The following is an 85,144-nucleotide window of genomic DNA, read 5'->3' as shown; positions in this document are numbered from 1 at the left end:
TCCGTCCTCGTCGTACTTCAACTTCATGCCCGTGTATGCGCCGAACAACAGCAAGACCGTCGACGCCACCCAGCTGATCAACACGACGATGAACATCCAGAACGCCAACGGCAACAACGCAGCGTTCGTCTCGGGCATCTCGTCCACGATCAACCCGCACGTGTACGCCAGCAACAACATCAACGTGCACTAAACGGCGCAGGCCGCCGCGGAGGCACGACAGCCTCCGCGGACTCTTACCGGCCGCTCCTCAAAAAGATTTCGCAGCCAATCGTTCTTTTCACGCGACCCCCCGTTTCACCGCCCGATTCCCGCGCCGATCTTCTTGCATCGCTTCGATGGTGAAGCCGCGCAGGAGATGCTTTACTTAAAGGGCGCGCTCCACTCGTGCAACGAATTGGGCGCCATCGGAGACCATCGTGTCAGCGTTGCTTTCATCAGCTCGTCAGCGCTTCTTCCGCAGGACATCTGCGCTGCGCTGCGTTTGCGCGGCGACGGTATGCGCGCTTTCGCTGTCGGCCTGTGTCGATGTCAGCATGCCCGACTACAAGCGTCCGGACACGCCCGCCAAAGCCTCGTGGTCGGATCAGAAAGGCGCGCCCGTATCGGCCGCCGCGACGATCGAACCCGACTGGTGGAAAGGCTTCCACGATCCCTATCTCGACACGCTGATCGCGAAGGCGATTGCCGGCAACTTCGATATCAAGGTACTGGCCGCGCGTATCGACGTGGCCGGCACGCAGATCGGCGAAGCCAAAGCGGGCGCCTTGCCGACCATGGATCTCGGCTTCGGCGCCGATTTCGAAAAGACCACGCACCAGACCTTCTCCAAGCAGTACAACCTCGCGACGCAGGTGAACTGGGACATTGATATCTGGGGCAAAGTCGAAAAGGGCGTGCAGGCGCAAAAGGCCGAATTCCATGCCAGCGAGGCGGACTGGCGCGCCGGCTATCTGGAACTGGTGTCGAACGTGGCCAGCACGTACTTCCAGATTCTGCAATTCGACGACCAGATCGAGCAGCAACAGAAAACGCTCGAAACAAACCGGCAGATTCTCGCGATTTACGACGGCCAGCGCCGCAACGGCCTCATACCGCAAACCCAGGTGTTGCGCCAGCAGGCGGAGATCAACCGCCTGACCAATCAACTGCTCGACCTGCGCCGTTCACGCGCGCTGGCCAATAACGCGCTTTGCACGCTGATCGGCGTGCCGGCGGGCGAGTTTCGGATGCCCAAGGGGCATTTGCAGCAGCGCGTGCAATTGCCGCCCGTGCCGGACGGTCTGCCCGCACAACTGCTGGCGCGCCGTCCCGACGTGGTGGCCGCCGAGTTCAGAGTGCTGGAAGCGTACGACCTCGTCGGGCAGGCCAAGCTCGCGCAACTGCCGACCATCAGCCTGACCGGGCACGCCGGCACCGCGAGTTTTGCGCTGACCGATCTGCTGAAATCGTTCACGTACGGCTTTATGCCCAGCATCAACATTCCGCTGCTCGATCCCGGCGTGCGGGCGCATGTGAAAGTCACGCAAGCGCAATCGACGGTGGCCGAACAGCAGTATCGCGCGGCGGTGATGACCGCGTTCGAGGAAGTGGAAAACTCGCTCGTCAATGTGAATTCGCACAAGGAACAGCGGGTGGAGTTGCAGCAGGAGGTGTCGCGGCTGCAAATCGTCGCGGACCAGATCCAGTCGCAATTGCGCCTCGGCGTGGTGTCGCAACTGGAGGTTTTCGAAACCGAACGGACCTTGCTGGAGGCGCAGCAGGAATTGCTCGCCAACCATCAACAGATTCTGTCCGACACGGTGCTGCTTTATAAAGCGCTGGGCGGCGGCTGGCCGAGCGTCGACGTGCAGGCTGAAGTAAAGGAACACTGAGCTAATCCGCAATGTGGCGCGCAGCGTGGGTATTTCGGCTGTATCTGACGCACTCGTTGCCTTCATAATTCGACGATCGGAAAATTGACACTCGCCATGTGTGACTTACAATCTTTAAGGGGCCGGTTTTTGCACGGCTCACTCGAACAATATCTTTCCGCCGTAGTCCTTCGTCCCGTTTCCGTTGCGCTCTCGCCGCAGCGGGTAAACGCTTAGTGATCCAGATAAAATGGCCGCCGGCGAAGCTCCGATTGCTGAGATGCGCGCGACAGAAGACGCCGCGTTCGACGTGGTGTTGTCGCCGGCTGCGTCCGCGCAACGTCCCGCGCTCGACGCGATCCGGATCGTCGACAACCTGTTTGCAATCGGGCGCAGCGAGGCACCTTTTACCGACTATCCCGCCGAGCGGATTGCGCGCCTGTCGCGCCGTCATGCGCGGGTTTTCACGGAACACGGCGCGGTCTACGTCGCCGACCTCGGCAGCAAGAACGGCACGACGGTGAACGGCGTGGCGGTGCGGCAAACACCGGCCCGCGTGCGCGCCGGCGACGAACTGTGCTTCGGCGGCGAGCTCTGCTACCGGGTGAGCATCGAGCCGCGCGCGCGTATCGTGGCGGCCGCGAGTTCGCCCACCGCACCGGGATTGCTGCTCGTGCCGCAGCGCGACGATCTCGGCCTGCAACCCATCGAGGTGCAGGCATTTCCGTTTCTGGTCAGCAAAGCGGACGAAGTCTTCTCGCGCTACAAGGACCGCTATCCGCATCAGGTCAATTACATCTCGCGCCGTCACGCGCATATCTTTCTGAAGGGTGGCGAGCTCTATGTCGAAGATCTCGGCAGCACCAACGGCACATTCGTCGGCGGAAAGCGGCTGGACGAGTCCGCGCTGCCACTGGTAGAGGGCGACCTCGTTGCATTTGGCGGAGACCACTTCGTCTACAGGGTGACGCTGCAGAAACCCCCTGAAGTCGAGCCCACCGTGACACAACTATTCCTCAATCCGGCCGCCGACGAAGCAGCCGATCCCGACAAGACCACCTTCGTCGGCGCCGCGCATTCATTCCTCGATATCTTTTGCGTCGACCCCGGCCTCCAACGCGAAGACGAAGTCAACGAGGCGGCACAGGCCGCGTCCGCGCATGCGAAGCGCGACGCGCCGACCGGCACGGCAAGAGGGGCGACTGGCACGAACGGAACCAACGGTGCGAATGGCGCTGCCAGCACGGCCGCCGCGAAGGGCCGGCCGCGCCGTTGGCGCTTGCTCGCGGGCGAACTCGGCAAGGCGTTTGCAATCGACGATCGCGCGAGCGTGCGGCGCATGGCGACATGGGGCGGCGTGGGCGTCGTGGTGATAGTGGCGATTGCGTCGGCGCTTTACATGCGCGGTTCGTCGGAGCGCGAGTTGAAGAACCTGCTGGCGAACGGCGATTACACGAGCGCGGTCACCGCGGCATCGGGCTATCTGGCGAACCATCCCACGGACACCAAAGTCAGCGCGCTAGCGAGCGAAGCGTTGTTGAAGGCGAAGCTCCCCAGCTGGCTGAACGCGCTGCAAAAGGCTCAGTTCGATCAAGCCGACGCGTTGCTCAAGGAGATGCGCTCGCTGAGCGCGAACAATGCGGACGCCGCGTCGCTGATCGGCGAGTTGCAATGGGTGGGCGATCTGGAGCGTTTCGTCGCGGCGCGCGGCGGCATGGACGCGCCGATTCGCATGTACGTGGATGAGGGCACGATCGACAACCTGCTGCAACGCTGGGAAGACGACGCGAAGAGCCATCAGCGCGCGCTCGACCGCATCGCTTCCTACGTGCCCGTGTTCGCCGATCCCTATGCGCAGGCGCTGAGCCATCTGCGTAAACTGGAAAGCGATGATTCGGTGTACCTCGCCGCCATCGACCGTCTGAATGGGACGATCCGCACCGAACTGGCGCGCGACAAACCCGACGCGCTGCCTCCCGTGCTCGACGATTACGCACAGCGCTATCCGCGTCTCGCCGGCATTGATCGGCTGCGTCAGGATTTGCGCCAATACACGGATTTGTTGAACGCCGCGCTGAGCCGGCAACTGGTGCCGTTGCTCGCCATGTTGAAATCGGCGCGCTTTAGCACGCCGCCTTTTCAGTCTCAATTTCAACAGCTGGCGGCCAGCCGTTTGCCTTCGTCAGACGTGATTGCGCGCCATGACGCGGTGACAGCGGCATGGCGGCGTGGCGACGCGCAACAGGCGCTGGCCGGTTTGCAGGCCATGCCCGCAGGGCCCTGGTCCGACGTGCTCGCGGCGGAACTGGCGCACAAGAAGGCACTGCTCGATCAGTACGCGCAATTGCAGAAGACGCACGGCGACAAGGATTACGACCAGCGCCTGCTGTCGTTCTACGCGAGCCTCGACCCGGCAACGGACGTGTGGTTCCTGCAGTCGATCCAGAAAGACGTCGCCGCCTTGCACGACAAAGCGCTGGCGCGTGCGCAAGACTTGCTGTTGCGCGCCCAGAGTCTGTGGAAACAGTATCGCGCGGGTGGCTCGATCGGCGGTACGCAGCGTCTCGAAGCCGGTATTTCGCCGGGATTTCGCAGCGAGGCGCGTCTGCTTTCCGACGCGCAAACGTCGGCGCAACAAGGCATGCGCATCTACACGCAATTGAAGGCCGATCATCCCGCCGACTTCGACCGGCTGCTTGCGGATATCGAGGCCGAAACCAATTTGCAGCGCCGTTCGCTGACGGAGTTGCGCATGGTGCTGGATCCGGGACTTCTGAAAGCGAAGCTGGCATTGATCGGGGGCGAGCAGAGTGAAACGCGACAATCACCCTAGGCCGTTGTCGGAGGCGCTGGAGGATCACAGCGTCGAGGGCATCGCGATTCTGATGGCGGAGCCGGTGCGGCTCGCGCGCGCGCTGATCTGGGCGATGGTCGCGCTGGTCGTGGTCGGGCTGTTGTGGTCGTTCGTGGGACGCGCGGACGTGATCGTCAGCGCGCAAGGCACTTTGTCGCCGGAATCGGAGGTGCGCCGGATCTATGCGCCGATCGACGGCGAACTCGCCGATCTGTATATCGCCGAGGGGCAACCGGTGTCGAAAGGCGACGTGCTCGCGCGCCTGAATGCGCGTGGCGCGATCGAGGCCGCCAGCAACGCGTTGCAAGCCCAACTCAAACTGGAAGACGCCGAGCGCGACTGGAAGCAATTCCCCGAGAAGAAGGCGCTGTTGGAGCGCAAAGCAGCCGCGCTCAAGACGCAGATGGAAGTGGAAGCGCGCCAGCACGAAAATCGCGTCTCCGAAGGCACCACCAAACTCGCGGAAGGGCAGAAGGCCGAACTCGACGAAGCACGCAGCATCCTCGACAATGCCCGGCGCACGCGTGAAGCGGCGCGTCAGGAACTGGACCGCTACTCGCGTCTCTTCGCGCAGCCGGGCGGCGGCGGCATTGCCGAATTGCAGGTGGAGCAGAAACGCACTGCGGCGATGGAAGCGGATAACGCGTACCGGGTCGCGCAATCGAAGCTCGCAGAGCTGGATTTCCGCTTGAGCCACGAATATACGCAGGCAAATGCGCAACTGGAAACCAGCGGCCAGCAGACCACCGACCTGCAGCTTCAATACGATTCGGCGGTGCGCGACATTACCGACGCGGAAGACAAGTTGCGCCTGCAACTGCAAAGTGCGCGGCTGGTGTCCGAAGCGGCCGCGCGGATTCGCTTCGAGAACATCGACAAAGACAATTTCCTGCTGATTCTCGCGCCGGTCTCGGGCGTCATCACCGACGTGACGTCGACGCAGCGCGGCGACAAGATTCAGGCGAACGCGCCGCTCGGCGGCATTGCGCCCAAAGACGCACGGCCTGTGCTGAAGATCGAAATTGCTGAACACGATCGCGCGTTTCTGCATGAGGGCCTGCCCGTCAAGCTCAAATTCAACGCCTTTCCGTATCAACGCTATGGGCTGATCAGCGGCACGCTGGCCTATATTTCGCCGGCCACCAAGCCGTCGGCGACGGACAAGCAGCCGGTCTACGAAGGCCGCGTCACGCTCGACAAAAATTACTACCAGATTGCCGACACGCGCTATCCGTTGCGCTACGGCATGACGGCAAGCGCTGAGATCGTGGTGCGCGAGCGGCGCCTGATCGATCTGGGTCTCGATCCGTTCAGGCAGGTTGCGGGATGACCGCGCGGATCACACGTCAATTAAAGGAGCGGAAGAAATGACCGCGATAGTGCGAATCGATGACGAAGTCGTGGACGTGGCCGAATTTATTCGTCTTCTGAAACTGACCGGCCAGTTCGAGAGCCTGATCGAGCAGATCGTGCGCGACAAGCTCACGGTTCACGCGGCGAAGAAGCAAGGCATGACTGTCACCGCCGATGAAATCCAGCAACGCGCCGATCAGTTCCGCCGCGTGCGAGGCCTGCATCGCGCGACGGATATGAATCAGTACCTCGACGCCCTCAATGTCAGCCTCGACGAATTCGAGGCCTTCATTACCGACGGCCTGTATCAGGAAAAGATGCTCGACGAGATCGGCAACGAGGTCGCGATCAAGGATTACTTCGCGCTGAATTCGCCGAAGTTCGATGCGATCGAAGTGAGCCACATCGTGCTCGACAGCGAGGGCAAGGCGAAGGAAATGATTTCGTACCTGCACGACGATCCCGACAGTTTCGCCGACATGGCGCGCGAGCATTCGATCGCGGATACGCGCGAAGCGGGCGGCGTAATCGGCAAGGTGCTGCGCGGCTCGTTGAAGCCGGAAATCGAAGCGAAGATTTTCAACGCGGCGGTGGGCGATCTGCTTGGTCCGTTTCCGTCGGCGGATCGCTCGTGCTTCGAGATTTTCGCCGTGACGGCCAAATATCCGGCGACGCTCGACGCTGACGTGGCCTCCGAAGTCCGGCGGCTGCTGCGCGAGGGCTGGCTGATTGCACGCGCTCAGGAGCACGTGATCGAAGCGCGCTAGCCCGATCGGGGCTAGCACGCCGTATTGAAACAACGCAACGACACGCCGATTCGAGGTCCGCAAGCACATGGATGCACCCCAGACCGCGCCTTCCGCAGCCGAGTTTCTCACCTCGGTGGAAATTCTCTCGCCGTTTTCGCGCGATGAGATCGAGCGTCTTGCCGAATATGCGCAAGCGCGCTTCTATTCGTTCGGCGAAACGGTTTGTTCCGCGGGCGAGACGGCTGACGGGCTGTACGTGATTCGCTCGGGTTCCGTGCGGATCTTCACGGAAGAGCATGGCAAGGAAACCAGCATGGGGGTGCGCAAGTCGGGCGAGATCTTCGCCGATATTGCGATGTTGCGTACCTATGTCCACGAAGCGTCAGTGCGGGCATCGGCGAAAACCGAATTGCTGTTCATTCCGCGTGCCGCGATCGAACCGGTCATGGCCGGCAATCAGGCTGCGTTGGCTTTCGTTGCCAGCTACGTGGCGATCAATTCGGCGGGCGGTTTCGTCGCGCAGTTATTCGATCTGCGGGGCAAGCTGAACAAGGCGGAACTCGAAGAGTATGTGCGCAGCGTCGGCGTGAAACGGGTGGCTGCGGGCAAGGAAATCCTCAAGCAGGACGGCCGCGAGGACCGGCGCCTGTACGTGGTGCGCCAAGGCGCAGTGCGTATCGTGCGGCACGAGGAGGGGCATGACTACACGCTCGCCACGCTCGGCGAAGGCGAAATATTCGGCGAGAAAGCTTGCTTGATGCGCCAGGAGCAGATGGCGTCGGTGGTCGCGACGACCGATACGCGGCTGCTGGTGATTCCGGAGCGCACGGTCCATTTCATTCTCGAACGCAATCCGAAGCTGCGCGAAGTGCTCGACGAGCGGATTCGCTACGGCGACCGCGAATTGCAGCGGCAAAAGCGGGTCGAACAGCGGCGCAAGCTGCCGCTGATGCTCGATTTGCAGAGCAAGCCCGAGTTCGGCGAGAAAGTCATCAAACGCTTCGCGCTGGTCGAACAGGCCGAAGAAATGGATTGCGGTGCAGCGTGCCTTGCGATGGTATGCCGCCACTACAGCATTCCGATGACGCTCGGCAAATTGCGCGAACTGGCCAACGTCACGACCCAGGGCGCGACGCTTGACAGTCTCGCCCGCGCCGGTGAATCGCTCGGCTTCACGGCGCGCGGCGTGCAATGTACCTTCGATTCGTTGCGCGGTTTCGATCTGCCGTTCATCGTGCACTGGGAGGGCTATCACTACGTCGTGGTGTACGGGCTCTCCAAGGATTACGTGTGGGTGGCGGACCCTGCGGTCGGATTCAAAAAAATGACCGTGGAGGATTTCGAACGCGGCTGGAGCGGCACCTGTTTGCTGTTTACAGGTGGACCGCATCTGCTGCAAATGTCCGCCGCGCGTTCGCCGTGGATACGCTTCGTCGGCTACCTCAAGCCGTACAAAAAGATTCTCGGCCACCTGTTTCTCGCCACTTTCGTGATTCAGGTATTGGGCGTGATTCCCCCGCTGATTATCCAGAACATTCTCGACGGCGTGATCGTGCATCAGAATGTCAGCCTGCTGCATCTGCTGATTGGCGGCTTGATCATCGCCAATGTCTTTTCGCAATTGATGTCGTCGATTCGCGCGTACCTCGCGAATTTCATGGTGCGCAACATGGACTTCGCGATGATGTCGCAGTTCTTCAAGCACACCATGTCGCTGCCGTTTTCGTTTTTCGCCAAGCGCAAGACCGGCGACATTTTCGCGCGCTTCCAGGAGAACCAGACGATCCGCGCGTTCCTCACCGAATCCACCGTCACCACGGCGCTGAATCTGCTGATGGTGTTCATCTACTTCACGATCATGTTCGTCTACAACGTGAAGATGACGCTGGTGCTGATCGCGTTCGTCATTCCGATCATGGCGCTGACCGCGATCGCCACGCCGAAGATCAAAGGCTATGCGCGCGAAGTGTTCACCGCGTCGACCGAATCGAAGTCATTTCTGATGGAAGCGCTCGCCGGCGTGGAGACCATCAAGGGCATGGGTATCGAACGGCCGGTGCGTCTGCGTTGGGAGAAGAAGTACGCGAAGGCACTCGAAGTGCAATATCGCGCGCACGCGTTCAACATTCTCGTGGGACTCGGCAGTCAGTTGCTGAACTCCGCGACGACGATTGCGATTCTCTGGGTCGGTGCGAATCTCGTGCTCGCGCGTGAAATGACGATTGGTCAGTTGATCGCGTTCAATGCATTCATGGGTAGCGTACTGGGGCCGCTCATGGGCCTGGTCGGCTTGTGGAGCATGTTGAACGACGCGGGTGTGGCGATGGAGCGCCTCGGCGATGTGCTCGATATCGAGCCCGAGCAGAAGCCTCAGGATTTGCCTTCACGTGTGATGCTGCCCGAACTGCAAGGCGAAATCAGCCTCAGCGGCGTCTATTTCCGTTACGGCGAAAACGACTCGGCGTACGTGCTCGAAAACATCAGCTTCGATATCAAACCCGGCGAACTGGTGGCGATTGTCGGGCGCAGCGGGTCGGGCAAGACGACGCTCGCGAAATTGCTGGTCGGCTTCTACGCGCCGACCGAAGGCAAGATGACGATCGACGGCTACGATCTCGGCGTGGTCGACAAAGCCTATTACCGTGCGCAGATCGGCTATGTGATGCAAAGTAATCTGCTGTTCTCCGGCACGATCTCGGAGAACATCGCGAGCGGCGACGACGCGCCCGACCGGCGCCGCATCGAGGAAGTCGCGAAGATGGCCGACGCGCATGGATTCATCAGCAAGATGCCGCTCGGGTATGAGCAGATTGTGGGCGAACGCGGAATTGGGTTGTCCGGCGGGCAGATCCAAAGGCTGTGCATTGCACGGGCGCTATATCACGATCCGCGTCTGCTCGTATTCGACGAAGCGACCTCGGCACTGGACTCGCAATCGGAGAGCAACATCCTCGGCAATATGCACGACATTCTGAAGGGCCGCACGGCGGTGATCATCGCGCACCGGCTCAGCACGATCATGCGTGCGGACAAGATTCTCGTGCTGTACGAAGGGGCGATTGTCGAACAGGGCCGTCACGATGAACTGATCCAGCGCGGCGGCATGTATTACCAGCTGGTCCAGAAACAGTTGAGTGCGTGATGATGAAGATACTCGACCAGGTTGAAGAGGCCAGCCCCGCGATTTCGTACGCGGGGCTGATCGAGCGGATCGAGATTTTGCGCTCGACATTGCGCTGGTCGTCACGGCTGGAGCGCGCGGACATCGACAAGCTGCTCCGGCAAGCCACCTCGTTGCGCGACGAAGTGATGCAGCTCTCGCACAAGGAGCGCTTCGTGCAAGCGGCGGTGGCCGCGGAGCCGCAGGAGCGCGGCGATCTATCGCGTGGCGCGCGCCGCAAAGCGTTGCTCGAACGCAGTTTCATTTTCGAAGGGACGTTCGGCGACAATCCACGCCTGCTCGAATCGCTCGAAATCGCCGAGAAAGCGGCGCCGACCGATTTACCCGTGTTGATCGATGGCGAAAGTGGCACGGGCAAGGAGTTGATGGCGAAAGTGATTCACGCCAACGGCTCGCGTTCCGACAAACCCTTCATTTCAGTGAACTGCGGCGCGATTCCCGACAATCTGCTGGAGTCGGAATTGTTCGGGCATCGCAAGGGCGCCTTCACGGGTGCTTCGAATGATCGCAAGGGGAAATTCGAAAGCGCGCATACAGGTACGATCTTTCTCGACGAAATCGGCGAGTTGCCGCTGGCCGGCCAGGTGAAACTGCTGCGCGTGCTGGAAGCGCATGAGATTCAGCGCGTCGGATCCGATGAAACGATTGCGGTGGATACGCGCATCGTCGCGGCGACCAATCGCAATCTGCGGCAACTCAGCGAAGAGGGCAAGTTCCGCGAGGATCTGTTCTACCGGCTCAGCGTGATTCATGTGACGTTGCCGCCGCTGCGGGAGCGTCGCGATGAAATTCCACTGCTGATCGCGTGGTTCGGCGATGAAGCCGCCGGCACGCTAAAGCGCAGGCCCGTGCGAATGACGCCGCGTCTGCGGGACTTTCTGCTGAACTATGCGTATCCGGGCAATATCCGCGAGTTGCGCAACGTGATGTATCGGGTGTCGTGTCTGGCCGGCGATATGGCCGATGTCGAACATTTGCCGGTGGACATGCGGCCGGCGGCGCCCGGCTCGGCGGTGGCAGCCAGCGCCACGACCGCAACGGGGCAGGAGCCGATCAGCGTGGCGAACCTGATGTCGCTGAGCGACGCAAAGCGTGCCGCCAGCGACGACGCCGAAAAAGCCTTTCTCGAGCGCGGCCTTCGAGAAGTGAGCGGCACGGTCGCGGAACTCGCGCGTCGTATCGACATGAACCGCTCGCATCTGCAGATGCTTCTGAAGAAACACGGCTTGCATTCGAAGGATTTCCGCAACCGCAATCAGCCGGCCGGGAACAAGAACGGTGCTGAAGACCACGACGATGAAGACAACGAGACCTGAGACCGCGGCGTCACGGCAATAGCTTCATGGCGCCGGGTTAAGCAGAGTTTTGTCTGACGCATTAGGGTCTTCGGCGCGCACGACCACGGCGGTGATGTTGTCGCGGCCGCCGCGCGCGAGCGCCAGGTCGACGAGTTCTTCAGACGCGTTCGCGCCAGCCGTTTTGCTCAGCACAGCGAGCATGTCTTCTTCGCCGACTTCGTTGCTCAGGCCGTCGCTGCAGAGAAGGAAGACGTCGCCGTCCGCGACCTCGATGGCATCGTCGTCGAGTTCGAGCACGTCGGTGGCGCCAACCGCGCGCGTGATCATGTGCTGCGCCGGATGATGGCGCGCCTCTTCTTCGGTGAGCACGCCGAGCGACTTGAGCGCTTCCACCTGACTGTGATCGCGCGTGAGTTGCCGCAGGCTGCCTTCACGCAGCAGGTACAGGCGGCTGTCGCCGGCCCAGATGTAGCCGCAGAAACGATCGCAGGCGAGCAGCACGACGACCGTACTGCCGATACGCTGCACCTGACGGCGCGCGGCTTCTTCCCGCAGTTGACGATTGGCGGTTTGCAGGCGCGCGCGCGCGTCGGCGACGAAGGACTTCATGCTGACCGGTGACGCGAGCCGGCCAAGCGCATCGATCACCAGACGGCTCGCCAGATCGCCGACCGCGTGTCCACCCATGCCGTCGGCGACGGCCCAGCGTCCGAGTGCGGACTGGTCGAGGCAGGCATCTTCGTTGATCTCGCGGACGCGCCCGGCGTCGGAGCGCGCGGACGACGTCCAGCGAAATTGGCTCGCACAGGTCACAACGCTTACACCGTATCGTTTCTGCTGCGTGCTTCGGGAGAGACACTGATGTTCGAGTTCGCGCCGGTGTTGCGTACATCGACCGACTGGAACGTGTTGATCATCTGGTTAGCATAGAAGTTGTTCGTCACATCGTACAGGTTCACGACGGGTCCAAAGCTCGGCGTATCGCGTACATAAGGCTGAATCCAGCCGTACACCCACGGGGCGCCGCCGCCGCCGCGGATCGCCGCCATCGCTTTACGATCTAGCGCGAGGTTCAGCGAGAGGTCGCTTACTGTAATAGAAGCCATGTCGTTTCTCCGGTTGGCCGCGTGTGTAACGCGCGCGGTGACGCGCGGTTAAGAAGTATCTGGCCGTTATAGTGCAAGTGTCATGCCAATTCGTGAGTGATTCAGGCGGTTTGTCGTAACGCCTTGATTGCCGGGCCATTCCGCGAGCTTGCGTATACAGGGCACCTGCGCGCATGAATTCATCGGTCGGCTGGCAGCCAACATGCCCGCACTCGAAACGGTGCGCGACCCAACACATTCCTCGTGCTCGCCGCGCCGTTTCAATCGACGCACATCCCCTTCCACCGCAGCGACAAAAGAGCGCCGCTCGCCAACACTTTGGCCAAATTTCTGTCGGCCCGCAACGTACACTCGTCGTATCCCGAACGTCTCGTTTTCCCGCGAAGCCCTTTAAATAAAGGCTTTCGCGCACATGGCCCGAATGATGCAAAAGATCTCGCAACAGTGTTGGAAATCGAAGCGAGGCCAGCCATGAACACGAACCAAACCAGCAGCGAAAACAGCGAAGACCGCTGCGACGCCGCGTCCACCATCGACCTGCCGATCGGCGCGCATCTCGTCACGCAACGCCCCGGTTACGAACACCACGGCATTTATGTGGGCAATGGCCGCGTGGTTCATTACTCAGGCTTTGCGAGTTCAGCGCATCGCGGCCCGGTTGAGGAAGTGGAACTGGAACGTTTCGCCGCCGGCCATCCGCTGACGATCCGTTCAACCCCGTCCGCCCGCTACGTCGGCGACGAAGCCGTGCGCCGCGCACGCTCCCGCCTCGGCGAAAACCATTATCGCCTGCTGACCAACAACTGCGAGCACTTCTGCGCATGGTGCCTGCTCGGCGAAAGCCGTAGCGAACAAGTGCATTGCTGCCTGCGCCATCCGCGCACCGGCATGCATGCGCTGGTGTGCCTCGTGAAGGCTTTTGTGGAAAGCACCGCGAAGGGCGTTCACGGTTCCGCGCAAATGGCCTGAACCGGCGACACCGAATCTCAGTGACTCATTTTAGTGACTCAATCATTCAAGGATTCAAGGAGAACATCATGGCCGCCGCAGAAAAGTCCTTGCATTGGGCCGTAGACAAATGGCTCGCCCCGACCCCGTCGATGCCCGCACGTGTCGTGCAGTTCTGCCACCGTGCGTCGCAACATCAGCGCTATGTGTGTGTGGAAGCCTTGCGGCCGAGCGGTCTGCTGTCGATCTTCTTTTTCCGTCATGACGACGGTTCGTGGAATGTGTTTCCGCCGCAAGCGGAGCGTCCCGCAATGAATGGCCATCGCCGCGCTTTGCTAGCTGCCTAGCTCCGCACCTGCGCAGACGCTTCCTTGATGATCCACTGATTGAACAGCAGCATCGCCGGCGTCATGGGTTTGCCCTTCAACCATGTCAGCCAATAACTGCCGGCGTGAACCTCCACTTCGAACGGGCGCACCAGCCGGCCTGTGTTGATCTCGTGATCGAACATCAGCGCGGGCGCGAGCGCGATACCCGCGCCCTGCATCGCCGCTTCCACCATCAGCCGCGACGAATCGAACACCGGCCCGCGAATTGGCCGTGGCGGAATACCGGCGGCGGTGAACCAGCTCATCCAGTCGTCGGCGCGATAGGAGCGCAGCAAGGTCTCGTCGGCGAGATCCTCCGGCTTCGACAGACGCGCCGCGATTTCCGGCGTGCAGAGCAGCGCGAGCGGCGCGTCGAGCAGGCGGGTCGCGAGCGAACCGGGCCACGTGCCGTCGCCGAAACGGATCGCGAAGTCGAGACCTTCGGTGGCGAGATCGACCAGGTTGTTGTTCGTCAGCAGCCGCAGTTCGACGAACGGATGCGCGTCGCGAAACGATTTGAGGCGAGGCATCAACCAGCCCACCGCGAAGGTGCCCACCACGCCGACCGTCAGCACCTCGTGAAAGTGGCCGCCTTCGAATTGCTTGAGCACGGCCTCAATGCGATCGAATGCGTCGGTCAGCACCGGACGCAACGCGAGGCCCTCGTCGGTCATGGCGAGGCCGCGCGGCAGACGCTTGAAGAGCGCGGTGCCCAGCCGCTCCTCCAAGGTTCTGACTTGCTGGCTGACGGCGGCCTGGGTGACGTTCAATTCGAGCGCCGCGCGCGTGAAGCTCAGGTGTCGGGCGGACGATTCGAAGGCGCGCAGCGCGTTTAACGGAAGGTACGGTCTCATGGCGAAGGCATAAGTTTTTCTTGTGAGTTGGCTAACTTATCATCGTTTGTCAGCGGCCGGCGGAAAACCGATAGTTGCGGCTTCACACAAAGGAGCGGCGATGATCACAAGACGCAAGTTCGCGGGCGCGATGCTGGGTGTTTCGATAGCTGGGGTTGCGGTTGGCAGTGCCGGCGCGTTCGGCAAGGCATCCGGCAAGGCGATGAAAACGGGCACGGCGGCGCAAGGACGCGCGCTGGCCAAGGCGGATGCGATCCGTAGACGGCTCGCTGAAATCGAAGCGGCGAGCGGCGGGCGGCTGGGTGTGTCGATCGTCGATACGATGTCCGGCTTGCACGCCGGCTTGCGGACCGACGAGCGCTTTCCGATGTGCAGCACTTTCAAGGTACTGGCGGCGGGCGCCGTACTGGCGCGCACGGATCGCGGCGAGGAAGACTTGCAGCGGCGCGTGGTGTTCTCACAAAGCGACGTGGTGTCGAACTCGCCGGCTACTAGCAAGCACACAAGCGAACTCACCGGAAACGCGGGCATGAGCATCGCCGAGCTATGCAAGGCGGCGATCACGCTCAGCGACAACACAGCGGCGAATCTGTTGCTGGCGACCTTCGGCGGGCCGGCTGGGTTGACCGCGTTCGCCCGCGGCCTCGGTGACGGCATCACGCGTCTGGACCGTAACGAGCCGACACTGAACGAGGCCATTCCCGGCGATCCGCGCGACACCACCACGCCCAACGCCATGCTTGGCGATCTGCGCGAGCTGTTGCTCGGCGAGCATCTGTCCTCGTCGTCGCGAGCGCAACTGCTGGCCTGGCTCGCGGCCAACGAGACCGGCGGCGCACGGATTCGCGCGAAGCTGCCGAAGGAGTGGGGCGTAGGCGACAAGACCGGAACGGGCGATCACGGCACCGCCAACGACGTGGCGATTCTGTGGCCGCCCGGACGCGGTCCGGTGCTGGTAACCGTGTACCTGACTGAAACGGATGGCGACGCGGCACGCAGCAACGCGGCGATCGCGAACGTGGGCGCGCTGGTGGTGACGTCTATCTGATCTCGGCGCGGACAGTGAGGCACGCAACGCGGCAAGATGCGATGGCCGATAAATCCGGCGGTCATCGCCGCCGATGCGCCGATCGAAGTATGCGACACTAGGGCCACACCGAAAGGAGGCAACTGCGAATCGGCCTCGATGGATGCGGTGAGAAGTTGACTGTCCATGGAAATGCTCGACACCTTCTGCCGACGTTCGTCCAGGTAAGCCGTCGGCTTGTTCAACCACGCATCGTTGTCCTTGATTCGGAGTCCCCCATGTCTGTCTATGTCCTGGCATTGCTGATCGGCGTCGTGGCCGGTCTTCGCGCGATGACCGCGCCCGCCGCGGTCAGTTGGGCGGCGCATCTGGGCTGGTTGCCGCTGCAAGACACCCCGTTGGCATTTCTCGGCTTCACCGCCACGCCGTATATCTTCACGGTGCTGGCCATCGTCGAACTGATCACCGATCAACTGCCGAAAACCCCTAGCCGTACCGTGCCGATGCAATTCGGCGCGCGTCTCGTGCTCGGCGGATTGAGCGGTGCGGCGATCGGTGCGGCGCATGGCGGAGTGGGGAACGGGTTGATCGCGGGATTGATTGGCGTTGTGATCGGCACCGTGGGCGGCGCGAGAGTCCGCGGCGCGATGGCGCGTGCGATCGGGCGGGACCAGCCGGCGGCGTTGATCGAAGATGCTGTGGCGATCGTCGGCGCGGCGTTGATCATGATGGCGTTGCGTTGATGCGCTTCAGCGAGACGCGGGGCGCCTCGCTGAAGCGGTTTGGGCAGTCTAGCTGGCCCGTGCGATACGTGAATCGGTGGATGTCCGCGGTGCGGGCAGGGCACCGATAGCCGCGGTGGCGGGAATCAGCTTGCCGCGCACCAGCAAGCCCAACGTCTTCACCGCCAGAATCGCGATGATCACATTCGCCGCGATGAACAGAACCGGCGCGGCCCATTCAACCGGACCCGTCGCGCCTCGTTCGACCATCCGAAGCGCCATCGTCGGCAGGGCGGCGACGCCGAAGCTGAAGGCCCAATAAGCCGGCACGAAAGCCTGTTGGCGAATCCACGGCAGCAAACGCAGGAGCAGCAGAGCCTGGTACAAGCCATAACCGAGCAGCACGAGGGCGAGCAGGTCAGGCGCGCCGCTGCTCAGGCTCAGATAGGTCACGCCACCCACCACCGGCGGCGCAAGCTGGATGCCGAGCACCGGGCGCAATGCGTCGGGCAGCGGTTCATGCACGGCGGCGCGGTGCAGGATCAGCGATTCGATCGCGAGCCACGACAGCAAACCCGCGCCGAAAAACAACGCGCCCAGCTGATGGAAACCGAAGGCGGCCGAAGCCGTGCCGGCTACGAAGCTCGGCGCCACGGTCGGCAGATAAATGGCGGGCGTCACCAGTTCAGGCTTGCGGCCGCCCTGCCAGAGCCGTCCATGCAAATACATGCCGAGCGCCAGTTGCGCGAGCACGGCCACGCCGAACAACGAAAGCGCCAACGTATGCGCGTACGGTTGCAGAAGCTGCGCGGCCAGCAGGCTGGAGACGGGGCCGAGCGCCGCAAACGACGATTGCACCGGATGCTGCATTTCCGCGCACGCTTCGGCGGCATGCGTCAGCCATTTTTGCCCGTATGCCACCAGAATCACGAGCCACACGACGAGCGCGGCCACTGTCATCAAGTCGCCTACGGCGGCGGGCAGGTGCCAGAGCTTGATTGCCACGCGCCACAGATTGGCGAACGCCAGTGCGCCCACCGCGATCCCGAAGAAGGCAACTGGAATCGTCCCACGCTTACTGTTCATCACCGATCCTCCGAAAGTTGTGTCGCGCTCCGCTGTTGCGGCTTCGCACGATCGATGACGTACTGTAAAAGCCGGCGGCCAAACGCTGAATGCTGGGCGCGCTCAACAAATCGCGCGATCGTCTCAAGATGAGACGTGCCGTATTCGGTGGGCGTTTGCGCCGTGGTTTGCGCTCATGCTCCGGATTCCGCGCGGAATCGGCGCCGAAGCGCCCGTGGCGGGTATGACAGCCCGGCGTCATGGCGTAAAATTTCCGCTTCCCTATGAAGTCATGCCACCCATGCCAACGCCTGCGGACAAATCGAACACGAAGGAAAGCGAGGGTGTTGCCGTCATCGATCGTGCTTGCGCCATTCTGTTCGCCTTCCGGCCGGACGATGACGCGCTCACGCTCGCCGAACTGGCGGCGCGCACGGGGCTTTACAAGAGCACGTTGTTGCGGCTCGCGGGCTCGCTGATCCAGCATCGCTTGCTGCTGCGTCTCGACGACGGCCGCTATCAGCTCGGTTCCGCCACTTTCATGCTGGGCGCTCTGTATCAGCGCAGCCTGAACCTCGGCGATATTCTGGTGCCGCTCATGCGCGAACTCGCCGAAATCAGCGGCGAAAGCGTGTCGTTCTATGTGCGCGACGAAGCGGTGCGGGTGTGTTTGCATCGCGTGGATTCGAAGCACGCGGTGCGCTTTCACGTGCGTGAAGGCGACGTGCTGCCGCTGGAGAGCGGCTCGGGCGGCCACGCATTGCTCGCCTTCGACGGCATGCCGGGCGCACCGTACGAAAAGATTCGCGAGGACTTCTACTGTGTGTCGATCGGCGAACGCGACCGGGAGACGGCGGGTATTTCCATGCCGGTATTCGGCGTGCGGCAGAGCCTGCGTGGCGTGGTGACGCTGGCCGGTCCGAGCTCGCGTATCGATCACGCGTTTCTCGAACGCAATCTCGGCGCGCTGTTTGATTGCGCCGCGCGCGCCACCGACGCCTTGGGCGGCGATTCGCGCGCCATGCGCAACGCGCAGCGGCGCGCGGCCGAAGTTCAGGACAAGTAGTTCAGGGCAAATGGATCAAGGCAAATGCCGCTCGGGCTTGCCCGTGTACGTGTAGGCCATCTGGCGCGGCATCGGACCTTTGTTGCGCTCTTTGCGTCCGCGCTGTTCCCATGCATGAGACAGAATGCCGACCGCGCGTGACAGGCAGAACACACCACGCGCCAACTCGGGCGCAAAGCCGAGTTCGGCGTAGATCACCGCGGTGGCGCCGTCGATATTCATCGGCACGGGCTTGCTTTTGCGGTTCATGAGCAGCGCTTCAATGCCGCGTGCGATCGCGGCATAGCGTCCGCTGATACGCTCCGCGCGGACATTCTCGTCCACCAGCGCGAGAAGCCGCGGCGCACGCGGATCGACCGGATGAAAACGATGCCCGAAACCCGGCAGATATTTGCCGTGCGCCGCGATGAAGGCATCCACACCTTGTTCGACGGCGTTTTCCAACGTGGCGCCGGCTTGCATGCGCGCATCGATCGAATCGTACAGTTCGACCGCCTGCTGACCGGCGCCGCCATGCACGTCGTCGAGCGCGTTGATCGCCGAGGCCATCGCGCCGTTCAGCGGCAAGCCGCAACTGGTCGCGATCCGCGAGATCGCAATCGATGGCGCATGCGGGCCATGATCCACCGACGACACCAGCGCCGCTTCGAACAAACGCGCTTGCGCGGCGTCGGGCAGTTCGCCGCGCAGCATCAGCCAGATCATCTGCGGAAAGCTGATATTGCCGATCAGCTCCTGAATCGGGAACCCGCGGACATTGATCGAGCCCGGATGAATGTCGATGATCGACGTGCTCCAATAATCGGCAGCAAGCTTCGCTGCGTCGAATGCTTGCGTCATGTTCAGATCACTCCTTCGGCGCGTAGTTGGTCGATGTGTGCGTCGTCGTAACCGAGCGCGGCGAGTTGTTCATGCGTGTGAGCCGAGAGAACCGGCGCGGGCGTGCTCGGCGCCGTGTCCGCGTCGTGCAGACGAAAACCCGCGCGGGTCACGCGCTGGCGGTCCGTGTTGGCGTTGGCGGCAAACTCGCGGATGAAGCCGCGCGACTCCAGATGCGGATGCGCGAGAATCTCCGGCACCGACATCACGCGGCCGGCCGGCACGCCGGCTTCGAAGAAACGCGCTTCCCAGTTCGCGGCGCTATCGTGCGCGAGTGCCGTTTCGATGTCCGCTTTCAATGCCGCGCGATTCAGCTTGCGGGCGTTGCGCTCGGAAAAACGCGGATCGTCGAGCAGATCGGCGCGGCCGATTAACTGACACAAGCTAGCGAACTGTTTGTTTTCGTTGGCGGCGATATTGAGCGGGCCGTCGCCGGTTTTGAAAGTGCCCGACGGCGCGGCGGTGAAGTTCTCGTTGCCCATTGGCGTCGGCGTGACGCCGGCGTTCAGGAAATTCGAGACGACCCAGCCCATGGTTGCGAGCGTGGCTTCGAGCATCGACACGTCGAGCATGCGGCCGTGTCCCGTGGCGCGCGCGTCGAGCAACGCGGCGCAAATGCCGAACGCCGCGGTGAGACCGCCCACTGTGTCCGACACCGGATAGCCGACGCGCAACGGTGCGCTGTCGGCATCGCCGGTCACGCTCATCACGCCGGAGATGCCCTGAATGATCTGGTCGTAAGCAGGGCGCTTTGAAAACTCGCCGTCCATGCCGAAGCCGGAGATCGCGCAATACACGAGCTTCGGATTGACCTCGCGCAGCGCATCGAAATCGAGGCCAAGACGCGTCATCACGCCGGGCCGGAAATTTTCGACCAGCACGTCCGCGGTTTCGACGAGCTCGCGCAAAATCACCTTGCCGCGCGGGTCTTTCAGATTGAGCGTAAGCGACTGCTTGCCCGCGTTCACAGCGACGAACGAGGCGCCCATGTTGCGCGCCGACGCATCCTTGTCGGCACCGAGGCGCCGCGCCAGATCGCCGCCTTCCGGGTGTTCGACCTTGATCACTTCAGCGCCGAGCAACGCGAGTTGATACGCGCAAAACGGCCCGGCCAATACATTCGATAAGTCCAGTACGCGGACTCCAGCCAACGGCAGCGTCATCTTTAAAGCCTCTTGTTCAAAATACGATGCGACGCAGTTCAATGCGAAATTTCGTCGAGATTGCGATGGTTGGTCCGCGGTCCGAAGATGCCGATCGCGCCCATCACCATCACCATCGACGCGCTGATCAGCGCGAACACACCGCTTACGCCGAAGTGACGCAGCGCGAACGCGATCATGAAGCCGGAGAACATGGCCGACAGACGCGACATCGAGTAGACGAAGCCGACGGCGCGCGCCCGCAAACGCGTCGGGAAGAGTTCGGTCTGATACGCGTGATAGCCGACCGAGAGCAGCGTGCCGCTCAGTGTGATCAGCACGCCGAGCGTCATCAGCATGGCGGGCGAGGTTTGCGTCGCGAACAGGCTGCCGAACACGGCAATGCCGAGTGCCGACAACACGATCAACGTCTTCCGTTCGATGCGGTCCGCGATCGCCATGCCGATCAGCGGCCCGAACGGATTCGAAACCGCAATCACGAACGAGTACAGCAGACTGTGCGTGATCGTCACGCCTTTGGAGACGAGCAGCGTCGGCACCCACGAGGCGAAGCCGTAGAAACCGATCGCCTGGAACAGATTAAAGACGAGCATGGTGATCGCGCGTTTGCGATACGGCGGCTGCCAGATTTCGCGGAAGGCGGCCTTGGTGGTCGCCGGTTCGACAGTCGGCACGGCGGGCGGCAGAGGTTTGCCGTATTGCGCGGCGACTTTCGCTTCCAGCGCCTGCAGCACCTGCTCGGCTTCGGCGGCGCGGCCTTGTTGCGCGAGCCAGCGCGGGCTTTCCGGCACGCGTCGGCGAATTGCCCACACCACCACCGCGCCCAACGCGCCGATGATCACGACCCAGCGCCAGCCGTCGAGTCCGAACGGCGTGAGGGGCACCAGCCACCACGCGAGAAACGCGACCGACGGCACCGCGGTGTACTGCACCAGATGAACGAACGCAAAGGCACGGCCACGCAAATGTTTCGGCACAAGTTCGCTGACGTACGTATCGATCGTCACCAGCTCGACGCCCACGCCGATGCCGGCAATCAGACGCCACAGATTGATGGCCGGCGCCGTGCTTTGCAGCGCCATGATTAGCGTCGCGGCGGAGTACCACAGCAGCGAAATAGTGAACACCGTCTTGCGGCCGTAGCGGTCGGCCATGCCCGCCAGAAAGAACGTGCCGATGAAAAGCCCGGCAAACGACGCCGCCACGAACGCGCCGAGTCCGGACACGCCGAAGAACGACGCGGTCGTTGTCGAGTAGACACCGCTTTTGACGAGGCCGGGGCCGACGTACGCGGTGAAGAACAGATCGTAGAACTCGAACCAGCCGCCGATGGACAGCAGGAAAACCAGCATCCACACGGCACGCGTCGCGGGCAGGCGGTCGATGCGCGCGTTGACGCCGGGCGTGGGCTCCGGCGCGCCGGCGCTTGAATGGGGCGACGCGCCGGGCGTGTCGATCGGCAGGCTTGCCATGAAATCCTCCTTCGGGTGTCTTTCGTCAGCGTCGTTCTGTTAGAAAGAACGACGTTCTGTTTAATGAGTGTGGCGAGATTAGTCCGTGCGGCCGACGTCAGGAATCCGGGTTTTTACCTGGAGAGAGGGGAAAGTCGCTTGCGGACGGGCGTTGGCGCAGCAAGCGCGCCCGCCCGTCCGCCGCGTGGGCGGTTCGCTGCTTTACGTGGCCATGCGTTGAAGCATGGCCAGCAGCGTGTCGAACGAAAGCGGCTTGCGCGCGTATTCGATGACGGGATTCGGTTGCACGGGGATATCGGCGGCCGCGCTGCACAGAATGATCGGAATGGCACGCAGATCAGGATCGGCGTTCAACGCCGCGCACAGTTGCAGCCCTGACATGACCGGCATCATGCAGTCCGACACGATGATGTCGGGCCGGGTCTTGCGTATCTGCTCGAGCGCGGCGGCCCCGTTCGACGCCGTCAGCACGGTGTAGCCGTGCCGCTCCAGCAACAGCCGCCAGACTGTCAGGATGTCGAACTCGTCGTCCACGACCAGAATGGTTTTCATGGGCGGCTAGGTGTTTCGTCGCGGCGGCAGCGTGGCCGTCAGGCCGGCCGCCGAATACAGGCTGGCGGGGCTCCCCGAGTTTTCGCTCACGTCGAGGCCTTGAGACGAAATCACAAGCTCGCGCAACGAAGTGTCGTGGGCGCTTTCACGCTGCTTGACCACGGAAATCATGCGCCGCAGACCCGCTTCCGTTTCGGCGTAACGCAGCAGCACGAGGTTCTCGGTCAGGGCCGAAACCCGCACGCTCTTCGCGTGGCCGGGGTCGGCGTAAAGCGGCAACTCTTCTGTAAGGAGCGTGGTGACGCAGGCCTCGCGAAGCTGGTGCAGCAGCGCATTCAGGAACAGGCCAAAGCGCTCGGTGCGCAACGCGGAATCGCGGAAACCTTCTACCCCGTCGATGACGATGCGCGACGCGCCGATCTTCTTGACCGTGGCGAGCGCGGTGGCCGCGAGTTCGTCGACGGCCAGTTCAATGGCCGGTTGCCACTGGATCACGAGCCGGCCGTCCTCGTGCGCGTCCGTCAGTCCGATCGACACGGCCTCCGCTTTGCCGATCAGCCGCTGCGGCCCTTCGTAAAAGCCAAGGTACACGCAGCGTTCGCCGCGCGCGACGCCGGCCGCGAGAAATTGCAGACAGAGCAACGTCTTGCCGACGCCCGACGGCCCGATCAGCGTGGTCGTGGAGCCTTGCGCAAAGCCGCCGCCGAGCAGGCCGTCGAGATGCGGAAGGCCGAAGCCGAGACGCGCTTTCAGATCGACCGGACCCGGCGGCAGAGCAGATTGCGCTTCCAGGCGCGGGAACATCAGGAGCCCGCTTTCGGCAATGCGGAAGAAATGCTTGCCCATCAGATGATTGCGCGCGCGCATCTTGTGGACTTCGATTTCGCGCGCGCGGCGCATGCCGTCGTTGAATCGGTTCAGCTCGATCAGGCCATCGACCAGCGTATGTTCCGGATGCGGTTCGTTGCCGGAGAGCGGGGCAAGCAGCAAGGTCGTGCAATCCATCGCCGCGACCAGCGCATTCAACTCATGGATGAACTTGGACAGCGACAGCTCGGTCTCGCTGAATTCACGCGCGCTACGAAAGCCGTCGATGATCATCAGGCTCGGGCGGTAATCGTAAATGCTCGAGGCAATCAGCTTGAGGAAGCCGTCGAGACCGTCCTGCATCAGTTCGTGATAGCCGGACACGAACAGCATCTGCTGGGCGACCGCTTTCTCGTCGAAAAAGCTCAGGCCCTTGAGATGACCCAACAGCTTGTCGTGCGATTCGGCGATCAAGGTCATGTACAGCACCTTCTCGCCCTGGCTTACACGATGAAAACCAATCTGGCTCGACAGAATCGTCTTGCCGGCGCCGGCCATGCCTTCCAGCAGGTACACGCCGCCGCGGACCAGACCTCCGCCCAGGATCTCGTCGAGACCGGGGACGCCCGTTTCCACGTTGGATCGGGAAGATGTCTGAGATTCGTGGTTAGTCATTGTCGAAGTGTCATTTCAAAGTGCGGAGAAGCGACGGCTCGTAAGGAATCGTCTATTGCTCAACTCCTCTAATTAGCAAGCCGCGTTCCCGCTCCGGGGCGGCAATGCTGCGCGTCGGCATGAGATGCAGGGGATTCTACCTGGCGGCGACGCGCTTGGCGAACGGCACGCAGGCGTGCGGTTCGCGGTCGTTCGAGGCAGTGGAGTGGCGCGTTGCCGACCGCCGGAGTGGCGGCGAACTTTTCAACGCGATGTAAGCAGAGGGAGATTCAGACAACGCCTCGCGCATGCAATTCGTGCAAAGGTGCACCGCATGCGCGAGGCGCTTACAGCGAGGCGGGCCGACGACCCGCTTTCGATTCAACTACAAACGAAACTACTCGCGGCGTTGACGTCGCCGCCCTGATAGCGCGCCACTTTCGGATACGCGCAAAGTGGCCGCGTGCGTCCCGCGCCCCAACCGGCAGTCACGTCCGTGTTCGGCACGACATTGCTCGCGTCGCGCGCGGTGGCGACCACGCTGTCCGGCGCTTTGCCCTGTTCGACCCACGCGACGAGCGGCGTGAGCATGTCGAACTGGTCGGTGCTCGGTCCACCGCTGCAGTGGTTCATGCCGGCAATGGTGTAAAGACGGGCGAAGTTAGAAGCGTCGCCGCCGTTTGCCGTCGTGAGCCGCTGATACCAGTCAGTCGTGTCGTTCGATGAAAACACCGGGTCGCTCGTGCCGTGATAAACCATCAGCTTCGCTCCGCGCTGCTTCAATGCGCTCAGGTTGGTTTCGTCGGGCGGCGTCATGAAGGACCACGCCGACTCGCTATACGTGCCGCTGGTGGCGAAGATCTTCGGCGCGTCGGTGTCCATGCTGAAGTTCAGCGCGTACGCCGACAACTGGCTCAACACGGAAGCGCTTTGCGGTGGCGTGGTGAAGGTGAAGGCGGCTGCGGCCGGATCGAGTGTGATCGAGTTGGCCTGCTTCCATGCCGACCAGCCCGGGCCGAGTCCGGCGTCGTATGGGAAGCTCGCATACAGGGCTGTGCCTGCGCTGTTGCGCGCGCCGGAGAACACATTGCCGATGGCGTCCTTTTGCGCGCCCGTCAAACACGTGCCGTCGCGCACGTTGTTCGTGCAGGTCGGGACATCGGTGGCGAGGCTGAAATTTGCCTGGCATGCCTTGATATCCTGAATGAGGCCGTCGCTGGCGCCGTCGAGCGCGTCGCACTTGGCCAGTATTTTCGACGCCACCATTTGACGTTCTGCCGCGGTAAAGCCGGTTGTGATATCGGGCAGGCCGTTCGACGTTGTCGCGGTCGCCACTTTCGCGAGCTGCTGCGCGCTCCACATTTCGCCGACGGCCGCCTTCGGCAGATGAAAGCCCGGATCGCCCGCAATGATGCCGTCATATTCCGCCGACGAGCGTGCCGCCGCGACCATTGCATGACGTCCACCGTTGGAGCAGCCGTCGAAGTAGCTGCGGTCCGGTGCCTTGCCGTAAGCGAGCTTGATGACCTGCTTGGCCATCGGCGTGAGCGTGGCGACTGCGTTGTAGCCGTAGTCGATGCGCGCTTGCGGGTCGAGACCGAACAGCGGATTTTGCGCCGAGCTGTGCCCCGCATCCGAGCTGATGACCGCGAAGCCCATATTGAGCGCGTCGCTCGTGGGACCGCCGCCGCCGATCTCGCCGGTGGCCGTGACCACGTTGCCGTCGAGGCCACCGTTGGCCTGATAGAAGAAACGCCCGTTCCATGCGATCGGCAGGCGCATTTCGAAGCCGATCGCGTAGGTCTTGCCGTCGACACTGCTGACGCGTTGATTCATGCTGCCTTGAATCAGACAGTGTTCGGCGATCGGTTTGCCGGCTACTTTCAGCGTGCCTGCCGCGATGTCCGTCACCGTGGTGAAGACCGTATTGGCGAATGTGAGCTTCGCGGCGAGCGCCGCGCAATTGCCGGCGAGCGTGCCAGGCGTGGCGGCGCTCAGTTGCGGCAACGCGGCGGTGTTGGCGCTGGTGCCCGCGCTGCTGCCGAGATCGTTGCCGCCGCACGCGGCTAGTGTGAGCGCCGCAGCCGCTGCGAGCGCGATAGAGGTGCATTTCATGCAGTGTCTCCTAGAACGAATGACGAACGCCGACCATCACGCCGGTCTGGCCGGTGCCTGCCGCGGGCGTCGTGCCGCCGCCGCCGGCGCTGACCGAGTAGCGCGCTTTCGCGCTGTTGCCGAGGTACGAACCTTGGGCGTAGACAGCGGTGCGCTTCGAAAGCAGATAGGTGGTGCGCAGGGTGCCCATCGTGGCGCGGGTGTCGTGCTCGCTATTGGTGATGTGATAGACCTCGCCGTCGACGATGAAGGCAGGCGTCACGTAGTACGACGCGGCGACGAAGAACAGATTCGAGCGCACGCTCGCAATCGTGTCCGCCGCCGGCTCGACGCGGCGGTTGAGCCATCCCACGCCGAGTTTTGCCTTGCCGAGATTCGCGTAGGCGCTAACATGCGCGCGGATGTCCTTGTCGCCGGCGCTGGTGAGCGGAGTCGGCGCGATGCCGTCGAAGAAGTTCGCCGCCGCGGTGCTGCCGCCACGCTGCTCTTCATACGACGCCGCGACGCCGAAGAGCGGCGCGTCGTACTTCAGCATCACCGACCATTCGCGGCATTGGGTTGCCTGTCCGGCGACCGAACCGGTGCACGTGCCCTGGCCCGGCGAGTTGCCGGTGCCGGCGGAATCGCGGCCGAACGAGTAATTCGCGCCGAGCGTCACGCCCGCATAGCTGCCGAGGTAGACCACCGAGTTGTCGGCGCGGGCGTTGGGCACATAGGCGTCGAGCGAGCCCAGACCATAGATGTCCGGGCCGATCAAGTCCGCGCCCATCAGCGCGAGGTACGTCATCGTGTACTGGCGGCCGAACGAGACCGTGCCGTATGGGCTCTTGATGCCGACGAATGCCTGACGGCCGAACAGCCGCCCGCCCTGGCCGAGGTCGCCGGCTCGCACATTGAAGCCGCTTTCCAGCGTGAAGACCGCGCTATAGCCGCCACCCAGGTCTTCATTGCCGCGCAGCCCCCAGCGCGAAGGCAGTTCGCCCGTGACCGACGGCATGCGGAACACGCTCTTGCCCGCGGCGTTCGCGTGCGAAACGTATTCGATGCCGGTATCGACAATGCCGTAGAGCGTCACGCTCGATTGGGCCGATGCGGCGCCGCTGAGGGTGCACAGTGCGCCGCAGAGTAAAAGACGTGCGGATGCTTGCATGAAGGGTGTCTCCGAACCGTTGAATGAATGTGTGTGTTGTTGTTGAATTTTTTGTGCGGACGGTCAGTCGTCGGCGCGCGGGCGGCGCAGCAGGAGCAGCGCGGCTGCTGCGGCGATCAGCGTGACGGGAATGCTTGCGCCGATTACGGTCGATGAACTGCGGCCCATCGCCAGCAATTGACCCGCGGCCAGCGGCCCGACCACCGAGCCGACGCGGCCCACCGCCACCGCCGCGCCGACGCCGGTGCCGCGCATGGCCGTCGGATAAAACGCCGCGGACAGCGCATACAGCACCGATTGGCCGCCGATCACGAACATCCCCGCGAAGAAGGCCGAGGCCGCCAGCGCGCCGAAGCCGGGCGCCATCGAAAGCGCTGCGAGCGACGCGATGATCCCGACATACATGCCCGCCACCACCACGCCCGAGCGCATGCGATCCATCAACATGCCAATGCACAACGCGCCGATGCCGCCGCCGATGTTGAAAAAGATCTGCACGTAGCCGACCTGCGCGCGCGTCAGACCGCTTGCGGCCATCAACGAGGGCAGCCAGTTGAGCAGGAAGTAGAGGACGATCAGCGTGCAGAAATAGCTGACCCAGATCTGCACGGTGGAGAGCCCACGCGTGCCGCCGAACAGGATTTCACCGACCGGCGCGGGTTTGGCGTGGCCATCGCGCGATGCTTGCGTGAACGCCTTCGAATCCGCGAGAAACACGAGCAGCAGTGGCACCAGCACCAGCGGTCCCGCGCCGCCGACGTAGAAGATGTGGCGCCACTCGGTGTCGCCCGCACTCAGCACGCCGATCACCGACGCGATCACACCACCGAACGGAATGCCGCAATACATCACACTCACGGCGGTGCTGCGCGAACGCGGCTCGACCGCTTCCGACGACAACGCGATCAGGTTCGGCAATGCGCCGCCGAGTCCGATACCTGTCAGCACCCGCACGATCACGAGCGTGTGAAAGTCGCTCACCAGCGCGGTCATGATCGACAGCAGGCCGAACAGGCAGGCGGAGATCACGAGCACGCGCTTGCGGCCGATGCGGTCGGCGAGCCGCCCGCCGAACATCGCGCCAGGCAGCAGGCCGAAGGTGCCGGCGCTGAACGCCAGGCCCATCTGCGCCACCGAGAGGCCGAACTCGCGCGCCATGCGCGGCGCGGCGACGCCGACCGACTGCAGGTCGAGCCCTTCGAGCAGGGCAATCGCAAAACACAATCCGAGGGTGACGAAGGCGCCTGTCCGGCTGGACGTTGCCGGTAGCGCAGTGCCTTCGGTCGAATTCAATGTTCCGGCTCTTTTCACGTTAGTGATCCTTATTAAATGGCGTGGTTTTCCGGTTTCGCTGGAAGTCAGCAGATGCCGAGTCGCCGTCTTGCATGCCAGACGGGTTTGGCAAGCGAGCGTCAGATCATCGTCGAGGCCACGATGGAATGCTCTGCAGCAGCGCAGCGATCACCGCCGCGCGCGGCGCATCGTTTCGATGGCCAGACGACGGTGTATTTGCTTCGAGGCGATGCGTCGCGTCTCCACACGCCGCATCGTGGACTGGATTTAATATCAGGTAGGCTGATAACACAAGCGCAAATTGTTCGGTGAAAACACCTAGCAATTCGGCGAGGCGGCCAGCGGATCTAGCCGCGCAGATTACGAACGAAAGTTTCGAGGTGGGTCTGCACCGCGCCGGCGGCGTCGAGTTCGATGCCTTCCATCATCTGCTTCTCGATGGCCTTGACGGCCTGCTCGCATTCGCGCAACACGGCGCGCCCTTCGTCCGTCAGTCGCAGCAGCACGATGCGGCCGTGCGTCGGGTCCGGTTCGCGGCTTACCCAGTGGCGGCTCGCCATCGCATTCATCACCTCATTGGCCGATTGTGGCGTGATGAAGGAACGCTCGGCGACCTGGGCGTTGGATGCTTGCCCTTTGGCTTCGAGCACGGAAAGCGCGGTGAATTGCGCGAGCGTCAGGCCGAGCGGCGCGAGCGCTTCGGTCATACGACGCCGCAGGATGCGGTCGAGACTGCCGATCACATAGGTCAGGCGCAGGCTGGAACGGCGAGTGCGTGTGGCGGTCGGCTCGGCAGGCGAGTTTTGATTTTTGCTCATCGTGGGCAGAAGGTTCGGTCTATCCCGCATCTTAGCGCGCCTCGACGGAAATTCCGCCGCTAGGGGTTTGCACCGAGCGGGCGATTTTCCACTTTACATATCAGGCAACCTGATATTAAATGTGTTCATCAGGCCGCGGTCGCGGCCAACGTTCACGGAGAAAGCAGATGAGTTATGAAGGCCGTTGGAAAACCGTCAAGGTCGATGTCGTGGAAGGAATCGCATGGGTCTCGTTCAATCGACCTGAGAAGCGCAACGCTATGAGCCCCACGCTGAACAAGGAAATGATCGAGGTGCTCGAAGCCGTTGAGCTGGACGCGGAAGCCCAGGTTCTGGTACTCACCGGCGAAGGCGACGCGTGGACTGCCGGCATGGACCTGAAGGAATATTTCCGCGAAGTCGACGCGGGCCCTGAAATCCTGCAGGAAAAGATTCGCCGCGACGCGTGCCGCTGGCAATGGCAACTGCTGCGCATGTACGCGAAGCCGACCATCGCGATGGTCAATGGCTGGTGCTTCGGTGGCGGATTCTCGCCGCTGGTGGCATGCGACCTTGCGATTGCCGCCGACGAAGCCGTGTTCGGCCTCTCCGAAATCAACTGGGGCATTCCGCCGGGCAACCTGGTGAGCAAAGCAATGGCCGATACCGTCGGGCATCGTCAGGCGCTGTATTACATCATGACGGGCGAGACGTTCACCGGGCAGGAAGCGGCGCAGATGGGCCTCGTCAACAAGAGCGTGCCGCGCGCCGAGCTGCGTGAAGCTACGCGTGCGCTCGCCGGCAAACTGCTCGAGAAGAATCCGGTGGTGTTGCGCGCCGCCAAGCAGGGTTTCAAGCGTTGCCGCGAACTGACGTGGGATCAGAACGAAGACTATCTGTACGCCAAGCTCGATCAGGCGCAATTGCGCGATCCCGAAGGCGGTCGCGAACAGGGCCTCAAGCAGTTCCTCGACGACAAGGCGATCAAGCCCGGTCTGCAAACGTACAAGCGCTAATCGGTCGCATCGACGTGGACTTCGGTTCACGCAGACTACGGTGAGTGATGCAGCGAGAGAGACAGCGAGGAGACGACGGACATGCATGAAGTGACTTTGTTGATCGGCGGCGAAAGCCGCGGCGCATCGGACGGCAAGACGTTCGAGCGGATCAATCCCGCGAGCGGCCAGGCTGCTTCACGTGCGGCGGCGGCCACGCTGGCCGATGCCGACGCTGCGGTTGAAGCAGCGGCGCGGGCCTTTCCGGCCTGGTCGGCGCTAGCACCGACCGAGCGTCGCAAGCGTTTGCTGGCGGCAGCGGATCTGATGGACGCCCGCACCGCGCAGTTCATCGAAACCGGCGTCGCCGAAACGGGCGCGATGCCGAACTGGTACGGCTTCAACGTCATGCTGGCCGCCAACATGCTGCGCGAAGCCGCGGCCATGACCACGCAGATCGACGGCGACGTGATTCCGTCCGATGTGCCAGGCAGTCTCGCGATGGCGGTGCGCCAGCCATGCGGCGTGGTGCTCGGCATGGCGCCGTGGAACGCGCCGGTGATTCTCGGCACGCGGGCCATTGCGATGCCGCTCGCGTGCGGCAACACGGTCGTGCTCAAGGCGTCCGAAGGTTGTCCGGGCGTGCATCGGTTGATCGGCAGCGTGCTGCAGGAAGCCGGGCTCGGCGATGGCGTCGTCAACGTGATCACACATTCCGCCGAAGACGCGCCGGCGATCGTGGAGCGGCTGATTGCGCATCCGGCGGTACGTCGGGTGAATTTCACCGGTTCGACGCGAGTGGGGCGCATCGTCGCGCAGCATGCGGCGCTGCATCTGAAGCCGGCGTTGCTCGAACTCGGCGGCAAGGCGCCGGTCGTGGTGCTCGACGATGCCGATCTGGATGCGGCCGTCGCAGGCATCGCGTTCGGCGCGTTTTTCAACCAGGGGCAGATTTGCATGTCGACGGAGCGCGTGATCGTCGACCGGAAGATTGCGGATGCGCTGGTGGAGAAACTCGCGGCGAAAGCGCGAAGCCTGAAAGCCGGCGACCCGGCCGCTGCGGATTCCGTACTCGGTGTGCTCGAAAGCGCGGCTGCCGCGCGGCGTATCAAGGCGTTGATCGAAGACGCGCATGAGAAGGGCGCGCGGTTGCCGGTCGGCTGCACGGTCGAAGGCGCTGTGATGCAACCGGTGATTGTCGACGGCATTACGCCTGCAATGAAGCTGTATGCGGAAGAATCGTTCGGGCCTGTGGTGACGGTGCAACGCGTGGACGGCGACGAAGAAGCGATTCGAATCGCCAACGACAGCGAATATGGACTCTCGGCAGCGGTATTCAGCCGCGATGTGTCGCGCGCGTTGAACGTCGCGAAGCGCATTGAATCGGGCATCTGCCATATCAACGGTCCGACCGTGCACGATGAAGCGCAGATGCCGTTCGGCGGCGTGAAGAAAAGCGGCTACGGGCGATTCGGCAGCAAGGCGTCGATTGCCGAGTTCACGGATCTGCGTTGGATCACGATTCAAACCGGACCGCGGCACTATCCGATTTGATCGTTGCGATCGCGATTTTCATTCTGATCGATAGGAGACAGGCTTTGCATTCCGAGCCGATACAACCGAATACCCCCGGTGCGCCGAAGCGCTACCGGGCGACGACGATCGGCGCTTCATCATTGCACACGCAGCGCCAGGGCGCCACGTGGTATCTGCGCGCGGCAGAACCACTCGGCGAGCATCCGCAACGTATGACGGAGCGGCTCGCAAGTGGCGCGCAAGCGCATCCTGACCGATGGCTCGCGGCACGTCGCGACAGCGACGGTCAATGGATCGGCCTGAGCTACGCAAAGGCGTTGCAAAGCGCTCGCGCAATCGGCCAGGCGCTCCTCGCGCGCGAACTTTCCGCTGAACGGCCCATCGTGATTCTGTCGGGCAACGATCTCGAACATCTGCAACTTGCGCTCGGCGCAATGTGGGCCGGCGTTCCCTATGCCGCGATTTCGCCGGCCTATGCGCTTGCTTCCGGCGACTTCGGCAAGTTGCGCCATACGATCGACCTGCTGACGCCAGGTCTCGTGTTTGCAAGCAGCTACGATACGTTCGCCAAGGCAATCGAGGCGGTCGTGCCGGCCGATGTCGAAGTACTTGCCGCCAACTTGCCACGAGAACAGCCGACGACCCGCAACGTGACTTCGTTCAGCAACCTGCTGAACACAACGCCCACTACGGTCGACTCAGTTCACGCCACGATGAGCCCCGACGTGATCGCCAAATTCCTTTTCACCTCGGGTTCGACCAAACTGCCGAAAGCGGTGCCGACCACCCACCGCATGCTATGCAGCAACCAGCAGATGCTGCTCGAAACGTTCCCCGAGTTCGCGAAGGAGCCGCCGGTGCTGGTCGACTGGCTGCCCTGGAATCACACGTTCGGCGGCAGCCATAACGTGGGCATCGCGCTCTACAACGGCGGCACGCTCTATATCGACGACGGCAAACCGGTCAACGGCAAGTTCGAGGAAACGCTGCGCAATCTGCGCGAGATCGCCCCGACTATCTACTTCAATGTGCCGAAGGGTTGGGAGGAACTGGCGATCGCGCTGGAGCGCGACGAGCAATTGCGCGAGACTTTTTTCTCGCGCGTGAAGGTGTATTTCTTCTCCGGTGCCGGCTTGTCGCAAATGGCGTGGGACAGGCTCGAACGCGTCACTGAAACGTATTGCGGCGAGCGGATACGCATCATGGCCGGACTCGGCATGACGGAGACGTCGCCGTCGTGTCTGTTCACCACGGGGCCGATCATGCGCGCGGGCTATGTGGGCCTGCCCGCGCACGGTTGCGAAGTCAAACTCGCGCCGGTCGGCGACAAGCTCGAGGCGCGTTATCGCGGGCCGCACGTCATGGCCGGGTACTGGCGCGCCGACGCGGCCGAGTTGGAGAACGTCTTCGACGAAGAAGGCTACTTCCGCAGCGGCGACGCACTGCGCTTTGTCGACATGGCGCAACCGGAACTTGGGTTGTTGTTCGATGGGCGCATTGCCGAGGACTTCAAGCTGAGTTCGGGCACTTTCGTGAGCGTCGGCCCGATGCGGGCGCGCGTGATTTCTGAAGGCGCACCGTATGTGCAGGACGTGGTGGTCGCCGGCATGAATCGCGACGATGTGGGGCTGCTGGTCTTCCCACGTCTCGACGATTGCAAGCGGCTGGCTCGTTTGCCCGTTTCGGCGAGCGCGCAAGAGGTGGTCGAAGCACCCGCCGTGCGCGCGCACTTCGCCACGCTGCTCGACGCGCTCAATCGCGGTGCCACGGGCGGCGCGACCACCATTGCGCGGCTGCGGCTCATGGACGTCGCGCCGTCGCTCGATCTCGGTGAGATCACCGACAAAGGCTCGATCAATCAACGCGCGGTGTTGACGCATCGTGCCGCGCTCGTCGAAGCGATGTATGACGCGGCACAGCGCGATCCCGCGGTGATCGTCGCGAGTGCATGCGGCGCGACGTGACGCGTGCGCCGCAGGATCAGACAGGAAAGGCTAGATGAATCTCGACCAACTCGTCGCAATCGACACTCACGTGCACGCGGAAGTTTCGTGCTGCCAGCCGCCGGATCTGTTCGGCAAGGAATTCGACGATGCCGCCGACAAGTACTTCGGCACCGTGCTGAAACTCGGCCGGCGGCCGACGATTCCCGAGACCATCGAACACTATCGCGAGCGCAAGATCGGCTTCGTGATGTTCACCGTGGACTGCGAAGCGAACCTCGGACGGCGGCGCATCCCGAACGAGGAGATCGCTGAATTCGCGCAGAAAAACCGCGACATCATGATTGCCTTCGCGAGTATCGATCCACACAAGGGCAAGATGGGAGTGCGTGAGGCGCGCAAGCTGATCGAGGAATACGGTGTGCGCGGTTTCAAGTTTCATCCCACGATGCAAGCCTTTTTCGCCAACGACCGGCTTGCTTATCCGCTCTACGAACTGATCGCCGAACACCGGCTCACGGCGGTTTTTCACAGCGGCCATTCCGGCATGGGGTCGGGCATGCGAGGCGGCGGCGGACTGCGCCTGAAATATTCGGAGCCGATTCATCTCGACGACGTCGCGGCGGATTTCCCCGATATGAACATCGTGATCGCGCATCCGTCGTGGCCGTGGCAGGAGCAGGCGTTGTCGATCGCATTGCATAAGCCAAACGTCTATATCGACCTGTCCGGCTGGTCGCCGAAGTATTTCTCGCCCGAGTTGATCCGCCACGCCAATACGGTGCTCAAGCGCAAGATGCTGTTCGGTTCGGATTTTCCGCTGATCCAGCCGGACCGCTGGCTGGAGGATTTCAGGCAGGTCGGTTTCAGGGAAGAGGTGCAGCCTTTGATTCTCAAGCAGAACGCGATCGGCCTGCTGGGGCTTCAGAACGACACCTAAAAGCGTTCGTGGGTAGCAGTGCAGGTCCGCTGCGCACGGCAGAGGCGCTTCGCCGTATACAATTCGGCAGCGCCTGATTTTTGCCTGCTTTTTTGCCCAATACCGACCTGATCTCATCCATGCCGAATCCGACCCGGGCCTTCCTTCTTGGCCCGCTCCTGAAAGGCGTTTCACGCTCCTTCTATCTCACCCTGCGCGTGCTGCCCGTCGGGATGCGCGATCCGATCGGACTCGCCTACCTGCTGGCACGCGCGGCCGATACGATTGCGGACACCTCGCTGATCTCGCCGGAACAACGCCTCGCCTTGCTGTTGTCGCTGCGTGCTCAGGTGAATGGCGCTACCGACGACGGCGCGCTGTTCCAGCGCATGGCCGCCGAAGTGGCGGGGCAGCAGATCCAGTCGGACGAGAAAGTGCTGCTCGAATCGCTCGGCCCCGCGCTCGATGTGTTGTCGCAGCTGAGCGAATCGGATCGCAAGGCCGTGCGCGAGATCGTCTCGACGCTGACCGAAGGCATGGAGTTCGATCTTCGCACCTTCCCCGACGAACGTTCCGGTCAGATCGCGTCGCTGCGCGAATACGACGAACTCGACCGCTATACGTATCTGGTGGCGGGCTGCGTCGGCGAATTCTGGACCACCATGACCTACGCGCACATGCCTGGCACGCTGAAGGAGCGGCCCGAGACGATGGCACGGCGCGGCGTGCGGTTCGGCAAGGCGCTGCAAATGACCAACGTGTTGCGCGATTGCGGCAAGGACTTGCGAATCGGCCGTTGTTATTTGCCGCAGACCCTGCTCGACGAATATGGCCTAAGCGCGCAGGATCTGCTGCTGCCGGCCAATTCGGTGCGTGCCCGGCCGCTGATGGTCGAACTTTTGCGTAAGACACTCGATCATTTCCGCGAAGCCCTCGATTACACGCTAGCGATTCCCGCGTTTTCCGTGCGTTTGCGTCTCGCATGTTTGTGGCCGATTCTGATTGGTCTCGAGACGTTGATCCTGCTCGCGGACAACAGCGCCTGGCTCGATCCGCAGAAAGTGTCCAAGGTGCGACGCAATAGGGTGTATCAGATCATCGCGTCGTCGCTGTTGCTGGTGTCTTCGAATGCGCTGGTGCGCAATGCCATCGAACAGCGAATCAGGCAGATCGAAGCCCGGCTGTGAGGGTGACGGAACACGCGGTGTGTCAGCGAAGCATTCAGGAGTTCCATTTTCTACGGGCAAGACCGGATCGAGCCACGCCGCATAACGGACTGCGTGAAAGCGTGACCTGATTTAATCTGCATCATGGAATAGCCATCGATCGGGAAACCCCTAGGACCGTGTATCCATGGTTCGCGTTAGTCTCTTCAAAAGAGGAGACGAACCATGAGACAAGCGTTCAATATTGCCGTAGTGCTGTTGCTAGGCTATCTGATGGCAGATAGGGCGCTGATGCGTGCGCAAGCGGGAGAGATGGGGACAATAACGTGTCACCAGGGGGCGGAGCTGGTCAAATCGAATGCGCTGAAAAAAGGCTTTGGAGACATCGGGGCCAGCAGCCAGGGCGAGAATTTCCTCTCGAGCTGTCTCGTCACCGGGCGCGGTCAAGTGGGCGATCTGGTCGCACGCGACTGACGCGGGTCACCGGACCCACTATCCGAAACCGGCACGTAGTCCGCCATTGCGGGCGCCGTTTCGATACTGACAAAGGCGCTGCCGAACAAGGCGCCAATAAAAAACGCCCGGACCGTGAAGGGTCCAGGCGAAGCCATCGGGAGCCCGATGACGGAGGTAACCAATACACCACTGGCCCGCGATCGGGGATACTCGGTCGCGGGCCAGTTCGTTTTGAATCATCGCGCACCGGTTACTGGTGCGCCAGGCGGTCAATCGCCGCGCAGCACTTGCCGCTAGTGCAGTTCGACTCGCCGAATGGCTGGTTACGGTCGGGTTACTGCTTGATTACCGCGCGACGCCGCTTAGTTGCCGAAGTAAATCGACTTCGGGCCGTTCGCTTGAACCGCGCTGCCCGCTTGCGAGGCGCCACTCACCACACCACCGTAACCACTTTGCGCTGCCTGTGCGGTGCCGTTCTCACGAGCGACGCGAGCTTCTGCGGCCTGGATGTCGGCGGGGTAGTACGGGTCGGCGAGGCCGGGCTGATAGCCTGCCTTTTCGAGTTGAATCAGTTCGGCACGCACTTGAGCGCGGGTCACCGGCTGGTTGGACTGCGCAAACGAAGCAACAGGAGCGGCGAGTACAGCGGCAATAACGACAGCTTGAATGAGCGATTTCATGATGAACTACCTCCAATTCGGTTTTATCTTGCTACGAACGTTCTTGTTCGTATTCAGTGATTGGATTGTAGTTTTGCGACCTGGATAGAGTAATCCCCGTTTGAGGTAATGTTTGTTGCTAAATTTGAGACAACCAGCCGGAATTCCGCGGGCGAGAAACGCGCGACGATGCACGCGGCGAGCCGTTCACTCGTCGCGTGCATCGTCTGGTTCTTGAACGAAGCGCCAATCAACTGCCCGAGAAAATCGGACCCTGTCCACCCGGCGAGAATTGCTGGAATACCTCGCTGTGCGACGGCGCAGGCGCTGCTTGTGGACGCGCCGCCGAAGCCGTTGCGGGCTCGCGAAGCGTGACGGCGCTGTCCGGCGTGATGGGAACGCTGGGCTTGGCGAGCAACTCGGTCTTTCGCATCGATCCCACCGACGTGCCGAAGTAGTAGCCGATGATGCTGATCCACGCCGTACCCAATGCGCCGACGATCACGTTGACGAGATCCTTGTTCGTGCCCGGCAGCGGCTGGAAAGCCATGAGCAGCAGAATGCCGAAGAAGCCGGCGGTGACCGCCATTGCAAGGACTTTGGGCACCCAGTCCTTATTGCTGATTCCCATGGCGCGTGCGTCGGCCCGATCGGCGGCCTGGATGCGGGCCATATCGCTTTCGTGCGCGAGGCTCGCCTGGGCGGCGCTGACCATCAGTTGTTGCAATTGCAACGAGTTCGCACTTTCGGCTTGCCGCACTTTCTCCAGTGCGGTGGGATCGTTCAACGCGAGTTCCACGACGCCGGGATCGCTCGGCGTGCCGAGCGCATGCGAAATGATCGCGGCGGCGGCCGTCACGCCCACGCCAATCGGACCACCCACGAGGCCGGCGAGAAGCGGTGCGCTGCTGCCGATGTTCGACGCTACTTTAGACCAGTCCATCATGCTGCTCCCAGGAGAAGATTAGCGGCCATTCTTTCGGTCCATCCACGGCTGAAATTGGGCCATGCGTGCAGATTGCGCAGGTAACGCAAGCGATAAGCGGCGAAGCGCATGACGAACTTCAGTGGGTCCGCGCTTTTGACCGCATCGAGTGTGTCCGGGCCGAACTTGCCGTCTTCTTTCGCGCCGGAAGCTTTTTGCATCCACAACACCACCAGGCCGCCGTTGTAATTGGCGTCGAATATCTGGAAGGCCACACGCGGATCGAGTTCGTCGAGATGCAGAGGATCCCAATACTTCTGTTTGGCGATCTGTCTGGCGGTTTCCAGCGGCAGGTCTTTCATGGCGCCGGTATAACCGGCGCTGCGTGCCACGCGCGCCGTGACGCCCCACATTGTTTCACCGCCAGGGTCATGCGGATTGAAGGAGTAACCGCCTTCATTGCCGATCAGAGCCTTGAACGCCTCTTCGAAATTGTCCATCGAACATCTCCTCTTCAACTAGGTGCTTTAGTGCAACGGTTAGGTGCTGCGGGATCAATCCATCTGCATTGCGTACCACTCGGTGCGGCTGGGTGTTCCTTATGCGGTTTGCAACGAAAGCGAGGCGGGCGGGTTCGCAACAGGTCTGACTCCGCCATTGGGTTTCGATGCGTCCGGGCGATTGCCCCCCTGCGCCGCTCGGGCAAGCCGCGCCAGATGACTTTCCCGCGCTGACAAAGTCCCTGCATCGAGTTGTAACGCTTGGGCATATTTGCGCGAGGCGCCGGGCAGATCGCCTTTGCGATCCAGTGCCCGGCCCCATTCCGCGTAAGAGGGCGCCAGATCGGGGCGCAGCGCGACGGCGCGCGAGAGCTTTTCGATCGCTTCGTCATAGCGGCCGACGGTGACGAGCGCTTCGCCCCAATCGTGCAGGTTGTCGACGGAGTCCGGCTTCATTCTGTCCGCCTGCTTGAATGCATCGAGTGCTTCGGCATAGCGATTCGCATGCAACAGCACGTCGCCGAGAAGACGCAGATTTTCGGCCGTCTTCGATTTCTCGCTGGCGCCAGCTCGCAACGCTTCGAGCGCGTCATCGATGCGATGCTGCTGTTCGAGTGCGATGCCAAGGCTTGCGTGCAGCACCGCCGAATGCTTGTACACGGTCAGTGCTTCGCGAGTCTGCTGTTCGGCCTCTTTGGATAGCCCCTGATTGGCAAGCAGCCACGCTTTGCCGGCGAGCGCCCATTCGCCTTGCTCGGAGGCGGGCAGTGCCAGCACTTCGTCGTAGATCGAAACGACCTCGCCGTAGTCGCATTGCGCGAGCGAACACTTGGTTCTCTGGACTTGCGAATAGAGATGACTGGCGAGAATATTCGGCTCGGCAAGACGCATGGCTTTGACCGCAATGTCGTGCACGAACTTCTCCAGATCGCGTCCTTCAAAAGGCACCGTGCTTTCGCGGGAATTGAAGGGGCCGCCTTCAATCTGCACGTGCGCTACATAGGAATCCGCGCTGTCGTTGACCTTCGTGATGCCGACATGAACCATGACATCCGTGCGTTTGATGACGCCTTTGATGAAGCGCACGGTGGTCGCATACGACATCTCCTGACCGGGGATCTGAATGTCCGGTTGTGCGTCGTTGTCCGTCATGGTGTCGTGAGGAATCGACTCGGCGTCCTGGCCGATCGCCCGCATCGAAGACATGATGCGTTCCGCGAGAAAGTTCGACGTGTAGCCGCGTTCCACCAGCGACTGCGGCGTCTCGACAGGTGGCACCAGCAGTTGCCGCGTGAGCACGCCACGCACGACGAGGCAGAAAAAACCGATGGTGAGCACCGCGAAAACCCACGGCAAAACGTACGGCCACAATTGTTTCGGGCCTCGACCGATGAAACCTGCGGTCCGCAACCCGAACGGCACGAGTCCGGCTGAAAAGTGGCGATTTCCCGCGCGATGCGTCGAACCGCTTGCCGCGGAAAAAGACCGGCTTCGCCAATTCATTGGTCGACGTTGACTCTGCACACTCGACATGACGCACCTCGATTTCAGCCGATGTTGGTGAATGCACGACTGGGTGACGGTTGTTACGCATTGACCGTGCCATTGCGCACAGTGCCTTATGCAGCGGGCCTATACGCTATTGCGGCGACTGGGAGGGCGGAAATGTGTTGCGCGCGGGCCAACGAATGCCGATCGCAAGTTTGCTGGCGGGAGACAGGTGGGGAGTTTGCGGAGAGGGGAGAAAGGGATGCTTCGATTAGGCGCCGTATTCACTTCGTCCTGTCGCGCGACGGGGAAAATACGGCGTCATTCGTGCAGCGAAGCCGGAGGCGAGCTATTCGGCTATGCGGTCGGCTCCAATACCACGGCGTCGTTCAGTTGCCTCCTTTGAACAGATCTTGCAGGCGCGCCGCCTCGCCATTTTTCTGCGATTGAATGAGTTGCTGGTAGACATCCGCACGCGTCAGTCCCTGTGCTTTTGCAGGGCCACCGGACATCGAAGTGGTGGAGGGTTGCCCACCCACTGCGTCGGCTGCTGTCGGTTGAGCTTGCGCTGTATTTTCCGTACTGGCGTCCTGAGCGTGCGCTTGCCATGCGAACGCGCAAAGCAGTCCGCCTGCGATGATCAGAGCCTTCTTCATGTCCCTCTCCTTCAAACCCTCGGCGTCGCCCTTGCGACACCTCATTGCGAAAGTTCCGCCGGAATTGTCCGCGACACATGCCGGACAACCTGACGGGACACAGGGCGGAGACGGTCACCGGCTTCCTTGTCGAATTCCGCGCAGCGCACCAGAGAGGTGCGTTATCGAAGTGCTTCGTCTAGCAAGGAAAGGTGCGCGCTGAGGCTTTGTTGTTCGGCGGCGGCTCAGAGAGCCGGTCTTGCCTCCACCATGTGAAGGAGACGGGTAGGTCGCGTGAAAATTCAAGCGTTAATCAGCCATCCTGAATGCATATATGGCTCTTTGCTTCAAAAAATCCGATCAGGTTAATTTAGCCTTACTTCCATCTTTCATTTAGCACAAAAAGAAGAATGCCGTTCAGCCCGAGACTGAACGGCATTCTTTTTAACTCGGCCTTCTACACGGCTAATGTAGCTCACTTAAACCGCAGCCGGCCGCCACTTCAACAAGCGCTGTTCGACCGCAGTCAACAGATAATCCGCTGCCAGTGCGACCACGGCCAACACAATCATCGCCGCGAACACACCACTTGCGTTGAACGCGCCTTGCGCAGTGGAGATCAGCAGACCAATACCTTGCTTCGAGCCGAGGAACTCGCCGACCACCGCGCCGACCAGAGCAAAACCGAAGCTCACGTGCAGGCTCGCAAGGATCCAGCTCAACGCCGACGGAATCACCACCGAGGTCGTCACCTGACGGCGCGACGCGCCGAGAATCTGCGCATTTGCGATCATGTAGCGATCCGCTTCACGCACGCCCTGGAACGCGTTGGCGAACACGACGAAGAACACCATCACCACCGCCAGCGCCACCTTCGACGCCATGCCCAAACCCAGCGCAATCACGAACACCGAACCAAGCACCACGCGCGGAATCGAGTTGGCAATCTTGATGTAGAGACTGAAGACATCCGAGAGCAGTTTGTTGCGACCGAGCAGGATGCCGCAAAACACGCCGGCGACCGAACCGATAATGAAGCCGAGTCCGGTTTCTTCGAGCGTGACCCACACCTGGGTGAGCAGCGGACCTTGCGACGTGCCGTTCACGAACCAGTCGATGATCTGTTCGAAAATCGCGCTTGGCATCGAGAAGAAGAACGGGTCGATCCACTTCAGACGCGCGGACAATTCCCATCCGCCGAGCACGACCACCAGCACCACGATACGCAGCGTGATCACCAGCGCGTGACGCTGCCGGATGCGTTTTTGCGCCACACGCTCGACTTGCGCAAGCGATGCGGCGTCGATGCCCGAGCGGGGCATCATCTGTTGAGGGGTAGTAGACATGTTTGCCGTTCCTTGATTAACCGATCTGCACTTCTTCGCGCAGGTCGTGCCAGATGTCGCGCGAGATTTCGATGAAACGCGGGTCGTAGCGCACTTCCGACGTGACGCGCGGGCGCGGCAGATCGATCTCGTACACTTTCTTCAGCGTCGCCGGGCGCGCGGTGAGTACGAATACGCGGTCGGCGAGCGCAATCGCTTCTTCCAGATCGTGCGTGACGAACACCACCGAGCCGACACCGGCCCACAGTTGCAGCAGTTCGTCCTGCATCAGCGTGCGGGTTTGCATGTCGAGCGCCGAGAACGGCTCGTCCATCAGCAGGATTTCCGGTTTATTGATGAAGGTCTGCGCGAGCGCCACGCGCTTTCTCATACCGCCGGACAGTTGATGCGGATAATGCTTGCCGAACTTGTCGAGGCCCACGCGGCGCAGCCATTCGTTGGCTTCGTCGTACGCGGCGGATTTCGAACGGCCGCGATACAGCGGACCTGCCGCCACGTTGTCGAGCACCGAGCGCCACGGGAACACGGCGTCGGCCTGAAACACGAAACCGATACGCGGATCGATGCCGTCCACCGGCGCGCCCATCACACGCACTTCGCCGGTGGTGGGCTTCAGCAAGCCGGTAATCATGCTGAGTGTGGTGGACTTGCCGCAACCCGTCGGGCCGACCACCGCGACGAATTCGCCGCGCGCCACCGACATGCTGAAGTCGCGCAACGCGATCGTCGCCTTGCCATCAGGAGAAATGAAACGGCACGATACGTTGCGCATCTCGATCGCTGGCGTATCGCGTGACAGGGGTTGATTCATCGGCTGGTGCCTCGCTGTTCTCGTGATGTTGAAAGGGCGTTACTTCGCCGCGGTTTTGACCGGTGCCGACACGTAGTCGTTGGTGTAGGTCTTGGCGAGGTCGATATGCTTACCCTTCACCGAAGGATTGAACGCCGACAGCACTTTCAGCACGGTTTCCGGGCCGTCGGGTGGCATCTTGCCGTCCTTCGTGAACATCGGCAGCGACGCCTTCAGCGCGCCGACGTACAGGTCTTTGTTGTTGCCGTAGTAGTCCTTCGGCATCTTCGCGGCGATCTCTTCCGCGCTATGCGTGGCGATGAAGTTCAGCGTCTTCGCGAAAGCGTGCGAGAGCCTCGCGGCGTCGTCCTTGTGCGACTCCGCCCACGCGCGCTGCACGTAGAAGCTCGACGCCGGATACGTGCCGCCGAGCGCGGCGCGCGTGCCTTCGAGCGTGCGCATGTCGACCAGCACCTTGGCGTCGCCGGTCTTCAGCAACTGCGAGACGGTCGGCTCAGTCGTCATGCCCGCGTCGATACGGCTCTGCTTGATGGCCGCGATAAAGCTGTTGTCCGCGCCCACCGGCAGCAGCGTGTACTGTGTGGACGGCACACCCGCACGTTGCGCGAGGTATTGCGTGAGGAAGCTGGTCGACGAGCCGAGCCCGGTCACGCCGAGCGTCTTGCCCTTCGAATCGGCCATGCTCTTGAAGCTGTCCGCGGCCTTGGTAGAGACCATTTCCACTTCACCCGGCACCTGGCCGAAGATCACCAGCGCCTGGATTTCCTTGCCCTTGCTCTGCAGGTCGATGGTGTGATCGTAGAAGCCCACCACGCCTTGCACCGCGCCCGCCAGCAGTTCGTTTTCCGCGTCGACGCCGGCCGGTTGCGAGAGGATTTCGACGTCGAGGCCTTCGTCCTTGAAGTAGCCGAGTTGCTCCGTGAGCTTGGCGGGCAGATAGATGATCTTGGTGGCACCGCCGACCATGATCGTGAGTTTTTCCGCATGAGCGGCGGCCGAAGCGGCGGCAAGGGTGAACGCAACACCTGACACGGCGGCAATCTGGCGCAAGGTACGCATGAGGCAGTCTCCTTTGGTTTGGTCGCCGCTGGGTGTTGCGCGCGGCGCTTTCTGGGTGAATGACGGCGATTATAGAAATTTGAAACCTTCTGCCAGCTTTCTGGACCGAGTGCAAATCATGGGTGTTAACCCGCAAGCTCGCCGCAACCCCGCCGCAACCTCGTCCCAAACACGGCAACGTATGCTGCAAACCACATAGGACGCGCGCAAGCGCTTTGTTTTACGGCACAATCGACGGCCTGACTTTTGCCGTTCCCGCCATGAAGCTGCTGCTCATCGAAGACAACCCCACGCTGGCTCACTGGCTCGCGAAGATGCTGGAGCAGGAGGCGTTCGCACTCGATGCCGTGCAGGACGGCGACGCGGCCGACCAGCTGTTGCGCACCAATCACTACGACGTGATCCTGCTCGACCTGAACCTGCCCAAGCTGTCGGGCAAGAACGTGCTGCGGCGTCTGCGCCAGCGCGGCGACGCGACGCCGGTGCTGATTCTGACGGCGAGCGGCTCGATCGACGAAAAGGTGGAACTGCTCGGCGCCGGCGCGGACGATTATCTGGTCAAGCCGTTCGAAGTGCGCGAGTTGATCGCGCGGATCAAGGTGGCGATCCGCCGGCAGTCGCCCTCGAAGGCAAGCGAAGTGGTGTGCGGCGATCTCGCGTTCGACATCGACACGCGCCAGTTCACGCTGAAGGGCGCGCCGCTGAACGTCACGCCGCGCGAGCGCTCGGTGCTCGAAACGCTGATCCTGCGTCTGGGCAAAACCGTGACGAAGCCGGCGCTGGTCGACGCGATCTTCACGCTCGCCGACGAGCCGAGTGAAGACGCCGTCGAAATCTATATCTCGCGTCTGCGCAAGAAACTCGACGGCAGTTCGGCGGCGATCGTCACGCTGCGCGGGCTAGGCTATCTGCTGCGCAAGAAAGAAGATGACCAATAGTCTGCGCATGCGCTTGCTGTGGTGGCTGCTGGTGCCACTCGCGTTGTACGTATTCGTGACCGGCAAGGCCGAATACGACAACGCGCGGCGTACGGCGGATCTGGTGCAGGACAATCAGCTGATCTCATCGGCGCGCATGATCGCCGGCGAAGTGGAATGGGTGGATGGCTTCCTGCGTGTGGATGTGCCGCCCGCCGCGCTCGAAGTATTCGTGTCGCCCTATCGCGATCAGGTGTTCTACAGCGTGAGCGTTGACGACGGACGCCTGCTCGCCGGTACTCCCGATTTCCCGACGCGTCCGCAGCAAGCGCCGGATACGCCGGATCATTACGACTCCCATTTGCAAGGCCACAATGTACGGGCGGTCGGCCTCGTGCGCCTCATGTACGACAACGGCGCGACACGCCGCGTGCGTGTGACGGTCGGTAAAACCGTGCGTTCGCGCGACGCCATGGCCCAGCAGTTGTGGCAACCGCAGCTCGTGAGGCAGATCGAAATGATCGTGTTGGCGGTCGCGCTGGTATGCATCGGCCTGACTTTCGAGTTGCGTCCGCTGATGAAAGTGAAAGAGGATGTGACGGACCGCGATCCGATGCAACTCGAGCCGATTCGTGTCGAACGTCTGCATACCGAGTTGCGGCCGATCGTGGAAGCGATCAATCAGTGCATCGCGCGGCTCGGCGTGCAGGTGGCTGCGCAACGCCGCTTTATCGCCGACGCCGCGCACCAGTTGCGCACGCCGCTTACATTGCTCGGCACGCAATTGCAATTCGCGCGTCAACAGGACGGCTTGAAGCCCGCGCTCGACGAGGCACTGGCCGCCATGCATCGTAGTAACCGTTCGATGGTGGGCCTCACGAACAAGCTGCTTCTGCTCGCGCAAGCGGAGGCCGCGGACAACACGCAACTGGCCGTGGAAACGGTGGATCTGGTGCCGCTCGCCTTGGAGGTCGTGGAAGACCTCGCGTTGCTCGCCCAGGCCAGAGGCATCGATTTAGGCGCCGAACTGCAGGGCGTTGCACCAGTGGCGGGGCATCGCGGGCTGCTTCAGGCGTTGATTGCGAACCTCGCGGAGAATGCAATCCGCTATACCGGCAGTGGCGGGCACGTTACGGTGGGCGTGAACGCCACAGCCGATACCGTCAACGTGAGCGTGCTGGACGACGGTCCCGGCATTCCGGCCGAGTCGCGCAGCCGGGTGTTCGAGCCGTTCTTCCGGGCGTCGGCGGACACGGAGGGCACCGGTTTGGGCCTCGCCATCGTGCGTGAAATCGCGGACGCCCATCACGGCGAAATCACGCTGAAGCCGGGCGAGGGCGGCAAAGGCGTGCACATCAGTGTGTCGTTTCCGCGGGCCGCGGCAGAGCAATCCCAGACGGGTTAAAGCCCGCAGGCAGGTTAGGAAAGGTGTCGGTGAAAACGAATCTTCATCGGCTGCATATATGGGCAGGATTGGCCTCTCACGTAAGGTTTCCATAAGGTTCTCCATTGCATATTCGGCGTACTGGCTGAATAGGCGCGCTCGTGTTCGAAACGTCGAACCCCTTGCTCATAAAAATGGAGAACCAGCGTGATGGAAACGTCGAACTATCGGGTTGTTCTGGCGAACAACAAAGTGCCGGAGGCTACGCTCATTTTCTGGGCGATCAAGATTCTCGCGACCACGGTCGGCGAGACCGGGGCAGATTATCTGGCCGTTCACATGGGTCTTGGCACCGCGCTGACGGACGCGATTATGGCTGTGCTACTGCTCGCCGCGCTGGCCATGCAACTCCGTATGAACAAATATGTGCCGTGGATCTATTGGCTGACCGTGGTTCTGGTCAGTGTGGCCGGCACGCAGATTACCGACGCACTGACCGACAAACTCGGTGTCAGTCTGTATGTCAGCACGATCGTATTCGGCCTGGCGCTCGCTTTGGTTTTCGCGCTCTGGTTTCGCAGCGAACGCACGCTCTCGATTCACACCATTTATACGACGCGCAGAGAGCTTTTCTATTGGGCCGCGGTGTTGGTCACGTTCGCGTTGGGCACGGCGGCCGGCGATCTCGCGACCGAAGCGCTGGGGCTCGGCTTCGTGATCGGTGTGGTGGCGTTCGGCGCGCTGATTGTTCTGGTGAGTTCGATCTATTACGCCGGCGGTAATCCGGTACTGACATTCTGGCTGGCCTACATTCTGACGCGGCCGCTGGGCGCCTCCCTCGGCGACATGCTGTCGCAGTCGCGCGCGTACGGCGGCTTCGGCCTCGGCACCATCAACACGAGCGCGCTATTCCTGAGCGCAATTGTCGTGCTGGTGATTGTCGCCAGTGTGGCCGAACAGCGTACGGTGCGCCCGAGCGCGGCACATGAACCTTGAGCGTGTGCCGCTCGTCGAGTTGCCACGTAGTCCCTTTCAATCCCGTACCGAATCCAACGGAAGATCACCATCATGAATCAACGTGCTCTTGGCAAAGCCGCTATCGCTTCGTTTATCGCGCTCTGCGCGATCAGCTTTGGTCATATCGATGCGGGCCGTGTGAGTCTATTGTCAGCCGAAGCCGCGGAGCCGGTCAAAGTGTCGAAGCTCGGCGATCTCGCACCGTTCCGCAAGATCGCAGCGGACACCGCAGCACTGGTCGAGAAAGGCGATCTGGCGGGTGGTAAGGCGCGCATCAAGGATCTCGAACTCGCATGGGACGACGCCGAACCGTCGCTGAAGCCACGCGCAGCTACGGATTGGCATACGGTCGACAAATCAATTGATCGCGCGTTGAGCGCCTTGCGCGCCAACACGCCGAATGCAACGGAATGCAAACAGTCGCTCGCCGATCTGCTGGCGGTGATGGACCGCATGAGCGGTAAAGTCTGATGCGAGAACGGCGCACGGTTGTGCAATTGATCAGTTGGACAGCGGATCAATTCTGCATCGTTAGGTGGGAAAAGCGCTAAGCGTGCCCGTTAGCACACGCACTTCATTACCGCGGTATCCAAGGCGCCCGAATCTGAGTGCCGATCGGCTTTTTCTTCGCGCCATTTTTCGCCTCAAAGCTATCCAGATCCCTAAGCAAATGCTGGATCTGCGAGGCTTGCGTTTCGGTCAACCGGAATTCGTTCTGTATGCGATGCAGGCGTCTTCGCCAATATGCCGGCTGTAGCACGGGCTCACCGCGAAATGCGCTCAGTGACGGCACCATCACACGCGCCACGTGCGCGATGTCTTCATCCATTGTCATGCCATAACCCCGATGACCTCGCCATTGAGTAGTCGCTTTGGTTCTTATGTCGCGCGTGGACAGAGCCTGTTAGGTGGTGTTTGTCCGAAAGCGGCGGTCATCATCCTACAAACTCACAATTCGTCGGTCAAGGTTTCCGACGCTGATCGACGCAAGGAAAACCCGACACAAGCCGGGTCGTCGCGCGGTTTGTTCAGTCTGAGGTGCGCTTGTTGCGCTGCATGATCTGCTGGTTTGTCACCTCACCACCAACAGCGCAGCACAACGCAAACCAGCCTCAAAACGCAGACGTATAAATCGCCAGCGCATCCGCCTCGCTAACCGGCCGCGGGTTATTCACCAGCAACCGCGTCTGCAACATCGCGTCGCTCGCCATCCGCTCGAGCCCGCTTTGTTCGATGCCGACATCACGCAGACGCGCCGGAATCGCCGTCGCGGCAATCATCTGTTCGAGCCGTTCGATCAACGCTTGCGTCTTGCTTTCATCACTGCCGGTCAAACCCGGCACGACCACCTCGGCGAGTTCCGCGTACAACGGCGCCGCCGCTTCCGCGTTGAAGCGCAATACATGCGGCAACACGAGCGCGTTCGAAAGACCATGCGGCACGTGATAAATGCCGCCGATCGGATACGCGAGCGCATGCACCGCGGCAACCGGTGAATTCGCAAACGCCTGGCCCGCGAAGGTTGCACCGAGCAGCATCGCTTCTCGCGCGTCGCGGTTTCGGCCGTTTTCGCAGGCGGGCAGCAGATTGCGCGACAACAGGTCGAGCGCCTTCACCGCAAGCATGTCGGAGACCGGATTCTTCAGATGCGCGGACGTGTACGCCTCGATGGCATGCACCATGGCATCGACGCCGGTCGCCGCGGTCGCCGCAACGGGCAGGCCAAGCGTGAGTTCAGCGTCAAGCACTGCCAGGTCCGCGATCAGTTGCGGCGCAACCACCCCCATCTTCTTCGCTTCGCCCACCGTCACGATCGACACGGCCGTGACTTCAGAGCCGGTGCCCGCGGTGGTCGGCATCTGTACGAGCGGCAGACGCGCTACCGTGATCTTGTTGACGCCGTACATCTCGCTGAGCGCCTGCTGTTGCTGCGGCGCGAGCACGGCGATCAGCTTCGCCACATCCATCGACGAGCCGCCGCCGAGCCCCAGCACGATTTCCGCGCCGGCAGTCCGTGCACGCGACGTCGCTTCGAGCACGATGTGTTCGGGCGGATCGGCGATCACGTCGTCGATCACGGTGGTGTCCCAACCGTGCGCCGCGAGGTCGGCGAGCGCCGGATTCAGCAACCCGCTCGTGTGCAGAAAACCATCCGTGACGACGCACAGACGCGTCAGCGTCGGAAATTGCGCGCGCAACAAAGCGCCGAGACGGCGCGCCGCACCGAACTCGACGACGAGCGTCGGCACCGTTTGAAACCGGAATGCGTTCATCATGGCGCGTCTCCGGGCACCATATGGCTTTCGACTTCGCGCCGGTCGAGCAGCGGAATAATGGTGCCGAAGCCGAGTCGCTGGAAATGTTCGGTTTCGCGATGATCGGCGAGACCGTCGGCGTCGCTGTACTTTTCGAGAATCACGAAGTGGTCAGGCTCCAGTGGCGAGCGGAAGAATTCGTAGTAAAGATTTTTCGGCTCTTTTCGGGTTGCCGCGGCGAGTTCGGTAAGGAGCTTCACGATCGCGTCGCCGTTGCCGGGCTTGGCGAAATAATGCGCGATCACCTGCAGGTAAGCATTGGCCATCAGTCACTCCAACAGGATGGGTACTTCAACGTTTCAGCGTCAACTTCAGGGTCCAGATTCCATGACCCGCTGTCGCGGGTCGAGACCGCGGCGGCGCCGTTCTTCAACGCATCGAACACGTCGCCCTTATTGCAGACGAAACCCGACGTGACGACCGGCGACAGGGCCTTGCGGTCCTGCTTCGACAGATGCGAGAGCATGGCCGCAGGCATCAGTTGTACCAGATTCGGGTCATTTTGCTCCAATGTCTCGACGCGCTGCGCGGCCACGTGGAGCGGTGCGCCACGAAGACTCTGATGCATCTTGATAGCGCCGAGCGTCGGAGCGGGAGAGAGCCGAACGCGATCGCTTGGGACCAGGACGCGGATTTCCACTATTACACGGCTGTTTCGAGCGACACGCTTCGCCGTCAATAGTACGGATGCCTATACAATTTCACGCCTGCTTACCCAGAGCGGCAAACATCGGTCGGCCACCCTTATGCATTTGGAATCATCAGACAAAGCTATTGGAAATTGTAAGGTTATTCCAATTCTTGATTGAGAATGATTCGCGTTTACGTTAGATTGGCGCCCTGTCCTTTTGAGAAAACGGAGCGAATCTATGGCTGAGGTGCTCGTCCGGCGAGAGCCTTCAACAGCGATGCCGATATCGGTTCTCAACGCTGGAGGCGCCTGTCCACCCGTTTCGCGGCGCGCGCGCAGCCATGCGCGTCCGGTCGACTGGGAGAAGGGCACGCTGCTCGACGTGCTGATCGACAACCGCCCGATGCTCGTCAATCTGGCGCGCGGCTTCGTGGGTTGCGCGAGTCTGGCGGAAGACGTGGTGCACGACGTTTTCATCAAGCTGGTCGACTTTCCGGATCAGGACGCGGTGCGTCAACCGGTCGCGTACGTGACGCGCATGGTGCGCAACGCGTCGATCGATGCCTTTCGCCGCCAGCGCCTCGAAAACAGCTATCACGCCGACGAGGACGACGGCCTGCACGTGCCATCGCCGGAACCTTCGCCGGAAGCGGCGCTGCTCGTGCGCGACACGCTGCGGCACGTGTACAACGCGCTCGAGCAGCTGCCGCCGCGCAGCCGCGCCGCCTTCGAAATGGTGCGCCTGCGCGAGGAAACGCTGCAAAGCACGGCGCGCGCCCTCGACGTCTCGCAGACGTTGGTGCATTTCATGGTGCGCGACGCCGAGAAGCATTGCGCCGATTGCCTCGACGCCTGCAATCGCGGCGTGGCCGGCCCCGCATTCTGCAGCGGCCGCGCGCGCCGGCGGTAAAAAAGCGCGCGCGCCAAACGTCAACTGAATAGAAGCGGTGCGCGGGCGAATGCCGGCGCCGCCGTGCCGGGACATGCCAGCGTGCTGTCCGGGCGCCTCCTGACCTTTTCATCGACTGAGCCTTTCATCATGACGCAAGCACAGCAGACCTCCAACGCGGCAGCCGGCGAGGCGGACGACTTCGTCTACACCGTCGTCATCAACGACGAAGAGCAGTACTCGATCTGGCCGACATTCCGCGACGTGCCGGCCGGCTGGCGCGAAGTGGGCGTGCGCGGCCAGAAGGCCGAGTGCCTCGCGCACATCGAGACCGTGTGGACCGACATGCGTCCAGCCAGCCTGCGCCGGCACATGGACGCGGCGGCCTAACGCGTCGACCTAACGCGCGCGCAGTGCAATCCGGCGGGCTCGGGCATGCGCCCAGCCACGCCGCTTCAGCAAAAGGATTCAGAGTATGACCATGCTTTCGATGCCGCTGCCCACGCTTGCCGATTTATCGATCGAGCCGGGCTTGCCGACTGTCGTCTCGCCGCGCGCGGACGCGGAGATTTCATTGGAGGAAGCGGCGCCGCTCTTGCATGCGATCGTCGACGACACGCTCGAACGCGCAGGCGGCGTGCTGTTCACCGGTTTTCGCGTGGCTTCGATCGACGCCTTCCAACGTTTCGCGGGCTCGTTCGGGCATCCGCTGATCGGTTATGAGTTCGCGTCGACGCCGCGCAGCCAGGTGGAAGGCGCGGTGTACACGTCGACGGAGTATCCGCCGCATCGCTCGATTCCTTTACATAACGAGCAGTCGTATACGCGTGAATGGCCGTTGCGTATCTGGTTTCACTGCGCGCTTGCCGCCCGCACCGGTGGCGCGACGCCGATCGCCGATAGCCGTGCGATCTACCGCGCGCTCGATCCGGCGCTGGTCCAGCGCTTTACGAAGCGTGAACTGCTCTACGTGCGCAACTTCGGGCAAGGGCTGGATCTGCCGTGGGAACAAGCGTTCGGTTCGGACGACCCGCGCACGGTCGAGCAGATTTGCCGTGCGCGCGGCATCGAATGCGAATGGCGCGACAGCGAAGACGGCGAACTGCTGTTGCGCACGCGCGAGCGCTGCCAGGCGGTAGCGCGCCATCCTGGCACCGGCGAACATGTCTGGTTCAATCAGGCGAATCTGTTCCACCTTTCGTCGCTCGACGAAGACATGCAGGAAGCGCTGATCGATTCGGTCGGCCTCGAAAACGTGCCGCGCAATGTCTATTACGGCGACGGTGAACCGCTTGAAGCGGACGCGCTCGCGGAAATCCGCGGCGTGCTCGATCAGCAGCGGATTGTGTTCCCGTGGCTGACCGGCGACGTGCTGATGCTCGACAACATGTTGACCGCGCATGCGCGCGATCCGTTCGAAGGGCCGCGCAAGGTCGTGGTCGCGATGGCACGAAGCTACAGCGAGGCCGAGGGCGAAAAACGGACGGCCGCGCCATGACGAAATCGCAGGGCGCGGCGCTTGCGGCGCATTCGCTGACGGTCGGCTACCGCGATCACGTCGTGCTCCACGGTCTGAACCTGAACATTGCGGCCAGCCGCGTCACGGCATTGTGCGGACCGAACGGCTGCGGCAAAAGCACGCTGCTGCGCACGCTAGCCGGCTTGCAACCGGCACTGTCCGGCAGCGTCGACGTCAACGGCGTGCCGCTCGCTTCGCACCGGCGCCGCGTATTGGCGCGCACGCTCACCATGCTCGCGCAGTTCAACCAGATCCCGTCCGGCCTCACCGTGCGCGAACTGGTCGCGTACGGACGTTACGCGCACGGCGGCTGGCTGCGTGGACTCTCGCGCGCCGACCACGCGGCGATCGACGAAGCGCTCGCCACCAGCGGTCTCGCCGACGACGCCGCGCGCGACGTCGCCGCGCTCTCGGGCGGCGAACGGCAACGCGCGTGGATCGCGATGGCGCTCGCGCAACAGGCGCCGATCGTGTTGCTCGACGAACCGACCACGTATCTCGACATCCATCATCAACTGGACATTCTGCGCGAGTTGCGGCGCCTGAATCGCGAGCGCGGCCTCACGATCGTGTGGGTGCTGCACGACCTGAATCAGGCCGCGGCCTACAGCGACGAAATCGTGTTGATGCGCGCCGGCCGCATCGTCGCGCAAGGCTCGCCTGATGCGATGCTCGACCCGCGTCATCTGAACGAGACCTTCAGCGTGCCGATGCTCAAGATCGCGCATCCGCAAACGGGCGCGCCGATGTGCGTGCCGGCATATGAAGGCGACGCGGCTTCGCTTCGCGAAGAAGCCACGAACAAGGACCTCGCCGCATGACGACGCTTGCAGCACGCAAACGCCTGCGACGTAGCACGCCGGTGATGGACAGCTATCGTGCGCCTGTGAAAAGCCGCGTCACGACCATCGGCGCCGCGCTCATTGCGTTGATCTTCGGCGTGGCCGCGATGCGGCTTGCGCCCGGTTTTCGCACCTGGCTTGCCGCGCCCGCGGGCAGCGACGCCGCGCAACTCGCCGGCATCCTGTTGTTCGACCTGAGCGTGCCGCGCATTCTGGCGGCGTTGGTGGCGGGCGGCTGCCTCGCGGTGGCCGGCACGTTGTTTCAATCGCTCACGCGCAACCCTTTGGCTTCGCCCGATCTGCTCGGCATCACCGGCGGCGCGCAACTCGGCTTGCTCGCGGCGATGCTGGTGCCGTCGCTGGCCGGCGTGGCGTCCGTGCCGCTACTGTTCGTGTGCGGTCTCGGCGCCGCCGTGTGCGTGGCCGCGGCGGCAGGCGGCTGGCGCGCGACGCCGTTGCGGCTCGTGCTCGCCGGCAGCGTGTGCATGCTGTTGTTCTCCGCGCTGACCACGCTGATTCTCGCGTTCTTCGAGCAGAGCATCGTCGGCGTGTCGTTGTGGGCGAGCGGCAGTCTTTATCAACCTGGCGCGGCGGGTTTGAAGATCGCCGCGTCGTGGCTCGTGCTGCCGCTGATTGCCTTGCCCTTCGTGATTCGTCCACTCGATCCGCTCGCCCTCGGCGATGACGCGGCAGCGGCGGCCGGCGTTCGCGTGGACGCGACGCGGCTAGCGGCGATGGTAGTGGCGGTGGGCTTCGCAAGCGTCGCGGTGAGTGTCGCGGGACCGCTCTCGTATGTCGGCCTGATCGCACCCAATCTGCTACGTCAGGTGCGCGGCGCGAAATCGTCACGGCTCGCCGCGCTCGTGCCCTTGTCCGCATTGGTCGGCGGCGCGCTGGTGCTCGTCACCGATAGCGCCGTGCAGGCGCTCGATCTCGATGCGACCCTCTCGACCGGCGTGGCGATCGCCTTCGTCGGCACGCCGTTGATGCTCGCGATGGTCCGCAGCGGCGCCGCGTGGTCGGGCGCACTGCATGCCGGTCAGGAGCGTGCCGTCGTGCGCGCGGGCGCGCGCTTCGTGCGCATGGTCGATGCGTGGCCGTGGCCGCTGACCGCAAGCGTGCTGGTGCTGCTCGGCATCGTGCTCGTGTGCGCGGGCGCATCGTTCGGCCCCACGACGATCGGCGGGCCGCGCTGGCTCGCTGCGTTCGATCACCGCGACGAGCTCGCGAGGATGTTGCTCGATCTGCGTTTGCCGCGCCTCATCTGCGCGTTGCTGGCGGGCGCGTTGCTTGCCGCGAGCGGGGTGCTGATGCAAAGCATCGTGCGCAATCCGCTTGCCGGACCTGAAGTGCTGGGCGTGACGCAAGGCGCAGGCCTCGCGACGCTTGCGGCGCTCGTGATGTGGCCGCTTGCCGCACATTCGACGCTGGCCGCCGCTTCGCTCGCGGGTGGCGGCGTCACGCTGGCCTTGACGCTCTTGCTGAATCGCCGGCATCGCTATGCGCCGCTCGCGGTCGCGCTCACGGGCATCGTTATCGGCACGCTGTGGACGACGCTGTCGCAATGGCTCATCACGCAGCAAAGTGTGCAGCCGGCGCGCTTCGTCGTGTGGCTGGTCGGCGGCACGTATGGACGCAGTTGGGGCGAAGTGACGACGCTGCTGCCGTGGTGCGTGCTGGCCCTGCCGGTGTTCGCGCTGCTCGCGCGGCCGCTCGATCTGCTTGCATTGGGCGACGACCAGGCCGCGTCGCTGGGCTTGCCGATCGGCGTGCTGCGTCCGCTGGTGCTGACCGTCGCGACGCTGGCGGCGTGCGCGGCGGTGGCCGCGGTGGGGCCGGTGGGCTTTATCGGTTTGATGGCGCCGCATCTGGCGTCGATACTCGGCGCGCGGGCTCATCGCACGCGCTTGTGGCTCGCGGCGGCGTGCGGGGCGCTGGTGCTGGTCGTGGCCGATATCGCGGCGCGCACGCTGCTGGCGCCGCGCGAAATTCCCGCCGGCGTATTGACTGCGCTGATCGGCGCGCCTTATCTGCTTGCGCTGCTGATCGTGGAGGCTCGGCGCGAGAAGCGGGGCAAACGGTGATGCGGCAACCTGATCACGACAAGCGCGCGCAGTGCTTCGCAGGCTTCGCGCCGGAGTCGATCGCGCATTATCTCGAGCATGTATGGCTCGGCACGCCAAACGCAAGTCAGGAGCCCGCGTTGGCTAACGATCACGCCGGCTCGCTGAAGGTGGCCCGCGTCAGCGAACTGGCGGAGCATCGCGCCGAATTGCTCGATGCGATGGTCACGCTCTACGGCGGCGAGCGCGAGACGCATGCACGCGCATTGTTGTCGCAATGGACCAAGTACTACTTCGGTTTTGCGGCGACGGCTGGGTTCGTTGCGGCAGCACTGCTGCGCCGGCCGCTTGCGATGTCGCCGGATAAAACCCATATCGTGCTGCGCGACGGCCTGCCTATCGCCGCGTATTTCGAGCACGACGCATTGCAGCCGGTTGAGTGCGACCCGTCACGCCGTTACGCGCCGCTCGTCGAGCATCTCAATGCGGTGATCGAGACGCTGTGCGCGATGACCAGAATCGCGCCGCGCGTCTTGTGGAGCAACGCGGGCAATCTGCTGGACTACCTGTTCGAACAATGCGCGCCACAATTCGATCTGACCGACGACATCGCGTGGCTGTTCGGTCCAATCACTGCCGATGGCGAGGCCAATCCGCTGCGTCTGCCGGTGCGCCTTGCAAAACCGCGCGCTGCGAGTTTGCCGAATCCGTTAAGCGCACGACGCGTGTGCTGCGTACGTTATGAAATTCCTGGAGAGACGCAACTGTGTGGACGCTGCCCCCTGCTATTGACGATGAGCGATGCGGAAATCGCATTGCAGGCCGCTTCGCATTGACACCAATGACGCCATCGGCGCCGTGGTCGCGCCGCACGAAGAAAAGCCCCTGTTTCAGGCGACTTTGCATAAGTGTTGCGGTGGCGGCCACGCTGTTCTCCAACTCGTGTGCGTATGCGCAAGGCAGTGGCAGCGTCGCGCCTTCAGCGGGCACGAGTCATCCAGTTCACACGAACACCGCACAAGCGCAGCAGCAAACCTGCACGCCGCTCGCCGACAACCCGATCGTGTCGCAAGCGAGTCCGTCGCTGCCCGCACAGCCGAAGCGCATCGTCGTCCTCGAATTCATGTTCGCCGAAGACCTCGCTGCGGTCGGCATCACGCCGGTGGGCATGGCCGATCCCGAGTATTACCCGGTTTGGATCGGCTACGACAACGCACGTCTGGCGACGGTGCCCGATATCGGCACGCGGCAGGAGCCGAGTCTCGAGGCGATTGCAGCGGCCAAACCGGATCTGATTCTCGGCGTGGGTTTGCGACATGCACCCATTTTTGCGGCGCTCGAACGCATCGCGCCGACCGTACTGTTCAAGTACGGCCCGAACTTTAGCGAAGACGGCGCCCGCGTCACGCAGCTCGATTGGGGCCGCAAGATTTTGCGCACCATCGGCTGTCTCACGGGACGCGAGGAGGAGGCGCGCGCCGTCGAAGCCAAGGTCGACGCAGGTTTCGCCCGCGACGCGCAGCGTCTCGCCGACGCAGGCCGTCGTGGCGAACAGGTCGCATGGTTGCAGGAATTGGGCTTGCCGGACCGTTACTGGGCATTCACCGGCAACAGCACGGCGGCAGGCGTCGCGCACGCGCTCGGACTCAGCTTGTGGCCCGCCGAAGCGACGCGCGAAGGCACGGCGTACGTGAGTTCGGAAGATTTGTTGAAGAAACCGAAGCTGACCGTGCTGTTCGTCAGCGCGACTGAAACGGATGTCCCGCTTGCCACCAAACTCGATTCGCCGATCTGGCGTTTCGTGCCGGCTCGCAGCGCGGGGCGCGTTGGGCTCGTCGAGAGGAATATCTGGGGATTTGGCGGGCCGATGTCGGCGCTGCGGCTTGCGGATACGATGACTGATACGTTGTTGTCGTTGCCGCCACCTGCAGTGAAAAAATAAGCGGCTTCTATTGAGACTTGCTGCGCGCCTGAACAACGGCGTCCAGCAAGTCTATTCACCTCATCATCCGATCGTACCGTTGGCCACCGCCGGCTTCAGCACCGCTTGTGCCGAACCATGCGTCTCACTGACGATACTGCCATTCTCCAGCTTCAACACCCGATCCGCGAGATGGAAGTACCGGTCATCATGGCTGATCACCAGCACGGTCTTACCGCGCGAGCGCAGTTCCGGCAGCAGTTGTTCATAGAACACCGCTTTGAACTGCGGGTCCTGATCCGCGGCCCATTCGTCGAACAGATAGAACGGCCGGTCTTCCAGATACGCGACCACCAACGCCAGGCGTTTGCGCTGGCCAGTGGAAAGCGCTCGCGTAGAGAACGCACCGTTCACCACCTGCACCTTGTGATCGAGCGCGAGCTTCGCGACCAGCGCGTTGGCACGGGCATCCGCCTGCGCGCGCGAGGCGTCGTTCGGATCGACGATGCCGAGCAGCGCGTCGAACAGATGGAAATCGTTGAACACGGCCGTGAAGCGCTGACGATAGGCGGCGCGTTCAGCTAAGCCGACCGCCTTGCCGTCCAGTTCGATCGTACCGTCTTCGGGTTCATAGAGACCGGTCAGCACTTTCGCGAGCGTCGTCTTGCCGCTGCCGTTGCCGCCCACGATGAACACCAGCTCGCCAGGCCTGAAGGTCAGATTGACCGGCCCGACGCGGAACATCCGCTCGTCGCGCTCATGAAAGTACGAATGCGTGACGTTGCTGAGCGTGAGCGTGCGATACGGCGCGTGCGAAGCGTTTTCATCGGGCGGTGGCGAGGTGCGCAGCGCGCCGAATTCGCCCATCACCTTCTCGATGCGATCGAGCGAGACGCGCGCCGCATTGAGCGTCGGCACGTTGTTGAGCAGACCGTCCAGCGGCAGCAGCATGAACAGGAACACCACCACGTAGCCCGATGCCGACGGCGCATCGGCGTGCACGCCGAGTGCCGGCCAGAACGCGGCGACGCCCAGAAACACATAAAACAGGAACACGATCCAGCCGACCCCGACCGCATAGGCGCTGAACGCCTTACGCCGATGGTCGCGCACTTCGTCGATGGCCGAGCCCAGCTGGCCGTCCACGAACTGACGCGAACGCGCCTGATGCAGCTTCAGTTCCTTCGCACCGGTGAAGAGCGCGCCGAGATAGCCGAACAGTTTGTCCTGCGAGCGGCCCGCGGCTTCGAGCGAGGCGATCGCGCGTTTGTCGCCGGCGTGATAGCCGAGCGAGCCGACCAGGATCGCGGCCACCGCGAGCAGGCAGACCGGCCACGACAGCCACGCCAGATAACCGAGGCAGCCGAACACGATCGAGCCATGCATCACCAGATTGGGCAGCGCGAAGAACAGCATCGACACGTTGGTGGCGTCGTCGGTCAGTACGGACTGCACGGGCGCCGCGCCGATACGTTCGACATCGCGCAACTCGGCTTCGGCGACGCGCCGCGCGACGTGTTCGCGCAACTGCGCCATCGTGTCCTGCGAGAGGCGCGCGAACAGCACGCCGGTGATCACGCGCGTGACGAGCGCGACGACCGCGCACAACGCGAAGCGCATCGCGAGCGACATATCGGCGGCGCCCGGTTGTGAGAGCGCGCGGCTAAGTGTCGCCACGAGCAGCACGCTGGCGATGCCGTTCAGCACGCAGGCCGTCAGCGCGATCGCGAAGGAACCGCGAGAGCGCTTGAGCAGCGCCACGATTAGGCGCATGGCGGGTTTGCCCGCAGGGTTGGAGGGAGGTGAAGCAGACGAGGGTGGCGCGTCGTAGCGCTCGTTGGCAGCGGTCATCGGCAATGTGTCGCAGTGGGTCGCAAATGGATCGGCGAATGGCGGCGCATGCGTGCATGTGGCCATTCAGCGGGGCGCAAAGACACGCCCCTCGCCTGATAGACGAATGGGCGAAGCAAACATTTACCGTGCGCGTTCCTCTGCCACGTCAAAAAGATGCAGTCCAAATAAAAACAACGCACGCGGTAAAGATTTGCGATCGCGGATCGTCACACCAATGAAGCGGCCCATTGCGGCCTGCGACTTGGCCTATGCGGCCAGTTCTAACGGATTTCATGCCCATGACGAGCTTCCCGATTGCGTTGCACCACCAGATCCGCGCCATGGCGCGCATCGATCCCGATGCGCCCGCGCTGGCGTCCTTCACGCCGCATACCGTGCGGCTGACGCGCGGTGAACTGGACAGTCGCGCGGCGCGGCTTGCCGCACGGCTGCGCGCAGCGGGTGTGACGACTGAAGTGCGTGTGGGTGTTTGCGTCGCGCGTTCCTGCGATCTGTTCGTCGCATTGCTCGCTGTATTGAAGGCGGGCGGCGTGTTCGTCGCGCTCGATCCGCGTCATCCGGCGGCGCGCCTCGATTGGGTCGCGCGGGATGCGGGGCTCGTGCACGGCATCGTCGACGGGTCCGCGGATGCGGCGATGCGTGCGCGTTTCACGCAATGCTTCGACGTTGCAAGCGCTGCTGCGACAGATGTGGCGGCGCCTCGTTTCGACGGCGATGCAGAAGACACGCCGGTGCATCCGCGCGCGGCGGCCTACATGATCTACACGTCGGGGTCGACCGGCACGCCGAAAGCCGTGGCCGTCGAACACGGGCCGCTTGCCGCGCACGGTGAAGCGCTCGCTGGCTCGTTGCCGATCGGTGCCAATGACCGCGTGCTGCATTTCGCATCGGTCAATTTCGACGTCTCGATCGAAGCGTGGTTAGTACCGCTTGCCGTCGGCGGCAGCGTGGTGATCAGTGATCCACCGCCGTTCGCGCCGGAAACCACGCATGCGTTCATGCTGCGTGAAGGCGTTACCAATACGACGCTGCCGCCTGCTTATGTGCGCGAGTTCGCGAACGTTTGCGAGCGCCTCGGCGTGCCGCCTTCGCTGCGCACGCTGCTGTTCGGCGGCGAAGCGATGTCGCAAGACAGTTTCGACGAGATTCGCCGCGTGTTCCCGTCGGTGCGTCTCGTCAATGGCTATGGACCGACCGAGGCGGTGATCTCGCCGATGTTGTGGCCCGTCGATCCGGGCATGACACCGGCACTCGAGGACGGCAATGGTTTTGCCTCGCTGCCGATCGGTTGGCCGATCGGGCGACGCGTGGCGCGCATCGACGGCGCGGCGCAACTGGGCGAAAGCGGCGAACTGCTGCTCGGCGGCGTGTGTCTCGCGCGCGGCTATCACGGCCGCGCGGCGCTGACAGCTGAACGTTTTCTGCCGGATCCGACTGGCGAACCGGGCGAACGGATTTACCGCACCGGCGACCTCGCGCGTGAACGCGCGGACGGCTCGTTCGATTATCTCGGCCGCATCGACGATCAGGTTCAGGTGCGCGGCGTGCGCGTCGAACCCGGCGAGATCGCGGCTTGTCTGCTGACGCATCCGGCAGTGGCCGACGCGGGTGTGCTGGCCGAATCTGCTCATGGCCGAACGCAACTGATCGCATGCGTCGTGCTGCAAGACACACTCGACGATGCCGCGCTGCAGGCGCATCTCGCCGCGCATTTGCCGCAGGCGTGGATGCCGCATCGTTTGGTGCGCTTCGAGCGCCTGCCGTATACGTTGAACGGCAAGCTCGATCGCGCCGCATTGCGCGACTTCATTGCCACGATGCCGGCTGTCGTCGATGCGAATCACGTCGCGCCTCGAACCGCTACCGAAACGCGCCTCGCCACGCTTTGGCAAACCCTGTTGAACGACCCTGCGCCGATCGGCTGCAGCGACCGCTTCTTCGCACGCGGCGGCGATTCGCTCGCAGCGATGCAATTGCAGGCGGCGATCCGCATCGAATGGCGCGTGAATCTACGGCTCGACGCGTTGTTCGACGATCAACCGCTCGAAGCGCTGGCGCGTCTGATCGATGCCAGCGAGACTGAAACGTCGGTGGGTTCGCATGCCATCACTGTCGTGCGGACCGCCGATGCGCCGTTCATGGATCGTGCCGCGTCGTTCGCTCAACAGCGGTTCTGGGTGCTCGCGCAAACACAGGACGCCGGCGCGGCTTATCACGTTGCCGTGCAATGGGATGTGCAAGGCGCACTCGATATCGGTACGCTGCAACGCGCGCTCGATTGTTTGATCGCGCGTCATCAGGCGTGGCGAACGACGCTGGTCGAGTCCGACGACGGCATCGTCGTGCAACGCATTCATGCCCGCTTACCGGTTGCGATTGCGCAAATCGACTTGCGCGGCGCCGGCGAGCCCGAGCGTGCATCGCGCTTGGTGGCGTTCACGGAACAACATGTCGGCGCGCCTTTCGATCTGTCGAAAGGTCCGTTGGTGCGCGCCGCGCTCGTTACGGTCACTGACGACACGCAGCGCTTCCTGTTGACCGCGCATCATTCGATCAGCGACGGCTGGAGTTCGCGCTGTGCGTTCGAAGAACTGCGCGCCGCCTACGCCGCTTTCGCGACGGGAAACGAGCCGCAATTGCCCGCGTTGACGGTGCAGTACGCCGACTACGCGCAATGGCAACGCGACTGGCTCGCGGCCGGCGAAGGCGAAAGGCAACTGGCTTACTGGCGCGACGCATTGCGCGACGCGCCCGAAGCGCTAGCACTGCCGCTAGACCGGCCGCGCTCGCCGGAGCACGACTATCGCGGCGGCCGCCTCGCGCTGCGTTTGCCCGTGGCGCTATCCGAAGCCGTGCGCGAAACGGCGCGACGCGCGCAGGCATCGCCGTTCACGGTACTGCTTGCCGCCTTCGACGCCTGGCTTTACCGATTGACCGGCGCGACCGATGTCGTCGTGGCCGCGCCGATCGCGCATCGGCAGCGGGCGGAGACTGCGCCGCTGGTAGGTCTTTTCCTCAACACGCTTGCGCTGCGCGCGCGCGTAGCGCCGGACCAATCGTTCGCTGCGTTGCTCGACGGTGTACGCCGTTCCGCGTTCGATGCGTTCGCGCATCAGGATGTACCGTTCGATCAGGTGCTCGATGCCGTCAAGCCGCCGGTGCGGCGCGGCGATGCCTGGCTGAAGGTCAAGTTCGCGCAGCAGTTCGATCTGGAACTGTCGGCTGAATTGCCGGGCGCTTCGGTGCGCATGTCGCCGGGGCTGGACCTCGCCGCGCGCTTCGACTACGCGCTCGATTTCACGGACGACCCGCGTGGCATCGAGCTTGTCGTCGCGTATGCGCTCGACGGTATCGACGAACGGACTGCGCAGGCATGGCTGCACAGCTACGCCGCGCTCGTCGCCGATGCCGTGCGCGATCCGCAGCGTGCGATTGCCGAACTGGATTGCGCGGATAGCGCCGACTATCGCGCCGCGCGGCGTGGCCGCGAGTTGAAGCCGGCGGCTGGCAACGTGCTCGCGCTGTTCGCGCGGCATGCGTGTGAAACACCGCATCGCGTGGCGCTCGCGGACGCCGATACTCAGCTGACGTATGCCGAAGTCGACGCAGCGTCGGATCGTATCGCGTTCGCTTTGCGGGAGCGTGGGGTAAGTGCAGAGCAACCGGTGGCCGTGTGTATCGAGCGGTCGGTGCGCTTTGCCGCCGCGCTGATTGGCGTGATGAAGTCCGGTGCGTACGTCGTACCGCTCGATCCTGCCGCGCCGCATGAGCGTCTGACGGCTTCGGTTGAGGCATGTGGCGCGCGGTGGATCCTGACAACAAGTAAAGACGTCACGACTGTAGGCGCAGCGACCGCGCTCGATTTCGATACGCTCACGCAAGCGTCATCGTCGGCGAGCGTGGGTGACACGACCGCAACCGCGTCGCACACGCCCCCGTTGGCGAATCAAGCCGCCTACCTGATCTTCACTTCGGGCTCGACCGGCACGCCGAAAGGCGTGGTCATCTCGCATGGCGCACTGGCCGACTATGTCGAGGGCATGCTGGACGAACTCGCATTCGTCGCCGACGCATCCATGGCAATGGTCTCCACCGTCGCTGCCGACCTCGGCCATACGACGCTATTCGGCGCGCTGTGCTCGGGCCGCACGCTGCATCTGCTGCCTGCGCAATGCGCGTTCGATCCCGATCGCTTCGCGTACGAAATGCGCACGCGCAACGTCGGCATTCTCAAGATCGTGCCGAGTCACCTGCACGCGCTGCTCGACGCGCAACATCCGGCCGATGTGCTGCCCGCGCATGCGCTGGTGACAGGCGGCGAAACGCTGCCTTGGTCGCTGGTTGAGCGAATCGCGGTAATCAAGCCGGCCTGCCGCGTGATCAATCACTATGGCCCGACCGAAGCAACGGTGGGCGCGTTGACGTGCGACACGTCTTCGCCAGCGCAAGCCGCAGTGTATGCGCTGAGCGCGCACGCCGTGCCGCTCGGTCTGCCATTGCCGAACGCCTATGCCTGCGTGCTCGACAGCCACGGCGCGAGCGTGCCGCCGGGCGCAATCGGCGAGTTGTATCTCGGCGGACCGGGTTTGGCGCGCGGCTATCTGAATCGCGCCGCCGCGACCGCCGAGCGTTTCGTACCGAATCCATTCGCGCCGGGCGAGCGTCTTTACCGAACGGGCGACCGCGTGAGACTGCGCGCAGATCATCGTCTGGATTTTCTGGGCCGGCTGGACGATCAGGTAAAGATTCGCGGCTACCGCGTCGAACCTGGCGAGGTCAGTGCGGCACTGCGCGCACTCGACGGTATCGCTCAAGCCGAAACACTTGCTGTCGAGCAGGAAGGGCGTTTGCGTTTGGCATCGTTCGTCGCGTTGACGAGCGGTGCGCGCTTCGACGAAGCCGCATTACGCGCGGCATTGAGCGCCCGTTTGCCGGACTACATGGTGCCGGCCGTGTTGCAGCGTGTCGTCACCTTGCCTGTGACCGCCAACGGCAAGGTGGACCGCGCGGCATTGCGGGCGCTGGCGGCTGCACCGGCGCCGCTGGTGGCCACGGGCGATGCGCCGCAAGGCGCAACGGAAGAAGTCCTCGCCGCCGTCTGGATGGACGTGCTCAAAGCCGAACGCGTAGGCCGCGACGACAACTTCTTCGAGCTGGGCGGCGATTCGATTCTGGTGTTGCAGGTGATCGCCCGTTCGCGCAAGCGCGGCGTGCGCTTTACGCCGAAGCAACTGTTCGATGCGCCCACGCTCGCGCAACTCGCGCGTGTCGCGACGACGGTGGATGTTGCTGTACAACAGGCTGCACCGGGCGCATCGAAGGCGCAAGCCGTACCATCCAAACTTGAGCAGTCCGCCGCGCTCACACCTGCGCAACTGCGTTTCTTTGCACTGGAGATTCCGCAGCGTGGCCACTGGAATCAATCCATCGAACTCGACACGCAAGCGCCTTTCGACTTCGACGCTTTCGCGCGCGCATTCGAAACGCTGCTGACACACCACGAAATTTTCCGCCAGCGTTTCACACCGGTTGGTGCGCAAGGCGAATGGCGACTGACTTTGGGCGAGCGCGCATTCGAAACACTGCCGCTCGCCGCAGTTTCCGCACGCGACGAAGCCGACGCGCTAGCCCAATTCGACGCATTGCAAAGCACGCTCGATCTGAAGCACGGCCCGCTCGTCTGCGCATTGGCCGCGCTGCTGCCCGACGGCACGACGAAGCTCTATCTGGCGATCCACCACATCATCGTCGACGGCGTGTCGTGGCGTGTGCTGCTGGATGATCTCGACGCCGCCTATCGCGCCGCTTGCGAGCGCCGCAGCGTGCGACTCGCATCGACGGGAACGAGCGCGCAGGAATGGGCGGCACGGCTGGCACGCGCCGCGCTCGACATCACGAACTCTCCGTTTGCCGCCGAACTGCCGTACTGGACCGCGCTCGCCGCGCCGTACGACGATCTGCCGCTCGACCGTCCGCAAGCCAAGGCGAGCAACGCCGACGCGCAATCCGTGATCCAGACCATCGGCGCCGATCTGACGCGGGCCGCGTTGACGGAAGCGAATGCCGCTTACCGTACGCAGATGATCGAACTGCTGATCGCGGCGCTGGCGCAGTCGCTCGATATGCCCGTGTGCCGTATCGAACTCGAAGGCCACGGCCGTGAGGCTTTGTTCGACGACGTCGACGTCAGCCGCACGCCTGGCTGGCTCACGAGTCACTATCCGGTGCAGTTCACGCTTGAAAGCACGCCGGCGGCCACGCTCGGCGCGGTCAAGGACACACTGCGCGCGGTGCCGAACAAAGGCCTCGGCTTTGGCGTGCTGCGCCACTACGGCGACACGGCGACGCGCGCCGCGCTCGCCGCCGTGCCGCGCCCGCATGTGACCTTCAACTATCTCGGCCAGTTCGACGCGCCGCGCGATGCGGTGCTCGTGCCGCGTTTCGGCGGCGCGGGCTGCGAGCGTGATCCAGCGGGGCCGATCGGCAATGCGCTGGCGATTCACGCCTATATCGACGGTGACGCCACGCGCACGCTCAAAGTCCATTGGGTCTACGGCGCGACGCAATTCGAGCGCGCCACGGTGGAAGCCATCGCGCAGCGCTTCGAAAGTGCGCTCGCGGACTTGACCGCCGCATGTGCGGCGCGTCTTGCGCAACGCGGCGGTGGCGCAACGCCAGGCGACTATCCGCTCGCGCGCGCGGGCGGTTTGACGCAGGCCGCGCTGGAGCGCGTGCCGCTCGACTTGCGCACCATCGACGACATCTATCCGCTTTCGCCGATGCAGCACGGCATTCTGTTCCATTCGCTGTTCGCGCCGGAGCAATCGACCTATGTGAATCAACTGGTCGCGACGTTGATCGAGCCGGACGTGCAACGCCTGCGCGCGGCATTCGAAGCCACCGTGCCGCGCCACGACATTCTGCGCACGAGCTTCACGCCGGTCGAAGCGACGCCGATGCAGCTCGTGCATCGCCAGGCGCGCATGCCGGTGGAGATTCTCGATTGGCGCGAGCGCGGTGCGGATGCGCATGATGCATTCGAAAGCTGGCTCAGCGCCGACCGTGCGCGCGGTTTCGATCTGACCTCGCCGCCGTTGATGCGCGTCGCGCTGATCCGCATCACGGACGACGCGTGGCGTCTCGTCTGGACGCGTCACCATTTGCTGCTCGACGGCTGGAGCACGGCGCGTTTCTTTGCCGACGTGCTGCGCGACTATATCGAACCGCTGCGTCCGCAACCCTTCGCGGCGCCCGCGAAGACGCGCTATCGCGACTTCATCGCGTGGCTGGCCGCGCGCGACTCAGAAAGCGAGCGCGCCTTCTGGTTGCAACGTCTTGCATTGCTCGAAGAACCGACGCTGGTTGCCGAACGTGAATCCGCGAGCCACCGCGAGCCGCAGCATTTCACGCGGCGTGAGTCGCTTGACGCGGCGACGATGGCACGTCTCACCGATATCGCGCGCCGTCTGAAGATCACGGTCAACACGATGGTGCAGGGTGCATGGGCGCTCGCCTTGCAGCGGATGACGCATCACACTGCCGTCGCTTTCGGCGCGACCGTCGCCGGCCGTCCTGATGCCTTGCCGGACGTCGACACCGTGCTCGGTCTTTTCATCAACACACTGCCGGTGATTACCGCACCGCTGCCGCAACGCCGCGCATCGGCATGGCTGCACGATTTGCAGCGCGACAATGCCGCGGCTGCGGAGCACGCACATACGCCGCTGTACGAAATCCAGCAATGGGCCGGCCAAGGCGGTGGCGCATTGTTCGACACGCTGCTCGTGTTCGAAAACTATCCCGTGGATGAAGCATGGCAAGGGCGCGACGAGCGCGCGCTCAAGCTGCGTGAGTTGCGCAATATCGAAGCGACGGATTTCGCGCTCACGCTGGTGATCGAAGCGGGTGCCACGCTCACGATCGACTACGGCTACGATGCCGCGCAACTCGATGAGACGCGCGTCGCCGCATTGCATCGCGCGTTTGCCACTTGCCTTGCGGGCTTGATTGCCGATCCGGACGCACCGCTCGGCACGATTTCAATTTCCACCGCCGACGATCTGACCACGCTGGCCCGCATCAACTCGACCACCCACGTGTGGCCGCACGCGCAACAGCAGGCGCTGCATCGCCAGTTCGAACAGAAGGCGCTGGCGTCGCCGGATGCTATCGCGCTCGAATTCGTCGACTCGCAAGGGCACACGCAGCAGATGACCTACGGCGAGCTCGATGCGAACGCCGATCGTGTCGCCGCCTCGCTCATCGAAGCCGGCGTGCGCGCGGACACGGCGGTGGCGCTGTGCGTCGAGCGATCGTTCGACATGGTCGTGGCGCTGATCGGCGTGCTCAAAGCGGGCGCTGCTTATCTGCCCATCGACCCCGACTATCCGGCGGACCGCATCGCGTATCTGCTCGGCGACGCGAAGCCCGCAGTCGTGCTGATACAGCCGCATCTGCTGGAACGCATCGCGGCGGCGGTCGACAGCACCCGCACAAAAGTCCTGACCGTCGACGCACTACGCGGCGCCGACTTTACGCTCAGCGCTCCCGTGGCAGTCTCGCCCGATCAGCTTGCTTACCTGATCTACACGTCTGGTTCGACCGGCAAGCCGAAGGGCGCGGGCAATACGCATCGCGCGCTGGCAAACCGCATTGCGTGGATGCAGGACGCGTATCGACTCGATGCCAACGATGTCGTGTTGCACAAGACGCCGTTCGGTTTCGACGTGTCGGTGTGGGAATTCGTGTGGCCGCTCGCCGTCGGCGCGAAGCTCGCGATTGCGGCGCCCGGCGACCATCGCGATCCGGCGCGCCTCGTCGCGGCAATCGAAACACACCGTGTCACGACGCTGCATTTCGTGCCGTCGATGCTCGCGGCCTTCGTCGCTCATCTGGAAGACTTTCACGCCGCGGTGCGCTGCGCGAGCGTCGAGCGGATCGTCGCCAGCGGCGAAGCGCTCGCGCCGGAACTAGTGGCTCGCGTCGCAAAACAATTGCCCCACGCGCGGCTCTACAACCTCTACGGCCCCACTGAAGCCGCCATCGACGTTTCGCACTGGACATGCGGCGCGCCCGATGCAGACGCGGCGTCCGTGCCGATCGGTCATCCGATTGCGAACGTGCAACTGCACGTGCTCGACGCGGCGTTGCAGCCGCTGCCACAAGGCGCGATCGGCGAACTGTACCTGGGCGGCGTGGGATTGGCGCGCGGCTACCTCGGCCGTGCTGCGTTGACGGCGGAACGCTTCGTTCCCGATCCGTTCTCGCATGGAGCACGGCTTTATCGAACCGGTGACCTTGCACGCCGCCGCGCGGACGGCGCGCTCGACTATCTCGGCCGCATGGATACGCAGGTGAAGTTACGTGGCCAGCGCGTCGAGCCCGGCGAAATCGAAGCGCTGTTGCGTGCGGCGCCGGGCGTGCATGACGCCGTGGTGATCGTGCGTGACGAGCAATTGATTGGCTACGTGGCGCGCGGCGCGGACAACGCGCTCGACACGCAGGCGCTGCTCGACGATTTGCGCGCGCAACTGCCGTCATACATGGTGCCTTCGTATCTGATCACGATGGATGCACTGCCGGTCACGCCGAACGGCAAATGCGACCGTCACGCGCTGCCGGCTCCCGTGCGCGGTACGGCCTCAGAAAATGCCGTGAGCGTGGCCGCCACCGAGACCGAGCGTGAACTCGCCGAGATCTGGAGACGGGTGCTGCGTGTCGACACGATTGGCCGCGACGACGACTTCTTCGCGCTGGGCGGTCACTCGCTGCTCGCGACACAAGCCAACGCGCAGGCGAATCTGCACTGGACGCTGATTCTGCCGCTGCGCACCTTGTTCGACGAACGCACCTTGCAGCGCTGTGCCGCCGCGATCGATCGCGCGCTTGCCGAGCGCGGTGCACACGGCGCGGGTGATACCGCGAGCGCGATCGATGCACTCCTCGACGAATTCGAGCTGCAATAAGCCCAATACGCCGCCCAATACGCCGCCCAACACGTCGATCCGTCGACCAGCCGACCCGTACTGAGACAACCCAGCATGACCACTGCCAAACCGGATCTGCTTTCCCTCGCGTCACGCTTCGCGCTGTTGCCGGATGCGCAGCGCAAGGCCTTTCTCACGAAGCTCGACGCCGCCGGCATCGACTTTCGCGTGCTGCCGATTCCACCGCGCGCCGAGCGCACGGCGAGCGTGCCGGCTTCGTTTGCGCAAACGCGTTTGTGGCTGCACGCGCGGATGATCGATGAACCGGCGGCGTATCACATCACCGAACGCTTACGGCTCGACGGCGCGCTCGATGCCAACGCGTTGCGTCTTTCGTGCGATGCGCTGATCGCGCGTCACGAAGCGCCGCGTACGACCTTCACCGAAAGCGGCGACGGCGTGTTGCAAACGGTGCATGCGCCATCTCGCTGCCCGTGGCACGCGAGTGACGTGAGCGCATTGCCCGCGGATCAGCGCGAGACGCGCGCCGCCGACATCGCACGCGCCGACGAAGCGAAGGCCTTCGATCTGTCGCTCGGGCCGTTGATGCGCGCGCACCTGATTCGTCTCGACGCGACCACGCACTGGCTCGCGCTGACGACGCATCACATTGTCTCCGACGGCTGGTCCGCGGACGTGATACTGGCCGAACTGGCGTCGTTTTATCGCGCGTATGCGAAGAGCGAAGCGGTGTCGCTCGCGCCGTTGCCGATCCAGTACGCCGACTTCGCGTTGTGGCAGCGCCGCTGGCTCGACGCGGGAGAACGTGAGCGCCAGTTGGCGTTCTGGCGCGAACGGCTGGATGCGAATCGCGACGTGCTGATGTTGCCAGGCGCCGCACCGCGTCCGGCGCAGCGCAGCGCGCGTGGTGCAAGGCATCGGTTCGTTATCGATGCCGCGCTCGCGCAGCAGGTAAAGACACTGGCCAATGCGCAGCGCGCGACGCCGTTTGCCGTCTTGCTGGCGGTATTGAGTGCTTTGCTCGCGCGCTCGTCGGGTGAAACGCAGATTCAGATCGGTGTACCCGCGGCGAATCGCGAGCGCGGCGAAGTGGCCGGGCTCGTCGGCTTCTTCGTGAACACGCTCACGTTGGCCGCGCCGGTTCCCCCAGCGCAGCCGTTTGCTTGGTTGGTCGGCGCGACGCAGCAAACGCTGATCGACGCCCAATCGCATCAGGACGTGCCGTTCGAACAGGTGGTCGAAGCGCTCGGCGTGGTGCGCAGCGCGAGTCATCATCCGCTGTTTCAGGTGATGGCCGCTTATGGCGCGCGGCGCCGTCTGCCGTCGCTCGCGGAAGTGCGCATGACGGAGTTGCCGTCGGGTGCGCCGTTTGCCAAGTTCGATTTGACACTGAGCTTCGAGGAACGGGACGACGGTTCGATCGATGCCTACTTCATCTACGCGCTCGACCTGTTCGACGCCGATGCGATAGAGCGCGTCGCTGCGCGATTCATCGAATTGCTGTCGAATGCGACGGCAGCACCGGCCACCGCAGTGGGAGATTTGCAATGGCTGCCGGGAGAGGAGCGCGCACAACTCGACGCATGGAATAGCACCGCGCTCCCGCATGAGACGGGATTCAGGCCGGTGCATCAACGCGTGGCCGACCACGCTAACGCGCGGCCGGACGCGCGGGGCGTCGCGGATATGCATCGCTCGCTCACGCGCGGAGAAGTGGATGCGCAAGCGGCGCATTTGGCGCAACGCCTCGTCGCGGCAGGGGTGAGTGCGGAGATGCGGGTCGGCGTGGCGCTGAGCCGGTCGGTGGACCTGCTGGTCGGTCTGATCGCCGCGCTGAAATCGGGCGGTGCGTTCGTGCCGCTGGACCCGAGCCATCCGCGTGAGCGCCTTGCACAGATTCTCGACGATGCGCAGATCACGCACGTCATCACGGAACGCGCGAGTCTCGCCGCGTTGCCGGAGTCGGATCGTCTGCGGTTGTGGCTGATCGACGAGGAACCGCCGGTTAACGAACAGTCGGCGGCGGATGTCGAGTTGCCGCGTGTGTCGCCGCACCAGGCGGCATATGTGATTTATACGTCGGGTTCGACGGGCAAGCCGAAGGGCGTGGTGGTCGATCACGGTTCGTTTGCATTGCACTGCGCGGCGATCGCGGAGCGCTACGGCGCAGGCGAGCGTGACGTGTTCCTGCTGTTCCAGTCGGTCAATTTCGACGGCGCGCATGAAGGCTGGTTCTCGCAGTACATGTCCGGCGCGGCTGTGGCGATCACGGCGGACACGCTGTGGCCGCCCGCGCAAACCTGCCGGATGATGGTGCGCGAAGGCGTGACCATGACCTACGTGCCGCCCGGTTGCGCGACCCAACTCGCCGAGTGGGCACTCGCGCACGGTGCGCCGCCGAGCTTGCGTTCGCTGACGGTGGGCGGTGAAGCCATCTCGCGTGAAGCGTTCGCGCTGATGCGCAGGGCGTTTCCGAATGCGCGCATCGTCAACGGTTATGGGCCGACTGAAACCGTCATCACGCCGATGCTGTGGATGTTCTATCCGACCGACGACAGTACGAAGCTCGCGGACAGCGCCTATCTGCCGATCGGCACGCTGGTCGGCGCGCGTTCGGCGCATGTGCTCGATTCACGCTTGAATCCGCTGCCGGTCGGCGTGATCGGCGAGTTGTATCTGGGCGGCGAGGGCGTGGGTGTCGCGCGCGGTTATCTCGACCGGCCGGCGCTCACGGCCGAGCGCTTCGTGCCGGATCCGTTCGGCGCGCCGGGCGCGCGGCTCTATCGTACAGGCGACCTCGTCAAGCGGCGCGCGGACGGCGTGTTCGATTTTATCGGCCGCGTCGATCATCAGGTGAAGCTGCGCGGCTTGCGGATCGAACTTGGTGAGATCGAAGCACAACTCGCTTCGCACGACGATGTGCGCGAAGCCGTGGCGATCGTGCATGGCAAGGGTGCGCAAGCGGCGCTGGTCGCGTATGTCGAATTGAGCGCCGAAGCGCGTGAACGCAGCGCACGCGCGGATGCGGCCGAACTCGACGCGCATCTGCGTCATACGTTGCCCGACTATATGGTGCCCGCGCATATCGTCGTGCTCGACGCGTTGCCGCGCAATGCCAACAGCAAGGTGGACCGCGCGGCGTTGCCGGAGCCGCAGCGTGTTGCGCGTGCCTATCAGGCGCCCGCAGCGGGACTCGAAACCGCGCTCGCGCAGATTTTCCGCGAAGTGCTGGGTGTGGAGCGTGTCGGCCGCGGCGATCATTTCTTCGAGCTCGGCGGGCATTCGCTCGCGGCGGTTCGTGTCGCGACGCGCGTGGCCGAACGGCTCGCACGCGATGTGCCGGTGCGCACGCTCTTCGAAGCGCCGACGCTGGCGCAATACGCGCAGAGGGTGATGGCGGCGGCACGCAGCGAGGCGATGGCCGATGTCGGCAACGAAGCTTCGAGCGGCGCCTCGAATTCACGCCTCGCACCCGATGCGAACGGCGTGCTGCCGCTTTCTTCCGCGCAATTGGGCTTGTGGTTCCTGTGGCGCTCGCAACCGGATAGCGCGGCCTACAACATTCCTGTTGCGCTGCGTCTGCGCGGCACGCTCGATGTCGATGCGTTGCGCGAAGCGTTTGCTCAGGCGGCTGCGCGGCATCCGGCGTTGCGTGTGCGGCTCGTTGAACGTGAAGGGCAATTGCCGGGCCAACGAGTTGGCGAGTCGATGTCATTTGAGCTGGGCATGATCGATCTGTCCGGCGATCCGACAGAAGCTGCCCGTGAGCATGCCGCTGTCGCGCTGACCGACGAAGACGCGCTTACGCCATTCCATCTGCTCGACGATGCCCCGCTCTGGCGCGTGCGCTTGGTGCGCCTTGCCGAGCAGGATCACGTGTTGTCGCTGGTCGTGCATCACATCGTGTCGGACGGTCAGTCGATCGATCTATGGCTCGATGATGTACGGACCACTTATGTCGCGATTGTGCGAGGCGCGTCGCCGGCGGTTTCGGTATCGGGATCGCCCTTGCATCAGGAACTGATCCTGCCGGTCGCCGCGGCGCGGGCGCGTCTATCGTTCTGGCGCGATGCGTTGGCGGATGTGCAGTCGCATGTGCTGCCGTCGCCCTCGTCGGGCCGTGCTGCGTCGCCGAGTTGGAGCGCCGGCCGTCTTGCGTTCGAATTCAGCCCGGCGCTCGTGCGCCGCGCCCGCTCGATGGCGCTCGAGGTTCACGCCACCTTGCCTATGTTGTTACACGCCGCGCTGAACGTAGCCTTCTATCGTGCGACGGGCGTCACCGATCAACCGGTCGGCGTTCTCGCCTCGACGCGTGAACTGACAGGCGAGGCCGCGCGCCGCGCGCTCGGACTCTTCATCAACGCCGTTGTCGTGCGCACGCGGCTCGCGAAAACCGACACGCCGGCAACGCTGCTCGCCGAAGTCCGAGACGCCGCGCTCGCCGCCTATGCGCATGCGGATACGCCATTCGCCGACGTGGTGGCGGCATTGCGCGCTCCGCGCAGCGAAGTCGCCAATCCGCTTTTCTCAGTGATGTTCAACTACCTGCGCCCGGCGGGAACAGCGGAACGCGACTGGGCCGGCCTCACGCTCGACGACTTCAACGACGTGCGGCATCGAGTGGTGTTCGAACTGGAACTGGATGTGGTCGAGCACGCCGACGGACGCGTGACCGGCGCTTTTTCGTATGCGAACGAGTTGGTGGACGGCCGCTTTGTCGAGGTACTGACCGCCGACTATCTGGACGTGGTGCAGCAGTTCGTCGATGCGCCGCATGAGCAACTGGGTGCTTCGGCGGCGCGCTTTGCATTGGAGTCCGCAAGCCTCGCGACCGGCGCGCAGGCAAGCACGACATCTCACGACGAAGCATCGCAGCGCGCCCAGGCGCTTGAACGCGTCTGGGGCGATCTCTTCGAGGGCAACACGCCCGCGCATCACGACGACCTGTTCGAGGCGGGCGCGAGTTCATTCGACGTGGTGCGCTTCGTCGATGCCGCGCGAGTCGCCGGCCATGCGCTGGAGATCGCCGACGTATTCGCCGCGCCGACCTTCGCGCAACTGGCGGTGAGGCTCGTCGCGCAGGCGTCGAACGTTGCTGCATTACGCGACGGCGCGTAGGCCGAGCACAAAACCCGGCAAAAAACGCAGTCAATAAAAAACGGCATCAATCACGAAAGATTTTCACCGGCCCGCGCATCCGGCGCGCCGGCTTCCACCGATAAGGACCTGCGACATGCACAGAGACACTGTATTTGATCTGATCGGAATCGGCTTCGGACCGTCGAATCTCGCGCTTGCCGTGCGGCTCGCCGAAGAGGCCGGCGTGTCGGACCTCGCGCATTGCTTCATCGAGCGTCAGCCGGAATTCGGCTGGCACCGCGGCATGCTGCTCGACGATTGCCGGATGCAGATTTCCTTCCTCAAGGATCTCGTGACGATGCGCGATCCGAAAAGCCGCTTCACGTTCATCAACTATCTCTACGAACGCGGACGTCTGGCGGATTTCGTCAATCTGAAGAACTTCTATCCGACGCGCGTGGAGTTCCATGATTACCTGAGCTGGGTCGCGGCGTCGTTCGACGATCGCGTGAACTATGGGCAGACCGTGACCGGCATCGAAGCGGTCAAGAGCGCCACGAATGCGAACGACGTCGAAGCGCTGCGGGTTTTCTCGCGCGATAGCGAAGGCCGTGAATGGCAACGTGTGACGCGGGCGCTGTCGGTCGGCATCGGCGGCGGTCCGCAGGTGCCGGAGGCGTTCGCCGCGCTCGGCACGCACAACATCGTGCATTCGTCGCAGTACCTGACTTCCATCGACCGCGCGGTCGGACCCGCGAGCGGCGCGCAAAAACGCGTGGCGGTGATCGGCGCGGGACAGAGCGCGGCCGAGGTGTTCGTCGATCTGACGCGCCGCTATCCGCACGTCGACGCGAGCCTCATCATTCGTTCGAGCGCGCTGAAACCCGCCGACGACAGCCCGTTCGTCAACGAAATCTTCAGCCCCGCTTTTACCGATATCGTCTACGCGCAGCCGCGCGACGGCCGCCGCTCGCTGATCGAGCGCTTTCGCGACACCAACTACGCGGTGGTCGACCGTCCGCTGATCGAGCAGATCTATGAAATGCTTTATCTGCAGAACGTGTCCGCCGATCCGCGCCACCGGCTGCTGGCGAACACCGGCATCGAAACGGCAGTGCGCACGGCCGGCGGCCAGATCGAACTCACATTGCGTGACCGTCTGAGCGGTCACGCACGCGCCGAGCAATTCGACGCGCTCGTGCTTGCAACGGGATATCGCCGCGACACCCATTTCGACTTGCTGGAAGGGCTTGCGCCGCATCTTGGCGATGCGCTCGCGCAAGGCAACGTCGAACGCGATTACCGGCTCGCCACGCCGGCGAGCTTCAAACCGCGCATTTACCTGCAGGGCTGCTGCGAAGACAGTCACGGGTTGTCCGACACGCTGCTGTCGGTGCTCGCGCTGCGCTCAGACGAAATCGCCGCTTCGCTCGCACATCACACATCGCAAGACCGGTCGGCCGGCCGGACACAACAAGCACAAGAAAACGCGACGAGCGTGGGCCGCATGGCCTTCGCTCTTTAATAAAAAGCGGTCTTTTGGCCGCGGAAGAACCTGGAGCATCGAGAGATGGAGTGGGCAATAGGCACGCGCCGGAGTGCAACCGCCGCCGCGGCGAGCGTGGCGTTTTATGCGGCGGCAGCCGCTACCGCACAGGCGCAGCAGTCGGCGCAAACCGAGGGCAATGCGCAGCAGAACACCAGTACGAGCCAAGCGGGCGCGACTGCGGCCGGTACGCTGCCTTCGATCAGCGTCGAAGGCTCGGCCGACAATGACGACACGGTGGGCCTCGTTGCACGCCGTAGCAGCACCGGCACCAAGACCGACACGCCGCTGAAGGAAATTCCGCAGACGATCAACGTCGTTACCGCACTGCAGATCGAGGAGACCGGCGCGACCAGCATCAACGAGGCGCTGCGCTACATTCCGGGCTTCTCGACCTATGGTGCGGATGTACGCTCCGACTGGTATTCGGTGTTGCGCGGCTTCACGCCGACCGTGTTCGTCGACGGCCTGCAAGTGCCCAATACGCTCAATCTCGCGAGCTGGCGTGTCGATCCGTACATGATCGACAGCATCACGGTGCTGCGCGGTCCGACCTCGGTGCTGTACGGCCAGGGCGACCCGGGCGCGATCATCGACGTGCAGAGCAAGCTCGCCAACGGCGAGCGCATTCGCGAAGTGGAAATGCAACTGGGCGACTACGCACGCAAGCAGATCGCATTCGACGTGGGCGACAAGGTTGATAAGGACGGCACGCTGTCCTATCGTTTCCTCGGCGTGGGACGTGACGGCAATTCGCAGACTGGGCCGAATCCGGAGCAGCGCGTGGCGTTGGCGCCCTCGGTGAAGTGGCAGCCGAACGCGAAGACTTCGCTGACGGTCGAGGCGACTTATCTGCAGGATTGGGGCGACGCATCGAATAACTTCTTGCCGGCGCAAGGCACGATTTTGCCGAATCCGAACGGCAAGATTTCGCCGGACCTGTACACGGGCGATCCGGAGTTTTCGCACTACCGCAAGAAGCAATGGTCGGTGGGTTATCAGTTCGAATACAAGTTCGATCCGGTGTGGACGTTCCGGCAGAACACGCGCTTGATGCACCTCTCGCTCGATCAGGGGCAGGTGTTCGGCGGCGGTCTCGATCCGGCCGATCCGACCGAGGCGTCGCTGCTGCGCTATGTCGGTCTGTACCAGATGAACTACAGCCGCTTCGATGTCGACAATCAGGCGCTGGCCCGCTTCGGCACGGGTCCGCTCGATCATACGGTGCTGCTGGGCTTCGAATACAACCGGCAGTCGACCACCGATAGCGAATCGATGGCGACCGGTCCGAGCCTGAACATGTACAACCCGGTGTATACGCCGATCACCAACGCGATCTTCAGCGGACCGGACGCGTTCCCACGCACCGACACGAAGTCGACCATGAATGCGTTCGGCGTGTATGCGCAGGACCAGATCAAGTGGCAACGCTGGGTGCTGACGCTCGGCGGGCGTCAGGACTGGAGCAACACCACGCAGAACGACATCGCCGGAGGCAGCCGCCTCGAACAGAACGATCATGCGTTCTCCGGGCGGGTTGGGCTCGTGTACCTCGGCGATTACGGATTGTCGCCGTACATCAGCTACTCGACGTCGTTCAATCCGCTGGTCGGCGTGAAGATCGCCGGCGGCGGTATTGCCGAGCCGACCAAAGGCAAGCAGATCGAAGCCGGTTTGCGCTGGCAACCGGCCGGCAAGAACCTGATGCTCAGCGCGGCGGTTTATCAGATCAACCAGACCAACGTCGTCACGCCCGACCTCGCTATCGACCCGACCGGCAGCACCAGCGTGCAGACCGGCGAGGTGCGTTCGCGCGGGATCGAGTTGAGCGGCGTGGGCAATGTCACGCGCAACTTCTCGGTGATTGCCGCGTACGTGTATCAGGACGTGAAGAACATCAAGGCCGGTGACGACACGCTCGGCAAGTGGCCGGTGGATATTCCGCGGCCGCGCCAGATGGCGTCGTTGTGGGGCGACTGGACGTGGCATGCCGGGCCGCTGGCAGGTCTCGGCTTTGGTGCGGGCATTCGCTACCAGAGCGGCGCGGCGGGCGCCGCCGACAACTCGCTGTATGTGCCGAGCTACACCGTGTACGACGCGGCGGTTCACTACGAAACGCGCAACTGGCGCTTCGCGGTGAACGGCCAGAACATTTTCAATCGCCGGTTCGTGAGCGGTTGCCAGTCCGTGAATACCTGTTTCTACGGGAATCCACGCACGGTGATCGCAACCGCGAAATACGACTGGTAAGCATGTGGCAATGACTCACACATAGGAACCGACTATGCCGAAGAAGAAACTCGTTTACATCTGGTCGCTCAGAAACGCCGCCGCCGACAAGGCCGGCCAGGAGATCGCGTACAAGAGCGGCACGCGCTACATGAAGTCGGTGCTGGAGTCGCTCGTCGAGGCGCTCAACGGCACCGAGCTAGGCGATCAGTACTCGCTCGAAAAAGTCATTTACGACGACGATGCGGGCTCCAGCGTGGATCGCGAGAAACTGAAGGAATATGGCTTCGCCTATGAGCCGGGCAAGCGCTGGTTCTATCCGCCGAACTTGCGTGTGCAGGGCAAGCCGGTGAACGATCTGTTGCTCGCGATTCCGTCGATGTATCGGCGTGAGCCGCTCGATGCGCCAGGCCGCCCGGCAGGCAAGAGCGCCTTTGAAAAGCATCTGCTCGATACGCTGGTGGAGTTGAAGGCCGATATCGTCGTGCTGGATGGTTTGCTGATCATTCTCGACGAACTGGTGCGGCCGGGTGCGCCGTTCTATCGCAAGATCGTGAATATTCATCCGGGCGTGACGCGCGCGGAATCGCCGTACGAGCGGCGCGGCGCGTATGCGACGCTCGACGCGCTCTATGGCGCGCGCGGCAAGAAAGTGGTCAACTGGAAGACGATGGAAACCGTGGCGGTCGAACCACTCTATCTGACCGGCGCATCGTTTCACTACGTCGACAACGGGATCGATTCTGGCGAGGTGATTCACGACGTGCTGAATACCGAAATCGATAAGGACGATACGATCCTCGAACTGCGCTGGAACAATTTCAACCGCAGCCTTTTTCCAGCTTTGAACGAAGGGCTCGCGATGATGGCCGGGCAGTCGGTGCAAGTCGAGGCGTGATTGGCGAAGCGTGCGCCGCTTTGGATGCTAATTGTGGGCGCACGCCGCCGTCGACGGAGCACTGTTCAGCACGCGTCGCATCGGGCTGGTTGCTGTTGCTGTTGCTGTTGCTGCTGCTGCGCGGGCGTGTGCTTCTTGACGCCAAGTCTTCGCGACGCGCTGCCGGAAATCACGAAACTAAGCACAGCAAGCACCCACACGCCGCCGCCGCCGTAGACCATTACCCAGCCGAAGCCCTGCATCAACGCGGCATGCACGACGCTTCCTGAAGGGTCGATTTGTGTCAGCGCCGGCATCCCGGTTCTGATCGCTTCGACATCGCCTGCCGCAATTTTCTCCGCGAGCTTGCCGAGCGGCGCGGTGTCGAGCGACTTCGGCAGTCGCGTCTTCAGATTGAAAAGAATGCCGCCGACCAGGATTGCGCCCATCAACGCGATGTTGATCGCGAGCGTAGTCATCCGCGCGCTCATATCGATGCCCGAGGCCATGCCCGCGCGTTCGGCGGGAACCGCGGCGGTCGTCGTATTGGTGACGGGCGTATTGGTGAGGCCGAGGCCCGCGCCCGCCACCATGCAACCGGGCAACATGGTCCACACGTCAGCATGCGCGGCGCTGCTGCCGTATCGCATCAGCATGAAGCCGAGGCCGATCGTGAAAAGACCGGCAGGTATGGCGATTCCCGAGCCATAACGCAATGCCAGCCGTTCGCCGAGCGGCGGAAACAGCAGCGTCGGCAACGTGTAGGCGAGCAAGGCGAGTCCGGCGCTCACGCTGTCATAACCGAGACCGATCTGGAAATAGATCGGCAGATAGATCATGAACGGCCAGAAGCTGAAGTTCATGCCCGCCGAGCCCATCAGTGCGCCGGAAAACTGCGGAATCCTGAACACAGAAAAGTCGAACATGGGACGGGCACTGAGCTTCTCGGCAAACAGAAAAGCCACGAAGGCGACCAGTGTTACCGCGATGATGAAAAGCGCTCGCGGATCGCCGAAGCCGAGCGCCGGAACCTGCGTGATGAAATACACGAGCCCGAATACCGCGAGCGACAGCGTGACGATGCCGGCAATGTCGAGCGTATGCGCGTGCGGGTCGCGCGATTCCTGCACGCCGCTGAAAACGAGCGTCAAGGTCACGACAGCGAGTAGCGCGTGCACCCAGAAGACCCATTGCCAACTCGATAGCGCCACGATCGCCCCGCCGATGATCGGCCCAAAGCCGAGCCCGATGCCGAAGATGATGCCCCACGCGCTGAATGCGCGAGCGCGTTCGGGTCCTTCGTTGAACTGATGCGATAGCACAGCCACCTGGCAGATCAGCATGGCGCCGCCGCTCGCGCCTTGCAACAGGCGCGCGACGATCAGCGTCGGCACGCTTTGCGCGAGTCCGCAGATCAACGAGGTGATGCCGAACAGGGCGATGCCGATCACGAAGATGCGTCGGCGGCCGAATCGGTCTGCCAGCGTGCCGGTCGCCATCAGGACGGTGGTCACCGCGAGCGTGTACGCGTTCATGATCCACTGCATGCCTTTGAAGTCGCCGTGCAACACGCGCTCGAGCGTCGGCAGGATCACCGGCACGCTGGAGATTTCGAGGCCGAACATCAGCGACGCAAGACACACCGCGCCCAACGCCAGCGTGTTTTTGCGCAGCGAGAGGAAGGTGGCCGGTTGCGAAGTTTCGCTCGCGATGGTTCGTGCAGGGCGCGGCTCGCGCGAGATCGCTCGATGCTCTGCAGTTGCAGCCGCGCGGGGCCGTTCTTCGCGCCGTGGCGGCGCGATCGGATCATTGGACATGAAATTTCACCTTGTTAGTCGATGGGCTTGCCCACCACGGACTGTGTAATATAGGGGGAATTAATGTCCCCATTGACGCACGAAAATCCCAGAAATGTGTCTCGATGGGAACCAATAAGGCAAGGGTATGAGCGACATCCTCGATGGTGTGACGACGTTCGTGCGCGTGGTCGAAACGGGCAGTTTCGCGCTCGCGGCGGAACGGATGAACCTGACGCGCTCGGCGGTCGGCAAAGTGATCGTTCGGTTGGAGAAGCGTCTCGGCGTACGCCTGCTCAATCGGACGACGCGCAGCCAGAGCCTCACTGAAGACGGCCAGGCTTACTACGACCGCTGCGTGCGCGCGCTGGCCGAACTCGAAGCCGCAGAAGCCGATCTGGACTCTGGACGACGCGAGCCCAAAGGCCGATTGCGCGTGAGTGTGCCGCAGGCTTTCGGTCATTACTGCGTCGCACCGGTACTGCTCGGCCTTGCCCGCAAGCATCCGCAACTGAAGATCGACATTTCGATTACCGACCGCTTCGTCGACGTGATCGAAGAGGGTTTCGATCTCGTGGTGCGCGTAGGTCCGCTCGCGGACAGCGTGAGTCTTGCCGCGCGCAAGCTCGGCATGCAGCACGCGAGTATCGGCGCCGCGCCCGCCTATCTGGCGCGGCATGGCACGCCGCGCAGCGTGGATGAATTGCGCGGACACGCCGTGATTGCCTACTTGCGGGCAGGGTCGGCGCAGCCGTGGGATGTGGTCGACGTCGACGGGCAAATCCGCCGCGCGCAAGTTCAGCCGCAGCTCGGTTTCGACGACATGAAGGGTATTGTCGATGCCGCTCTCGCCGGCTTCGGCCTCGCGTGGCTGCCGAGTTGGCTATTGGCCCGTTATGCGCAAACAGGCGAGCTGGTGACGGTGATGGAGAATTGTTTCCGGCCTGCTCAGGAGATCCACCTGGTGTGGCCGACGAGTCGCTATCTGGCGCTGAAAACGCGCTGCGCGATCGATGCGCTGGTCGCGGAGATTCCCGCCATGATCGGGGCGCCCGCCGCGGGCGCCCCGAGTTCACGCGATGCTTAGAACTGCAGCGTTGCGCTGGCTACGGCGGTGCGCGTCGGCGATGGCGCCACGTAGTAGCCCCACGCCGTCGTCCAGTAACGGCGGTTGAACAGGTTGTTGATCCCCGCGCGGAATGTCACGTCCTTGCCGGCGATCTTCGTCTCATAGCGGCCGCTCAGATCGAACGTGGTGTAAGCCGGCACGAACTGCGTGTTCTGCGCGTCGACGGCCTGGTTGCCGACATACTTGCCGCCGAACGCCAGCGTCAGCGGACGCAGATACGACGGGTTGTATTCGATCCGGCCCGTCACGGTGAAGCGCGGCGCGCCGTAGATGCGCTTGCCTTCCACGGTCGGATCGTTGACGTCCATGGCCTTCGTGTCGAGCCACATTACGCCGCCCATGACGCGCCATTCGCTGGTGAGCGCAAGCCAGCCGCTCGCGTCGAGGCCCTGATAGCGCTTGGTGCCGTCCTGCACGAAGATGTTGTCGACGTTCGTGTAGTTGTAGCCCTGATCGACGCGGAACAGCGCGAGGTTGGCGCCCCACTTGGCGTGGTCGGTTTTAAAGCCGACTTCGTACTGCTTGCTGCGCAGTGGGCCGAACGTGTCCGGGTAGTTGAGGTTGGTGTTCGACGCGGCACCGCCCTGTTCCAGCGACTCGACGTAGCTCGCGTACAGCGTCGAGTACGGATCGGTCTTGAACATCAGCGCGAAGGTCGGCGTGACAGGGTCCGCCTGGTATTGCGACGACACCGCGCCGCTCGGGTCGTACACGTGCTGCTGATATTGCGTGTAGCGCACGCCGACCAGCGCCGACAGACGCGACGTGAGCTGCACGGTGTCGCTCGCGTACACGGCGGCTTGCGTGATGCGCTGCTGACGGTACAGGTTCGAGCCGATGCTGACTTCGTCGTTGGTCAGCAAGGTGCTGGCGTACAGATTGCCGTTGCCGAGGAAGTAGCCTTCGTTCCAACCCGTGCTATTGCTGTATTCGCTGGTTTGCGTTTCGAAACCGGCGCCTACCACCACGTCGTGCTTGATGCTGCCCGTGTTGAAATGGCCTTGCACCATGCCGTCGACGTTCTGGTAGAAGTAACGCGTCATGGCCGCATAGAGCGTGTTCGAGTAGTTGCCTGCGGCGTCGGAAACGAACAGGAAGCTATCCGAATTGGTGCGGTTCTCCTTGGCGAAGCGGTACTTCAGGCTCGCGTGCCAGTTGTCGGAGATGCGGTAATCCAGGCCCGTGCCGAACGAGGCCATCTCGGTCTCGTAGTAGTTCTGCGGTTGCGTGAGCGCGTGGGTGACTTTGCTCGCGTCGGGAATGCCGCCGGCGTCGCCGCCGAACATCAGGCCGAACAGGGTGCCGTTGGTTCTGCGCTTCTGGTAGAACGCGTCGGCGCTCCACGTCAGGTCCGGCGTAATGCGGAAGTCGAACGCGAGCGAGGCGACCTGGCGGCGCACGTGGCCGTGGTCCTCGGCGGTGTTGCCGTTTTCGTTGACGAGGTTCAGGCGGTAGCCGAAACGGTCGTCATTGCCGAAGCGGCCGCCCAGATCGACGGCCTCGCTGAACACGCCGGCCGACCTGTAGCCGACCGTGATGCTGCGGTACGGCGTGTTGGTGGGACGCTTCAACACGTAATTGACGATGCCGCCCGGCGAGCCGAAGCCATACATGAAGCCGGACAGGCCCTTGAGCAATTCGACCTGCTCGAACGGTTCGAGCGAGAGATCCGTATCCCACGACGGGAAGGTCTGGCCGTCCACCTTGATGCTGTTCAGCGTGTCGATCGGCATGCCGCGCACGGTGAACATCGAATTTTCGCTGATCGCGTTTTCGCTGATCACCGACACGGCCGGATCGTACTTGTACAGATCGTTGGCGGTCGTCGCGAACAGATCCTGCGCTTCGTCGCTCGTCACGATGTGAGTCGAAAACGGCGTGTCCACCTGCTTGCGCGAACCCAGCGCGCCTGCGCTGACCGTGTCGGCCTGCGCCACGGTGGTGTCTTTTGCCGCCGAGACGCTCACGGCCGGCAGCGTCGCGGCGGCGTCGCTGGCCGCGACCTGCGCCCAGCCCGGAGTCGACAGCGTGGAAAGCGTCAAACCGACGCTGGCCAGAAGCCCCGCGCTCAGCAGCGAGGGAGTACGGCGTTGGCCGCGCACAAACGCCGGTCGGCCGGCGACAAAGAATTTCTGCATGTTGTTCGAATTGGACAGGAGTGACGCTCGCCGCGCACCAGAAATGTGCGAAACGACGTCATCGGAAGCGGGTGGTTAAGTAATCGAAGTGTAAGAACGCGACTGCGCTCAAATGGTAATGCATCTGATTCGCATTAACAATCTGTTTGTTTCGAGTTCTTAGTCATCTATAAGACATCTGTCATAAGACAAGGTGAAATCGGCCCAAAGCCTTATCCGGCGGGGCTCGGCCCCTTGGAGGGTGTTTCCGGGATATGTTTGTTTAGCAGCGAGTAGAGGAAAACACGCATATACTCACGCTCTGGCCGTAGAAAGTAGTGCCGTGCGTCGCGCCGCCTTGTTGTTTTGCCGCAACGCGCCGGTCGGCACCACCCAACGCTCTGTCTAACACTTCACCTAGCAAAGCACCGAACATGTCCACACCGCCGAAGATCATCTACACCCTGACCGACGAAGCGCCTGCTCTGGCGACCTACTCGCTGCTGCCGATCGTGAAGGCGTTCACGCGCTCGTCCGACGTGATCGTCGAGACGCGCGATATTTCGCTTGCCGGCCGGATCATCGCTGCATTTCCCGACTACCTGAGCGCGGAACAGAAGGGCTCCGACGATCTGGCGGAACTGGGTGGACTCACCACGCGTCCGGAAGCGAACATCGTCAAGCTGCCGAACATCAGCGCGTCGGTGCCGCAACTGAAGGCCGCGATCACGGAACTGCGCGATCAGGGCTACAAGCTGCCGGCGTACCCGGACGTCGCGAATACCGACGCCGAAAAAGACGTCAAGGCTCGCTACGACAAGATCAAGGGCAGCGCGGTCAACCCGGTGCTGCGTGAAGGGAATTCGGACCGCCGCGCACCGCTGTCGGTCAAGAACTACGCACGCAAGCATCCGCACAAGATGGGCGCCTGGAGCGCGGACTCGAAGTCGCACGTCGCGCACATGAGCGGCGGTGATTTCTACGGCAGCGAAAAATCGGCGCTGATAGCGGCAGCCGGCGCGGTGAAGATCGAACTGACGGCCGCCGACGGCTCGAAGACGGTCCTGAAGGAAAAGACCGCCGTGCAAGCAGGCGAGATCATCGACGCTTCCGTGCTGTCGAAGAACGCGCTGCGCAGTTTCATCGAAGCGGAAATCGCCGACGCGAAGGCGAAGGGCGTGCTGTTCTCGGTGCACCTGAAGGCCACCATGATGAAGGTGTCGGATCCGATCATCTTCGGTCACGTGGTGTCGGTGTTCTACAAAGACGTGCTGACCAAGCACGCCGACGTGCTGGCGCAAGCCGGCT

Annotated in this window: 64 protein-coding genes (1 of these 64 running past the window's edge); 36 read left to right on the top strand and 28 right to left on the bottom strand. The window is 63.1% G+C overall.

The annotated features are described in order from the left end of the window. The 7 genes from P0D80_RS11885 to P0D80_RS11855 form a co-directional block, all read left to right on the top strand. Positions 1–193, top strand: a 193-nt coding sequence (locus tag P0D80_RS11885; protein ID WP_408283965.1) for a hypothetical protein, incomplete at its 5' end; no start/stop codon positions are given. Between the two features lie 226 nt (positions 194–419). Beyond that, complete coding sequence (locus P0D80_RS11880) at positions 420–1,874, top strand: efflux transporter outer membrane subunit (protein WP_408177282.1); 1,455 nt, start codon at positions 420–422, stop codon at positions 1,872–1,874. A gap of 229 nt (positions 1,875–2,103) precedes the next feature. Beyond that, complete coding sequence (locus P0D80_RS11875; RefSeq protein ID WP_408283962.1) at positions 2,104–4,686, top strand: FHA domain-containing protein; 2,583 nt, start codon at positions 2,104–2,106, stop codon at positions 4,684–4,686. Continuing rightward, positions 4,664–6,037 carry a beta-barrel domain-containing protein gene (locus tag P0D80_RS11870; protein WP_132378868.1) on the top strand — a complete coding sequence of 458 codons (1,374 nt, stop codon included), beginning with the start codon at positions 4,664–4,666 and terminating at the stop codon, positions 6,035–6,037. The genes P0D80_RS11875 and P0D80_RS11870 overlap by 23 nt, the downstream gene beginning before the upstream one ends. Positions 6,038–6,074: 37 nt before the next feature. After that, positions 6,075–6,827: a peptidylprolyl isomerase gene (locus P0D80_RS11865; protein WP_408177280.1), complete on the top strand. Its 753-nt coding sequence runs from the start codon at positions 6,075–6,077 to the stop codon at positions 6,825–6,827. Between the two features lie 67 nt (positions 6,828–6,894). Then, the gene (locus P0D80_RS11860) at positions 6,895–9,951 is read left to right on the top strand and encodes a peptidase domain-containing ABC transporter (RefSeq protein WP_408177279.1); all 3,057 of its coding nucleotides are present in this window, start codon (positions 6,895–6,897) and stop codon (positions 9,949–9,951) included. After that, on the top strand, positions 9,951–11,306 hold the full coding sequence (locus P0D80_RS11855) for a sigma-54 interaction domain-containing protein (RefSeq protein WP_408283959.1): 1,356 nt from the start codon (positions 9,951–9,953) through the stop codon (positions 11,304–11,306). Before P0D80_RS11860 ends, P0D80_RS11855 begins: the two co-directional genes overlap by 1 nt. A gap of 24 nt (positions 11,307–11,330) precedes the next feature. Here P0D80_RS11855 and P0D80_RS11850 read toward each other — a convergent pair whose 3' ends face one another. After that, positions 11,331–12,101: a PP2C family protein-serine/threonine phosphatase gene (locus tag P0D80_RS11850; protein WP_132378860.1), complete on the bottom strand. Its 771-nt coding sequence runs from the start codon at positions 12,099–12,101 to the stop codon at positions 11,331–11,333. A gap of 5 nt (positions 12,102–12,106) precedes the next feature. Further along, positions 12,107–12,394 carry a hypothetical protein gene (locus P0D80_RS11845; RefSeq protein ID WP_408283957.1) on the bottom strand — a complete coding sequence of 96 codons (288 nt, stop codon included), beginning with the start codon at positions 12,392–12,394 and terminating at the stop codon, positions 12,107–12,109. Between the two features lie 471 nt (positions 12,395–12,865). Between P0D80_RS11845 and P0D80_RS11840 the strand changes: the two genes are divergently transcribed. Together P0D80_RS11840 and P0D80_RS11835 are read left to right on the top strand one after the other, a co-directional pair. Next, positions 12,866–13,363 carry a lecithin retinol acyltransferase family protein gene (locus P0D80_RS11840; protein WP_408284007.1) on the top strand — a complete coding sequence of 166 codons (498 nt, stop codon included), beginning with the start codon at positions 12,866–12,868 and terminating at the stop codon, positions 13,361–13,363. 68 nt (positions 13,364–13,431) lie between these two features. Next, positions 13,432–13,689, top strand: a complete 258-nt coding sequence (locus P0D80_RS11835) for a hypothetical protein (protein ID WP_132378856.1) — start codon at positions 13,432–13,434, stop codon at positions 13,687–13,689. On the opposite strand, the gene P0D80_RS11830 is transcribed toward P0D80_RS11835, so the two are convergent. After that, entirely contained in the window at positions 13,686–14,564 is an 879-nt protein-coding gene (locus P0D80_RS11830) for a LysR family transcriptional regulator (protein ID WP_408283955.1), read from the bottom strand. The genes P0D80_RS11835 and P0D80_RS11830 overlap by 4 nt on opposite strands. Positions 14,565–14,664: 100 nt before the next feature. On the opposite strand from P0D80_RS11830, the gene bla reads away from it, so the two are divergent. Both bla and P0D80_RS11820 read left to right on the top strand, forming a co-directional pair. Beyond that, positions 14,665–15,612: a class A beta-lactamase gene (gene bla / locus P0D80_RS11825; protein WP_408283953.1), complete on the top strand. Its 948-nt coding sequence runs from the start codon at positions 14,665–14,667 to the stop codon at positions 15,610–15,612. 257 nt (positions 15,613–15,869) lie between these two features. Next, entirely contained in the window at positions 15,870–16,334 is a 465-nt protein-coding gene (locus tag P0D80_RS11820) for a DUF4126 domain-containing protein (protein ID WP_408283950.1), read from the top strand. Positions 16,335–16,382: 48 nt separating this feature from the next. Here P0D80_RS11820 and tehA read toward each other — a convergent pair whose 3' ends face one another. Beyond that, complete coding sequence (gene tehA / locus P0D80_RS11815; RefSeq protein ID WP_408283947.1) at positions 16,383–17,399, bottom strand: dicarboxylate transporter/tellurite-resistance protein TehA; 1,017 nt, start codon at positions 17,397–17,399, stop codon at positions 16,383–16,385. A 280-nt stretch (positions 17,400–17,679) separates the two neighbouring features. Here tehA and P0D80_RS11810 point away from each other — a divergent pair, with 280 nt between their 5' ends. Then, positions 17,680–18,444, top strand: coding sequence for an IclR family transcriptional regulator (locus P0D80_RS11810; RefSeq protein ID WP_132378845.1), 765 nt, complete (start codon positions 17,680–17,682; stop codon positions 18,442–18,444). Between the two features lie 15 nt (positions 18,445–18,459). Here P0D80_RS11810 and P0D80_RS11805 read toward each other — a convergent pair whose 3' ends face one another. The 9 genes from P0D80_RS11805 to P0D80_RS11765 form a co-directional block, all read right to left on the bottom strand. Beyond that, positions 18,460–19,284: a citryl-CoA lyase gene (locus P0D80_RS11805; protein ID WP_132378843.1), complete on the bottom strand. Its 825-nt coding sequence runs from the start codon at positions 19,282–19,284 to the stop codon at positions 18,460–18,462. Positions 19,285–19,286: 2 nt separating this feature from the next. Next, on the bottom strand, positions 19,287–20,486 hold the full coding sequence (locus tag P0D80_RS11800) for a CaiB/BaiF CoA transferase family protein (protein WP_408283944.1): 1,200 nt from the start codon (positions 20,484–20,486) through the stop codon (positions 19,287–19,289). Positions 20,487–20,524: 38 nt separating this feature from the next. After that, entirely contained in the window at positions 20,525–21,958 is a 1,434-nt protein-coding gene (locus tag P0D80_RS11795) for an MFS transporter (RefSeq protein ID WP_408283941.1), read from the bottom strand. A gap of 201 nt (positions 21,959–22,159) precedes the next feature. Beyond that, positions 22,160–22,510 (bottom strand): response regulator, encoded by a 351-nt coding sequence (locus tag P0D80_RS11790; protein WP_408177269.1) that lies wholly within the window; start codon positions 22,508–22,510, stop codon positions 22,160–22,162. Between the two features lie 6 nt (positions 22,511–22,516). Next, a complete protein-coding gene (locus P0D80_RS11785) occupies positions 22,517–23,992 on the bottom strand; it encodes an ATPase domain-containing protein (protein WP_408283938.1) in 1,476 nt (491 codons plus the stop codon). Positions 23,993–24,352: 360 nt separating this feature from the next. Next, a complete protein-coding gene (locus tag P0D80_RS11780; protein ID WP_408283935.1) occupies positions 24,353–26,086 on the bottom strand; it encodes a tannase/feruloyl esterase family alpha/beta hydrolase in 1,734 nt (577 codons plus the stop codon). A 10-nt stretch (positions 26,087–26,096) separates the two neighbouring features. Next, positions 26,097–27,236 carry a porin gene (locus P0D80_RS11775; protein WP_408283932.1) on the bottom strand — a complete coding sequence of 380 codons (1,140 nt, stop codon included), beginning with the start codon at positions 27,234–27,236 and terminating at the stop codon, positions 26,097–26,099. Between the two features lie 63 nt (positions 27,237–27,299). Next, positions 27,300–28,529, bottom strand: a complete 1,230-nt coding sequence (gene mhpT / locus P0D80_RS11770) for a 3-(3-hydroxy-phenyl)propionate transporter MhpT (RefSeq protein WP_408284004.1) — start codon at positions 28,527–28,529, stop codon at positions 27,300–27,302. Between the two features lie 347 nt (positions 28,530–28,876). After that, complete coding sequence (locus tag P0D80_RS11765; RefSeq protein ID WP_408177265.1) at positions 28,877–29,347, bottom strand: MarR family winged helix-turn-helix transcriptional regulator; 471 nt, start codon at positions 29,345–29,347, stop codon at positions 28,877–28,879. Positions 29,348–29,514: 167 nt separating this feature from the next. Here P0D80_RS11765 and P0D80_RS11760 point away from each other — a divergent pair, with 167 nt between their 5' ends. The 6 genes from P0D80_RS11760 (at position 29,515) to P0D80_RS11735 (ending at position 36,359) form a co-directional block, all read left to right on the top strand. Further along, on the top strand, positions 29,515–30,342 hold the full coding sequence (locus P0D80_RS11760; RefSeq protein ID WP_408283929.1) for a p-hydroxycinnamoyl CoA hydratase/lyase: 828 nt from the start codon (positions 29,515–29,517) through the stop codon (positions 30,340–30,342). A gap of 81 nt (positions 30,343–30,423) precedes the next feature. Next, positions 30,424–31,875: an aldehyde dehydrogenase gene (locus P0D80_RS11755; RefSeq protein ID WP_408177264.1), complete on the top strand. Its 1,452-nt coding sequence runs from the start codon at positions 30,424–30,426 to the stop codon at positions 31,873–31,875. Between the two features lie 44 nt (positions 31,876–31,919). Next, positions 31,920–33,821, top strand: coding sequence for a feruloyl-CoA synthase (locus P0D80_RS11750; protein ID WP_408284003.1), 1,902 nt, complete (start codon positions 31,920–31,922; stop codon positions 33,819–33,821). A gap of 34 nt (positions 33,822–33,855) precedes the next feature. Further along, positions 33,856–34,740, top strand: coding sequence for an amidohydrolase family protein (locus tag P0D80_RS11745; protein ID WP_408283925.1), 885 nt, complete (start codon positions 33,856–33,858; stop codon positions 34,738–34,740). Between the two features lie 119 nt (positions 34,741–34,859). Continuing rightward, a complete protein-coding gene (locus P0D80_RS11740) occupies positions 34,860–35,906 on the top strand; it encodes a phytoene/squalene synthase family protein (RefSeq protein WP_408283923.1) in 1,047 nt (348 codons plus the stop codon). A 204-nt stretch (positions 35,907–36,110) separates the two neighbouring features. Then, the gene (locus P0D80_RS11735) at positions 36,111–36,359 is read left to right on the top strand and encodes a hypothetical protein (RefSeq protein WP_132378817.1); all 249 of its coding nucleotides are present in this window, start codon (positions 36,111–36,113) and stop codon (positions 36,357–36,359) included. Positions 36,360–36,703: 344 nt separating this feature from the next. Here P0D80_RS11735 and P0D80_RS11730 read toward each other — a convergent pair whose 3' ends face one another. The 8 genes from P0D80_RS11730 to P0D80_RS11695 form a co-directional block, all read right to left on the bottom strand. Further along, positions 36,704–37,021, bottom strand: coding sequence for a DUF4148 domain-containing protein (locus tag P0D80_RS11730; protein WP_408283921.1), 318 nt, complete (start codon positions 37,019–37,021; stop codon positions 36,704–36,706). A gap of 229 nt (positions 37,022–37,250) precedes the next feature. Further along, the gene (locus P0D80_RS11725; RefSeq protein ID WP_408283919.1) at positions 37,251–37,943 is read right to left on the bottom strand and encodes a hypothetical protein; all 693 of its coding nucleotides are present in this window, start codon (positions 37,941–37,943) and stop codon (positions 37,251–37,253) included. After that, on the bottom strand, positions 37,943–38,425 hold the full coding sequence (locus tag P0D80_RS11720) for a glycoside hydrolase family 108 protein (RefSeq protein ID WP_408283916.1): 483 nt from the start codon (positions 38,423–38,425) through the stop codon (positions 37,943–37,945). Before P0D80_RS11720 ends, P0D80_RS11725 begins: the two co-directional genes overlap by 1 nt. A gap of 99 nt (positions 38,426–38,524) precedes the next feature. Continuing rightward, the gene (locus P0D80_RS11715; protein ID WP_408283914.1) at positions 38,525–39,958 is read right to left on the bottom strand and encodes a tetratricopeptide repeat protein; all 1,434 of its coding nucleotides are present in this window, start codon (positions 39,956–39,958) and stop codon (positions 38,525–38,527) included. 344 nt (positions 39,959–40,302) lie between these two features. Then, the gene (locus P0D80_RS11710; protein WP_132378809.1) at positions 40,303–40,569 is read right to left on the bottom strand and encodes a hypothetical protein; all 267 of its coding nucleotides are present in this window, start codon (positions 40,567–40,569) and stop codon (positions 40,303–40,305) included. Between the two features lie 458 nt (positions 40,570–41,027). After that, positions 41,028–41,894 carry an ABC transporter permease gene (locus tag P0D80_RS11705; RefSeq protein ID WP_132378807.1) on the bottom strand — a complete coding sequence of 289 codons (867 nt, stop codon included), beginning with the start codon at positions 41,892–41,894 and terminating at the stop codon, positions 41,028–41,030. Between the two features lie 16 nt (positions 41,895–41,910). Next, positions 41,911–42,705, bottom strand: coding sequence for an ABC transporter ATP-binding protein (locus P0D80_RS11700; RefSeq protein WP_408177258.1), 795 nt, complete (start codon positions 42,703–42,705; stop codon positions 41,911–41,913). A gap of 39 nt (positions 42,706–42,744) precedes the next feature. Further along, positions 42,745–43,764 carry an ABC transporter substrate-binding protein gene (locus P0D80_RS11695; RefSeq protein WP_408283909.1) on the bottom strand — a complete coding sequence of 340 codons (1,020 nt, stop codon included), beginning with the start codon at positions 43,762–43,764 and terminating at the stop codon, positions 42,745–42,747. Positions 43,765–44,024: 260 nt separating this feature from the next. On the opposite strand from P0D80_RS11695, the gene P0D80_RS11690 reads away from it, so the two are divergent. The 4 genes from P0D80_RS11690 (at position 44,025) to P0D80_RS11675 (ending at position 47,553) form a co-directional block, all read left to right on the top strand. Continuing rightward, the gene (locus tag P0D80_RS11690; RefSeq protein ID WP_011492737.1) at positions 44,025–44,702 is read left to right on the top strand and encodes a response regulator; all 678 of its coding nucleotides are present in this window, start codon (positions 44,025–44,027) and stop codon (positions 44,700–44,702) included. Next, the gene (locus P0D80_RS11685; protein WP_408283906.1) at positions 44,692–46,086 is read left to right on the top strand and encodes a sensor histidine kinase; all 1,395 of its coding nucleotides are present in this window, start codon (positions 44,692–44,694) and stop codon (positions 46,084–46,086) included. The genes P0D80_RS11690 and P0D80_RS11685 overlap by 11 nt, the downstream gene beginning before the upstream one ends. Positions 46,087–46,275: 189 nt before the next feature. Then, entirely contained in the window at positions 46,276–47,061 is a 786-nt protein-coding gene (locus P0D80_RS11680) for a COG4705 family protein (RefSeq protein WP_408283903.1), read from the top strand. Positions 47,062–47,133: 72 nt separating this feature from the next. Next, positions 47,134–47,553: a histidine kinase gene (locus P0D80_RS11675; RefSeq protein WP_408283900.1), complete on the top strand. Its 420-nt coding sequence runs from the start codon at positions 47,134–47,136 to the stop codon at positions 47,551–47,553. Positions 47,554–47,659: 106 nt separating this feature from the next. On the opposite strand, the gene P0D80_RS11670 is transcribed toward P0D80_RS11675, so the two are convergent. From P0D80_RS11670 to P0D80_RS11655, 4 genes are all read right to left on the bottom strand, one after another. Then, positions 47,660–47,911 carry a hypothetical protein gene (locus P0D80_RS11670; protein WP_342960841.1) on the bottom strand — a complete coding sequence of 84 codons (252 nt, stop codon included), beginning with the start codon at positions 47,909–47,911 and terminating at the stop codon, positions 47,660–47,662. A gap of 283 nt (positions 47,912–48,194) precedes the next feature. After that, positions 48,195–49,355, bottom strand: coding sequence for an iron-containing alcohol dehydrogenase (locus P0D80_RS11665; protein WP_408177469.1), 1,161 nt, complete (start codon positions 49,353–49,355; stop codon positions 48,195–48,197). Further along, the gene (locus tag P0D80_RS11660) at positions 49,355–49,663 is read right to left on the bottom strand and encodes a putative quinol monooxygenase (protein WP_408283897.1); all 309 of its coding nucleotides are present in this window, start codon (positions 49,661–49,663) and stop codon (positions 49,355–49,357) included. The genes P0D80_RS11665 and P0D80_RS11660 overlap by 1 nt, the downstream gene beginning before the upstream one ends. Continuing rightward, positions 49,663–49,965: a glycerol-3-phosphate responsive antiterminator gene (locus tag P0D80_RS11655; RefSeq protein WP_408177252.1), complete on the bottom strand. Its 303-nt coding sequence runs from the start codon at positions 49,963–49,965 to the stop codon at positions 49,663–49,665. The genes P0D80_RS11660 and P0D80_RS11655 overlap by 1 nt, the downstream gene beginning before the upstream one ends. A 301-nt stretch (positions 49,966–50,266) precedes the next feature. Here P0D80_RS11655 and P0D80_RS11650 point away from each other — a divergent pair, with 301 nt between their 5' ends. From P0D80_RS11650 to P0D80_RS11620, 7 genes are all read left to right on the top strand, one after another. Further along, positions 50,267–50,938 carry an RNA polymerase factor sigma-70 gene (locus P0D80_RS11650; RefSeq protein WP_408283893.1) on the top strand — a complete coding sequence of 224 codons (672 nt, stop codon included), beginning with the start codon at positions 50,267–50,269 and terminating at the stop codon, positions 50,936–50,938. A gap of 129 nt (positions 50,939–51,067) precedes the next feature. After that, the gene (locus tag P0D80_RS11645) at positions 51,068–51,307 is read left to right on the top strand and encodes an MbtH family protein (protein WP_408177250.1); all 240 of its coding nucleotides are present in this window, start codon (positions 51,068–51,070) and stop codon (positions 51,305–51,307) included. An 85-nt stretch (positions 51,308–51,392) separates the two neighbouring features. Beyond that, positions 51,393–52,415: a TauD/TfdA family dioxygenase gene (locus tag P0D80_RS11640; protein WP_408177249.1), complete on the top strand. Its 1,023-nt coding sequence runs from the start codon at positions 51,393–51,395 to the stop codon at positions 52,413–52,415. Then, on the top strand, positions 52,412–53,257 hold the full coding sequence (locus tag P0D80_RS11635; protein WP_408177248.1) for an ABC transporter ATP-binding protein: 846 nt from the start codon (positions 52,412–52,414) through the stop codon (positions 53,255–53,257). Before P0D80_RS11640 ends, P0D80_RS11635 begins: the two co-directional genes overlap by 4 nt. Further along, positions 53,254–55,362 (top strand): Fe(3+)-hydroxamate ABC transporter permease FhuB, encoded by a 2,109-nt coding sequence (gene fhuB, locus P0D80_RS11630; RefSeq protein ID WP_408177247.1) that lies wholly within the window; start codon positions 53,254–53,256, stop codon positions 55,360–55,362. The genes P0D80_RS11635 and fhuB overlap by 4 nt, the downstream gene beginning before the upstream one ends. Then, entirely contained in the window at positions 55,362–56,177 is an 816-nt protein-coding gene (gene fhuF, locus P0D80_RS11625) for a siderophore-iron reductase FhuF (RefSeq protein WP_408283888.1), read from the top strand. The genes fhuB and fhuF overlap by 1 nt, the downstream gene beginning before the upstream one ends. A gap of 5 nt (positions 56,178–56,182) precedes the next feature. Continuing rightward, the gene (locus P0D80_RS11620) at positions 56,183–57,283 is read left to right on the top strand and encodes an ABC transporter substrate-binding protein (RefSeq protein WP_408177245.1); all 1,101 of its coding nucleotides are present in this window, start codon (positions 56,183–56,185) and stop codon (positions 57,281–57,283) included. A 63-nt stretch (positions 57,284–57,346) separates the two neighbouring features. On the opposite strand, the gene P0D80_RS11615 is transcribed toward P0D80_RS11620, so the two are convergent. Beyond that, a complete protein-coding gene (locus P0D80_RS11615) occupies positions 57,347–59,113 on the bottom strand; it encodes a cyclic peptide export ABC transporter (protein WP_408283884.1) in 1,767 nt (588 codons plus the stop codon). Positions 59,114–59,394: 281 nt separating this feature from the next. Here P0D80_RS11615 and P0D80_RS11610 point away from each other — a divergent pair, with 281 nt between their 5' ends. The 5 genes from P0D80_RS11610 to P0D80_RS11590 all read left to right on the top strand — a co-directional run bounded on the left by P0D80_RS11610 (position 59,395) and on the right by P0D80_RS11590 (position 78,815). Further along, entirely contained in the window at positions 59,395–69,081 is a 9,687-nt protein-coding gene (locus P0D80_RS11610) for a non-ribosomal peptide synthetase (protein WP_408283880.1), read from the top strand. Between the two features lie 75 nt (positions 69,082–69,156). Further along, a complete protein-coding gene (locus P0D80_RS11605; RefSeq protein WP_408283877.1) occupies positions 69,157–74,181 on the top strand; it encodes a non-ribosomal peptide synthetase in 5,025 nt (1,674 codons plus the stop codon). Positions 74,182–74,296: 115 nt separating this feature from the next. Further along, on the top strand, positions 74,297–75,667 hold the full coding sequence (locus P0D80_RS11600) for a lysine N(6)-hydroxylase/L-ornithine N(5)-oxygenase family protein (RefSeq protein WP_408283875.1): 1,371 nt from the start codon (positions 74,297–74,299) through the stop codon (positions 75,665–75,667). Between the two features lie 45 nt (positions 75,668–75,712). Beyond that, positions 75,713–77,938 (top strand): TonB-dependent siderophore receptor, encoded by a 2,226-nt coding sequence (locus P0D80_RS11595; RefSeq protein WP_408177240.1) that lies wholly within the window; start codon positions 75,713–75,715, stop codon positions 77,936–77,938. Between the two features lie 34 nt (positions 77,939–77,972). Then, complete coding sequence (locus P0D80_RS11590; protein WP_408177239.1) at positions 77,973–78,815, top strand: N(5)-hydroxyornithine transformylase PvdF; 843 nt, start codon at positions 77,973–77,975, stop codon at positions 78,813–78,815. 65 nt (positions 78,816–78,880) lie between these two features. Here P0D80_RS11590 and P0D80_RS11585 read toward each other — a convergent pair whose 3' ends face one another. Then, the gene (locus P0D80_RS11585; protein ID WP_408283870.1) at positions 78,881–80,611 is read right to left on the bottom strand and encodes an MFS transporter; all 1,731 of its coding nucleotides are present in this window, start codon (positions 80,609–80,611) and stop codon (positions 78,881–78,883) included. 127 nt (positions 80,612–80,738) lie between these two features. On the opposite strand from P0D80_RS11585, the gene P0D80_RS11580 reads away from it, so the two are divergent. After that, on the top strand, positions 80,739–81,677 hold the full coding sequence (locus P0D80_RS11580) for a LysR family transcriptional regulator (RefSeq protein ID WP_408177237.1): 939 nt from the start codon (positions 80,739–80,741) through the stop codon (positions 81,675–81,677). Here P0D80_RS11580 and P0D80_RS11575 read toward each other — a convergent pair. Further along, positions 81,674–83,857 carry a TonB-dependent siderophore receptor gene (locus tag P0D80_RS11575; protein WP_408177236.1) on the bottom strand — a complete coding sequence of 728 codons (2,184 nt, stop codon included), beginning with the start codon at positions 83,855–83,857 and terminating at the stop codon, positions 81,674–81,676. The genes P0D80_RS11580 and P0D80_RS11575 overlap by 4 nt on opposite strands. Positions 83,858–84,270: 413 nt before the next feature. On the opposite strand from P0D80_RS11575, the gene P0D80_RS11570 reads away from it, so the two are divergent. Then, positions 84,271–85,144 carry the 5' portion of an NADP-dependent isocitrate dehydrogenase gene (locus tag P0D80_RS11570; protein ID WP_408283866.1) on the top strand. Its footprint extends 1,355 nt past the window's final position, so only the first 874 of its 2,229 coding nucleotides appear in the window; it begins with the start codon at positions 84,271–84,273; its stop codon lies off the right edge, out of view.

Source organism: Paraburkholderia sp. RL17-373-BIF-A, from assembly GCF_046030175.1.
Classification (GTDB): Bacteria; Pseudomonadota; Gammaproteobacteria; order Burkholderiales; family Burkholderiaceae; genus Paraburkholderia.
The sequence above is the reverse complement of the archived record's forward strand: the minus strand, read 5'-3'. Positions and strand labels throughout refer to the sequence as shown.

Excerpts from the sequence above, each read along its gene's own strand:
- P0D80_RS11640 (WP_408177249.1), top strand. The coding sequence starts at position 51,393 with ATGACCATGCTTTCGATGCCGCTGCCCACGCTTGCCGATTTATCGATC.
- P0D80_RS11595 (WP_408177240.1), top strand. The coding sequence starts at position 75,713 with ATGGAGTGGGCAATAGGCACGCGCCGGAGTGCAACCGCCGCCGCGGCG.
- P0D80_RS11670 (WP_342960841.1), bottom strand. The coding sequence starts at position 47,911 with ATGGATGAAGACATCGCGCACGTGGCGCGTGTGATGGTGCCGTCACTG.
- P0D80_RS11875 (WP_408283962.1), top strand. The coding sequence starts at position 2,104 with ATGGCCGCCGGCGAAGCTCCGATTGCTGAGATGCGCGCGACAGAAGAC.
- P0D80_RS11800 (WP_408283944.1), bottom strand. The coding sequence starts at position 20,486 with ATGACGCTGCCGTTGGCTGGAGTCCGCGTACTGGACTTATCGAATGTA.
- P0D80_RS11585 (WP_408283870.1), bottom strand. The coding sequence starts at position 80,611 with ATGTCCAATGATCCGATCGCGCCGCCACGGCGCGAAGAACGGCCCCGC.
- P0D80_RS11615 (WP_408283884.1), bottom strand. The coding sequence starts at position 59,113 with ATGACCGCTGCCAACGAGCGCTACGACGCGCCACCCTCGTCTGCTTCA.
- P0D80_RS11675 (WP_408283900.1), top strand. The coding sequence starts at position 47,134 with ATGAATCAACGTGCTCTTGGCAAAGCCGCTATCGCTTCGTTTATCGCG.
- P0D80_RS11580 (WP_408177237.1), top strand. The coding sequence starts at position 80,739 with ATGAGCGACATCCTCGATGGTGTGACGACGTTCGTGCGCGTGGTCGAA.
- P0D80_RS11740 (WP_408283923.1), top strand. The coding sequence starts at position 34,860 with ATGCCGAATCCGACCCGGGCCTTCCTTCTTGGCCCGCTCCTGAAAGGC.
- P0D80_RS11760 (WP_408283929.1), top strand. The coding sequence starts at position 29,515 with ATGAGTTATGAAGGCCGTTGGAAAACCGTCAAGGTCGATGTCGTGGAA.
- P0D80_RS11655 (WP_408177252.1), bottom strand. The coding sequence starts at position 49,965 with ATGCATCAGAGTCTTCGTGGCGCACCGCTCCACGTGGCCGCGCAGCGC.
- P0D80_RS11660 (WP_408283897.1), bottom strand. The coding sequence starts at position 49,663 with ATGGCCAATGCTTACCTGCAGGTGATCGCGCATTATTTCGCCAAGCCC.
- P0D80_RS11715 (WP_408283914.1), bottom strand. The coding sequence starts at position 39,958 with ATGTCGAGTGTGCAGAGTCAACGTCGACCAATGAATTGGCGAAGCCGG.
- P0D80_RS11725 (WP_408283919.1), bottom strand. The coding sequence starts at position 37,943 with ATGGACTGGTCTAAAGTAGCGTCGAACATCGGCAGCAGCGCACCGCTT.
- P0D80_RS11830 (WP_408283955.1), bottom strand. The coding sequence starts at position 14,564 with ATGAGACCGTACCTTCCGTTAAACGCGCTGCGCGCCTTCGAATCGTCC.
- bla (WP_408283953.1), top strand. The coding sequence starts at position 14,665 with ATGATCACAAGACGCAAGTTCGCGGGCGCGATGCTGGGTGTTTCGATA.
- P0D80_RS11605 (WP_408283877.1), top strand. The coding sequence starts at position 69,157 with ATGACCACTGCCAAACCGGATCTGCTTTCCCTCGCGTCACGCTTCGCG.
- P0D80_RS11855 (WP_408283959.1), top strand. The coding sequence starts at position 9,951 with ATGATGAAGATACTCGACCAGGTTGAAGAGGCCAGCCCCGCGATTTCG.
- P0D80_RS11780 (WP_408283935.1), bottom strand. The coding sequence starts at position 26,086 with ATGAAATGCACCTCTATCGCGCTCGCAGCGGCTGCGGCGCTCACACTA.
- P0D80_RS11680 (WP_408283903.1), top strand. The coding sequence starts at position 46,276 with ATGGAAACGTCGAACTATCGGGTTGTTCTGGCGAACAACAAAGTGCCG.
- tehA (WP_408283947.1), bottom strand. The coding sequence starts at position 17,399 with ATGAACAGTAAGCGTGGGACGATTCCAGTTGCCTTCTTCGGGATCGCG.
- P0D80_RS11695 (WP_408283909.1), bottom strand. The coding sequence starts at position 43,764 with ATGCGTACCTTGCGCCAGATTGCCGCCGTGTCAGGTGTTGCGTTCACC.
- P0D80_RS11820 (WP_408283950.1), top strand. The coding sequence starts at position 15,870 with ATGTCTGTCTATGTCCTGGCATTGCTGATCGGCGTCGTGGCCGGTCTT.
- P0D80_RS11705 (WP_132378807.1), bottom strand. The coding sequence starts at position 41,894 with ATGTCTACTACCCCTCAACAGATGATGCCCCGCTCGGGCATCGACGCC.
- P0D80_RS11735 (WP_132378817.1), top strand. The coding sequence starts at position 36,111 with ATGAGACAAGCGTTCAATATTGCCGTAGTGCTGTTGCTAGGCTATCTG.
- P0D80_RS11690 (WP_011492737.1), top strand. The coding sequence starts at position 44,025 with ATGAAGCTGCTGCTCATCGAAGACAACCCCACGCTGGCTCACTGGCTC.
- P0D80_RS11795 (WP_408283941.1), bottom strand. The coding sequence starts at position 21,958 with ATGGCAAGCCTGCCGATCGACACGCCCGGCGCGTCGCCCCATTCAAGC.
- P0D80_RS11590 (WP_408177239.1), top strand. The coding sequence starts at position 77,973 with ATGCCGAAGAAGAAACTCGTTTACATCTGGTCGCTCAGAAACGCCGCC.
- P0D80_RS11840 (WP_408284007.1), top strand. The coding sequence starts at position 12,866 with ATGAACACGAACCAAACCAGCAGCGAAAACAGCGAAGACCGCTGCGAC.
- P0D80_RS11645 (WP_408177250.1), top strand. The coding sequence starts at position 51,068 with ATGACGCAAGCACAGCAGACCTCCAACGCGGCAGCCGGCGAGGCGGAC.
- P0D80_RS11600 (WP_408283875.1), top strand. The coding sequence starts at position 74,297 with ATGCACAGAGACACTGTATTTGATCTGATCGGAATCGGCTTCGGACCG.
- P0D80_RS11635 (WP_408177248.1), top strand. The coding sequence starts at position 52,412 with ATGACGAAATCGCAGGGCGCGGCGCTTGCGGCGCATTCGCTGACGGTC.
- P0D80_RS11575 (WP_408177236.1), bottom strand. The coding sequence starts at position 83,857 with ATGCAGAAATTCTTTGTCGCCGGCCGACCGGCGTTTGTGCGCGGCCAA.
- P0D80_RS11620 (WP_408177245.1), top strand. The coding sequence starts at position 56,183 with ATGACGCCATCGGCGCCGTGGTCGCGCCGCACGAAGAAAAGCCCCTGT.
- P0D80_RS11665 (WP_408177469.1), bottom strand. The coding sequence starts at position 49,355 with ATGAACGCATTCCGGTTTCAAACGGTGCCGACGCTCGTCGTCGAGTTC.
- P0D80_RS11860 (WP_408177279.1), top strand. The coding sequence starts at position 6,895 with ATGGATGCACCCCAGACCGCGCCTTCCGCAGCCGAGTTTCTCACCTCG.
- P0D80_RS11720 (WP_408283916.1), bottom strand. The coding sequence starts at position 38,425 with ATGGACAATTTCGAAGAGGCGTTCAAGGCTCTGATCGGCAATGAAGGC.
- P0D80_RS11785 (WP_408283938.1), bottom strand. The coding sequence starts at position 23,992 with ATGACTAACCACGAATCTCAGACATCTTCCCGATCCAACGTGGAAACG.
- P0D80_RS11765 (WP_408177265.1), bottom strand. The coding sequence starts at position 29,347 with ATGAGCAAAAATCAAAACTCGCCTGCCGAGCCGACCGCCACACGCACT.
- P0D80_RS11810 (WP_132378845.1), top strand. The coding sequence starts at position 17,680 with ATGCCAACGCCTGCGGACAAATCGAACACGAAGGAAAGCGAGGGTGTT.
- P0D80_RS11730 (WP_408283921.1), bottom strand. The coding sequence starts at position 37,021 with ATGAAATCGCTCATTCAAGCTGTCGTTATTGCCGCTGTACTCGCCGCT.
- P0D80_RS11790 (WP_408177269.1), bottom strand. The coding sequence starts at position 22,510 with ATGAAAACCATTCTGGTCGTGGACGACGAGTTCGACATCCTGACAGTC.
- P0D80_RS11710 (WP_132378809.1), bottom strand. The coding sequence starts at position 40,569 with ATGAAGAAGGCTCTGATCATCGCAGGCGGACTGCTTTGCGCGTTCGCA.
- P0D80_RS11775 (WP_408283932.1), bottom strand. The coding sequence starts at position 27,236 with ATGCAAGCATCCGCACGTCTTTTACTCTGCGGCGCACTGTGCACCCTC.
- P0D80_RS11610 (WP_408283880.1), top strand. The coding sequence starts at position 59,395 with ATGACGAGCTTCCCGATTGCGTTGCACCACCAGATCCGCGCCATGGCG.
- fhuB (WP_408177247.1), top strand. The coding sequence starts at position 53,254 with ATGACGACGCTTGCAGCACGCAAACGCCTGCGACGTAGCACGCCGGTG.
- P0D80_RS11805 (WP_132378843.1), bottom strand. The coding sequence starts at position 19,284 with ATGACGCAAGCATTCGACGCAGCGAAGCTTGCTGCCGATTATTGGAGC.
- P0D80_RS11685 (WP_408283906.1), top strand. The coding sequence starts at position 44,692 with ATGACCAATAGTCTGCGCATGCGCTTGCTGTGGTGGCTGCTGGTGCCA.
- P0D80_RS11700 (WP_408177258.1), bottom strand. The coding sequence starts at position 42,705 with ATGAATCAACCCCTGTCACGCGATACGCCAGCGATCGAGATGCGCAAC.
- P0D80_RS11865 (WP_408177280.1), top strand. The coding sequence starts at position 6,075 with ATGACCGCGATAGTGCGAATCGATGACGAAGTCGTGGACGTGGCCGAA.
- fhuF (WP_408283888.1), top strand. The coding sequence starts at position 55,362 with ATGCGGCAACCTGATCACGACAAGCGCGCGCAGTGCTTCGCAGGCTTC.
- P0D80_RS11650 (WP_408283893.1), top strand. The coding sequence starts at position 50,267 with ATGGCTGAGGTGCTCGTCCGGCGAGAGCCTTCAACAGCGATGCCGATA.
- P0D80_RS11835 (WP_132378856.1), top strand. The coding sequence starts at position 13,432 with ATGGCCGCCGCAGAAAAGTCCTTGCATTGGGCCGTAGACAAATGGCTC.
- P0D80_RS11745 (WP_408283925.1), top strand. The coding sequence starts at position 33,856 with ATGAATCTCGACCAACTCGTCGCAATCGACACTCACGTGCACGCGGAA.
- P0D80_RS11755 (WP_408177264.1), top strand. The coding sequence starts at position 30,424 with ATGCATGAAGTGACTTTGTTGATCGGCGGCGAAAGCCGCGGCGCATCG.
- P0D80_RS11845 (WP_408283957.1), bottom strand. The coding sequence starts at position 12,394 with ATGGCTTCTATTACAGTAAGCGACCTCTCGCTGAACCTCGCGCTAGAT.